General features: G+C 60.8%; 85 protein-coding genes and 1 tRNA gene. 47 read left to right on the top strand and 39 right to left on the bottom strand.

Annotation, left to right across the window (positions count from 1 at the left end; translation table 11 throughout):
* Nucleotides 1–148 precede the first annotated feature (148 nt).
* Both B9A19_RS06590 and clsB read left to right on the top strand, forming a co-directional pair.
* Nucleotides 149–907: an endonuclease/exonuclease/phosphatase family protein gene (locus B9A19_RS06590; protein ID WP_084089988.1), complete on the top strand. Its 759-nt coding sequence runs from the start codon at nucleotides 149–151 to the stop codon at nucleotides 905–907.
* A complete protein-coding gene (clsB, locus tag B9A19_RS06595) occupies nucleotides 907–2,133 on the top strand; it encodes a cardiolipin synthase ClsB (protein ID WP_084089989.1) in 1,227 nt (408 codons plus the stop codon). Before B9A19_RS06590 ends, clsB begins: the two co-directional genes overlap by 1 nt.
* Here the strand turns inward: clsB and B9A19_RS06600 are convergent.
* From B9A19_RS06600 to B9A19_RS06640, 9 genes are all read right to left on the bottom strand, one after another.
* A complete protein-coding gene (locus tag B9A19_RS06600) occupies nucleotides 2,121–3,752 on the bottom strand; it encodes a mechanosensitive ion channel family protein (protein ID WP_139798695.1) in 1,632 nt (543 codons plus the stop codon). The genes clsB and B9A19_RS06600 overlap by 13 nt on opposite strands.
* Before the next feature lie 79 nt (nucleotides 3,753–3,831).
* Nucleotides 3,832–4,359: a FixH family protein gene (locus B9A19_RS06605; protein WP_084089990.1), complete on the bottom strand. Its 528-nt coding sequence runs from the start codon at nucleotides 4,357–4,359 to the stop codon at nucleotides 3,832–3,834.
* A gap of 51 nt (nucleotides 4,360–4,410) precedes the next feature.
* Nucleotides 4,411–5,856 carry a cytochrome c oxidase accessory protein CcoG gene (gene ccoG, locus B9A19_RS06610; RefSeq protein ID WP_084089991.1) on the bottom strand — a complete coding sequence of 482 codons (1,446 nt, stop codon included), beginning with the start codon at nucleotides 5,854–5,856 and terminating at the stop codon, nucleotides 4,411–4,413.
* A 121-nt stretch (nucleotides 5,857–5,977) separates the two neighbouring features.
* Nucleotides 5,978–6,895 carry a cytochrome-c oxidase, cbb3-type subunit III gene (ccoP, locus tag B9A19_RS06615; RefSeq protein WP_084089992.1) on the bottom strand — a complete coding sequence of 306 codons (918 nt, stop codon included), beginning with the start codon at nucleotides 6,893–6,895 and terminating at the stop codon, nucleotides 5,978–5,980.
* A 23-nt stretch (nucleotides 6,896–6,918) separates the two neighbouring features.
* Entirely contained in the window at nucleotides 6,919–7,089 is a 171-nt protein-coding gene (locus B9A19_RS06620; RefSeq protein ID WP_084089993.1) for a cbb3-type cytochrome oxidase subunit 3, read from the bottom strand.
* Between the two features lie 3 nt (nucleotides 7,090–7,092).
* Complete coding sequence (gene ccoO / locus B9A19_RS06625) at nucleotides 7,093–7,707, bottom strand: cytochrome-c oxidase, cbb3-type subunit II (protein WP_084089994.1); 615 nt, start codon at nucleotides 7,705–7,707, stop codon at nucleotides 7,093–7,095.
* Nucleotides 7,708–7,728: 21 nt separating this feature from the next.
* Nucleotides 7,729–9,150, bottom strand: a complete 1,422-nt coding sequence (gene ccoN, locus B9A19_RS06630; protein ID WP_084089995.1) for a cytochrome-c oxidase, cbb3-type subunit I — start codon at nucleotides 9,148–9,150, stop codon at nucleotides 7,729–7,731.
* A gap of 162 nt (nucleotides 9,151–9,312) precedes the next feature.
* Nucleotides 9,313–9,522: a cbb3-type cytochrome oxidase assembly protein CcoS gene (ccoS, locus tag B9A19_RS06635; RefSeq protein WP_084089996.1), complete on the bottom strand. Its 210-nt coding sequence runs from the start codon at nucleotides 9,520–9,522 to the stop codon at nucleotides 9,313–9,315.
* Entirely contained in the window at nucleotides 9,523–11,940 is a 2,418-nt protein-coding gene (locus B9A19_RS06640) for a heavy metal translocating P-type ATPase (RefSeq protein ID WP_084089997.1), read from the bottom strand. It lies immediately after the preceding gene.
* 93 nt (nucleotides 11,941–12,033) lie between these two features.
* Between B9A19_RS06640 and B9A19_RS06645 the strand changes: the two genes are divergently transcribed.
* The gene (locus B9A19_RS06645; protein WP_176216817.1) at nucleotides 12,034–12,489 is read left to right on the top strand and encodes a DUF4124 domain-containing protein; all 456 of its coding nucleotides are present in this window, start codon (nucleotides 12,034–12,036) and stop codon (nucleotides 12,487–12,489) included.
* Between the two features lie 44 nt (nucleotides 12,490–12,533).
* Here B9A19_RS06645 and B9A19_RS06650 read toward each other — a convergent pair whose 3' ends face one another.
* Both B9A19_RS06650 and B9A19_RS06655 read right to left on the bottom strand, forming a co-directional pair.
* A complete protein-coding gene (locus tag B9A19_RS06650; protein WP_084089998.1) occupies nucleotides 12,534–12,851 on the bottom strand; it encodes an RnfH family protein in 318 nt (105 codons plus the stop codon).
* Nucleotides 12,844–13,272, bottom strand: a complete 429-nt coding sequence (locus B9A19_RS06655) for a type II toxin-antitoxin system RatA family toxin (RefSeq protein WP_084089999.1) — start codon at nucleotides 13,270–13,272, stop codon at nucleotides 12,844–12,846. Before B9A19_RS06655 ends, B9A19_RS06650 begins: the two co-directional genes overlap by 8 nt.
* A 71-nt stretch (nucleotides 13,273–13,343) precedes the next feature.
* Here B9A19_RS06655 and dnaB point away from each other — a divergent pair, with 71 nt between their 5' ends.
* Together dnaB and B9A19_RS06665 are read left to right on the top strand one after the other, a co-directional pair.
* Nucleotides 13,344–14,762: a replicative DNA helicase gene (gene dnaB / locus B9A19_RS06660; RefSeq protein WP_084090000.1), complete on the top strand. Its 1,419-nt coding sequence runs from the start codon at nucleotides 13,344–13,346 to the stop codon at nucleotides 14,760–14,762.
* A 2-nt stretch (nucleotides 14,763–14,764) separates the two neighbouring features.
* Nucleotides 14,765–15,124, top strand: a complete 360-nt coding sequence (locus B9A19_RS06665) for a cupin domain-containing protein (RefSeq protein ID WP_084090001.1) — start codon at nucleotides 14,765–14,767, stop codon at nucleotides 15,122–15,124.
* 65 nt (nucleotides 15,125–15,189) lie between these two features.
* Here B9A19_RS06665 and B9A19_RS06670 read toward each other — a convergent pair whose 3' ends face one another.
* From B9A19_RS06670 to B9A19_RS06680, 3 genes are all read right to left on the bottom strand, one after another.
* Complete coding sequence (locus tag B9A19_RS06670) at nucleotides 15,190–15,966, bottom strand: ParA family protein (protein ID WP_176216818.1); 777 nt, start codon at nucleotides 15,964–15,966, stop codon at nucleotides 15,190–15,192.
* A 293-nt stretch (nucleotides 15,967–16,259) separates the two neighbouring features.
* Nucleotides 16,260–17,663, bottom strand: a complete 1,404-nt coding sequence (locus tag B9A19_RS06675; protein WP_084090003.1) for a PhoH family protein — start codon at nucleotides 17,661–17,663, stop codon at nucleotides 16,260–16,262.
* A gap of 82 nt (nucleotides 17,664–17,745) precedes the next feature.
* Complete coding sequence (locus B9A19_RS06680; protein WP_084090004.1) at nucleotides 17,746–18,204, bottom strand: peroxiredoxin; 459 nt, start codon at nucleotides 18,202–18,204, stop codon at nucleotides 17,746–17,748.
* Nucleotides 18,205–18,315: 111 nt separating this feature from the next.
* Here B9A19_RS06680 and dcd point away from each other — a divergent pair, with 111 nt between their 5' ends.
* A complete protein-coding gene (gene dcd, locus B9A19_RS06685) occupies nucleotides 18,316–18,891 on the top strand; it encodes a dCTP deaminase (RefSeq protein WP_084090071.1) in 576 nt (191 codons plus the stop codon).
* 58 nt (nucleotides 18,892–18,949) lie between these two features.
* Here the strand turns inward: dcd and B9A19_RS06690 are convergent, their stop codons facing one another.
* The gene (locus tag B9A19_RS06690) at nucleotides 18,950–19,600 is read right to left on the bottom strand and encodes an RDD family protein (RefSeq protein WP_084090005.1); all 651 of its coding nucleotides are present in this window, start codon (nucleotides 19,598–19,600) and stop codon (nucleotides 18,950–18,952) included.
* Here B9A19_RS06690 and mgrA point away from each other — a divergent pair.
* The 3 genes from mgrA to B9A19_RS06705 all read left to right on the top strand — a co-directional run bounded on the left by mgrA (nucleotide 19,599) and on the right by B9A19_RS06705 (nucleotide 24,657).
* On the top strand, nucleotides 19,599–20,642 hold the full coding sequence (gene mgrA, locus B9A19_RS06695; RefSeq protein WP_084090006.1) for an L-glyceraldehyde 3-phosphate reductase: 1,044 nt from the start codon (nucleotides 19,599–19,601) through the stop codon (nucleotides 20,640–20,642). The genes B9A19_RS06690 and mgrA overlap by 2 nt on opposite strands.
* 130 nt (nucleotides 20,643–20,772) lie before the next feature.
* The gene (gene cysS / locus B9A19_RS06700; protein ID WP_084090007.1) at nucleotides 20,773–22,146 is read left to right on the top strand and encodes a cysteine--tRNA ligase; all 1,374 of its coding nucleotides are present in this window, start codon (nucleotides 20,773–20,775) and stop codon (nucleotides 22,144–22,146) included.
* Between the two features lie 186 nt (nucleotides 22,147–22,332).
* Complete coding sequence (locus tag B9A19_RS06705; protein ID WP_084090008.1) at nucleotides 22,333–24,657, top strand: protein kinase domain-containing protein; 2,325 nt, start codon at nucleotides 22,333–22,335, stop codon at nucleotides 24,655–24,657.
* A gap of 21 nt (nucleotides 24,658–24,678) precedes the next feature.
* Here B9A19_RS06705 and B9A19_RS06710 read toward each other — a convergent pair whose 3' ends face one another.
* Complete coding sequence (locus B9A19_RS06710) at nucleotides 24,679–25,557, bottom strand: ArgP/LysG family DNA-binding transcriptional regulator (protein WP_176216819.1); 879 nt, start codon at nucleotides 25,555–25,557, stop codon at nucleotides 24,679–24,681.
* 114 nt (nucleotides 25,558–25,671) lie between these two features.
* Nucleotides 25,672–25,908 (bottom strand): thioredoxin family protein, encoded by a 237-nt coding sequence (locus B9A19_RS06715; protein ID WP_084090010.1) that lies wholly within the window; start codon nucleotides 25,906–25,908, stop codon nucleotides 25,672–25,674.
* A 119-nt stretch (nucleotides 25,909–26,027) separates the two neighbouring features.
* On the opposite strand from B9A19_RS06715, the gene B9A19_RS06720 reads away from it, so the two are divergent.
* The 3 genes from B9A19_RS06720 (at nucleotide 26,028) to B9A19_RS06730 (ending at nucleotide 28,353) form a co-directional block, all read left to right on the top strand.
* The gene (locus B9A19_RS06720) at nucleotides 26,028–26,372 is read left to right on the top strand and encodes a winged helix-turn-helix transcriptional regulator (RefSeq protein WP_245804294.1); all 345 of its coding nucleotides are present in this window, start codon (nucleotides 26,028–26,030) and stop codon (nucleotides 26,370–26,372) included.
* Nucleotides 26,373–26,467: 95 nt separating this feature from the next.
* Complete coding sequence (lysA, locus tag B9A19_RS06725; RefSeq protein ID WP_084090072.1) at nucleotides 26,468–27,703, top strand: diaminopimelate decarboxylase; 1,236 nt, start codon at nucleotides 26,468–26,470, stop codon at nucleotides 27,701–27,703.
* A gap of 95 nt (nucleotides 27,704–27,798) precedes the next feature.
* Entirely contained in the window at nucleotides 27,799–28,353 is a 555-nt protein-coding gene (locus B9A19_RS06730; protein WP_176216820.1) for a DJ-1 family glyoxalase III, read from the top strand.
* A 4-nt stretch (nucleotides 28,354–28,357) separates the two neighbouring features.
* Here B9A19_RS06730 and B9A19_RS06735 read toward each other — a convergent pair whose 3' ends face one another.
* From B9A19_RS06735 to flgA, 5 genes are all read right to left on the bottom strand, one after another.
* Nucleotides 28,358–28,825: a PaaI family thioesterase gene (locus B9A19_RS06735; RefSeq protein ID WP_084090013.1), complete on the bottom strand. Its 468-nt coding sequence runs from the start codon at nucleotides 28,823–28,825 to the stop codon at nucleotides 28,358–28,360.
* Nucleotides 28,826–28,833: 8 nt separating this feature from the next.
* On the bottom strand, nucleotides 28,834–29,682 hold the full coding sequence (locus tag B9A19_RS06740) for a CheR family methyltransferase (protein ID WP_084090014.1): 849 nt from the start codon (nucleotides 29,680–29,682) through the stop codon (nucleotides 28,834–28,836).
* A gap of 100 nt (nucleotides 29,683–29,782) precedes the next feature.
* Entirely contained in the window at nucleotides 29,783–31,549 is a 1,767-nt protein-coding gene (locus B9A19_RS06745) for a sensor domain-containing diguanylate cyclase (RefSeq protein ID WP_084090015.1), read from the bottom strand.
* A gap of 120 nt (nucleotides 31,550–31,669) precedes the next feature.
* Complete coding sequence (locus B9A19_RS06750) at nucleotides 31,670–32,863, bottom strand: AGE family epimerase/isomerase (protein WP_084090016.1); 1,194 nt, start codon at nucleotides 32,861–32,863, stop codon at nucleotides 31,670–31,672.
* A 54-nt stretch (nucleotides 32,864–32,917) separates the two neighbouring features.
* On the bottom strand, nucleotides 32,918–33,532 hold the full coding sequence (flgA, locus tag B9A19_RS06755) for a flagellar basal body P-ring formation chaperone FlgA (protein WP_245804295.1): 615 nt from the start codon (nucleotides 33,530–33,532) through the stop codon (nucleotides 32,918–32,920).
* A gap of 176 nt (nucleotides 33,533–33,708) precedes the next feature.
* On the opposite strand from flgA, the gene apaG reads away from it, so the two are divergent.
* From apaG to pyk, 5 genes are all read left to right on the top strand, one after another.
* Nucleotides 33,709–34,092, top strand: coding sequence for a Co2+/Mg2+ efflux facilitator ApaG/CorD (gene apaG / locus B9A19_RS06760; RefSeq protein ID WP_084090018.1), 384 nt, complete (start codon nucleotides 33,709–33,711; stop codon nucleotides 34,090–34,092).
* Between the two features lie 65 nt (nucleotides 34,093–34,157).
* A complete protein-coding gene (locus tag B9A19_RS06765; RefSeq protein WP_084090019.1) occupies nucleotides 34,158–35,969 on the top strand; it encodes an ABCB family ABC transporter ATP-binding protein/permease in 1,812 nt (603 codons plus the stop codon).
* A gap of 78 nt (nucleotides 35,970–36,047) precedes the next feature.
* Complete coding sequence (locus tag B9A19_RS06770) at nucleotides 36,048–37,283, top strand: phytanoyl-CoA dioxygenase family protein (protein ID WP_084090020.1); 1,236 nt, start codon at nucleotides 36,048–36,050, stop codon at nucleotides 37,281–37,283.
* Between the two features lie 148 nt (nucleotides 37,284–37,431).
* Nucleotides 37,432–37,506, top strand: a tRNA-Arg gene (locus tag B9A19_RS06775).
* Between the two features lie 167 nt (nucleotides 37,507–37,673).
* Entirely contained in the window at nucleotides 37,674–39,110 is a 1,437-nt protein-coding gene (gene pyk / locus B9A19_RS06780) for a pyruvate kinase (RefSeq protein ID WP_084090021.1), read from the top strand.
* Nucleotides 39,111–39,171: 61 nt separating this feature from the next.
* Here the strand turns inward: pyk and B9A19_RS06785 are convergent, their stop codons facing one another.
* The 4 genes from B9A19_RS06785 to B9A19_RS06800 all read right to left on the bottom strand — a co-directional run bounded on the left by B9A19_RS06785 (nucleotide 39,172) and on the right by B9A19_RS06800 (nucleotide 44,527).
* Nucleotides 39,172–39,819 carry a formylglycine-generating enzyme family protein gene (locus B9A19_RS06785; protein ID WP_176216821.1) on the bottom strand — a complete coding sequence of 216 codons (648 nt, stop codon included), beginning with the start codon at nucleotides 39,817–39,819 and terminating at the stop codon, nucleotides 39,172–39,174.
* 127 nt (nucleotides 39,820–39,946) lie between these two features.
* Entirely contained in the window at nucleotides 39,947–40,303 is a 357-nt protein-coding gene (locus B9A19_RS06790; protein ID WP_139798696.1) for an Aq_678 family protein, read from the bottom strand.
* A 12-nt stretch (nucleotides 40,304–40,315) separates the two neighbouring features.
* Nucleotides 40,316–42,196 carry a methyl-accepting chemotaxis protein gene (locus B9A19_RS06795; RefSeq protein ID WP_084090024.1) on the bottom strand — a complete coding sequence of 627 codons (1,881 nt, stop codon included), beginning with the start codon at nucleotides 42,194–42,196 and terminating at the stop codon, nucleotides 40,316–40,318.
* 114 nt (nucleotides 42,197–42,310) lie between these two features.
* Entirely contained in the window at nucleotides 42,311–44,527 is a 2,217-nt protein-coding gene (locus B9A19_RS06800) for a RelA/SpoT family protein (RefSeq protein WP_084090025.1), read from the bottom strand.
* A gap of 100 nt (nucleotides 44,528–44,627) precedes the next feature.
* On the opposite strand from B9A19_RS06800, the gene B9A19_RS06805 reads away from it, so the two are divergent.
* Nucleotides 44,628–45,188 carry a DUF2062 domain-containing protein gene (locus tag B9A19_RS06805; RefSeq protein ID WP_084090026.1) on the top strand — a complete coding sequence of 187 codons (561 nt, stop codon included), beginning with the start codon at nucleotides 44,628–44,630 and terminating at the stop codon, nucleotides 45,186–45,188.
* Here B9A19_RS06805 and rsgA read toward each other — a convergent pair.
* The 3 genes from rsgA to B9A19_RS06820 are packed head-to-tail and all read right to left on the bottom strand — an operon-like array spanning nucleotide 45,182 to nucleotide 47,662.
* Nucleotides 45,182–46,060, bottom strand: a complete 879-nt coding sequence (gene rsgA, locus B9A19_RS06810; RefSeq protein ID WP_084090027.1) for a ribosome small subunit-dependent GTPase A — start codon at nucleotides 46,058–46,060, stop codon at nucleotides 45,182–45,184. The two genes, B9A19_RS06805 and rsgA, sit on opposite strands and share 7 nt — an antisense overlap.
* A gap of 13 nt (nucleotides 46,061–46,073) precedes the next feature.
* Nucleotides 46,074–46,382: a 4a-hydroxytetrahydrobiopterin dehydratase gene (locus B9A19_RS06815; protein ID WP_084090028.1), complete on the bottom strand. Its 309-nt coding sequence runs from the start codon at nucleotides 46,380–46,382 to the stop codon at nucleotides 46,074–46,076.
* Between the two features lie 32 nt (nucleotides 46,383–46,414).
* On the bottom strand, nucleotides 46,415–47,662 hold the full coding sequence (locus tag B9A19_RS06820; protein WP_084090029.1) for a M48 family metallopeptidase: 1,248 nt from the start codon (nucleotides 47,660–47,662) through the stop codon (nucleotides 46,415–46,417).
* A 123-nt stretch (nucleotides 47,663–47,785) separates the two neighbouring features.
* On the opposite strand from B9A19_RS06820, the gene orn reads away from it, so the two are divergent.
* From orn to hslO, 5 genes are all read left to right on the top strand, one after another.
* Nucleotides 47,786–48,355, top strand: a complete 570-nt coding sequence (gene orn, locus B9A19_RS06825; RefSeq protein WP_084090030.1) for an oligoribonuclease — start codon at nucleotides 47,786–47,788, stop codon at nucleotides 48,353–48,355.
* A 32-nt stretch (nucleotides 48,356–48,387) separates the two neighbouring features.
* A complete protein-coding gene (locus B9A19_RS06830; RefSeq protein WP_084090073.1) occupies nucleotides 48,388–48,876 on the top strand; it encodes a CinA family protein in 489 nt (162 codons plus the stop codon).
* Nucleotides 48,873–49,448: an MFS transporter gene (locus tag B9A19_RS06835; RefSeq protein WP_084090031.1), complete on the top strand. Its 576-nt coding sequence runs from the start codon at nucleotides 48,873–48,875 to the stop codon at nucleotides 49,446–49,448. Before B9A19_RS06830 ends, B9A19_RS06835 begins: the two co-directional genes overlap by 4 nt.
* Nucleotides 49,445–49,921 (top strand): NanQ anomerase/TabA/YiaL family protein, encoded by a 477-nt coding sequence (locus B9A19_RS06840; protein ID WP_084090032.1) that lies wholly within the window; start codon nucleotides 49,445–49,447, stop codon nucleotides 49,919–49,921. The genes B9A19_RS06835 and B9A19_RS06840 overlap by 4 nt, the downstream gene beginning before the upstream one ends.
* Before the next feature lie 84 nt (nucleotides 49,922–50,005).
* Complete coding sequence (gene hslO / locus B9A19_RS06845) at nucleotides 50,006–50,872, top strand: Hsp33 family molecular chaperone HslO (RefSeq protein WP_084090033.1); 867 nt, start codon at nucleotides 50,006–50,008, stop codon at nucleotides 50,870–50,872.
* A 71-nt stretch (nucleotides 50,873–50,943) separates the two neighbouring features.
* Here the strand turns inward: hslO and B9A19_RS06850 are convergent, their stop codons facing one another.
* Nucleotides 50,944–51,753 carry an enoyl-CoA hydratase-related protein gene (locus B9A19_RS06850; RefSeq protein WP_084090034.1) on the bottom strand — a complete coding sequence of 270 codons (810 nt, stop codon included), beginning with the start codon at nucleotides 51,751–51,753 and terminating at the stop codon, nucleotides 50,944–50,946.
* Between the two features lie 137 nt (nucleotides 51,754–51,890).
* Between B9A19_RS06850 and B9A19_RS06855 the strand changes: the two genes are divergently transcribed.
* From B9A19_RS06855 to B9A19_RS06915, 13 genes are all read left to right on the top strand, one after another.
* The gene (locus B9A19_RS06855; protein ID WP_139798697.1) at nucleotides 51,891–52,766 is read left to right on the top strand and encodes a dienelactone hydrolase family protein; all 876 of its coding nucleotides are present in this window, start codon (nucleotides 51,891–51,893) and stop codon (nucleotides 52,764–52,766) included.
* A gap of 107 nt (nucleotides 52,767–52,873) precedes the next feature.
* Nucleotides 52,874–53,773: a D-hexose-6-phosphate mutarotase gene (locus B9A19_RS06860; protein ID WP_176216822.1), complete on the top strand. Its 900-nt coding sequence runs from the start codon at nucleotides 52,874–52,876 to the stop codon at nucleotides 53,771–53,773.
* 89 nt (nucleotides 53,774–53,862) lie between these two features.
* Nucleotides 53,863–55,386 carry a 4-hydroxy-3-polyprenylbenzoate decarboxylase gene (gene ubiD, locus B9A19_RS06865; protein ID WP_084090037.1) on the top strand — a complete coding sequence of 508 codons (1,524 nt, stop codon included), beginning with the start codon at nucleotides 53,863–53,865 and terminating at the stop codon, nucleotides 55,384–55,386.
* 2 nt (nucleotides 55,387–55,388) lie between these two features.
* Nucleotides 55,389–55,808, top strand: a complete 420-nt coding sequence (locus B9A19_RS06870; protein ID WP_084090038.1) for a DUF3293 domain-containing protein — start codon at nucleotides 55,389–55,391, stop codon at nucleotides 55,806–55,808.
* Nucleotides 55,809–55,896: 88 nt separating this feature from the next.
* Nucleotides 55,897–58,470: a DNA mismatch repair protein MutS gene (gene mutS, locus B9A19_RS06875; protein ID WP_245804296.1), complete on the top strand. Its 2,574-nt coding sequence runs from the start codon at nucleotides 55,897–55,899 to the stop codon at nucleotides 58,468–58,470.
* A 110-nt stretch (nucleotides 58,471–58,580) separates the two neighbouring features.
* Complete coding sequence (locus B9A19_RS06880; protein WP_084090039.1) at nucleotides 58,581–59,027, top strand: hypothetical protein; 447 nt, start codon at nucleotides 58,581–58,583, stop codon at nucleotides 59,025–59,027.
* A 91-nt stretch (nucleotides 59,028–59,118) separates the two neighbouring features.
* Nucleotides 59,119–60,354: a 23S rRNA pseudouridine(2605) synthase RluB gene (rluB, locus tag B9A19_RS06885; protein ID WP_084090040.1), complete on the top strand. Its 1,236-nt coding sequence runs from the start codon at nucleotides 59,119–59,121 to the stop codon at nucleotides 60,352–60,354.
* Between the two features lie 8 nt (nucleotides 60,355–60,362).
* Nucleotides 60,363–60,932 carry a transcription elongation factor GreB gene (gene greB / locus B9A19_RS06890; RefSeq protein WP_084090041.1) on the top strand — a complete coding sequence of 190 codons (570 nt, stop codon included), beginning with the start codon at nucleotides 60,363–60,365 and terminating at the stop codon, nucleotides 60,930–60,932.
* An 84-nt stretch (nucleotides 60,933–61,016) separates the two neighbouring features.
* The gene (locus tag B9A19_RS06895) at nucleotides 61,017–63,131 is read left to right on the top strand and encodes an ATP-binding response regulator (protein ID WP_084090042.1); all 2,115 of its coding nucleotides are present in this window, start codon (nucleotides 61,017–61,019) and stop codon (nucleotides 63,129–63,131) included.
* A gap of 67 nt (nucleotides 63,132–63,198) precedes the next feature.
* On the top strand, nucleotides 63,199–64,020 hold the full coding sequence (locus B9A19_RS06900; protein WP_084090043.1) for a thymidylate synthase: 822 nt from the start codon (nucleotides 63,199–63,201) through the stop codon (nucleotides 64,018–64,020).
* Nucleotides 64,021–64,046: 26 nt separating this feature from the next.
* A complete protein-coding gene (locus B9A19_RS06905; protein WP_084090075.1) occupies nucleotides 64,047–64,532 on the top strand; it encodes a dihydrofolate reductase in 486 nt (161 codons plus the stop codon).
* A 100-nt stretch (nucleotides 64,533–64,632) separates the two neighbouring features.
* A complete protein-coding gene (locus B9A19_RS06910) occupies nucleotides 64,633–64,842 on the top strand; it encodes a YgaP family membrane protein (RefSeq protein WP_084090044.1) in 210 nt (69 codons plus the stop codon).
* Between the two features lies 1 nt (nucleotide 64,843).
* Nucleotides 64,844–65,368: an RNA polymerase sigma factor gene (locus B9A19_RS06915; protein ID WP_084090045.1), complete on the top strand. Its 525-nt coding sequence runs from the start codon at nucleotides 64,844–64,846 to the stop codon at nucleotides 65,366–65,368.
* Between the two features lie 3 nt (nucleotides 65,369–65,371).
* Here B9A19_RS06915 and B9A19_RS06920 read toward each other — a convergent pair whose 3' ends face one another.
* A complete protein-coding gene (locus B9A19_RS06920) occupies nucleotides 65,372–66,151 on the bottom strand; it encodes a helix-turn-helix transcriptional regulator (protein ID WP_084090046.1) in 780 nt (259 codons plus the stop codon).
* Nucleotides 66,152–66,314: 163 nt separating this feature from the next.
* On the opposite strand from B9A19_RS06920, the gene leuC reads away from it, so the two are divergent.
* The 5 genes from leuC to leuB all read left to right on the top strand — a co-directional run bounded on the left by leuC (nucleotide 66,315) and on the right by leuB (nucleotide 70,562).
* Entirely contained in the window at nucleotides 66,315–67,724 is a 1,410-nt protein-coding gene (gene leuC / locus B9A19_RS06925) for a 3-isopropylmalate dehydratase large subunit (protein WP_084090076.1), read from the top strand.
* 27 nt (nucleotides 67,725–67,751) lie between these two features.
* Complete coding sequence (locus B9A19_RS06930; protein WP_084090047.1) at nucleotides 67,752–67,880, top strand: entericidin A/B family lipoprotein; 129 nt, start codon at nucleotides 67,752–67,754, stop codon at nucleotides 67,878–67,880.
* Nucleotides 67,881–67,883: 3 nt separating this feature from the next.
* Nucleotides 67,884–68,522: a 3-isopropylmalate dehydratase small subunit gene (gene leuD, locus B9A19_RS06935; RefSeq protein ID WP_084090048.1), complete on the top strand. Its 639-nt coding sequence runs from the start codon at nucleotides 67,884–67,886 to the stop codon at nucleotides 68,520–68,522.
* 152 nt (nucleotides 68,523–68,674) lie between these two features.
* On the top strand, nucleotides 68,675–69,406 hold the full coding sequence (gene nagB, locus B9A19_RS06940) for a glucosamine-6-phosphate deaminase (RefSeq protein ID WP_084090049.1): 732 nt from the start codon (nucleotides 68,675–68,677) through the stop codon (nucleotides 69,404–69,406).
* Between the two features lie 85 nt (nucleotides 69,407–69,491).
* The gene (gene leuB / locus B9A19_RS06945) at nucleotides 69,492–70,562 is read left to right on the top strand and encodes a 3-isopropylmalate dehydrogenase (RefSeq protein WP_084090050.1); all 1,071 of its coding nucleotides are present in this window, start codon (nucleotides 69,492–69,494) and stop codon (nucleotides 70,560–70,562) included.
* 71 nt (nucleotides 70,563–70,633) lie between these two features.
* Here the strand turns inward: leuB and B9A19_RS06950 are convergent, their stop codons facing one another.
* A complete protein-coding gene (locus tag B9A19_RS06950; protein ID WP_084090051.1) occupies nucleotides 70,634–71,740 on the bottom strand; it encodes an aldo/keto reductase in 1,107 nt (368 codons plus the stop codon).
* Between the two features lie 528 nt (nucleotides 71,741–72,268).
* On the opposite strand from B9A19_RS06950, the gene B9A19_RS06955 reads away from it, so the two are divergent.
* The 6 genes from B9A19_RS06955 to B9A19_RS06980 all read left to right on the top strand — a co-directional run bounded on the left by B9A19_RS06955 (nucleotide 72,269) and on the right by B9A19_RS06980 (nucleotide 80,409).
* Entirely contained in the window at nucleotides 72,269–73,177 is a 909-nt protein-coding gene (locus tag B9A19_RS06955) for a LysR family transcriptional regulator (RefSeq protein ID WP_084090052.1), read from the top strand.
* Nucleotides 73,178–73,324: 147 nt separating this feature from the next.
* Nucleotides 73,325–74,089 (top strand): substrate-binding periplasmic protein, encoded by a 765-nt coding sequence (locus tag B9A19_RS06960; protein WP_084090053.1) that lies wholly within the window; start codon nucleotides 73,325–73,327, stop codon nucleotides 74,087–74,089.
* Nucleotides 74,090–74,170: 81 nt separating this feature from the next.
* On the top strand, nucleotides 74,171–75,058 hold the full coding sequence (locus B9A19_RS06965) for an Asd/ArgC dimerization domain-containing protein (protein ID WP_084090054.1): 888 nt from the start codon (nucleotides 74,171–74,173) through the stop codon (nucleotides 75,056–75,058).
* A complete protein-coding gene (locus B9A19_RS06970) occupies nucleotides 75,058–77,367 on the top strand; it encodes a Tex family protein (protein ID WP_084090055.1) in 2,310 nt (769 codons plus the stop codon). The genes B9A19_RS06965 and B9A19_RS06970 overlap by 1 nt, the downstream gene beginning before the upstream one ends.
* A gap of 1 nt (nucleotide 77,368) precedes the next feature.
* Nucleotides 77,369–78,850: a tetratricopeptide repeat protein gene (locus B9A19_RS06975; RefSeq protein ID WP_084090056.1), complete on the top strand. Its 1,482-nt coding sequence runs from the start codon at nucleotides 77,369–77,371 to the stop codon at nucleotides 78,848–78,850.
* A 164-nt stretch (nucleotides 78,851–79,014) separates the two neighbouring features.
* The gene (locus B9A19_RS06980; protein WP_176216823.1) at nucleotides 79,015–80,409 is read left to right on the top strand and encodes an MltF family protein; all 1,395 of its coding nucleotides are present in this window, start codon (nucleotides 79,015–79,017) and stop codon (nucleotides 80,407–80,409) included.
* 115 nt (nucleotides 80,410–80,524) lie between these two features.
* Here B9A19_RS06980 and B9A19_RS06985 read toward each other — a convergent pair whose 3' ends face one another.
* The 7 genes from B9A19_RS06985 to B9A19_RS07015 all read right to left on the bottom strand — a co-directional run bounded on the left by B9A19_RS06985 (nucleotide 80,525) and on the right by B9A19_RS07015 (nucleotide 90,363).
* Nucleotides 80,525–82,546, bottom strand: coding sequence for a basic secretory protein-like protein (locus tag B9A19_RS06985; RefSeq protein ID WP_084090058.1), 2,022 nt, complete (start codon nucleotides 82,544–82,546; stop codon nucleotides 80,525–80,527).
* Nucleotides 82,547–82,837: 291 nt separating this feature from the next.
* A complete protein-coding gene (locus B9A19_RS06990) occupies nucleotides 82,838–84,466 on the bottom strand; it encodes an inorganic phosphate transporter (RefSeq protein WP_084090059.1) in 1,629 nt (542 codons plus the stop codon).
* Nucleotides 84,467–84,652: 186 nt separating this feature from the next.
* A complete protein-coding gene (gene ppk2 / locus B9A19_RS06995) occupies nucleotides 84,653–85,570 on the bottom strand; it encodes a polyphosphate kinase 2 (protein WP_084090060.1) in 918 nt (305 codons plus the stop codon).
* 108 nt (nucleotides 85,571–85,678) lie between these two features.
* Nucleotides 85,679–86,446 carry a thioesterase II family protein gene (locus tag B9A19_RS07000; protein WP_084090061.1) on the bottom strand — a complete coding sequence of 256 codons (768 nt, stop codon included), beginning with the start codon at nucleotides 86,444–86,446 and terminating at the stop codon, nucleotides 85,679–85,681.
* A gap of 424 nt (nucleotides 86,447–86,870) precedes the next feature.
* Nucleotides 86,871–87,089, bottom strand: coding sequence for an MbtH family protein (locus tag B9A19_RS07005; RefSeq protein ID WP_084090062.1), 219 nt, complete (start codon nucleotides 87,087–87,089; stop codon nucleotides 86,871–86,873).
* 96 nt (nucleotides 87,090–87,185) lie between these two features.
* Complete coding sequence (locus tag B9A19_RS07010; protein ID WP_217807001.1) at nucleotides 87,186–88,862, bottom strand: cyclic peptide export ABC transporter; 1,677 nt, start codon at nucleotides 88,860–88,862, stop codon at nucleotides 87,186–87,188.
* Nucleotides 88,863–88,923: 61 nt separating this feature from the next.
* Nucleotides 88,924–90,363: a phosphopantetheine-binding protein gene (locus B9A19_RS07015; protein ID WP_084090063.1), complete on the bottom strand. Its 1,440-nt coding sequence runs from the start codon at nucleotides 90,361–90,363 to the stop codon at nucleotides 88,924–88,926.
* Between the last annotated feature and the right edge of the window lie 6 nt (nucleotides 90,364–90,369).

Here is a 90,369-nt window from a genome sequence, read left to right on the forward strand (position 1 = left end):
GCCCAGCGCAAGCGCGAAATAAGTGTTAACAGGCCCTAGCTTCGCTGCATTCTGCACCGCTCACACCTGCAGGCCGCATGGTCGTATTGCCGCTCACCCGAGGTTGGGCCATGTTAAGCTGATATCTTCCCGGTTTCAGTCATTCCGCATGAGCCGTACCCTGCGTGTTGCCTCCTACAATCTGCATAAGGGCCTGTCGGCGTTCAATCGCCGCCTTGTCGTGCACGACGTGCGCCAGGCCATGCATGCGCTCTCGCCCGATCTGATCCTGCTGCAGGAAGTGCAGGGCGCGCATCAGGGCAATGCACAGCGCTTCTCGCACTGGCCGGCCGATCCGCAGCATGAATATCTGGCCGGTGACGAATTCACTGCCATCTATGGTCGCAACGCCAATTACCGCCACGGCCACCACGGCAATGCCCTGCTGACGCGCTTTCCGGTGCGCCGCTGGGACAATCACGATCTCACCCTGCACAAGCTGGAGCAGCGTGGCTTGCTGCACGCGGTGCTGGAGGTGGAGGGTTGGGATCGTCCGCTGCATGCCTTGTCGGTGCACCTGAATCTGCGCGCGCCGGATCGCCGCAAGCAGCTTGCGCTGCTGGCCGGCTATATCCAGGCCGAAGTGCCCATGCATGCGCCGCTGGTGCTGGCGGGCGACTTCAACGACTGGCGGCGCGAGGCTACACCCATCCTGGCGCGTGAGCTGGGGCTGAGCGAAGCCTTCGAGACGCTGCATGGCGCGCCGGCGCGCAGTTTTCCCGCCCGCCTGCCGCTGCTGACGCTGGACCGCGTCTATGTACGTGGACTGCAGATCGAAACCGCTGCCGTGCTGGGTGGTGCGCCGTGGGCCGGGTTGTCCGACCACGCGCCGCTGCTGGCCGAGCTGACGCGCAACGAGGGCGCCTGATGCAGCGGCTGCGTGATTCGGCCCGGCGCTGGCGCGAGCGCTATTTCCAGCGCAATGTATTCCAGCCTGGCCATCGCGTACGCCTGCTGTATGGTGGCACCGATTACTTCCCGCTGCTGCTGGACGAAATCGCCGCCGCGAAGCGCGAGATTTACCTGGAAACCTATCTGTTTGAGGCAGACGATATCGGTTTGCGCGTGATGCAGGCATGTTGCGATGCCGCCCTGCGTGGCGTGAGCGTGCATTTGCAACTGGACGGTTTCGGCGCGCGGCATTTTCCGCTTGCCTGGCGCCAGCAACTGGCACAGGCAGGTGCCCACCTGTTGTTCTTCCGGCCCGAGCTCAAGCGTTTTTCGCTCAATCGCGCGCGCTTGCGCCGTCTGCATCGCAAGCTGGCCGTGTTTGACGGCAGGGTTGCCTATGTCGGTGGCATCAACATCCTGCGGGATATCGAAGCGAGCCAGCCTGCGCTGGCCCCCCGTTACGACTATGCGATCCGGCTGGAAGGGCCGGCAGTGGCGCGCGTGCATCGGGCGGTGCAGCGCATGTGGCGGCAAACGGCGATGATCCAGCTGGAGGATCACCGCATCATGCGCAAGCGGCCGCAGGCCATGCCGGTGCCAGAGCCGGCCGGCGCCAGCGCAGTCAAGTTCGTGATTCGTGACAACCTGAATCACCGGCATGACATCGAGACTGAATACCGCCTGGCAATCCGCCGTGCACAGCGCGAGATCATCATCGCCAACGCCTATTTCCTGCCGGGTTACCGTTTCCGCCAGGAGTTGCGCGCAGCCGCCGAACGCGGCGTGAATGTGGTGCTGTTGCTGCAGGGGCAGGTCGATCATTTTCTGCTGCACTGGGCCACCCGCGCTTACTACCGCCGTTTTCTGGACGCGGGCATCGAAATCTACGAATACACCGCCGGCTTCATGCACGCCAAGGTGGCAGTGGTGGATGGCGAGTGGGCCACGGTGGGCTCAAGCAATCTCGACCCGTTCAGCCTGCTGCTGGCGCGCGAAGCCAATCTGTTCGTGCGCGACGAGCGCATGGCGCTGGAATTGCGCGATGACCTGCGCCGCAAGCTGATCGGCGGCGCGCGGCGCATCGAGCAGGAGCGGGTATCACAGGCCGGCCTGGCCTTGCGCGGGCTGGTGTGGATTTGCTTTGCGCTGGTGCGCTTCCTGATGGGCGTGACGGGTTATGGCGGCAGGCGTTACCTGGAGTGATCGCTGCGTGGGGTTTCCGTGTGCGCAGGCGGGGCAAACCACTGGTCGCGCGGTACGTAGACCGCTTGGTGGGGCTGGTTCTCGAAGTGTGGCGACATGATCTGCACACCGGCAGCATTGAACTCGTCCTGGATATTGGCGTGCAGGTCCGACAGCACGATGGCCCGATCCAGCGGGTTCGGAATGTGGGCAAACAATTCGTATTCGACATAGAAATCGGACAGGGCGCGCTGCAGCACATAGGGGGCTGGTTGCTGCACCAGCCCGGCAGTCTTGTGGGCTGCCGCTGTGAGCATGGCGTGCACCTGACGCCAGGGCGTGTCGTAACCGATGGTCACCGTGGTGGACAGCATCGGCCCTTGTGGGCCGGCAGTGCGGGTGTAGTTGCGGATGGTGTTACCAACCACCACGGCATTGGGCAGGGTGATTTCCTCGTTGCGCAGGTTCACCAGCTTGATCGATAGCGTGCTCAGCTCGGTGACCACGCCGACGGTATCGCCAACGCTGACCAAGTCACCCTTGCGCAGTGCGCGTGAGTAAACCAGCACCATGCCGCTCATGAGCTGGTTGACGAGGCCGGCCGAGCCCAGCGTTACCATCAGGCCCAGCAGCACCGACAAGCCCTTGAATACGTCACTTTGCGAGCCAGGGATATAGGGATAGGCAAAGGTCAGCGCCAGCGCCCAGACCAGCACTGCCACCACCCGGCGCGTGGCCGATACCGTGTCGGCATGGATGCCGGGAATGGTGACGCGGTTTTGCTGTACGGCATCGAACAGATTGCCGAGCAAATCCTGCAGTGCGCGGGTAATCAGCAGAATGACGGCAACGGTGATCAGGCCGGGAATGGCATCCAGGAACCCTTCGGCAATCCGCCCCAGCAGCCCCAGCAGAAAATTGCCCAGCCGCTCGCCCAAGGGCTGGGTAATGGGGAAGCATTCAAGGATCAGCACCAGCCACAGATAGCCCAGCGCCAGAAAAGCCATCACGGTGCCTACTTCAACAATGCGACGGGCGAGCTGATACGCCGAGCCGGTCCAGTCAAAGCCCTTGCTGCTGCGATTGAGCGCATGCTTTTCCAGCGTGGTCTGCACACCTGCCAGCAAGCGGCTGCGCAATTGATTCAGACACCAGGCGGCAAAACACAGGCCGAGTGTGGCGAGAATGGCGTAGCCAAGGCCGCGCAGCAGATTGGGCCAGTGGATTTGCTGCTTGTGGGCATCCAGCGCCACTCGCAGGGCGGCTTGCGTGTCGTTGACCAGTGCGGCATAGCTGCGTTGATCGCCCGGCGCAAGGTCGCCGGGCAGCAAGGAAAACAGCAAGCGGTCTCCCAGGCGGAACACGGTGACCGGCTGATTGCCGAACATCACGTCCATATGGTCGAGTGGCTGGCTCAGTTCGCGTTCGGGCAGGCGTTCCAGCACATCGGTGGCGCGCTGCACGCGCACCTTGGGCGATGCGCCCGCCAGTTCGGCGTGGAAGGTTGCAATCGGACGGTTAAGGAAGCTGAGCGTAGCGGCCGCGCTGGCAGGATTTGCTGCGGGCACGGCGCCTGAGGACAGCGCGGGCAGCAAGGCCACAAGCAACAGGTAAATACGCAGGATACGGCCAGACAACATGGGAGCTCCGGGTGAAACAGAGAACTGTCACCCGGATTCTAGCCACCTTTCGCTGCTCTGAAGAGGGGCCAATCCGGAATCAGTGCGGGGCGCCCAGTTGCAGCGGCTCGCCGCTACCCGGTTGCCACAGCCCGCGCAGACGCCAGTGGTTGCTGCTGTCGCCCAGCTCGACATCCCAGCGCGGCTGTACCAGCGCGGTAGTCAGCTGGCCGCTGTACATCAGCGGGCCTTCCTGCTTCAGCGCCAGATGCTGATCCTGGCCGGAGCGTGTCGGGTGCAGCAGGTCGAGTTGCAGTGCTGCAGCGTTATCCAGTGGCTTGTTCAGCAGCACACGCACGCTGCGGCGGTCGCTGCCCAGCATCAGCTGGGCATTGATGCCCATGGCAGCAGCCGCCCGGTCGCGCCCCAGGTCCTGGTTGATGGCCTGGCCTTGCTTGTAATAATCATCATCAACCACGCCGTCATCGCTGCGCAGCGCGATATAGAAGGTCCAGCTGCTGGCAACGACGGCAATGGCCGGCAGCGCGATCAGAAACCAGGGCCAGAAGGATTTGTGCCATGGGCGGGGCGTATTGCTGGAAGGCATTGCGTGAACAGGAGTGGTCATGACGGTATTGATTAGGTAAGCGGGAAACCACAGGGTTCCCCGCCATAGGGGTCAGGGGCGACCGATGAAGCTGGATTTCTCGCGCGACACCATGTCCGGTGCATCTTCTGCCTGCACGACAAAATGGATTTCGCGGCTGCCGGGGCCAACCTTGGCCGGATCGGCTTGCAGGCGGATACCGACTTCAACCGTGCCGGTCGAATCAAGCTTGACCTTGTTGCCACCGTCGACGATCCATTTCAGGCCGTCAATGCCATCTGCACTGATCAGGTAAACATGGCGGTTTTCGTCGGCGTTTTCGATCTGCAGCCGATAACTGTTTTCCAGCAAGCCGTCTTCGGTCTCCCGCACCAGCGCCACGCGGTCTCGCGCGATATTGACCTTGATGGGCTGCCGCAACATCAGTGCTGCCACGGTGGCCGCCAGCGCAATCAGCAACACCAGCCCATACATGATGACGCGCGGGCGCATGATGTGTTTGACGATGTCTTTCTCGACGTAGCTGTGCTTGAGCGCGTTCTCCGACGTATAGCGGATCAGCCCGCGCGGATAGTTCATCTTGTCCATGATCGAGTCACAGGCATCGATGCATGCGGCGCAGCCTATGCACTCATACTGCAGCCCTTCACGGATGTCGATGCCGACCGGGCACACCTGTACGCACATGGTGCAGTCGATACAGTCACCCAGCCCCTCCGCCTTGTAGTCGCTGCCTTTCTGACGCTTGCCGCGCGATTCGCCACGCTCTTCGTCGTAGCTGATGATCAGCGTGTCCTTGTCGAACATGGCGCTCTGGAAGCGGGCATACGGGCACATGTACTTGCACACCTGTTCGCGCAACCAGCCGGCATTGCCATAGGTGGCAAAACCGTAAAACAGCACCCAGAAGGCTTCCCAAGGGCTGGTAGCGGGCATGGACAGATCGGTCCACAGGTCGCGAATCGGCGTGAAATAGCCGACAAAGGTAAAGCCGGTCCACAGCGAGAACACGATCCACGCGGTGTGCTTGATGGTCTTGAGCCGGATCTTGCGTGCGTTGGCGGGGCCGGTATCGAGCTTGAGGCGGGCAGGGCGGTCACCCTCCACCCATTTCTCTATCCACAGGAATATCTCGGTGTACACCGTTTGCGGACAGGAATAGCCACACCACAGCCTGCCGCCGATGGCAGTCCAGACAAAGAGCCCGAGCGCGCACATCAACAGCAGCGCGGTCAGATAGACGAAATCCTGCGGCAGGAAGACCATGCCGAACACATAGAACTTCTCGCGCGCCACGTCGAACAGCATGGCCTGGCGGCCATTGACCTGCAGCCAGGGGACGCCGTAGAAAAACAACTGGGTGGCAAAGACAAAGAAGATGCGCCAGTTGTTCCAGTAACCGGTAACCCAGCGCGGGTAGATTTTCTTGTGCTTGGCGTAGAGGCTGATTTCTTCGTATTCGTCGATGTCGTCTGCAGGGATCACCTTGACGGGGATATCGGCCAGTTTTTTGCTCATGGCTATGCTCGCTAACTGATTGAAGGCAGTGACCCGTGGTACGAGTCACTCTCATCAAGCAGCTCTTGATGGAAAAACGGGCGGGTTACCGCTCCCGCCCGTTCAGTGCAGGAAACCTGCCTTATTTTGCTGCTTCGTTGCCGTGCGACAGGCTGTACACATAGCCTGCCAGTACGTGCACCTTGGCGTCGCCAAGGAAGTCCTTCCACGCCGGCATCACGTTGTTGCGACCATTGGTGATGGTCTCGACGATGGTGGCTTCCGAACCGCCATACAGCCAGATCTTGTCGGTGAGGTTGGGTGCGCCCACGTCCTGGTTGCCGGTGCCCGCCGGGGTATGACAGGCCGCGCAAACCTGCTTGAAGGTGGCCTCGCCACGGGCTGCACGCAGTTCATTGTGCGGGCGGCCCGAGATCTTGATCACGTAGTTGGCAACGTCACGCACCTTTTCTTCACCAAACGCGGCGCCGAAGGCAGGCATCTGGCCATGACGGCCGTTCTGGATGGTCTGCTCGATCTTCTCGGGCGTGCCGCCGTACAGCCAATCATTGTCGGTCAGGTTGGGGAAGCCCTTGGCACCTTGTGCGTTCACGCCATGACACTGGATGCAGTAAGTGCCGAACAGGCGCTTGCCCATGCCATTGGCTTCGGCATTCCTGGCGACTTCCGGTACCGGCATCGGCATGAACTTGGCGTAGAGCTGCGCGTACTTGTCATCGGCGCGCTTTACCTCGGTGGCGTACTGCTTGGTCGAAGTCCAGCCAATGGCGTTGCCGAACACGACCAGGCCCGGGTACAGCGCCAGATAGCCAACCGCAAATGCAATGGTCAGTACGAACAGGCCCACCCACCAACCCGGCAACGGATTGTTGTATTCCTGCAGGTCACCGTCCCAGGTGTGGTGCAGCACATCGGCCGATTCACCCTTCTTGAGCTTGATTACCATCTGGCTCTTGAGCAGGTAGGCAAGGCCGATCAGCGAGGCAATCACGATGATCGCGATGTAAATGCCCCAGAAACCGCTGTAAAAATCTGTCATCTCTTTATTCTCCGCAAGGATGCTCAGGACGTATGCCGCGTCGGGTGCGGGGTATCGTCGTCTTCAATCAGTGCATTGGCAGCGGCATCGAAACTGTCCTGGCGACGCTTGCTCCAGGCCCAGATGGTCAGCACGACGAAGCACACAAAGCCGAGCACCGTGACCGCGACGCGCATGAAGTCCTGAAATTCCATGGTTTACCTCTTGTTCTTCAGTGCCAGACCCAGGCCTTGCAGGTAGGCGATCAGGGCATCCATTTCGGTCTTGCCTTCCACGTCCTTCACCGATGCAGCGATTTCCGCGTCGGTATATGGCACACCGACATGGCGCAGCGCGGTCATCTTGGCCGGCATGATGGCGGCGTCGACCTTGTTGGCAGCCAGCCACGGGAACGATGGCATCACCGATTCAGGCACCACATCCTGCGGATGCATCAGGTGAGCACGGTGCCATTCATCCGAGTAGCGGCCACCCACGCGGGCCAGGTCAGGACCGGTACGCTTGGAGCCCCACAGGAAGGGGTGGTCGTAAACCGACTCGCCGGCCACCGAGTAGTGGCCATAGCGCTCGGTTTCCGCGCGGAACGGGCGGATCATTTGCGAGTGGCAGTTGTAGCAGCCTTCGCGCAGATAGATGTCGCGGCCAGCCAGTTGCAGCGCGGTGTAGGGCTTGACGCCTTCGATCGGCTGCGTGGTGGACTTGGAAAACATCAGCGGCAGGATCTCGACCATCATTGCCACACTCAGGATGGCAATGGTGAACACGATCAGCATCGCGACGTTTTCTTCAATCAGTTTTTGGATCTTGTCCATGTCTTATTCTTCCGATGGTTCTCAAGCGTGGGCTGCAACGGCCGGGATTTCGGCGTCAACGGCCTTGCCCTCGGTAACGGTACGCAGCACGTTGTAGAGCATCAGGACCATGCCGCTCAGGAAGCACAGGCCGCCCAGCGCACGCACGAAGTAGTACGGGTGCGTGGCCTTGACCGCGTCGATGAAGGCGTAGGTCAGCGTGCCGTCCGGGTTGACCGCACGCCACATCAGGCCTTGCGTCACACCGGCAATCCACATCGACGAGATGTAGAGCAGGATGCCCAGCGTGGCGATCCAGAAGTGCACTTCGATCAGCTTGATCGAGTGCATGGCTTCACGGTTGAACAGGCGCGGGATCAGGTAATACATCGAACCGATGGTGATCATGGCCACCCAGCCCAGCGCACCCGAGTGCACGTGGCCGACGGTCCAGTCGGTGTAATGGCTGAGCGCGTTCACGCTCTTGATCGCCATCATCGGGCCTTCAAAAGTCGACATGCCGTAGAACGACAGTGCAGTGATCAGGAACTTGAGCACCGGGTCGGTACGCAGTTTGTGCCATGCGCCCGACAGGGTCATGATGCCGTTGATCATGCCGCCCCAGCTTGGCGCCAGCAGGATGAGCGAGAACACCATGCCCAGCGACTGGGTCCAGTCCGGCAGCGCGGTGTAGTGCAGATGGTGCGGGCCGGCCCACATATAGGTGAAGCTCAGCGCCCAGAAGTGCACCACCGACAGGCGATACGAGTAGATCGGACGGCCAGCCTGCTTGGGCACGAAGTAATACATCATGCCGAGGAAGCCGGCGGTCAGGAAGAAGCCGACGGCATTGTGGCCGTACCACCATTGCACCATGGCATCGACGGCGCCGGCATAGGCCGAGTAGGACTTCCACATTGAGACCGGAATGAAGGCGCTATTGACGACGTGCAGCAGGGTCACCGCCAGGATGAAGGCGCCATAGAACCAGTTGGCCACGTAGATGTGCTTGACCTTGCGCTTGGCCAGGGTGCCAAAGAAGACGATGGCGTAGGCAACCCAGACGACGGCCAGCAAGAGCTTGATCGGCCATTCCATCTCTGCATATTCCTTGTTGAAGGTAATGCCGAGCGGGTAGGTGATGACACAGGCGATGATGACGGCCTGGTAGCCCCAGAAGGTAAAGGCGGCCAGCTTGTCGCTGATCAGGCGCACGTTACACGTACGCTGCACCACGTAATACGAGGTGGCGATCAGACCGCAGCCGCCGAAGGCGAAAATCACGGCGCTGGTGTGCAGCGCGCGCAGGCGGCCAAAGTGGAACCATGGCCCGAAGTTCAGTTCCGGCCAGACCAGTTGCGAGGCGATGATCACCCCAATCAGCATGCCGACAATCCCCCAGACGACTGACATCAGGGCGAATTGCCGCACCACCTTGTAATTGTATGTGGCTTGGTTATCCATAGAAACTCCGAGCGATCTCCAAAACGGAAAAGTGTGAAACTGTGCCGCCTACGGCTGCGGGCCCCGTTGCGGGGCAGATGTCCAGCACCGCTGCCAATTTATGACAGCGCGGTATGCATACCTTTGACAAAAATCAAGCTATACCGATAATCGGCGCACATTTTACCGTTCGTCGCTGCTTGAGTCTTGGGTTTTTTGTATCCCGTCCCCATTTGGGCGCTCCTTTTGAGGTGCGTCATCGTCATGAAGGATGCGGTAAGCGGGGCCTTCAAGGTCGTCAAACTGGCCGCCCTTGACGGACCACCAGAAAATGGCGCCCACCACGAAAATCAGCAGAACCGATAGCGGTATCAGCAGGTACAGGCTTTCCATTCAGCGCGCTCCGGAGCGAACAAGTCGCAAGGCATTCAGGACCACCAGCAGCGAGCTGCTGGCCATACCCAGGCTGGCCAGCCACGGCGTAACCAGACCAGCGAGTGCCAGCGGTAGCGCAATCAAGTTGTAGCCTAGTGCCCAAGTCAGATTTTGTCGGATGATCCGACGGGTGGCCGTTGCCACGTGCAAGGCTTGCGTAATGGTGCTCAGCCGGTTTTCCAGCAGCACCGCATCGCCGCTGGCCTGAGCGACATCGACGCCATTGGCCATGGCAATCGAAATGTCGGCGGCGGCCAGGACCGGGGCATCGTTCACGCCGTCGCCCACCATCAATACCCGCGCACCATCACGTTGTAACTGCTGCAGATACGCCAGTTTGTCGGACGGGGTGGCCTCGGCACGCACATGGTTGATGCCGATCTGCGTGGCGACCTCATCCGCCTTGGTCTGTCGGTCGCCACTGAGCAGATGTACCTGTTTGCCAGCCTGCTGCAATGCGGCCACCGTGGCGGCGGCATCGTCGCGCAGCGCATCGGCAACGACAAAGCCGGCCAGCCAGCGCTGTGCGTCAACCAGATAGATCGCCCCTGGCATCAATTCGGCCGGTGCAGGCCCGTGGCAATGCTGCGCGACAAAACTGGCATGGCCTATGGCATGTGGTACACCGTCGATCAGGCCGGTCAGCCCGCCGCCGGGGTGGTTGTGAATCTCGCTGGCGGTCCATGAGGTCGAGCTACGGAAGGCCAGCGCCAGCGGGTGTTCAGAGGCGTGCTCAAGCGCAGCTGCGCGGGCCAGCCCGTCCTGTGCGGTCATGGCAAGGGGGATGGTTTGCGTCAATGATGGCGTACCCAGGGTCAGCGTGCCGGTCTTGTCGAATACCACGTCGCTGACGTGTGCCAGTCCGGCCAGCGCATGGCCGCGCGACACCAGCAAGCCCAACTGTGCCAGCCGCCCGGTGGCCGCCGTCAGTGCCACTGGCGTAGCCAGCGAAAGGGCGCATGGGCAGGAAATCACCAGCACGGCAATCGCAATGGGGAGCGCATGCGCCGGGTCATGCCAATGCCAGAACAGCCAGGCGGCAAGTGCCACCAGCAGCAGCGCGGCAACGAAGCCACCAGCAATACGGTCGGCCTGCTCGGCGATACGCGGCTTTTCTGCCAGCGCGCGATCCAGTAGTCGCACAATCCCGGCTAGCCGTGTTTGCTCGCCGGTAGCGTCGATCTGCACCACGAGGGGCGAACTGCCGTTGATGCTGCCACCAACCACCTTGCTGCCGGCCTGTTTGCTCACCGGGGCACTCTCGCCGGTCAATAGGGCCTCGTTGGCTGCGCTCTGGCCTTCAAGCACGATGCCATCAGCGGCAAAGGTTTCGCCGGCACGCACCAGTACCACGTCACCTGCCTGCAGGTGGCCGACTGCCACTTCGCGGCTGTCGCGCGCCGGCCAGTCCGGCAAATGGTGAGCAAATGCCGGCGTGAGCTTGACCAGCCGCTCCAGCGCAGCGCCAGCGCGCAGGCGGGCGGCTTGCTCCAGATAACGGCCGCCCAGCAGCAGGAAAACGAACATGCCGACCGAATCGAAGTAAATCGCGCCATGACCGGTGAGCAGGCTGTAGCTGCTGGCAATGAAGGCCGCCAGTACGCCGATGCTGACCGGCAGATCCATGCCGGTCCGCCCCAGCCTGAGATCACGCCACGCCGAGCGATAAAAGGGCAGGCTGCTGAACAGCACGACCGGCAGCGTCATGGCAAAGCTGGCGATATTGAGCAGCAGCAACCACTTGGCATCGATATTCCCCTCGCCCGTCAGGTAAACCGGCACGGTAAACATCATCACCTGCATCATCGACAGGCCGGCGATCCACAGGCGCAGCAAGGCGGACTTGCGTGCCTTCTCGCGTGCCTGCTCTTGCCGCGCCTGGTCGTAGGGCTGCGCCTGATAACCAATGGCTGCAACGGCGTTGAGGATGGTCGACAGCTGGGTCTGCGTGGCATCCCAGCGTACACGGGCGCGATGGCTGGTGTAGTTGATGCTGACACCCAGCACGCCGGGCAGGCGGCCGATCTGGCGTTCGTTGAGCCAGATGCAGGCGGCGCAGGTGATGCCTTCGATCAGTAGCGCGGCTTCGCGTTCGTTTTCGGCGGCATGCACAAAACTTTGCTGCAGCCCGGGATCGTCGTAGAGTTGTAATTGTTGCCGCAATTCGTCCGGCAGCGGCTGTGCACGTGCCGCGGGTTGCTCGCGTTGGGCGTAGTAGGCATCAAGGCCGGCGTCGATGATGCTCTGGGCTACCGCTTCGCAACCTGCGCAACAAGCGGGCTGAGTAGTGGTCCGGTAGTGGATCTGGAACGAGGTGTCGGGTGGTACTGGCTCGCCGCAATGAAAGCAGGCGGTTGCGGCGGTTGTGGCAATCATGTCGCCATTTTACCGTCGATCCAGTGCTTGCGCTTGCGGTGCATCAAACGTTTGCCTAGATTGGCAGGCATTCAACAATATCAGGATTTTGCCATGAAGCCGATTCTTGCCGTTTTACTGCTTTGCCTGGCGGGGCTGGCCAGTGCCGAGGTTTACAAATGGAAGGATGCTGACGGCAATTGGCATTATTCCGATCAGCCGCCGCCTGGGGCAGACAAGAACAAGGCCAAGGTGCTGGACATCAAGGATCAACCGGTCAATTCGGTGCCTGCCAAGGCCAAGGTTGCATCGGGGGCCGCAGAGGGGCTTGAGAAGGGCGGCAAGAAGGCTTCCGCTGTTGCAGCATCGGATAGCAAGCCGGTCAAGAAATATGATGAGGCTGCCTGCAATGCAGCTCAAACGCGCCTGCATTTCTTGCAAGGTGCGAATAAAATGCGCAATCAGAACGAGAAGGGTATGACGGAATTTCTGCCTGCGGCCAAGAAAGCTGAAGAAATCTCCAAGGCGCAACAGCAGATTGAAGAGAGCTGCGGCGGGGGCGGCAATTGATAGCATTCAGTCATTCAGAAAAACCGGCCTGCTGGCCGGTTTTTTCATGTCTGCTCGTCGCGCCCCGCGCCCATGGTCCTGCCCTCGGCAACGCGCTGGCGCCTTACTTCCTTGGGGTCGGCCAGCAAGGGGCGATAAACCTCGACGCGATCACCGTCGCGCAGCGTAGCATCGTGTTTGCACGCCTTGCCAAAGATGCCGATGCGCAAGGCCGTGCCTTGCAAGGCTGGCACCAGTTCAAACAATCCGCTGGCCTGCAGTGCCTGTTCGGCCGTGCTGCCGGCGGGCAGGGTCAGTGGCAGCAGCCATTGTCGGGCTGGCGTGGCGTAGGCGACCTCTACCCGGATCTGGTCATCAGCCATGGCGGCGGTCAGCCTCCTTGATGAAGCAATCGACAAAGGTGCCGGTAATTTTGCCGAACACCGGCCCGATCAGGGTTTCAAACGTGCGGCTCTGAAACTGGTAATCCAGCTCGAATTCGATCTTGCAGGCGTCTTCCATCAGCGGCGTGAAGCGCCAGATGCCCTCGAAATGCTGGAATGGCCCATCGACCAGTTGCATGTCGATTTCATTGCCCTGCGTGCGGTTGCGGGTGCGGAAATGGGATTTGACGCGCAGGAAGTCGATGCGCACCGTGGCTTCCAGCGTGTCGTCGCCGCGTTCGTGGATCTCGACGCCGCCACACCAGGGCAGGAACTTCGGATAGTCCTCGACACGGTCGACCAAGGCTTTCATCAGCTCGGCAGAGTGGGTCACCAGAACGGTTTTGCGGATGGACTGCATAGAGCGACGTTAAGGCCGGCGCGGAAAAAGGCTAGAATGAGCGCCTTCCCCGGAACAAGCCAGTTTGGAAAATGACGGAGCATCCTATCGCCGCTGATGACAAGGCGCAACTCGCAAGCCTGCGCCTGCCGCCCCACTCGCTCGAAGCCGAGCAATCAGTGCTGGGTGGTTTGCTGCTGGAAAATTCCGCCTTCGACCGCGTCGCCGACGTAGTGACCGAGGCCGATTTCTATCGCGATGACCACCGCCGCATCTGGCAACACATCACCAAGCTGATCGAGCACAACCGCCCGGCCGACGTCATCACCGTGGCCGAATCGCTGGATAACGCCAACGAGCTCGATTACGTGGGTGGCCTCGCGTATCTGGGCATGCTGGCGGCCAACACGCCGTCAGCGGCCAATATCCGCCGCTATGCCGAAATCGTGCGCGAAAAATCGGTAATGCGGCAGCTGGCCACGGTCGGCACCGATATTGCCGATGCGGCCTATAACCCCAACGGGCGTGAGCCGGCCCAGTTGCTGGACGAGGCCGAATCCAAGGTATTCCAGATCGCCGAGCAATCGGCGAAGGGCAAGCAGGGCTTCATTGCCATGCCGCCCATTCTGAAGGAAATCGTCGAGCGCATCGATTACCTGTACAAGCAGGACAACCCGTCCGAGGTCACCGGTATTGCCACTGGCTTCATGGACCTCGACAAGATGACGTCCGGCCTGCAAAAAGGCGACCTCATCATCGTGGCCGGTCGCCCGTCCATGGGCAAAACGGCGTTTTCGGTGAACATTGCCGAACACGTTGGCTGTGAGCTGAAGCTGCCGGTGGCCATCTTCTCGATGGAAATGGGCGCCTCGCAGCTGGGCATGCGTATGGTGGGTTCGATCGGCAAGATCGACATGCACAAGCTCAAGACCGGCCGTTTTGAAGACGAGGACTGGATGAAGTTGACCCACGCGGTGGGCAAACTCTCCGAAGCGCCGATTTTCATCGAGGAGACCGGCGCGCTGACAGCGCTGGACCTGCGCACCCGCGCGCGCCGGCTGGCGCGGCAGGTGGGGGGCCAGCTTGGCCTGATCGTGATCGACTACATCCAGCTCATGGCCGGCCGCGCCGGTGGCAAGGATCAGAACCGCGCCAGCGAAGTGAGTGAAATCTCGCGCTCGCTCAAGGCGCTGGCCAAGGAGCTGCAGGTGCCCATCATTGCGCTGTCGCAGCTGTCCCGCCAGGTTGAGCAGCGTACCGACAAGCGCCCGATGATGTCCGACTTGCGCGAATCAGGCGCCATCGAACAGGATGCCGACTTGATCATGTTCATGTACCGCGATGAGTACTACAACCCCGATTCGAACATGAAGGGTTTGGCTGAGTGTATTTTGGGCAAGCACCGTAACGGCCCGGTGGGCAAGGTGCCGCTGCAGTTCCAGGGGATGTATTCGCGCTTCAACAATGCACTGATCCGGCCTGAGGGCTGGTCGTCCGATCTGGAGTCCTGATCGTGAGCGGTATCGTGCATTTCTCGCAACAACAGATCGAACCTGCTTTCGACCATCCGCGCTCGGACAGGCTGGAAGCCGGCAACCCGCTGCGCACCACCTTCGAGCACTATGCGCGTGACGGCATCAGCAGCGGCATCTGGTGTTGTGAAGCCGGACGCTGGCGCATCCGGTTTGCACTGAACAAGCACGAGTTCTTCAGCGTGATCCGTGGTCGCGTGCGTTTGCATGACGCAGACGGTGCAGTGGTGGAGGTCGGGCCGGGCGAGGCCGCGGTGATCCCTGCTGGCTTTGTCGGGCAGTTTGAAGTGCTTGAGGCCGTGGAAAAGTATTTCGTCGTGGTGGAAACCACGGGTGCCTGACTGCTCCTCATCAAAACAGCAATGAGAAAGCCCGCGTTAGTGGGCTTTTTTGTCGGAGCGGCCCATCAGCCGTGCAGTTTTACCAGCTCGTTTTCGACCAGCTCATCCAGCAGAAAACCGAAATCCTGTGCCGCCGAGCCATTGGGCTCGATGTCGAAGACATTGCTCTGCCCGATTACGGCTGCCTCGAACGATTCACTGTAGCGTATGCGGGTCTTGAGCACTTCGTTGTAGAAATGGCGCTGCATCTGCTTGAGCACGGCTTCGGACGCCACGCTGCCCGGCGTATGGCGGTTGAGCAGATAGCGACGCTGCTTGCGCTCGTCGAGCTTTTCCAGCCCCAGCAGGGTGCGCTCGGTCATGGCTGCGCCGTTCAAGGCCAGTGTTTCCGGCGCCACGGGCACCAGAATCAGGTCGGCAGCCAGCAGGGCGGCAAAGCTCAGTACGCCCAGCATGGGGCCGCAGTCGATCAGAATGGGTGTAGAGCCGGCCAGCATCTCGGCAGTCAGGCCCAGCTTGAGGCGCCAGATATGATCGCGGTGGCGGGTGATCTGTGCATCGACCTTGGAGAGTTCCAGGTGCGACGGCACGAAGTGGATGCCGTTATCGAGTGCAACCGCCAGTTCCGACAGCGGCAGCACGCCACGGAAGAACTCGTGCACACTGTGGCGGGGTTTCTGCACCTGCTGACTGAAGCCCCAGTAGTGCGACAGGTGGGCCTGCGGGTCCAGATCGATGACGAAGGGCGCGTGGCCATTTTGTGCCATTGCGGCCGCCAGGTTTGCGGTGACTGTGGTCTTGCCGACGCCGCCTTTCTGGTTGAATACCGCAATTACCGTCATGCTCTTGTGCCCATCCTGTTCTCCCGTGCCGGATGGTACAGCAGGCGAGCGGGTGCGGGTATCGCTTTGCGCCGTCCGACAGCTGACAGGCCGTCGAGCTTGCATGAGAAAAATGCGCTAACCATGTGGCCCGTTTGGGTTTTATCCCAGTAGCGACTGTTGCACGAAGGTGACGCTCCCGATGGACGGCAGATGATGCCGGCGTGTGCCCCGGAATTCGTTCGATGTGTCAATCAGGTAGCCGATAACATTCCGCATGCAATGCATGCGGAATGTTATTCAAGATATTGATATCAAAGAACTTCTGCGGCGTGATCGGCCAGGCGAGAGCGCTCGCCGCGCTGCAAGGTAACGTGGCCGCCGTGCGCCCAGCCCTTGAAGCGATCAACCACGAAAGTCAGGCCCGACGAACCTTCGGTGAGGTAGGGCGTATCGATCTGGCTGATGTTGCCGAGGCACACCACCTTGGTGCCGGGGCCGGCACGGGTGATCAGTGTCTTCATCTGCTTGGGGGTCAGGTTCTGCGCCTCGTCGATGATGAGGAACTTGTTGAGGAAGGTGCGCCCGCGCATGAAGTTGAGTGACTTCACCTTGATCCTGGAGCGGATCAGGTCACGCGTTGCGGCACGGCCCCAGTCTCCAGCCTCGGCATCGGTCTGGTTGAGCACGTCGAGGTTGTCTTCCAGCGCGCCCATCCAGGGCTGCATTTTTTCCTCTTCGGTGCCGGGCAGGAAGCCGATGTCTTCGCCCACCGGCACGGTCACGCGGGTCATGATGATCTCGGTGTAGATCTTCGATTCCAGCGTTTGTACCAGCCCGGCTGCCAGCGTGAGCAAGGTCTTGCCGGTGCCGGCCTGGCCCAGCAGTGACACAAAGTCGATATCCGGGTTCATCAGCAGGTTGAGCGCAAAGTTCTGCTCGCGGTTGCGTGCCGTCACGCCCCAGATGGCGTTCTTGCTGTGGCTGTAGTCCTTCAGGCTCTCAAACGTGGCGCTCTTGCCCTCGACCTGGGTCACGCGGGCGGCAAACGGTTCGCCGTTCTGATAGAGCAACTGGTTCAGGTGCAGGTCGGGACAGTCCGGACCTTTCACGCGCCAGTAGCTCTTGCCGCCTTCCTGCCAGCTTTGCAGGTCCTTGCCGTTGCGCTCCCAGAACGCCTGGTCGATCTCGCGGATGCCGGTGTAGAGCAGGTCGGTGTCTTCCAGCACCTTGTCGTTGAAGTAGTCTTCAGCCGACAGGCCCATGGCACGCGCCTTGATGCGCATATTGATGTCTTTCGACACCAGGATGACCTGGCGCTTGGGCTGCATCTGCTGCAGGTGGTGCAGCACGCCCAGGATCTGGTTGTCGGCCTTGCCCATCGGCAATTGCGACGGCAGTACGCTGGTGATGGCCTCGGTCTGCAGGAACAGACGACCAGTGGCCTGGCCCTTGCTGGGGGCCTCCAGCGCCACGCCTTCATAGAGATCCAGTTCGCGCCCGGCGATCAGTTCTTCGATGAAGCGGCTGGTCTGCCGTGCATTACGGGCAACTTCGGTCATGCCCTTCTTGTTGTTGTCGAGCTCTTCCAGCGTCATCATCGGCAGGAAGAGATCGTGTTCCTCGAAGCGGAAAATCGAGGTCGGATCGTGCATCAATACATTGGTATCCAGCACAAACAGCTTGCTTTCCTTGCGGGAGGATTTGCGGGCGGCCATGAGCATACTCCTGGTTGTTGGCGGGATATCCGTGCGCGAGGCGGGCTCGCGACATGAAAAAAGCGGCCATGCGGCCGCTTTCTCATTTCATTGTCTGTACGAAGCTCAGGACTTCATCCACGTGGCCCGGCACCTTTACGCCGCGCCACTCCTTGACGATCTTGCCCTCCTTGTCGACGACAAAAGTGCTGCGTTCGATACCACGTACCTGCTTGCCATACATGTTCTTCAGCTTCATCACGCCGAAGGCCTCGCACAGCGTTTCATCCGGGTCGCTGATCAGCTCAAACGGAAAACATTGCTTGGCCTTGAAGTTTTCGTGCGATTTCACGCCGTCACGGCTCACGCCGAAGATTTTCACGCCCGCAGCAGCAAATCCGGCTTCCTTGAGGCGGAAGTCGTTGCCCTCGGTGGTGCAACCGGGGGTGCTGTCCTTGGGGTAGAAGTAGATAACGAAAGCCTGGCCTTTCAGTTGTTGCGGGTCAAAGGTCTGACCGCTGGTCATCGGCAACGAAACTGCCGGGAAGGGTTGGTTGAGCATTGCGGGCGATTACTCCAGATGTGCGCCTTCGCTTTGATTCTCGGCAAATGTGCCGCTCTCGGCAAGGTGCTTGTACAATACGCGGCAAATTTTGAAATTGGTGTGACATCGATGAGTATCAAGAGCGACCGCTGGATACGCCGCATGGCAGAGCAACACGGCATGATCGAACCGTTCGAGCCGGGCCAGGTGCGTTACGTGAACGAGCAGAAGATTGTCTCTTATGGCACATCCAGCTACGGCTACGACATTCGCTGCGCGGACGAATTCAAGGTTTTCACCAACCTCAATTCGACCATTGTCGACCCGAAGAACTTCGATGAAAACAGCTTTGTCGATGTTTCCGGCAAGGGCTACTGCATCATTCCGCCCAACTCGTTCGCGCTGGCGCGCACGGTGGAGTACTTCCGCATTCCGCGCAATGCGCTGACGGTGTGTCTGGGCAAGTCCACCTATGCGCGCTGCGGCATCATCGTCAATGTGACGCCGTTCGAGCCGGAATGGGAAGGCTATGTGACGTTGGAATTTTCCAACACCACGCCGCTTCCGGCCAAAATTTACGCTAACGAAGGCGTGGCGCAGGTGCTGTTCTTCGAGGCGGACGAGGACGACGTCTGTGAAACCAGCTACCGCGACCGTGGTGGCAAGTATCAAGGCCAGGTGGGCGTGACACTGCCCAAAACCTGATGATTCCGCCAGCGAGAAGAAAGGCCGCTTTTGCGGCCTTTCTTGTGGCCCGGCAGGATCAGGCGCTCTTGATGACTTTGGTGCCGGCGATCAAATCGTGCAGGCAGCGACGATCCTCGCGGAAAATGAAACATACATCCACCAGCCCCAGCAGATTGCCGACAAAGGGCACCAACCTGATCAGGAATACGGGCAAGTAACGTTTGACCAGCAGGGTGAGCAGCGACGGCTTTGCGCCATCCGTGGTGACGATAGCGATTTTTAGCAGCTTTTTGCCGATGGTCTGGCCGTTTTTATGCAAAAAATAAGTATGCACCAGTAGAAAACTGGCTAGCCCCCAAGCCATGCCCTTGACTGCGAAGAAGTAGTCGACCTGCCCACCATGGCTGAGTACCTCGAAAAAGCCAGTCATGGCCCAGAACGGCACTGCCAGTACGATGGCAATCAACCCATCGATGAATGAGGCGCCGAAGCGCTGGCCAAGCGTTGCCAGCTCGCCAACGAGTTGCGGTTGATTCAGGTCGGCTGCCGTTGCGGCATAGGGATTGGGCGAGGTCATCGTGTCTCCTGTAAATAAATTTGTCAGATTGATGAAAAAGACAGGCAAGACAATGATAGGGCACCGCTGATCTGCAGGGAACACCCTAAGGGCAAAGTCGTGCGGCCGGAGTAAAGTAGCGGTTTGCCGATTTTGCCCGGGAGTATCCATGAGCTACGTTGCCGCACCTGATCGTTACGAATCCATGCAGTACCGCTTTTGCGGCAAGAGCGGCCTGCAGCTGCCGCTGCTCTCGCTGGGCATGTGGCACAACTTTGGCGATACGGTGCCGCTGGCGCGACAGCGCGAGATGCTGCACACCGCGTTTGATCTGGGCATTACCCATTTCGATCTCGCCAACAACTACGGGGTACCGTTTGGCAGTGCCGAGGCCAACTTTGGCCGCATCCTTGCTACTGATTTCAAGCCCTACCGCGATGAGCTGATCATCTCGACCAAGGCTGGCTGGGACATGTGGCCGGGGCCGTACGGGCAGGGCGGTGGCTCGCGCAAATATGTACTGGCCAGCCTGGATCAGAGCCTGCAGCGGCTGGGCCTCGATTACGTCGACATTTTCTATTCGCACCGCTTTGACCCGGATACGCCGCTGGAAGAAACCGCCGGCGCGCTGGCCACTGCCGTGCAGCAGGGCAAGGCGCTGTATGTGGGTATTTCGTCCTATTCGCCGGGCAAAACGCGCGAAATGATCGCGCTGCTGCGCGAATACAAGGTGCCACTGCTGATTCACCAGCCGTCCTACAACATGCTCAATCGCTGGATTGAGGGCGAGTTGCTGGGTACGCTGGAACAGCAGGGCGTGGGGTGCATCACCTTTACCGCGCTGGCGCAGGGTCTGCTGTCGGACAAGTATCTGGCCGGCATTCCGGCCAGCGCCCGCATCAACCAGCCAGGTGGCGGTTCGCTGCAGAAAAGCCACCTCAACGACGACAACATTGCCCGCGTGCGTGCGCTGAACCAGATTGCACAACGCCGTGGCCAGACGCTGGCGCAAATGGCGCTGGCCTGGGTGTTGCGCAACCCAAGCGTGACCACCACGCTGATCGGCGCCAGCAGCGCCGAGCAAATCCGAGAGAACGTGGCCGCGCTGCAGAACCTGCACTTTTCTGCCGAAGAGCTGCATGAAATCGACCAGTACGCGGTCGAAGCCGGCATCAACCTGTGGGAAAAACCGTCCACCGACCAGCACATCTGATGGGCTGATCGAACGGAGCAGAACGGGTGGCCTGTGCCACCCGTTTTTGCTGGGCAGGCCCCATCCTGCCTTGGCCGCTCTGATAGAATGGCGGTTTGTTTGCCGACTGATCCCGCGAGATCCATTCCCGATGCTGACGCTGCACAACACGCTCACCCGCAAGAAAGAAGTTTTCCAACCCATCGAGCCGGGCAAGATCCGTCTCTATGTTTGCGGCATGACGGTGTACGACTTCTGTCACATTGGCCACGCGCGCATGGTGACGGCATTCGACGTGATCTATCGCTGGCTGTTGCAGTCGGGTTACGACGTGACTTTCGTGCGCAACATTACCGATATCGACGACAAGATCATCAAGCGCGCTGCCGAGAATGGCGAGGGTATTGATGCGCTGACCAATCGCTATATCGATGCGATGAACGCGGACTTCGTGCAGCTCAACCTGCTCAAGCCTACGCACGAGCCTCGCGCCACTGCGCATGTGGGCGGCATGGTCACGCTGATCGAGCAGCTGATTGCCAAGGGCCGTGCCTATGCGGCCGACAATGGCGACGTGTATTACGCCGTGCATGCCTTCCCCGGCTACGGCAAGCTGTCGGGCAAGTCGCTGGATGATCTGCGTGCCGGCGAGCGCGTCAGCGTGGACGTGTACAAGCGCGATCCGCTCGACTTCGTGCTGTGGAAATCGGCCAAGCCGGGCGAGCCGTCCTGGCCGTCGCCGTGGGGCGAGGGGCGCCCGGGCTGGCATATCGAGTGCTCGGTGATGAGCGAGCACCATCTGGGCAGCCATTTCGACATACACGGCGGTGGCGAGGATCTGCAATTCCCGCACCACGAGAACGAAATCGCCCAGTCCGAAGGCGCGCACGACCATGCCTACGTGAACTACTGGCTGCACAATGGTTTCATCCAGGTGGATGGCGAGAAGATGAGCAAGTCGCTCGGCAACTTCTTCACCATCCGCGACGTGCTGCAGCACTTCGAGGGCGAGGTGATCCGCTTCTTCATCCTGCGCAGTCACTACCGCAGCCCGGTCAACTTTGCCGACAGCCTGCTCAATGAGGCCCGCCAGGGGCTGACGCGCTTGTACACCGCCTTGCGCGGCCTTGAACTGGCGCCCGACCAGGGCATCAAGTGGGATGAGCCGCATGCGGCACGCTTCAAGGCGGCGATGGATGATGACTTCGGTACGTCCGAAGCCGTGGCCATCCTGTTCGAGCTGGCAGGTGAGGTGAACAAGACGCGCGACCCCAAGCTGGGCCGCACGCTCAAGCAGCTGGCCAGCGTGCTGGGCCTGCTGGAAAAAGACCCGGAAGCCTTCCTGCAGGGCGGGGTGAACGAAGGTGACTGGACTGCTGAACGCATCGAGGCTGCCATTGCCGCGCGCAAGGCTGCACGTGCAGGCAAAAACTTTGCCGAATCTGACCGCATCCGCGACGAGCTGACCGCGGCCGGCATCGTGCTGGAAGACAGCGCGGCTGGCACGACCTGGCGCAGAAGCTGACTGCAGCCCGCTTGAGCAGGCCCATGAAAAAGACCGCAAATTGCGGTCTTTTTTGTATGCAACGCCTTGGTGCATGCGGGCTGGCGGCGGGTTGCCGCCATGATTGCCGCCGCACGTACATTTAGTAAGGCTTGCCCTGCTGATTAGCGGTGCGGGCGACTATAGTATGTCGATGGAGGCGCAGAATTGACCACGTTGAACAACCGTTTCGAAGTCAGGAAAACGCTGGGGCAGGGTGCGCAGGGTACGGTGTACCTGGGGCACGACTTACAGCTGGACCGACCTGTTGCGCTCAAGGCACTCAAACCGAATAGCGGTGTGCTGGGCAGCGACGAGATACGGCTGTCCAGCCGGCTACAGCACCCGAATATCGTCACGCTTTACGACGCATTCCCGGGCGAAAGCCAGCCCTGGCTGGTATTCGAGTTCGTCGATGGAGAAACGCTGGCGCAGCGCCTGAAGCGCGATGGTGCCATGCCACCGGTGAAGGCGGTGGAAACCATGATCGCCGTGCTGGACGGTGTGTCCTATGCGCACGAGCACGGCGTATTGCACCGCGACATCAAGCCGCAGAACATCATGCTTGATGCGCAAAACCGGCCGCGCATCACCGATTTCGGCATTGCCGTACAACGCGGCAGCGAGGCCGCCAGCCAGATGGCCGGCACGGTGGGCTATATGGCGCCGGAAATGCTGAAAAACCTGCCGGTGGATACCCAGGCCGATATTTTCGCCGTCGGCATGACGCTCTATCAATGCCTGACCGGCAAGATGGCTGCTACTGGGGAGTCGGTCTACGCCATCCTGCACCGCGTGGCCAACGAACCCTTCGTGCCCCCGTCCAGCATCCAGAGTGGCATTGATGAAAAGCTCGACCATCTGGTGATGGTGGCGCTGTTCAAGGATCCGAAAGAGCGCTACGCCGATGCGGCTGCAATGGCCACCGCGCTGCGCGAGTGGCTGGGCACGCAGTCCGGCAAAAGTGAAGATGGCAGTAGTCCCGGCAAGAGCACCATCGATTTCCTGCTGCGGCGCATGCGCCATACCGAGGATTTTCCGGCACTGTCGCAAGCCATCAGCGCCATCAACCAGATCAACGAAAGCGATACCGAGCGGTTGCAGGTGCTGTCGGATGTGGTGCTGAATGATTTTTCGCTCACCAACAAGCTGCTGCGCATTGTTAATTCGGCGACCTACAGCCAGTTTGGCGGCACTATCAGCACCATCTCGCGTGCCATTGTCATCCTGGGCTTCGATACCATCCGCAATCTGGCCATCACCTTGCTGCTGTTCGAGCACATGCACAACAAGGACCAGGCCGAAACCTTGCGCGATGCCACGCTGCAATCGTTTTTCGGCGGCGTGCTGGCGCGCGAGCTGGGCCGCAAGAGTGGTGCGCGCGACATCGAGGAAACGCTCATCTGCGGCATGTTCAACCATTTGGGCAAGCTGCTGACCATCTACTACTTCCACGAAGAAAGCGTGCAGATCGACCGGCGCGTGCAGCAGGGCGCGACCGAACAGCAGGCGGCCATTGCGGTGCTGGGGCTGGACTATGCCGAGCTGGGCATCGGGGTGACGCGGCACTGGGGTTTTCCGGATCGCATCGTCAACAGCATGCACGCTTTGCCCGAGGGCGTGGTGAAGTCGCCGCAAAACCAGATGGACAGGCTGAAGCTTTATGCCAACCTCAGTGCGGAGCTGTTGCCGCTATTGTCACTGCCGCCCAAGGGGCTGTATCGGGGGGTGGCAAAGCTTGCCGACCGCTATGGCACGGCCAGCGGCATGTCCGAGCGCCAACTGGCCGAGATGCTGGAATCGACGCGTGATCTGTTTTTGTCGCACCTGAGCGATCTGGGTATTGACCATCGCGGCAGTGATTTCATTCGTGATCTGCGCAAGATGGGCAAGGCGGCCACGCCGGGTGAAGAGACCGAGGCCGATACGCTGGACGGCGCACGGCTGGAAACCGAACTGGCCGCCAGTGCGCAAGCAACAGCGTTGCTTGCTGCGGGTATCCAGGACATCACCAACACGCTTGTATCCTCGTTCAAGCTTAACGACCTGCTGCGCATGATTCTGGAAACCATGTATCGCGGCATGGGTTTCGAGCGCGTGCTGTTGTGCACACGTGACCCCAAGAGCAATGCGCTGGTCGGGCGCTTTGGTTTCGGGCCGGACATCAGCGAGATACTGCCGGGTTTTTCCATCGAAACCGGCAAGGTCAACGATGTATTCCAGGTAGCGCTGCAACGCAATGCCGATATCCTGATCGAGGACATCGATGCGGACAGCATCTGCGAGCGCGTGCCGGTGTGGTATCGCCGGCTGGTGCCGGCGCAGACTTTCATCGTGCTGCCGCTGGTGCTCGACAAGCGCGTGATCGGCATGTTCTACGCCGACCGCGCCAAGGCGGGCAGCCTGAAAATCGGCAACGACGAGCTCAACCTGCTCAAGACCCTGCGCAATCAGGGTTTGCTGGCCATCCGGCAGAAGCAATCTGGCGGTTGAGCGTCGCCAGTCTCCTTTCTTTTATTCCGTGAACGCGATGCGCGCAAACTCGCCTATTGCATGGGCGAGCTGTGCTGCTGCCCGCGTTTGCTGTGCCCAGTGATGCCAGAACAGCGGCACGAGCTGGGCTGGGCCGAGTACCCCCAGCTGGCCACCTGCCAGTGCTGCTTGTACTTGCGGCGCAGGGGCCAGCACATAAGCGGCTCCGGCAAGGGCGGCCGCGAAGAGCGCATTGGAATCAGGGATGGTGTGACAAGGGTAACTGCCCTCAGCCAGGCTGAATTGCTCACGCAACCAGCGACGGTGCAGACTGTCGCGATGGCCGAATACGGCGGCCGGGGCTTGGGTCAGTGTCTGCGTGCTCAGGCCATCTGCAAACCATCGGGCAGCAAATTCCGGCGTGGCAACCGGCAGATAACCGAGCGTGCCCAGCGGCATCACGCCACAGCCCGCCACCGGCTGGGACTGCGTGGCAATGCAGCCGAGGACCGCGCCGCTGCGCAGCAGATCCAGGGTATAGGCTTCGTCATCGACCACGCAATCGAGCAGCAATCGCGCTTGCGCAAGCACCGGTGCGATGGCCGCAATCAGGCCGACGGCCAGGCTGTCGGCATTCACGCCGATGGGTAGCGTACTCCAGTGCGTATCGTTGCTGGCTTGCTCGGCATGCAGGGCGGCCTCCAGCTGGCGCACCTGTCGCACATGCGCCAGCAGCCGCTCGCCGGCTGCCGTGGGGCACACCGGATCACGTGCCAGCAGCACGCAGCCGTGGCGTTCTTCCAGCTGGCGTATGCGTTGCGATACGGCGGACTGAGTGAGGTTGAGGCGGCGTGCCGCGCCTTCGAAACTGCCGGCAACGGCCACCATTTCCAGCGCCTCAAGCAATTTGTAATCAAGCATGGACAGGATAGCGGGGCACAATGCTCCTGTTTTACCATGCCCTTGCCGGTGGGGCGACTGGCATGTGCCGGATGCCGCTGCCGGGAGCATGCCCCGGCAGCAGGCGAGCCCCGTTTACTTCAGGTCGTCAATCGAGGCACCAAAGTTGATATGGTAGGCCGCGCCGTCCAGCACCAGTGCCGGCACTGACTTGACCCCGGCCTTGATTGCATCGGTCAGGCGCGATTTGTCGGTGCCCAGATGCACGGTTTCCAGTTTGTAGCGCTGCTGGTCGAGCGCCAGTGCGACGTTCTGTTCGGCATCGAGGCAAACCGGGCAACCGGCGTGGTAGAAAATGGCTTTGCTGCTCATGATGTGTCTCCAGAGTGGTTTGGGCCGCACCGTGCGGTGGGCACAGCGCCAATCTAGAGCCGCCCGGCGGGGCTGCACAGCGGGCACTTTTCGGTGGGGTAGGCACTTAAAGGGGTAAATTGCCGTTGGACAAGGAAAAGAAAATTTCGTCGTCCACACGTCGTTCCGACTATCAGAAGCTGGAAGACGTGGTGGGCTGCAAATGGTCGGTGTCGGTGCTGCTGGGCATTGCCGCCGGCGTCAACCGGCCGGGCGCGCTGGAGCGCCATATCGACGGCATCTCCACCAAGGTCTTGAGCGAGCGCTTGCGCAAGCTCGAGGCCTACGGCCTGATCGACAAGGTCAGCTATCCCGAGGTGCCGCCGCGCACTGAATATCATCTGACCCCGGCCGGCGCGCGGCTGGTGGTCATCATCGGCCAGATTCATGCACTGGATGAGGCGCTGGCAGGCGAGGCTGATTAGCTGCGCTGATGGCGCATCAATATTGATTGTTTTACCGCAGGGCTGCCTTCTGTTCAAATGCCGGGCATTGAATGGATATTGCACAGGATAAAACCATGAAGCCCGTGAACGGCCCGCAGCTTGTCGCCATCGCCCGCCAGTACGGCACCCCTTGCTGGGTGTATGACACAGCGGTCATCCGCGAGCGCATTGCGCAGCTCAAGCAGTTCGATGTGATCCGCTTTGCGCAGAAAGCCAATTCCAACACCCACATCCTGCGCCTGATGCGTGAACAGGGCGTGAAGGTGGATTCGGTCTCGCTGGGCGAGATCGAGCGCGCACTGGTGGCTGGTTACACCACCGGCGGTGCGCATGCCGATATCGTGTTCACTGCCGATCTGCTCGACCATGCCACCCTGGCGCGCGTGGCCGAGCTGAAGGTGCCGGTGAATGCGGGCAGCCCGCAAATGCTGCAACAGCTGGGTGAAGTCAGCCCCGGCCACCCGGTATGGCTGCGCATCAACCCCGGCTTTGGTCACGGCCACAGCCAGAAGACCAATACCGGAGGCGAATCGAGCAAGCACGGTATCTGGCACGAGCAGCTGGCCGAAGCCTACGCGCTGATCGATCAATACAAGCTTGATCTGGTCGGCCTGCACATGCACATCGGCTCGGGTGTCGACTACACCCACCTTGCCAATGTCTGCGATTCCATGGTGGCGCAAGTGAAGGCATCGGGTCGTGATATCCGTGCCATTTCGGCAGGTGGTGGCTTGTCGATTCCGTATCGCGTTGGTGGCGAGCGCATCGATACCGCGCACTATTTCAGCCTGTGGGACAAGGCGCGCAAGGAAGTCGAAGCGCATCTGGGCCATCCGGTAACGCTGGAGATCGAACCGGGCCGCTTCCTGGTGGCCGAGTCGGGCAAGCTGGTGGCCGAAGTGCGTGCACGCAAGGATGCGGGCAACAACCATTTCGTGCTGTGCGATGCCGGTTTCAACGACCTGATGCGCCCGGCCATGTATGGCAGCTATCACGAGGTGTCGGTGCTGGACGCCGCTGGTGCCGACAAGACGGCTGGCGTTCGTCCGACCGTGATCGCCGGCCCGCTGTGCGAATCGGGCGACGTGTTCACCCAGGAAGAGGGTGGCACGCTCACTCCGCGCGATCTGCCGGCTGCCGACGTCAGTGATTTCCTCGTATTCCACGATGGCGGCGCCTACGGCGCGAGCATGAGCAGCAACTACAACACCCGTCCGCTGATTCCTGAGGTGCTGGTAGATGGTGAGCAGGCTCGCTTGATCCGCCGTCGTCAGACCGTGGCCGAATTACTGGCGCTGGAAAACGTCTGATCTGCTGCCGTTTACGGCTGCTACACTGAAACCCGCCGCGCAACGGCGGGTTTTTCATGCCCGCTATCCGCTCAGTTTTTGCCCAGGAGAACGCCATGCCCACCGTCCATGTTTACATCGCCCCCGGCTTTGAAGAGGTCGAGCTGATTACCATCGTCGACGTGTTGCGCCGGGCCGGCATCGAGACCACCTTGGTGGCGCTGGATGAGCAACTGGCCGTGCGTGGCGCACACGATATCGTGGTGCAGGCCGATGCTGGCTTTGCTGCAGTGGCCGAGCTGCAGGCTGATGCGATCGTGTTGCCGGGTGGTGGGCCGGGCACCCAGGCACTGGGGGACTGCCTCCCCTTGCATGAACGGCTGCGTGCGCAGGCGGCGGCTGGCCGGCGCGTGGCGGCAATTTGCGCAGCACCGACGGTGCTGGCCAAGGCGGGGGTGTTGCAGGGGCGAGAGGCGACGTGCTTTCCGGGGCTGGAGCAGGTACTGGCCGAGCATGGTGCCAAGGTCAGCAACTATCAGGTGGTGACCGATGACATCGTCACCACGTCACGCGGGCCGGCAACGGCGGGGCTGTTCGGTATCGAGCTGGCGCGCCTTCTGGTAGGGCACGACAAGGCGCTGGCGGTAGGCCGCGCCATGCTCTTTCTGTAATCGCTCAGGCGGCCTTGGCGGGCGGCAGATCAAACACCAGCAAGGTCGAGGTGGCTGATGCGTAGACGGTGCCGGCGGCGTCGACAATGCGCCCTTCGGTAAACGCCACGCGCTTGCCAACGGTAATGACCTTGGCCTCGGCGCGGATCGGGCCGGTTTCAGCCGTCATCGCCTTGTGATACGCCACCTTGAGTTCCAGCGAGGTATAGCCCTGCACGGCACTCAAGGTGGAATGCACGGCACAGCCGCAGGCCGAGTCGAGCAGGGTGGCCGCGTAGCCGCCATGTATGGTGCCCAGCGGGTTGTAGGCATGCGGCCCCGGTGTGGCGGCAAAGACCGCCCGGCCGGTGTCGATTTCCACCAGATTGAAATCCAGCGTGTCGGCAATCGGTGGGCGCCGCCCGGTGGCGATCAGGGCCTGCAACTGTGCAAGGCCACTCAGCTTGCCCAGGCTTTCCTGCAATACATTCATCGTGCGGCTCAGCGCAGTACGGCAGGGGTGGACAGGCCGGGGCGGGCCAGCTCGTAAACTGTTTTGCCACGCAGCTTGAACAGGTCGGCCGCGTGATAGAGGTTCTCCGAGTGGCCGACATAGAGCAGTCCCTCGGGTTTGAGCAACGGCGCAAAGCGCTGCAGGATCTTGAGCTGCGTCGGTTTGTCGAAATAAATCATCACGTTGCGACAAAAAATCGCATCGAAGGGGCCGCGTATCATCCAGTCTGGCGCGATGAGGTTGAGCTTGCGGAACACGATCATGTCGCGCAGTTCCTGAACGAGCTGGTATTTGCCGGTGGGGTGCTTGGTGAAGAAGCGCTTCACGCGGGTTGCGCCCAGCTTGTCGACCTCTTCGGCGGCATAGATGCCGGCCTTGGCGACTTCCAGCACATTGGTGTCGAGGTCGGTTGCAATGATCTTGACCGGCGGGCGCAAGGAATCGAATGCTTCGCAGGCGGTAATCGCCAGCGAGTAGGGCTCTTCGCCGGTGCTGGAGGCTGAGCACCAAAGGTTGAGCGTGCCGGCCTGGCGATTGGCCTTCAGATAATCGCCCAGAATCTCGAAGTGGTGCGCTTCGCGGAAAAAGGAGGTCAGGTTGGTGGTAAGCGAGTTGGTAAACAACTCCATTTCCCGATGGTCGCCTCGCTCCAGCACCTTGAGGTAATCACCGAAAGTCTTGAGGTTGAGCGCCCGCAGCCGTTTCGCCAGACGACCGTACACCATGTCGTGTTTGGCAGGCGAGAGCGCGATGCCGGCGTAGTCGTAGATCAGCTTGCGGATTTTCTCGAAATCCTGCTGGTTGAAATCGAATTCGCGGGTTGGCGGTGTGAGCATGTTTGGTATTCCGGGCAAGCGGTGCCTCTCTCGTTCAGCATAGCGGCCCACCGTGCTTTACGTAGCAGCTTTCGCCACGGGCGGGCTTGATCAGCAGATTCTAGTCTTTTGTGGGCGCGGTGGCCGAGCTGTTTTCTCCAGCCTGTGGCAACTGCGAGGACAAGGGCGGTGGGGTGCAGACGCGGTTGCGGCCGCCATGCTTGGCTTCATACAAGGCCTTGTCGGCGCGCGACAGCATGGCGGCGAGCGCTTCACCATTGCCCAGTTCTGCCACGCCAAAACTGGCGGTCAGTTGCAGTACGTGAGCGGGTAACACCACGCGAATGTCGGCAACGGCTTCCCGCAGCCGCTCTGCCACGACAAGCGCGCCATCGATGGCGGTATCCGGCAGCAGGGCTATGAATTCCTCGCCGCCAAAACGTGCAAACAGGTCTACATCGCGCAGCGTTTGCTGGCAGGTGCTGGCCATGCGGCGCAATACCTCGTCACCGATGTCATGCCCTTCCTGATCGTTGATGCGTTTGAAGAAATCGATGTCGATGGCGATCACGCAGAGCGGGGCTGCGCCGCGGGCAGCCCGGCGCAGCTCGTGGTCGGCGCGTTCGTAAAAGGCGCGGCGGTTCAGCGCCCCGGTGAGTGCATCGGTATTGGCGAGTTTTTCCAGTTGCTGTACCAGTTCGCTACGTTCGCGCAACGTAGTCAGCAGGTGTTCGTTGCTGGCATCCAGCGAGGCAGTGCGCTCGACAACTTGTGCTTCCAGCGTGTTGTTGAGTTCGGCCAGTTGCAGCGTTTTCAGCGACAGGGAATCAACCAGTTGCTTGAGCGACAGGCTGAGCTGGTTGGCCTCGCGGTAAATGGCGCCGGCGGGGATGGCTGCGTTGTGCTCGCCGGCGCGCAGCCGGTCTGCACTGCGGCTGAGCTTGCGCAGCGGGTGGGCAATTACGCCGGCCAGCACGGCGCCGATCACGGCAAACAGCAGTGTGCAGGCCAGCCCCACCCACAGGATGCTGGTGCGCAGATTGCGCACCGACTCGAAGGCACGATCCGCTGGTTGCCGCACCAGAATCTGCCAGCCCAGCTGGGCGGGGCCATCGCTCCGGGTTTGCAGCAAGCTGGTGAGGTATTCCTTGCCGTCAGGCCAGCGCAACACGCTGCTGTGTATCGGGCCCTTGAGCTCCGGCAGCGCCACGCCTTCCAGTCCGTTGGGGGCCAGGATGACCTTGCCGTTGGCAGCAAGCATGAAGGCCTGCACGCCGTGCTGACTCATGGGCCCGAAAATCTTTTGTTCGACCGAGCGCGCCCATTCAAAGGACAAGTGGGCACCGATGACGCCGGACAGCTTGCCCTGCAGGTCGTAGATGGGATAGGAGACATCCAGAAAACGCAGCGGCTCTCCCGACGCTGGTGGCGGGAGCAGTTTGGCCAGCAACTTGGCCTCGTGCACATCGCCGATGAAGGGGCCTTTCAACCCGGCCTTGAACCATGGCCGGGCGCTGACATCGGCACCATCAAGCAAATGGTCGGCAGCATAATGCACTTTGCCTTGCGGATCGGCCATGCCTATCCACGCGTATTCCGCATAGTTTTGCTTGAGCTGCTGCAGGATGGCGCGATTATCCTCGGCCGGCGTGGCTGGATCGCGGATTTGCTTGATTTGAGCAATCACGCTGACATCGCGCAGGCGCGCTTCCAGGCCGTTGGTGAGTTCGTCATGCATGCGATCGGACAGCGCATAGAGCGAGCGGTCGATGTCCGCAGTCACCATCTCCGCCGACAGGCGCTCCAGCACGCTGGACAGGGTCAGCACAATCAACGCCGCAACAATGGCAAAAGCCGCGCCGAGGGCAGTGCGCAAGTCGAGTCGCATCGGGCAGGCTCCACGAGTGTTCCCGAGGACAGTCTAAGCGCTAATGCCCGGGAGGCCCAAACCGGACGGGCAGAGCCTAGGCGAGTGGTGCATTGTGCCCGTCCAGCGGCTGCCGCCCGTTCAAGCCTGGTCGCGAATCGCGTTCAGTGCCTCGTAGCAAGCCCCCATGGTGTGGTAGTCGGTCTTGCCGGCTGGTGATTTTTCGTCGTCCACCTTGGCATTCTCCGGGGTCAGGATGCGGAACCAGGCGCCGTAGTCATGATCGACAAAATGTTGCCAGCTATAGGCCCAGATGCGGTTGTACCAGTCCCAGTATTGCTGCTCGCCGGTGGCGTCGGCCAGCAACGCGGCGGCGGCAAACGATTCGGCCTGCACCCAGAAGTATTTGTCCTGATCGTAGGGTGCGCCGCCCAAGTCGTAGCCGTAGATCAGCCCGCCGTGTTCGTGATCCCAACCGGCTTGCATGGCGGCGTCGAACAGCGTGCGTGCGGTGGGCAGGTGCCAGTCTGCCGGTGCATGCCGGTCGAGAATGAGCAGCAGCTTGGCCCATTCGGTCTGGTGGCCGGTCTGGAAGCCCCAGGGGCGGAAGATATTGGTCCGGTCGCCTTTGTTGTATTCAAGGTCGGGCTGCCAGTCGGGCTTGAAGTGCTCCCACACCTGACCGCCGGTGAGGCCCGCCTGGCGACGGGTGAAGTTGCTGGCCAGCAGTTGGGCGCGCTGCAGGTAGCGTGCCTCGCCGGTGGCCTCGTACGCTGCCAGCATGGCCTCGCAGCCATGCATATTGTCGTTCTGGCCGCGATAGTCGGTCAGCACCCAGTCGGCGCTGGCTTCGCTGGCATAGACGCCATGTTCGGGCAGCCAGAAGCGCTGTTCCATCAAGTCATAGGTCTCGGCCAGCCAGTCGCGGGCCTCGGCAATGCCGGCCTTTACGCCGCAAGCGTAGGCCAGCATCACGAAGGCGAGGCCATAGCAATGGTTGGTGGCATCGATGACCTTGCCTTCGCGGATCAGCCAGGCATAGCCGCCGGTTTGCCGATTGCGGTGCACATTGCGCAGATAAGCCAGACCATGGCGTACCCACTCCAGATATTGCGGCTTGCCGAACTGGCGATAGGCCATGGCGTAGTTGAAAACAAAGCGCGTGCTGGAGACCAGATGGCGGGTGACGCTGTCGTAGATGCGCCCGTCATCCTTGTAGAAATGGAAAAACCCACCGGCCGGGTCGACCGCGCGCGGGTCGTAGAAGGACAGCGTGTGGCGGATGTGATCGAGCAGAAAGGCGCGGCTCTGGAATTGCGGGCTTGCAGCGGACATGACGGGCTCCGTTTCGACAGAAGCCCAGCATAACGCTGCCGCGCCGTGCTGAAACTAAGGGGTAATCTCTACCGTGCCGTTGCCGCGCGCAATGCCCTGCACGATCTGGTTGTTGCCCACGCGCACGCGCACGATCTGGCCCTCGGCAGCCGATTGCAGCGCGGTGCCTTCGTTGCTGACCTCGATATCGCCGTCGCGGAACAGCACTTTCACGCGCTGGTTCTGCTGGATCACCGTGGCAGCACGCAGCATTTCGGCACGCAGCACGCCGCCCGATGCAACGGCGGAATTGAGCGTACGCCCCACCGCTTGCGCCGGGTCGAGAATCACGCTGCCGGGTAGTACTGATAAATCCCCCTGCTGGGCAACCAGATCACCCGGCTGGATTTCCTTGCCGGCAGACAAGGGCCGGGCCGCCACATAGTACGTGGCTTGCAGCGCGACCTTGACCGGGATGTTGATACCCCACGCCGCGCCATCGATACAGCGCACGCGCAGCATGGTGTTGCCGATCAGCCGGCCCCCACTGGGCAGCTGAATATCGAATGCGTTGCAGGCATCAAGCTTGAGCCGATTGTCGATCTGCCCGATCTGGTAGCTCGACAAGCCTTGGCTGTTGGCCAGTTGGCCATCCAGCCAATCTGCCACCGCGCGTTGCAACACTTTCATGTCCTGCGCTGCGGCGAAGGAGGGCGGGGAGAGCAGCAGCGCGCACAGTGCGGCAGCGGAAAGGCAAAAATGAGAGCGCATGGCCGCATGATAAACCCAGCGTGCACTCAATTGCAGCACGGCATGTGCGGACTATCGGCTAGAATCGGTGCACCGCATGCCCGAGCCCGCCCGCCATGTCCCAATCCACACGCTACGTGATCAAGGTTGTTGCCGAGTCGTTTTTCCTGCCCGAGCAATCGGACGAGGACGAAGATCGCTATGTGTTTGCCTACCAGATCACCATCATCAACCAGGGCGAAGTCGCTGCCCAGTTGCTGTCGCGGCACTGGATCATCACCGACATGGACAACAAGGTGGAAGAGGTGCGCGGTATGGGCGTGATCGGCGAACAGCCGGTGCTGGAGCCCGGCCAGTCATTTGAATACATGAGTGGCGCCACCTTGCAGACCCCGGTGGGCACCATGCGCGGCAGCTATCGCATGCGTGGTGTCGATGGCTATGAGTTCGAGGTGGATATCCCCGAGTTCGTGCTGTCGATTCCGCGCGTATTGCACTGAGCCCGGCTGGTATTTGCCGCCCCGGGCCCCATCTGTTTGCTCTGCCCACCCGCCCCGAGATCCGTATGACCCCACCGCAAGCCCCTGCTGCCAAACCCGCGTCGCGCAATGACTGGCAGACCATACGCGCGCTTCTGCCCTATTTGTGGCAATACAAGCAGCGCGTCGTGCTGGCGCTCAGCCTGCTGGTGCTGGCCAAGTTTGCCAACGTGGCTGTGCCGCTGGTGCTCAAAAACATCGTGGACCATCTTGATACCGGCAAGGCGGCCCTGGTGGTGCCGCTGGCGCTGGTGCTGGCCTATGGTGCCCTGCGCTTCTGTTCATCGGTATTCGGTGAATTGCGTGATGCCGTGTTTGCCAAGGTGACACAGGGCGCCATCACGCGCATTGCGCTGCAGGTATTCGACCACCTGAATGCGCTCAGCTTGCGCTTTCATCTGGAGCGCCAGACCGGCGGCATGAGCCGCGACATTGACCGGGGCACCAAGGGCATTGCCTTCCTGCTCAATTTCACGCTATTCAACATCCTGCCTACCTTGGTGGAAATCGTACTGGTGGCGGTGATCCTGCTGAAGAAATACGACTGGTATTTCGCGGCGATCACCTTTTTCACCATCGTGATCTATATCGCCTTCACCTTGGGCATTACCGAATGGCGCATGCGCTTCCGGCGTGAAATGAACGACCTGGATTCCAAGGCCAACACGCGCGCCATCGATGCCTTGCTCAATTTCGAGACGGTCAAATACTTCAACAACGAGCGCTGGGAGGCCGAGCGCTACGAAAAAAGCCTGCGCAAATGGGAAGATGCCGCAGTCAAGAACCAGGTATCGCTGTCGCTGCTCAACGCCGGGCAGGCCGGCATCATCGCGCTGGGCGTGACGGCGCTGGTGTGGTTGGCTTCCAGCGAGGTTGCGAATGGCCGGATGACCCTGGGTGATCTGGTGCTGGTGAATGCCTTCTTGCTGCAGCTGTATGCGCCGCTCAACTTCCTCGGCTTTGTCTATCGCGAAATCAAGCATTCGCTGGCCGACATGGAAAAGATGTTCACGCTGCTGGGTCAGAATACCGAAGTACAGGACAGCCCGGGTGCCAAGGCGCTGGCCACCAGCGAGGCTGCGCTGCATTTTGATCAGGTTGACTTTGGCTATGATCGCAACCGCCAGATTTTGCATGGCGTAAGCCTTGCCGTGCCGGCGGGGCATACCGTTGCGGTAGTGGGCACCAGCGGCGCGGGCAAATCTACCTTGTCGCGCTTGCTGTACCGCTTCTATGACGTGTGGGAGGGGCGCGTCAGCATCAACGGACAGGACTTGCGTGATCTGACGCAGGCCAGCCTGCGTGCGCACATCGGCATCGTGCCGCAGGATACCGTGCTGTTCAACGACACCATCTACTACAACATCGCCTACGGCAAGCCGGGCGCGAGCCGTGAAGAGGTTATCGAGGCCGCCAAGGCTGCGCACATTTATGACTTCATCCAGAAGCTGCCGGATGGTTTCGACACCATGGTGGGTGAGCGCGGCCTCAAGCTCTCTGGCGGCGAGAAGCAGCGCGTGGCGATTGCACGCACCGTGCTCAAGAACCCGCCCATACTGATTTTCGACGAAGCCACCTCGGCGCTGGATTCAAAAACCGAAAAAGCCATCCAGGCTGAGCTGAAAGCCATTTCGGCCAATCGCACTACGCTCATCATCGCGCACCGGCTATCCACCATTGCCGATGCTGATGAGATCGTCGTGCTGGACGGCGGCCGGGTGATTGAGCGCGGAGACCATCGCAGCCTGCTCGAGGCCGATGGGGCGTATGCCCGCCTGTGGGCGTTGCAGCAGCATGATGACGAAAGCCAACCCCTGCCATTGCTTTCCGCAGGTTAACGCTAGCGGTTTTCAATTGTAGGGATATCGGGCAGAATCGAATTCAATCATCCCGGTTTGTAAATTCGCAGAGGAAGCATGTTCTCGATTCTCAGCAAGAAAATGGAAGTAGCAGTTACCAGTACCGCAAAACATCTTGGTATCGGGCATGCAGGTAACCCCGCCGATTTTGGCGGTATCGTTCGTATCGAAGTCGTGGTGGATCAGGCTGTCAGTGAAGGTGGCGAACTCAGTGTTTACCGTGAGGGCGATGAATCTGCCGCAGTTGTGTTGGGTAATGTCTCTGCGGGAGAAGTCGTCCCGGTTGGTGTGCATTTCATTCTGTTGCCCAACGGTGTGAATCGGCTGGTGTTTATGCTGCGTGAAGCCAGCGGTCTGGTTTCGGTTGCTACCCATGACTTGACGGTGGAGAACGTGGGCTCGCTCGCGGAGGAAACCGCAACATTGATGCGTGCTGCAGGCTCCCCGTTGTTTTTTGTCGGCCCCTGCGATTCGACTGTCTACCCCTATGGCAAACACGTTGCTTGGTTTGATCGCCCAGATGCCAAGGACCATATCCGCAAACTGCAGGAACGTGGCGAGATCAGTGCTGAGGAAGCCGCGCACTTGGCCCATTTCGTCGACAAGGGCTTTTTGATGGTGGAAGGCTTGATCGATGACAAGCTTGTTGATTCGGTCAACGGGGAAATCGATGCTGCCATTGCCGAGGGTTATCAGGGTTACAAGCTGGGTTCGAGCCAGCGCATCGAGCATTTGCACCTGAGCCGGCCGAACATGCGCAAGCTGTGGCTGGATGCACGCCATCGTCGCTATGCCGATCTGATCTTTGGCGTGCAATCGCGCCCGTGCCAGACGCTGACATATGTCTTTGGCAGCCAGCAGGATGAACATCAAGACCTCATTCACCTGACGCCTTTCCCGGCAGGCTATATGTGCGGGGTATGGATTGCTTTGCAGGATGTGGTGGCCGACAGTGGCGAACTGGTTGTTTACCCGGGCAGCCATCGCGAACCGCGCGTATATCTGCAAGGTACCGGGTGCGCCAAGGTCAAGGGCAACTGGCAGGAATTCGGCGAAAAGGTCTGCTCGATCTGGGCGGCAATGACCCATCGTTATGAGAAATTCATTTATCGCCCCAAGAAGGGCACCGTGCTGATCTGGCATGAAAACTTGTTGCACGCCGGTTCGGTGCGCCTTGACCAATCGCTTGAGCGCAGATCGGTGGTCATTCATTCTTTTGCAGACGGCGCAGCCGTCTATTACGATTCCACAGGGCTGAACGGCAGCGCTGCGCGCCGCGAACTGCTGGTTTGAGGGTTTCGTGAATTGCACGCCACAGGCCGGCCCCCGGTCTGTGGCGTTTTCATTCCTTCTGCATGCATGAAGACTGGACTAAGGTGAAGTAAAGACAAGTCCATATGCGGTCATAAGGGAAATCCGCTAGAATGCGGGCCAATGCTTGGTCTCCGTAGTTAAATGGATATAACGGCCCCCTCCTAAGGGGCAGTTACAGGTTCGATTCCTGTCGGGGGCGCCAGGCTCTTGTGCCCTATATGACGACCGTTCATGGCCAGCGATACGCAACGCTACATCTTGCCTTTGGCGCACTTCCCTCTTTCCCTCTACCCGACGGGCGCGGCTCTGCGTGCCTGCGTCGGGCCGCTCAGAACAAATTCATAAGCATCTACAAACAGGAGTTTTCCCATGCAACGCAGCACAAAGATCGTCTCGACGCTCGGTCCTGCTTCAAATGACTCGGAAACGCTGGAGCGCCTGCTGTCGGCCGGCGTCAACATGGTTCGCCTGAACTTTTCGCACGGTACCGCGCAAGATCATCTGGATCGTGCAGCGCTGGTGCGTGAAATCGCGCGCAAGCACAGCCGTGCCGTGGCGGTGCTGGTTGACCTGCAAGGCCCGAAGATCCGCGTGGGCAAGTTTGAACAAGGCAAGATCGAGCTGGCCAATGGCGACCATTTCACCCTGGATGCCAACTGCACCATGGGTAACCAGGAGCGTGTCGGCCTTGATTACAAGGAGCTGCCGAACGACGTTGAATCGGGCACCATCCTGCTGCTGGACGATGGCCGCATCGTGCTGGAAGTGACTGATGTGGTCGGCAGCGAAATCCACACCGTGGTGAAGGTGGGCGGGTTCCTGTCCAACAACAAGGGCATCAACCGCCAGGGCGGTGGCCTGACCGCGCCGGCGCTGACTGCCAAGGACATGGAAGACATCAAGGTGGCCGCACAGCTGCAGGCCGATTATGTCGCCGTGTCGTTCCCGAAGTCGGGCGCCGACATGTACATGGCCAAAACGCTGCTGCGCGCTGCGGGCAGCAAGGCGCTGCTGATTGCCAAGATCGAGCGTACCGAGGCCATCGGCAACCTGGAAGAAATCCTCGATGCATCCGACGGCATCATGGTGGCGCGTGGGGACCTCGCGGTTGAAGTAGGCGAAGCGGCAGTGCCGGGCTTGCAGAAAAAGATGATCAAGCTGGCGCGCCAGAAGAACAAGCTGACCATCACCGCTACGCAGATGATGGAATCGATGATCAGCAGCCCGGTGCCGACGCGTGCGGAAGTCTCCGACGTCGCCAACGCGGTGCTCGATGGTACCGATGCGGTGATGCTGTCGGCAGAAACCGCCTCGGGCAAGTTCCCGGTGGAAACCGTGACGGCCATGGCGCGTATCTGTCTGGAAGCGGAAAAGTCGCAAGACAGCAAGATCAACGACGAAGTGCTGCGCCAGGGCGCCTTCACCCGTGTTGACCAGAGCATCTCGATGGCCGCGCTGTTTGCTGCCAGCCACCTGAATGTGAAGGCGATCGCGGCGATGACCCAATCGGGTTCGTCGGCACTGTGGATGAGCCGCTTCATTTCGGGCGTGCCCATCTACGCACTGACCCCGGAAGAATCGACCTACAACCGTCTGGCGCTGTTCCGTGACGTGTACCCGGTAATGATCTCGCACGAGAACACCAACCGCGAAGACCTGCTGGTGCGCGCCGAGGTGGAAATGGTGCGCCGTGGCATCGTGCAACATGGCGATCTGGTGGTGTTCACCTTTGGTGATGTCGTCGGCCTGGGTGGCGGCACCAACAGCATGAAGATCGTCAAGGTTGGCGAGCGCAAGCCGCGCTGATCCGGACTGGTCATGCAAAAACGGCGCCCATCGGCGCCGTTTTTGTTTGGTGCGCATGCTGTCAGGCTTGGTTGGCCGGCAGCGACCTGGCCAGCCTGAAGCCCAGATCATCAATGCGGAAATTAGGGTGGCTCTTGCGCCGGCAGGAAGCGCGGCAAGCCTCCGGCCCGTCTGACCAGCCGCCGCCGCGGAAAACACGATATTCGCCATAGATGGCGGGATCGTACAAATCCCAGCACCATTCCCACACATTGCCCAGCATGTCGTAGAGTCCCCAGTCATTGGTGGCCTTTTGCCCGACATCATGCAAGCGCTGCGCCGAATTGCCGGCATGCCAGGCAATCTCGTCCAATGCGCCGTAGCGTGCCTCGTTCGAGCCGGCGCGGCAGGCAAATTCCCACTCGGCCTCGCTGGGCAAACGATAACCGTCGGCCTGCCAGTTGCAATGCACTGCGCCATCTGCGGCAACGGTATAGCAGACAGGCAGCCCGGCCAGTTGCGACAGCGTATTGCAGAACCGGATGGCATCCAGCCAGGAAAGCTCTACAGCCGGTTTGCTGCCTGAAACGGGAGGTGTGCCGATGATCGCGTTGTATAGCCGTTGCGTCACCGGGTGGCACGCGAGCAGGAATGCATCAATACGCTCGACCCATTGCCGCCTACTGCCTTCGTCTATCAGGGTGATCAGGCCCGCATCAATGCGGACCATCTCTGCTGCTACCGCTTGCAGTGTATTCGGCAAGCTGGTGTCGGGGTGCGTTCTGCCGGGGGTGGTTTGAACTGCGGACATCTGGGCGCCTCGGGGATGCCCCCGAGGCCTATTTGCCGTGGGGATCTCAGGATTTGTGTTCGATGATCTGGCCGCCGCAGCCCTGGAAGCACTGATCGTACTCACTGCTGCAGTGATAGGTGTTGGCCGAGGTATAGCAGCTGTTTTTTTCTTTCAGACAGTTGGCCTTGTCTGCATCATTTTTGGCCAGTACCAGACAGCGGTTCTGCCGCAGCAGTTCGTTGCGCTCGCAGCGGTCTTTCTCCTCGCGGGCGATGCGGTTTTCCCGTGCCGTGCACTGATCACGCGTCCTGTTGCACACCGAGGTGCAGGCCACCCCTTCGGGGGTGGATGGGGCCACGTATTCATACGATACACAGCCGGCAAGCAAGGCGGACAGCAACACGGCCAAGGAAAATCGCATCATTGCTCCGGGTCAGAAACGGAAACGGCCGAACATCTGTTCGAGGAAGTCAGCCATCGACTTCAGTTGATGCACGGTGTCGGTGGCGCGCTGCATGGCGTGATCGGATGCCTGCATCTTGTTGGTGATGCTTTCGGCACTTTGCGCCATGGCCGTGGTGGCATTTTGCTGCTCGCGCGTGGCATGGGCAATTTCGCCCATTTTCTGGATCACCGCGTCCATGTTCTCGCGGATATGGGCAATCTTGCCGGCAGCGGTGTCGGAGAGTGCCACGCCGCTTTGCACCGCATCATGCGTTTTCTGCATATTGCCGACGGCGGCATCGGTTTCGGTGCGCACGCCGTCGATCATGCTGGTGATTTGCAGCGTGGCCTGGCCGGTGCGTTCGGCCAGCTTGCGCACCTCATCGGCCACCACAGCAAAGCCACGGCCTTGCTCACCGGCGCGCGCCGCTTCAATGGCGGCATTCAGCGCCAGCAGATTGGTCTGATCGGCGATTTCCTTGATCACCTGGATGATGCCGCTGATTTCCTGCGAACGCTGGCTCAGTCGGCCCAGCAGGGTGGACAGTTCTTCGACCTCATCAGCCGATTTGCCGACTTCGCGCGCCACGTCACGCACCGTCGAGGCCGATTCGCCCGACAGCTGGGCCGTGGAGCCAACCAGATCGTTCGCATCGTGCGCGTTTTCAGCAATGTGGCTGATACTGACGGTAATTTGCTCGATGGTGGCCGCATTGGAGGCCGACAGATCGGAAAGCTGCTGCGAATCGCGCGACAGCTCGGACAGCACGCTGTTGATCTCGGCCACCCCCTGTGTCAGGCGGCCGGTTTCCTGGCGCAGCTCGCTGAACATATTGCGCAGTTGGGCCACGAAGCGGTTGAAGGCATCGGCGGTCTGGGCAATTTCGTCATTGCCGGCCACGTCGATCTTGCGGGTGAGGTCGCCCTGGCCCTGCGCGATTTCCTGCATGGCATTGCGCACTCGCGTCAGGCCACTCAGCAACTGGTTCACCAGTGTACTGGCCAGCGGAATGATGATGACCAGCACCACCACCAGCGCACCGAGACACATCATCAGCAGCGTATTGAGCGAGGACAGCACCGCGCTCTTGTCGATGACCAGCGCAAGGTAGAACGGTGTGCCCTCAATGCTTTGCAGGTAGAAGTACTTCATGTCGCCATCGATGGCGATCTCCTGCAATGCGTGCGATTCGGCCATGGCGCCGAGCTTGCCTGCGGCCAGATCGGGCGACAGGTCGGTCGTGGGCTTCATCGACATGTCCGGCTTGGCGTGGGCGAGCACGATGCCTTCCTTGTTGGCGAGGAAAGCGTAGCCGTTGCCGGTCAGCTTGATGCCCAATACATCCTTGACCACCTGATCCAGATAAATGTCGGTGCCGAGTACGCCCTTGAGCTGACCATCAAGCTTGACCGGTGCAGCAAAAGACACGATCAGTCGTTTGGAGGCTGCATCGACATAAGGCGGCGTCAGGATGGGTTCGCCTGCGCTGGCGGCCTGCTGATACCACGGCCGGCTGGTGGGGTCATAACCGGCAGGTAATTCCAGCGGATGGCTGGGGATCATCGTCTTTTCGGCTGTGCCCAGATAGGCCACTTCGAATTTGGCGCTTTTTTCCACCTGCAGCAATGCGGCGGCAGGTTCGCTGGCGCTGGCAATTGCCTTGGCGCCAGCTGCGACGACTTCCTGTTTGTCGAATATCCAATTGCGCAATGCGGCGTTGTAGCCGGTGGCAACGCCGCGGATTTCGCTATTCAGACCATCAATGACCTGGGCGCGCATGCGGAAATACGCCGCGCCGGATAGCAAGGCGGTTACGCCGAAGGTGAGTACGACAATAAAAGCAATAAGCTTTGTACGCAGTGATTGCATGGCAGTCCCCAAACGCAATTATTTTTGTTGGTGCATACAAATTAGCGGGGAATTAACACATTTGCATAGCGCTGTTTATCATACTTGACATTCGGTACTGAATTACAACTTGTTTCAGGCGCGATTCACGCTCAATACGCCAACCACGTCAGTCAGCCGTGAGCGTATGCGTGCCAAATCGTCGGCGCTGCGAATTTCCACCGTAAAGCGCATTTTGGCCAGGGTATCGCGCGAGAGCGTATTGACGCCGGTCACGTTGATTTTCTCGCGCGACATCACGTCGCTCAGGTCGCGCAGCAGGCTCGGGCGGTCATGTGCCTCGATCAACAGGTCGGTGGAGAACACGCTGCCCGCATGTTTGCCCCAGTCTGCACTGATCAAGCGTTCGGGCGATGCCACAGCAAGCCGCTTGAGCGTGGCGCAATCGGTACGGTGGATGGAAATGCCGCGCCCCTTGGTGACAAAGCCGACTACCGCATCTGGCGGTACTGGCTTGCAACACTTGGCCAGCAGGGTCATCAGCTTGTCGACTCCTTCGATCAAGATGCCTTCGCCCTGGCCGCTGGCACGGGCACGCTTGATGACGTCGTCGGGGTTGATGGTGGTTTCGACCACCGGTTTTGCATCAGCGGTCAGCGCATCGGCCAGCTCGCGCAGTGTGACTTCGCCATGCCCCAGCCCGGCCAATAGTTCATCCAGCCCCTTGTAGCCCAGGCGCTGGGCCACGGCATCCTGATTGGCCTGGGTGGCGCCGTTGCGCGCGGCTTCCTTGTCGTAGATGGCGCGGCCGTTTTCGATGGCGACATCCAGATTCTGCTGGCGTATCCATGCACGCAGCTTTTGCTGTGCGCGGGTGCTTTTCACATAGCCCTGATGCAGCCAGTCCAAGCTGGGTCCGCCTTCCTTGGCGGCAATGATTTCCACCCGCTGGCCGTTCTCCAGCGCGGTATGCAGCGGCACGATCTGGCCGTTGACCTTGGCGCCACGGCAACGGTGGCCCAAGTCGGTGTGCAAGTGATAGGCAAAGTCCACCGGGGTCGAACCCTTGGGTAGGGCGATCACGCGGCCGGCCGGGGTGAGGGCATAGATGGTGTCCTCGAACAGCTCTGCCTTGAAGGCATCTGCCAGTTGGGCATCCGAGGCAAGGTCGCTTTTCCAGTCCAGCAGCTGGCGCAGCCAGGCGATTTTTTCTTCGTATTTGGCGTCACCCTTGCCGCCTTCCTTGTAGCGCCAGTGCGCGGCCACGCCCAGCTCGGCGTGTTCGTGCATCTCGAAGGTGCGGATCTGCACCTCGACCGCCTTGTCGTCCGGGCCGATCACGGCCGTGTGCAGGCTGCGGTAGTTGTTGCCCTTGGGGTGGGCGATGTAATCGTCGAACTCACCGGGAATGGGCTGCCACAGGTTGTGCACGATGCCGAGCACGGTATAGCAATCCTTCAGCTCGGGCACCAGCACGCGTACGGCGCGGATGTCGTACAGCTCGGAGAAGTCGAGCTTCTTTTTCTGCATCTTGCGCCAGATGCTGTAGATGTGTTTGGGTCGCCCCATCAGGTTGGCGCCCGAAATGCCGGCGGTTTCCAGTTCGCGGTGCAGCGTTTGCAGCACATTGCTGATGAACTGCTCGCGATCGATGCGACGCTCGTCCAGCAACTTGGCGATTTTCTTGTAGGTATCCGGGTGCAGGTAGCGGAAACCGAGGTCTTCCAGCTCCCACTTGATCTGCCAGACGCCCAAGCGGTTGGCCAGCGGTGCAAACAGCTCCAGCGTTTCGCGCGCGATGCTGGTTTGCACCTCGGCCGGCGCACCGCCCAGCGCATGCATGGTTTGCGTGCGCCACGCCAGCTTGATCAGTACGGCGCGGATGTCCTCGACCATGGCCAGCAGCATCTTGCGGATGGCTTCAACCTGCGCGGCGGCATCCTGCGGCTTGCCCGTGACATCACGTGCGCCGATATTGGCCAGCACGCGTATCTTGCGCACCTTGTCCACGCCATCGACCAGTTGCGCCACTTCCTTGCCCAACCGGGATTCCACTGCAGCGTGCGCATCCGGCACAAAATCCGGGATGGCAAACAGCAAGCTGGCGATGACGGTGTCGGCATCCAGATTCAGGTCGGCGACGATGGAGGCCGCCGCAACCGCGTGGGTGAACAGTGGATCGCAGATATCGGTCTGGGTCTTGTCACCGTAAACATCGGCAGCCCAGTCCAGCGCGGTACGCAGCCGCTCGACCTGCGCCGGGGGGTAGCGTTCTGCCAGTTGTGCCAACCAGTGCGTCGGGTCGGCCGCTTCAGCGATGGAGAGTGCGAGAGGGCGGGTAACTGCGACCATATTCAAACCTGAGGGATTGAAGGAATTTTGCCGTAATCTGGCTGTCTCTAGAAGCCGGGTTGATCTTTATTTCCCGAATTTTCCATTTCGACAGGCCGCCATGCCCCGCCGTTTTCTCCGCCGCTACCTGCCTGACCATGCCACCCTGCAGAAAAACCGCTTTCTGGCGCGTTTTGCACACTGGTTCGCCCATCCGAATTTATGGCACCTGAATCGCCATTCCGTCGCTGGCGGGGTGGTGGCCGGCGCGATAGGCGGCATGATCCCAGGCCCTCTGCAGGTGATCACGGCCAGCCTGTTGGCCATGCGCTTGCGTGCCAACCTGCCGGTGGCCGTGGTGAGTACCTTTTATACCAATCCGCTGACCATCGGTCCGCTGTACTGGCTGGCTTTCCGGCTGGGTGCGCTGGTCACCGGTCAGCACACGCAAGGCGTGTTCAAGGCCATGCCATCCTGGTCGCAGCTGCCTTGGCAGGAATGGGGGCCAGCGGGCTGGCAGTGGTTGCAAGGGCTGGGTACGTCGTTGCTGATTGGACTGCCGCTGCTGACTGCCTTGCTGGCTGTGGCGGGCTATCTGCTGGTGCAACTGGGCTGGCGGCTGCATATCCTGTGGGCGCTGCGGCAACGCCGGCAGCGCGCAGGAGCTAAGCCCCCTCAATAAGTGCTGAGCTGCGCCAGCTCGTCTTGTAGCCGGTGCAGCAGGGCAAGGCGCTCGGTCGGGATCTGGCCAGCCTTGACTGCGCTGGTGAGCGCGCAATCGGGCTCCTGACGGTGGCGGCAGTTGGCAAAGCGGCACTGGCCGATCAGGGCGCGGAAATCCGGCATCAGATAGGGCAGGTTTTCCGATTTGACGTGTGCCAGGCCGAAGGATTGCAGGCCGGGCGAGTCGATCAGCTCGGATTGTGCATCCAGCTTGTAGAGCGTGGCATTGGTGGTGGTGTGCTTGCCGGAATCGAGTGCGACGGAAATCTCTTTCACGCGCGCGTTGGCTTCCGGGATCAGCGCATTGGTCAGCGTGGATTTGCCCATACCGGATTGGCCCACCAGTACGCTGGTTTCACCTTCAAGTGCCGCGCGTAGCGGCGAAGCATCGTTGAGTGCCGAAACTTCCAGCACCGGGTAGCCCAGCTGCATGTAGTAGGCCAGCCGTGTGCGCGCCTTGTCGGCGCCCGGCAGGTCGCATTTGTTCAGGCAGATCAAGGGTTTGATGTCGCCTGCTTCGGCGGCGATCAGCGCGCGGCTGATCAGCTCGTCCGAGAAACTGGGTTCGGTGGCAACCACGATCACCAGCTGCGTGACGTTGGCGGCGATCAACTTTTGCCGCCACTGGTCCGAGCGATAGAGCAGCGTATCGCGTTCCTGCACCTTTTCGATGACCGCCTGCTCGTGGTTGAGTACGGTGGCGTTGACCCGGTCACCGCAGGCAAAGTCGGTCTTCTTGCCGCGCGTGCTGGCGGCGCGGCGTGTGCCGTCGGCAAATTCGAGAATGTAGGCCTTGCCGTAGCTGGCGACGATGCGGGCGGTGTCGGTCAAATCGGTTCCGTAATCAAAGCGCGTCTATGCGCGCGGCACAGATGAAATCGTTGCGGGACAGGCCGCCGGCGGAGTGGGTGCTCCACACCACGCGGCAGCGGCTGTAGGTGACTTCCAGATCAGGATGGTGATCCTGCTGGTTGGCGATGTAGGCCACGGCATTCACGAAGGCCATGGTCTGATAGAAATCCTTGAAACGGAAGGTCTTTTCCAGTTTTCCGCCCAGCACCAGCCACTCCCTCAGCTCGCTGGCCAGCATTTCGGCAGCAACATCGTCGAGCCGGGCGGCATTGGCTTGGCAGCGTTCGGTGGCAAGTGGCATGGCAGGCTCCTGCGGCGAGGACAACCTTCGTTTTAGGCCAGCCTTTGCAGCGCGGCAATGCGCAGCGCGGCAGGCGGGTGGCTGTCGTAGAACATGCTGTGCAGCGGGTCTGGCGTCAGCGTAGCGGCGTTGTCGCGGTACAGCTTGACCAGTGCCTGGATCAAATCGCCGGCAGAGGATTGCGATGCGGCGTAGGCATCGGCTTCGTATTCATGCTTGCGCGAGAGGATGGAGCCGACCGGGCCAAACAAAAAGGTGAATACCGGCATCACCATGAAAAACAATGTGAGCGCATTGGCGGTGGTTTGCGTGTGCACGCCCAAGCCCTGATAAAACCAGCTTTCGTGAATCAGCTGCCCCAGTAACCACAGCAGACCCAGCATCAGCGCAAAGGTCCATGCCATGCGCTTCACGATGTGGCGATGCTTGAAATGCCCCAGCTCGTGCGCCAGCACGGCCTCGATCTCGTCGCCATCAAGCTGCTTGAGCAGGGTATCGAAGAACACGATGCGCTTGGTCTTGCCCAGGCCGGTGAAGTAGGCATTGCCGTGGCTGGAGCGCTTGCTGCCGTCCATCATGAAGATGCCGCTGGCGGTGAAGCCGCAGCGCTGCAGCAGGTTTTCGATGCGCGCGCGCAAACCTTCATCCGGCAGCGGTTCAAATTTGTTGAAGATGGGCGCGATCCAGGTGGGGAAGATCCACATCAGCAGCAGCGAAAACGCCAGCCAGGTGGCCCAGACATACAGCCACCAGTTGGCGCCCATGCGCTCCATCAGCCAAAGCACGGCGCCCAGCAGCGGCACGCCGATCACTGCCGCCACGGCGGCGGTCTTGAGCAAATCGGCAGCCCATAGCGCCGGTGTGCTCTGGTTGAAGCCATAGGCAGCTTCAATGCGGAAAGTGGACAGCCAGGATATCGGCAGGGTCAGCAAGGTGTTGATGACGGCCAGCAGTGCAATCATGCTGACGCCAGCCAGAATCGGGCTGCTGAACCAGTGCGTGCTCAGCGTGGTCAGCCATTCGATGCCGCCACCCAGTGTAAAGCCGAGCAGGATGATGGCCTCAACCAGTGTGCCTATCATGCCGAAGCGCGTCTTGGCGATGGTGTAGCTGGCGGCACGCTGGTGTGATTCCAGCGTGATGCGTTCGGCAAATTCGGCAGGTACTGCGTTGCGATGGCGGCGTACGTGGTTGATCTGGCGCAGTGCCAGCCACAGTTGCAGCAACACGCTGGCAAAGAGGGCAAAAACAAACAGGATGGTGAACGTATGGGCGGTCATCGCGGCTTGTGAGGTAAAGCGGAGCTAATCGGTAATTATCGCACAGCCTGACCATGCGCCGGGTGGCTTGACGCGAATGGTAGAATGTCCCATCTACAAGCAAAACACCTGCAGGAGCGCGCAATGGCGCAAGACCAGAACAACCTGATCTGGCTGGACATGGAAATGACCGGCCTGGACCCGCAAAACGACAAGATCCTTGAGCTGGCCATCGTGATTACCGACAGCAACCTCGTCACCGTAGCCGAAAGCCCGGTATGGGTGGTGCATCAGCCTGACGCGGTGCTGGATGCCATGGATGACTGGAACAAGAACACGCATGGCCGTTCGGGCCTGATCGACAAGGTGAAGGCATCGACCCAGGCTGCCCAGGATGTCGAGGCCGAGGCACTGGCCTTCATCGCGCAATTCAGCCCGAAATCGGGTAGCCCGATGTGCGGCAACTCGATCGGCCAGGATCGCCGCTTCATGGCGCGCTGGATGCCCGAGCTGGAAATGTGGTTCCACTACCGCAATCTGGATGTGTCCACCCTGAAAGAGCTGTGTAAACGCTGGCAACCGGCGATTTACAAACTATTCAAAAAGAAGGGCAACCATACCGCGCTGGCCGACGTGTATGAATCCATCGACGAATTGAAGTTTTACCGCGAGCACTTCCTCAAGGTACCGGCCAACGAGCTGCCAAGCGATTGAGCGGGGACTTGAAGATCAGCGAGGGCGGCACGATGTCTGATACCTACGCATTGGCCGGGCAACTGGGCCGTTTGCTGCTGGCACGCGGTGAAATGGTGACGACGGCGGAGTCATGCACCGGGGGGCTGATCGCCGGTGCCATTACCGATATTGCGGGCAGCAGCAGCTGGTTTGGTCGTGGCTATGTTACCTATGCCAATGATGCCAAGATTGCCATGCTGGATGTGCCAGCGGTGTTCATCGATACGCTGGGCGCGGTGAGCGAGCCGGTGGTCGCGGCCATGGTGCAGGGCGCGATGATGCAGGCGGAAGCACAATGGGGCGTGGCGGTGTCCGGCGTGGCCGGGCCCGGTGGCGGTTCGGCCGAAAAGCCGGTGGGTACGGTCTGGTTTGCCTGGGGCACGCCGTTTGGCATCGAAACCGAGCGCAAGCTGTTTGCCGGCGACCGCGCTGCCGTAAGGGCACAAACCGTGCTGCATGCATTGGGCAGGCTGGTGCAATTGATAGAGGAAACGGAATGACCACGGTTGTCGTCGTGAAAAAGGACGGCGAGATTGCCATCGCTGCAGATAGCCAGTCGACATTTGGCGATACCGCGCTGGCGGCCAGCTTTGACGCGCGCTGGAACAAGATTTTCAAGGCGCACGGCGGCTATTTTTCGATTTGCGGCAGTGCCGCGCACGATCTGGTGCTGCAGGCTGCGCTCAAGAAGAGCAAATCGCTCGATTTCAGCAGCCGCCCGGCTATTTTCGACAGCTTTCGCAAGTTGCATCCCAAGCTCAAGGAAGATTACTTTCTCAAGCCGGATGAAGAGGATGAGGATGCCTACGAATCGAGCCAGATGACGGTGCTGCTGGCCAATCCGCATGGCATTTTCGGCATTTTCAGCCTGCGCGAGGTCTATGAGTTTGAACGCTTCTGGGCCATAGGCAGCGGGCGCGACTACGCGATCGGCGCGATGCAGGTACTGTACGACCGGCCAGACATGAGTGCTGCCGACATTGCCAAGGCTGGCGTGGAAACCGGATGCATCTTCGACGTGTCATCCAGCCTGCCCATGACGAGCTATACCCTGAAGGTGGCCGAAGCATGATGTTGGGAAATCTGCTCAGCTGGCCGCTGCAGCAGGCGGTGTTTCCGGCTGCGGTCAATCATGCACTGGCGCTGCTGCAGCAACAGGACCTGGCAACCCTGCCGGCCGGGCGTTATCCGCTGGATGGCGACAAGCTGTTCTTCATGATCCAGGAAATGAATACCCGGCCGCAGCAGGACAAAAAGCCGGAGGCGCACCGCGAGCATGCCGATATCCAGTTGCTGCTGGCGGGGAACGAGCGCTATGGCATGGCGCCGCCCGCACCGGAAAGCTGCATTGTGGAGGACCGGCGTGATACGCATGACATCGCGTTTTACGCCGCGCCGGCAGACGAAGTGTTTTTTGACCTGCAGCCCGGCATGTTCGCGGTGTTTTTTCCCGGCGAGTTGCACCGCCCGTGCTGCGCGGTGGCCGAAGCGCAGCCCATACGCAAGGCGGTGGTGAAGATACACCGCAGCCTGTTGGGGCTCTAACCACGTTCAATTCCGGGCGCCGGCTTGTCCGGCCCCGCAAGCAACAATCCGGCCGCCACTGCGGTCGTAGCAAGGAATCAAAGCATGCAAGACACGCTGGAGCGTTTTATTTTCGAGCAGGCACCGGTGCGCGGTGAAATCGTGCAACTGGGCTCGGCCTATCAGGAAGTGCTTAACCGCCATGGTTATCCGCCGGTGCTGCAGAAATTGATCGGCGAGCTGATGACGGCGGCGACCTTGTTGTCAGCCACACTCAAGTTCGATGGCACGCTGGTCATGCAGTTGCACGGCCATGCTGCAGTGCGTCTGATCGTGGTGGAAGTCACCAGTCAGAACACGATACGCGCGATGGCGCGCTGGGAGGGCGATATTCCCGATGTGTCGCTGGGTGAGCTGCTGGGAGAAGGGCGCTTTGTCATCACGCTCGACCCGACCGAGGGTGAGGCTTATCAAGGTATCGTCGGTTTCGAGCCGGGCCAGAGCGTGGCACAGATCATCGAGCATTACATGCAGAGTTCCGAGCAGCTGCAGACGCGTTTGTGGCTGGCATGCACCGATGGCAAGGCTGCCGGTCTGCTGGTGCAGAAGCTGCCGGCCGGCCATGGCGATCCTGATGCGTGGGACCGGGTGCAGAAGCTGTCCGAGACCGTGACCGCCGAAGAACTGCTGGACCTGCCGCCGCGCGACCTCTTGTATCGCCTGTTCCATCAGGAAGAGGTGCGCGTGTTTGACCCGTCCACACCGACCTTTGCCTGCACCTGTTCGCGCGAACGGGTGGGCGGCATGCTGCAAATGGTGGGCAAGGCCGAGATCGACAGCGTGATGGCCGAAAAGGGCCAGGTTGAAGTGACCTGCGAGTTTTGTGGCCAAGGCTATCAATTTGACCAGGTTGACGTGGCCCAGCTGTTTGGCGGCCACGGCACCGACCATGCGGGCACCCAGCTGCATTGAGCTGGTGTTGCGGCAAGCCGATGCCGAAAGCTGTCATGCACCCCGGCTGACCGGCCGGGTATGGCAGGGGCTCAGTCGTCGTCGTTGCCGTGCTGGTATTGATGCCGCAGCGTGGTGTGCTTGAGGTATTGCACCACGCCCTGACGTGCCTCCGGGTGCGCACGCAGGTGTGCGGTGCGGTGCGCGGTATCCGAGATCAGTGCGTCGTCGATCAGCCGGTGGCCGATGGCGGCGATCAGTTTCTTGGTCGAGGTGACAGCATGCTGGCCGTTGCGCAGCAAGGCGTTGCACCAGCGCTCGACAGCGATATCGAGCCCCTCGGTGGAATCGGCGATCTCGTGCACCAGCCCCAGCTCGCGGGCGGCCGGTGCGGCCAGCTCTTCCGCCGTGAGCAGATAGCGCCGCGCCGCGCTGCCGCCGATCTTGGCCATGACGAAGGGCGCAATGACGGCCGGCACGAGGCCAAGCTCTACTTCGGGCAGGCGGAACCAGGCACTGGAGTGCGCGACAACCATGTCGCAACAGGCAACAAGGCCGACGCCCGTCCCGACTGTGGAACCGTTGACACGTGCTATGGTGGGTACAGGGAAGCGATCAAGCAACTGCAGCAAGCGCCCGAGGCGCAGTGCTTCTTCGAAGTTCTGGTGCTGATCGCCTTCCAGCGCGCGTTGCATCCAGTGGTAATCGGCGCCGGAGCAGAAACTGCCGCCGTTGGCGGCCAGCACCAGCACCCGCAGATTGGGGTTCTGGGCGAGTGCCGCCAGCGTGGCGGTGAGCTCTGCCACCATGACTTCGTCGATGGCATTACACCGTTCGGGACGGTCGAGCGTTACTGTTGCAATGCCCGTGGGATTGATGTCGATGCGCAGGGTATCGCTCATGGCGGGCTCATCAGGGTCGGCCGACTACACCTTATGTAGTTCATTACTGCCGTGGTTGCCAGTATTGGGAGTGTGTTAAAGTCCGCGCCGGTTGCCAGAGGCTAGATAAGGCCCAGCGTTCGTACCCAAGAGTGCCCGTGAAACGTCTTTTTTGTCTATTTCCATTTGTTCTGGCGTGTATCGCCGCTTACGCCCAGCCGGTAAAACTGGCCGGGCCGGATGGCGTCGTCCTCTCCGGTGAATACCTGCTGCCGCCCAATGGCAACAGCAATGCGCCGGCCATGCTGCTGCTGCATGGCTGCGGCGGCCTGCGCACCAAGAGTGGCGGCATCAGTGCGCGCCCGGCGCGCATGGCCAGCCTGTTGCAGGAGCTGGGCTATGGCGTGCTGATGCTGGACAGCTTCACCAATCGCGGCGTGCGTGAAATCTGCACGGTGCCGGTGCCGCAGCGCAAAATCGACACCGCGCTGCGTGCTGATGATGCGCAGTTTGCCATCAGCTGGCTGCGGGCCCGACGCGAGATCGATGGCAATCGGGTGGGCGTGCTGGGTTGGTCCAATGGCGCCAGTACCGTGCTGCGACTGGTGGCGCGTTCGGCCACCGGGGTCAAAGTGGCCGTGGCGTTCTACCCGAGCTGTAAACGCTCGCTCGATAACGATCAATACAACCCGGATATTCCCACGCTGGTGCTGATCGGCGAGGCCGATGACTGGACCTCATCCGATGATTGCAAGAAACTCGACGACAGGCTGGCTGGCGATACCTTTCATGTGGTGAGCTATCCGGGCGTTTATCATGATTTCGATGCGCCCAACTCTGAACTGCAGGTGCGCCAAGACATTCCCGACGGTGTGAAGCCTGGCGCCGGCGTGACCAGTGCGCCAGATCCCAGGGCGACCGAAGACGCTTACCGGCGAACTTTCAAATGGTTGTCACTGTGGCTGGACCCCAACCGCAACCCTGCCATCTGGCGTGATGGCTATCAGAGCCAGGCCGGCCGCAAGGCGCCCTGAGCGATGTGATGCAATTGCGCACTGGCATAGCAGGGATAACGCGCATTCATTTTTGTTGTGTGCTGCCATACGCTGCACACGAATCCACCCCGAACAAGGAGCCTGCCATGTCCAGCCTGTCTGCTTTTGATTCCCGTCTTGCCGATGTGGCAGGGGTATCTGTTGTTGCCTCCACCGAGCTGGTGGGCGGCGAAGGGCCCGGCCTGCAGATCGTCGTGATCGAAAACGCGCTCGGTCGCGCTACGCTGACCTTGCAGGGGGCACACGTACTGTCGTTTACGCCGGCTGGTGGCCGTGACCTGCTGTGGGTGTCGCCGCTGGCGATCTATAAGCCGGGCAAGGCGGTGCGTGGTGGCATTCCGCTGTGCCTGCCGTGGTTTGGCAGCCACCCGGATGGCTTGCCGGCGCACGGCTTTGCACGCACTGCGCTGTGGTCGATTGTCGGTGCCGAAGCATTGACCGACGGCCGCACCAAGGTCGTCTTTGCGTTGACGGACAGCGAAGCGACGCTCAAGTTGTGGGCGCATGCATTCCGTTTTGAATTTGCCGTAATCGTCGGCAAGGCGCTGGATGTTGAACTTGTGGCCGAGCACAAGGGCGATGTGCCGGTGAAGTTCACTGCCGCGCTGCACAGCTATTTCAGCGTGCCCAACGTGGCCGACGCGGTCATCAATGGTCTGGAAGGCTGCCCGCGCATTGATACCGTTGGTGGTATCACACGCAGCGTGAACGAGGGTGCGGTGCACATCGTCGGCACGCACGATTCGGTTTACCTCGATGTGCCCGCCGAGCAGACCATTGTGACCAGCGCCGGCACCACGCACGTCTACAGTGCTGATACCAGGAGCGCCGTGGTGTGGAACCCCGGTGAGCAGGCTCTGGACATTGGTGACCTGAAGGAACACTACCCCGGTTTTGTCTGTGTCGAGCGGGGTGATGTTTACGACAATGCGATTGAGCTGGCACCGGGCGCGAGCTACCGCGCCACGATGACCATCTCGGGCTGATCGCGCAATCGCCATGCCCGGTTCGCCGGGCATGGCCGTTTCTGCTGCCCGCAACAGGCGGGCTTATCCTTGATTCTTTGCGAGCCGCGATGAAATACCGCGATCTGCGCGACTTCTGCGCACAACTCGAAGCACAGGGCGAGCTCAAGCGCCTGAGCGTGCCTGTTTCCCCGCATCTGGAAATGACCGAAATCTGCGACCGCACCCTGCGTGCGCAAGGGCCGGCCATCTGGTTCGAAAACGTGCCGGGCTATGGCATGCCGGTGCTGGGCAACCTGTTTGGCACGCCCAGGCGCGTGGCGCTGGGCATGGGTGCACAGGACGTGAGCGCATTGCGCGAGATCGGCAGGACGCTGGCCTATCTGAAAGAGCCGGAACCGCCCAAGGGCCTGCGTGATGCGTGGGACAAGCTGCCGCTGCTCAAACAGGTACTGAGCATGGCACCCAAGGAGATCCGCAAGGGCGTGGTGCAGCAGAACGTGATCGAGGGGCCGGAGGTCGATCTGGCGACCATCCCGGTGCAGCACTGCTGGCCAGGCGACGTGGCGCCGCTGATCACCTGGGGTCTGGTGGTCACACGCGGGCCGAACAAGAAGCGGCAGAACCTGGGTATTTATCGCCAGCAGGTGATCAGCAAGAACCAGGTGATCATGCGCTGGCTGGCGCATCGTGGTGGCGCGCTGGACTTCCGCGAGCATGCCAGGCAGCATCCCGGCACGCCGTTCCCGATTGCCGTGGTGCTGGGCTGCGATCCGGCCACCATACTCGGTGCGGTCACCCCGGTGCCGGATACCTTGTCCGAATACCAGTTTGCCGGCCTGCTGCGCGGCAGCAAGACCGAGCTGACGCAGTGCATCGGCAGCGATCTGCAGGTGCCGGCCACAGCCGAAATCGTATTGGAAGGGCATATCCCGCCGTGCGAAGCGGGCTACAGTGGCGTGTCCGAACACGGCGTGCCGCTGAAAGAAGTCAACGGCTACCTGCATGCGCTGGAAGGGCCGTATGGTGACCATACCGGCTATTACAACGAGCAGGACTGGTTCCCGGTGTTCCAGATCGACCGCATCACGCATCGTGATGACCCGGTCTACCACAGCACCTATACCGGCAAGCCGCCGGATGAGCCGGCCATGCTGGGTGTGGCGCTGAACGAAGTATTCGTACCCATCCTGCAAAAGCAGTTTCCGGAAATCGTCGATTTCTATCTGCCGGCTGAGGGCTGCAGCTATCGCATGGCCATCGTGTCGATCAAAAAGCAGTACCCCGGCCATGCCAAGCGGGTGTTGTTTGGCGTGTGGTCTTTCCTGCGCCAGTTCATGTACACCAAGTACATCGTGGTGGTGGACGACGATGTGGATACGCGCAGCTGGCAGGAGGTGATCTGGGCCATCACCACGCGCATGGACCCGGTGCGTGATACGGTATTGGTCGAGAATACGCCCATCGACTACCTCGACTTCGCTTCGCCCATTTCCGGGCTGGGCGGCAAGATGGGGCTGGATGCCACCAACAAGTGGCCGGGTGAAACCAACCGTGAATGGGGCAGGGTGATTGAACGCGACCCTGCCGTGGCGGCGCGTATCGATGCCATCTGGGCCGAGCTGGGCCTGTAGCCATGCAGCTTGATCCGGTACGCAAAGCCGAGCTGGAGCGCGCCTATCGCGCCACCCGCTACTGCGTGCCTGCGCTGCAACTGGTACTGCGCATCGGCGAGCACAGCCCGGCGCTGGACGCACTGCTGCGCGACAACGGCCTGGAGAGCTGGGCTTTCATCTCCGCGGCCAATCCGTATTCGGGCGTGCTGTGTGATTACGAAAACCGCGCACGCCACCAGAATCTGCTCGATGCCCTTGTCGGCCAACCATTTTGGGAAGGCAGTGGCGAGCCGGACAGCCCCGGCTGGTTGCCTGAACCCTCGGTGCTGGTGCTGGGCATAGCGCGTGATGCCGCATTGGTACTGGCGCAGCGTTTCGAGCAAAACGCCATCGTGTCCGGCAAGCTGGGTGAAGCCGCAGCGCTGATCTGGGCGGTTTGACCCCGGCTTGCCGGTAAAAGCCGGCTGCCTTCCGCCGCCGCGCGCGGTAAACTCGCGCTCTTTCCGCAATTCCCCTCCTGCATTGCCCATGGCCAAGAAAACCGATACCGCTGCCGCTCCGCAACATACGCCAATGATGGCCCAGTATTTGTCCATCAAGGCGGAGCACCCGGACAAGCTGCTGTTCTACCGCATGGGCGACTTTTACGAGCTGTTTTACGACGACGCGGTGAAAGCGGCCAAACTGCTCGACATTACGCTGACCACGCGCGGCCAGAGCGCAGGCCAGCCCATCCGCATGTGCGGCATCCCCTATCATGCCTGCGAAGGCTATCTGGCCAAGCTGGTGAAGCTGGGCGAATCGGTAGCGATTGCCGAGCAGGTGGGCGATGTGGCCAGCAGCAAGGGGCCGGTCGAGCGCAAAGTGCTCAAGGTGGTGACGCCGGGCACGCTGACCGATGCCGCGCTGCTGGACGACAAGCAGGAAAACCGCTTGCTGGCACTGTTCCCGTTCAAGGGGCGCTTGGGCATGGCGTGGTTGTCGCTGGCGTCGGGCGATTTTGCGCTGATGGATACCGAGGTCGAAAAACTGCCGTCCGAGCTGGAGCGCCTGCGCCCGGCGGAGGTGCTGGTGGCCGATGATACCGATCTGGCGCTGCTGGAGCGCTCGCCCTTCCCGGTGCGCAAGCTGGCGCCGTGGCAGTTCGATGCGCAAACGGCAGAGCGCAATCTGTCGCGCCACTTTGCCACGCATGACCTAGCCGGCTTCGGCATTACCGAGCCCATGCTGGCAGTTGGCGCTGCCGGTGCACTGCTGGAATACATCAGGCTCACGCAGGGTGGAGCTTTGCCGTCGCTGTCCGGCCTGCGCGTCGAGCATGCCACGCAATACATCGAACTGGATGCTGCCACACGGCGCAATCTGGAACTGACCGAAACCATACGCGGCGAGCCGTCGCCGACGCTGTTCTCGCTGCTGGACAACTGCGCAACCGGCATGGGGTCGCGCCTGCTGCGGCACTGGCTGCATCATCCGCTGCGCAGCCATGCGCGTATTCTGGAGCGCCAGCAGGCGATCAGTGCCTTGCTCGATAGCGGTGCGCATGCCGATTTGCATGCCATTCTGGATGGCGTGGCCGATGTCGAGCGCATTGCCAGCCGGGTTGCCTTGCTGTCCGCCCGCCCGCGTGATCTGTCCAGCCTGCGTGATTCCTTGGCCCAGTTGCCGGCACTGGTTGCTGCGCTGCCCGAGGCGCCGTTCTTTACCGGTCTGGCACAGGCACTGCAGCCCGATCTTGCCATCAGCGCCTTGCTGAGCGCGGCCATCCTGCCCGAGCCGGCCGTGCTGCTGCGCGAAGGTGGCGTGATTGCCGATGGCTATTCGGCCGAGCTGGACGAGCTGCGCGGCATCCAGAACGATTGCGGCACCTATCTGGCACAGATGGAAGCGCGCGAGCGCGAGCGCACCGGCATTTCCACCTTGCGCGTGGAATACAACCGCGTAGCCGGCTTCTTCATCGAGATCACCAATTCCTTCCTGGGGCAGGTGCCGGACGATTATCGTCGCCGCCAGACCATGAAGAATGCCGAACGCTACATCACGCCCGAGCTGAAAGCGTTCGAGGACAAGGCACTGTCGGCGCAAGACCGCGCGCTGGCGCTGGAGAAACAGTTGTTTGACGGCGTGCTGCAACAGCTGCAGACGCATCTGGCCGGTTTGCGGCTGGCCGCGCAGGCGCTGGCAACGGTAGACGTGCTGGCCACCTTGGCTGCACGTGCACTGCAATCGGGTTATGTGGCGCCGCAGTTTGTTGATGAAACGCGCATCACCATCGATGCTGGCCGCCATCCGGTGGTCGAAGCGCAGATCGATGACTTTATCCCCAATGGCGTCGAGTTCGGCCTCGCGCGCAAATTGTTGCTGATTACCGGCCCGAACATGGGCGGTAAATCGACCTATATGCGCCAGGTGGCCTTGATCGTGCTGCTGGCGCACGTGGGTAGCTATGTGCCGGCCACGGGCGCGGTGATCGGCCGGGTGGACCGCATCTTTACCCGTATCGGCGCATCCGACGATCTGGCCGGCGGGCGTTCGACCTTCATGGTGGAAATGACCGAAACCGCCAACATTCTGAACAACGCCAGCGAGCACTCGCTGGTGCTGATGGATGAAGTGGGGCGCGGTACGTCGACCTTTGACGGTCTGGCGCTGGCGTGGTCGATCGCCAAGCAGCTGATCGAAAAGAACCGCGCCTATACGCTGTTTGCCACCCACTATTTCGAGCTGACACGGCTGGCGATTGACTATGCAATGGTGGCCAATGTGCATCTGGATGCGGTCGAGCACAAGGACCGCATTGTCTTTCTGCATGCGGTGCAGGAGGGGCCGGCATCGCAAAGTTACGGGATTGCGGTGGCGCAGCTGGCCGGCGTGCCACGTGATGCCATCCGTCTAGCCAAACGCAAATTGCTTGAGCTGGAGCAACAAAGCGCAACAAACTCGCTGCAGGCTGACCTTTTTGGTGCCAGTGTGACGGTGGAGGTGGAACCCGAGCCGCATGCAGCACTCGAAGCCTTGCAGGTGCTGAATCCGGACGAGTTGACGCCGCGTGAAGCACTGGATGCACTGTACGCGCTCAAGAGCTTGTTGCAGACGCAATGACCCATCTTTTGTAACGTAGTGTAAATGTTTGAAAAATCACCTTTTGCGTACATATGGGTTTGCTACGATGGGTAGTCCGAATCTGTTTGCATAACTAAAAAGGAATTGCTGTGAATAGCGTTAGTGAGGCAGTCGACCGGCTCGAAGGAGAGGATGGTCTGGATGACGGCATCGCACGTTTCCTCGGCGTGAGCGATCCTGAAGAAGGTATCAAGCTGGCTGATGTGCGGAGCAAGGCCGCCAGCGAGTTGCAGCGCTACGGCGACGATCTGTCGGGGCTGCTGGCACAGCAGGGCATTACGGTGCCGCCGGCCTTCCAGCTGCGCAGTGTCGAGGGCGGCAATGTTGCTGTGGCGGGTGATCATCCGTCCAAGGCCGCGATCGAGGGCATGATCAATGCCGACACCCGCTTGCTGAAGTGGTTCAAGGAAGTGGAAGTCCTGCACGACATCCTGCGCCGTGCCGAATTGCGCGGCAGCGAGCAGACGCTGGACGGGCAACATTTCAACCTGGGCCTGACCAGCATCGGCGCGATCGGCTTCTATACCGGCAACTGAAACGACCGCTAACCCTGTTCAAGAGCCGCTGCCCAGCGGCTCTTTGTCTTTCAGCGGTATAATGGATTGATTTTCCCGTGGATTTTTCACCATGAAGCAAACCCGTGCCCGTCGTCCGCAACCGGCGATTCGTGAACAGCGCGCCAATACGCAAGACAAGGCCAGCCTCTCGCCACGTGGCGGGGCCAAGGTGCGGGGTACGGGCGCAGCGCCCGAAGGCAGTGCACCGCGTGGCCGCAAGCCGCAGGGCGAGGCCGCCAAGCCGGCCAGCATGCGCACCGGCGACCTGCGCCGTGCCCGTCAGGCTGCGCGCACGCCCAAAGATGGCGACGAGTGGCACAGCCGTCCGGAAGTCCCGCGCGCCAAGCCGGCACAAGCACGCAGCGAAACACCGCGCACCGCGCCGGCAGCGGATGGCGACACCGTAGCCAAACCCGTAGCAGCACGCCGCAAGCCAGCTGCGCCGGTGGTCAAGGCCAAGCGCCTGCGCCAGCGCGCCGACTCGCAAAAGGTCGTGGCGATCCAGAAGCAATTGCGCGCCAAGCGCCTGACCAGCGATCAGGTGGGCGACGAGCGCTTGCAAAAGGCCCTGGCGTTTTCCGGCATCGGTTCGCGCCGTGAAATGGAAGAATGGATTGCCGCCGGCCGTGTGTCGATCAACGGCAAGGTGGCCGAGCTGGGCGCCAAGGTATCGCACGGCGATGAAGTGCGTGTTGACGGCAAGCGCATTCCGCTCAAGTGGCAGGACCGCCTGCCGCGCGTGCTGATCTACCACAAGGAAGAGGGCGAGCTGGTCACCCGTGATGATCCGGAAGGCCGCACCACCGTGTTCGACCGCCTGCCGCGCATGGCGTCGAGCAAGTGGGTGGCCATCGGTCGTCTGGACTTCAACACCAGCGGTTTGCTGATCTTCACGACCTCGGGCGACCTGGCCAACCGCATGACGCACCCGAGTTTCGAGGTCGAGCGTGAATACGCGGTGCGCGTTCACGGCGAGCTGACGCCGGACCAGATGCTTGAACTCAAGAAGGGCATCACGCTGGATGACGGCCCGGCCAAGTTCCAGAGCATTGTGGCTGCCGGTGGCGAAGGTCAGAACCATTGGTATCACGTGGTGCTGAAGGAAGGGCGCAACCGTGAAGTGCGCCGCATGTTCGAGCATTACGAACTGGTGGTCAGCCGGCTGATGCGCGTGCGTTTCGGCATGCTCAATCTGCCGTCGCGCCTCAAGCGTGGCCAGTATTACGAGCTGTCCGAAACCGAGGTGCTGGGTGTGATGAAATGGGCGGGCCTGCGTTTGAACGGTCAGGCCAAGACTGAACGCTGAGATCGGGCATGAACAAAGCGTTTACCAAGGAAAACGACGGCGACGATGATGATCTGCCGCCGGAAATGGCCGTCCCCGTCGGCAGCAAGAACTACATGACCCCGGGCGGCTGGCGCCGCCTCAGTCGTGAGCTGTACGACCTGGTGCACAAGGAACGGCCGCACATGACCAATGTGGTCAACTGGGCCGCCAGCAACGGTGACCGGTCGGAAAATGCCGATTACCAGTACGGCAAGCGCCGTCTGCGTGAAATCGACCGCCGTATCCGCTTTCTGCAGAAACGGCTGGAAAATGCCGAGGTGGTCGACCCGGAAACACGCGAGGCCACCGATCAGGTGTTCTTCAGTGCCACCGTCACCTATCTGCGCGAGGATGGCCGCGAAGAGACGGTTTCCATCGTCGGTATCGATGAAACCGACCTCAAGCGCAATTACGTCAGCTGGACCTCCCCGGTGGCACGTGCGCTGCTCAAGGCACGCGAAGGCGACGTGGTGCCGCTGCGTGCGCCGCACGGCATCGAAGACCTGGAAATCATCGCTGTTTGCTATCTTGCGCTGCAGACCGAGTTTCCTGATTGAGCCGGAGTGTGGCCTCTGTTGGGGCCACGCGTGCGCTAACACATTAATTTTGCAGCGATTGTGACGCTGCTTTATCCTCGCGGCATGATCGAGCCTGCAAAATCCACCTCCAGTCTGTTCCGGCGCGTATTGCGCAATATGGCCATCCGTATTGCGCTGGCTGCGCTCGTCATGTCGGCGATCAGCTATTACTACAGCTATGTGCGGTTGCAGGAAGAGGCACTGGAAAGCCTGGGCAAGTACATCAGTGCGCGCAGCCAGATGGAAAGCGATCTGTTCCTGCAGGCAGAAACCAATACCAAGCTGGTGCGCAACGAATTCTTGCGCCGCTATGCCGCCATGCAGCAGACCGACCCGGACCCGGCCTTCAATGCACTGTTCAAACAGGACGCACGCGACGGTATGTGGCGCGTGCGGGTGGAGCGTGACGACTTCGAATACCATGCCACGGTGGCCATCCTGCCGCGGGTCAAGCTCACACCGGATTTCAAGCGCCAGGTGCTGTTGGGCTATGACCTGCTCAGCCAGTACGGGCCGGGTTTTCGCAACCGTTATTACGATACCTTCATCGATCTGAATGTTTCTGATGCCAGCTTGATGTTCCTGCCGGAGCTCAACTACGCCCGCAATGGCTCGGTGGCCGATTTTGCCGAGGACCTGGAGACCGAGCTGGGCGCCACGCCGGCGCGCAACCCCGAACGCAAGACCTTCTGGACTGGCATCTATTACGACAAGCAGGCGCTGCGCTGGATGGTGTCGGTGGTCACGCCCATCGATTATCTGGGGCGTTATGTCGGCGGCTCGGGGCAGGACGTGCTGGTCGACCAGCTCATCGAGCGCACCAACAACGTCAGCATTGCCGGCACCTACAACTTCATCGTCACCCGCAGTGGTGACCTGATTGCCCATCCGGATCACATGGCGGATGTACTCAAGCATGGCGGCCATTACAACCTGAACAAGGTGGATGACCCGCAACTGGGCGAGTTCTATCGCGCGGCGATCAAGGCCAGCCACAAGGAAACCTTTGTTGAATCGGCTGATGGCAAATACTGGCTGGGCGTGGCGCCGATTGCCGGCGCGGACTGGCTGTTCATTGTGGTCTACCCCAAATCGCTGCTGCAGCAAAAGGCGGCCTGGGCAGCGAGCATGGTGCTGCTGCTGGGCATGATCGCACTGGCTGTCGAGCTGGGCCTGCTGGCCTGGGTATTGCGCATCGATGTGGCGCGACCCTTGCAGCGGCTCAAGCATGCCATCCGTTCGCTGGCCGAAGGGCAGCGCACCAGCGAGCTGGATGTGGCGCGCAATGACGAGATCGGTGAGCTGGCGCGCAGCTTCGACAATATGGCGCGCACGGTTGAGCATCATCGCCTGCATCTGGAAGAACAGGTGACCGAGCGGACCGACGAGCTGGCCGGCCGCAACGCGGCGCTGGAAGTTGCCAACCTGCAGCTGCGGGTCCTGAACGAAGAAAAGAACGAGCTGCTGACCATTGCCGCGCATGACCTGAAGAACCCGGTGGCCAGCATCGGCGGCATGGCCACCTTGCTGGCACACAAGCTTGACCAGTGGCCGGCCGAGAAGGTCAGGGACAGGCTGCTGGGCATCAATGATCATGCGGATCGCATCCAGCGCATCATCGGCAATCTGCTCGATATCAACACGCTGGAGTCGGGCCAGTACCGCTTGCGGCCGGAACCGGTGAAGCTGGACGAGCTGGTGGCCGAACTGCACAAGGCGTGGGAAAACCGGCTGGATGAAAAGCGGCAGAACCTGCTGTACAAGGGCCACGGGCTGACACTGCATGCCGACCGGCAGGCGCTGTGGCAGGTGCTGGACAACCTGATCTCTAATGCCAGCAAATATGCCCCGCATCAGACGCTGATCCGCCTTGAGGCACAGGCCGAGGCATCGCAACTGCAGCTGCGGGTGATCGACTACGGCCCCGGCATTGCCCCGCACGAAATGGGCAAGCTGTTCCGCAAGTTCTCGCGCCTGTCTGCCGTGCCGACTGGCGGCGAGCATGCCACGGGCCTCGGGCTGTCCATCGTCAAGCGCCTGCTGGAGGAAATGGGCGGCAGCATCCGCTGCGAGAGCCTGCTGGGCCACGGTGCAACTTTCATCGTGACCTTGCCGCTGGGGGCCAGGGCGGATACCTCGCGCGTGGCCTCCAACGAGGCTCTGCTGCAGGACGACTAAGAGCCTGTTTACGATCCCGGTAACAGGTTAGAATCGCGCTTTGTAAATGACGAAGTGCGGAGTACCCATGCGCCAATACCAAGACCTGCTGCAACACGTGCTGGACCACGGCGTGAAAAAGGAAGACCGCACGGGCACTGGCACGGTATCGGTATTCGGCCACCAGATGCGCTTCAATCTGGCCGAGGGTTTTCCGCTGGTCACCACCAAGAAAGTGCACCTCAAGTCCATCATTTACGAACTGCTGTGGTTCCTGCGTGGCGAAACCAACAACAACTGGTTGAAGGAGCGCGGCGTCAGCATCTGGAACGAATGGGCGGCCGAGGATGGCGAGTTGGGGCCGATCTACGGCTATCAGTGGCGCAACTGGCCTACCGCCGATGGCCGTCATATCGACCAGATTGCCCAGGTGGTACAACAGCTCAAGACCAACCCGGATTCGCGCCGCATCATCGTGTCGGCATGGAATGTGGGAGAGATCGAAAACATGGCGCTGCCGCCTTGCCATGCCTTCTTCCAGTTCTATGTCGCGCCCGCGCAGCCTGGCGATGCCGACCAGCGCGGCAAGCTCTCGTGCCAGCTTTACCAGCGCAGTGCCGACCTGTTCCTGGGGGTGCCGTTCAATATCGCATCCTATGCCTTGCTGGTGCTGATGCTGGCGCAGGTGTGCGATCTGCAACCGGGTGATTTCGTCTGGACCGGTGGTGATTGCCATATCTACACCAACCACTTCGAGCAAGTACGCGAGCAGCTCACGCGCAGCCCCAAGCCGTTGCCGCAGATGAAGCTCAACCCGGCACGCACCAGCATCTTCGATTTCGAGTTCGAGGACTTTGAACTGGTCGGCTATGAGTCGTGGCCGGCCATCAAGGGCGCTGTCGCGGTCTGACTTTTCCATTTCTGCAGAGCACCAGCATGACCCGATTCGCCATCATCTCGGCCGTCGCACGCAATGGCGTGGTCGGCATCGACAACAAGCTGCCGTGGCATCTCCCGGAAGACCTCAAGCGCTTCAAGGCGCTGACCATGGGTGCGCCGATGCTGATGGGGCGCAAGACGTTTGAATCGTTGCCCGGCCTGTTGCCGGGTCGACGCCATCTGGTGATCACCCGTAACGCTGACTGGTCTGCGCCAGGTGCGGAGGTGTTTGGCAGTCTGGCGGCCGCCATGGCCGCGTGCGGCGACGTGCCGACCGCCTTCGTCATCGGCGGTGGCGAGATCTACACGCAGGCGTTGCCGCTGGTCGATACGCTCTGCCTGACCGAGGTCGATCTCGCGCCGGAAGGGGATGCCTGGTTTCCCGAGTTCGATCGCAGCGAATGGCAGGAAGCAGAGCGCGAAGCGCATACCAGCACCAACGGCATCGGCTTCGCCTTTGTTACCTACCAGCGTGCCGCATAAGCGCAGCCTGTAAAAAAATTTCCGGTACCGCGCACCGATTTACGCGCTGCGGCCCTCTTGTGCGTCGAGGATGTTCCTCATGACCACCAAAGGGGTTGTTATGTTCTACGAAAAAAATCTGCCGACTTGGGAACGTGCACTGCGTCTGCTCGCGGGCGCAGCCATGCTGTTTGCCGCGTACTGGCTGCGCGCCAATACCTTGCCAGCCGTTGGCCTGCTGATTGCCGGGCTGGGCAGCATAATCAGCAGCACCACCGGCTTTTGTCCGATGTGTGCCATGGTAGGCCGCAAGCCGCTGGGCAAGGGCTGACATGAGCGGCGTGCAGGATCGCAGCCTGTTGGTGCTGGCCGCGCAAGGAGGAGACCCGCTGGCCATCGCCCGCCTGCTCGCCGCCTGCCAGCCTGATGCGCGCCGCTATGCGCGGCGCCATTGCCTGGCCAGCGACATCGACGACGCGGTACAGGAAGGACTGCTGATCGTGGCGCGTCGTGTTGGCGGTCTGAAGGCGGTGCTGGCCTTCTCGGGCTGGCTGTTTACGGTGATCCAGCGCGAATGCCAGCGCCTGGCGAGGGCTGCGCTGCGCATGCAGTCACTGGACGAGCAGCAAGCCGAAGCCTGGCTGGCGCAGCACAGCGACGAAGCACTGCGGCTGGACTTGATCGCCGCGCTGGAATCACTGCCGGCGCATTACCGCGAGGTGATTTTGCTGCGCGATTTCGAAGAGCTGAGCATGGGCGAGGTGGCCGCGCGTATCGGTGACACGGTGGCAGCGGCCAAAAGCCGCTTGCACCGTGCGCGAGCGTTGGTGCGGGAGTACTTATTGGTGCCTGATTAACGATCAGGCATCGGCGCCAAGCAGCAATACCAGCTTGAGCTGATCGTGGTCCACCAGCCGGAACGTGACCTGCTGCAGCGCCAGGCGGCCTTGTGCCGGGTGGTTGAACCCGCGTACGCCGCCCTGGCGCTCCAGCACGTCATGTTGTTTCCAGTGGCGGGCGAACTCCGGGCTGGCTTGCGCGAGCTGATCGACGCGTGCCTGCAGCTCGGGGTCGTCCAGCGCGCTGCGGCTGTCGGCGCGGAATTCCGCCACCAGCCGGCGCGCGCGCGTCTCCCAGTCCTCGACCAGCGCGCGCGCGGCGGGGTCGGCAAACACGAAGCGCAGCAGGTTGGGTGTGGCGTCTGCATGCAGCCAGTCACCAAACAGGGTAGCGGCCGCCGGGTTCCACGCCAGCACGTCCCAGTACCGGTCGAGGATGTAGGCGGGCTGGGCAAAGTCATCGACGATGCGTTGCAGTAGTGGGGTTTCTATCGCATGGGTGCTGGCCGCGGGCTGGGTGTCGCGCCGGCCGGCCAGCTCGAACAGATAGGCGCGTTGCGTCTTGTCCATGCGCAGCGCGGTGGCCAGGCGGTCCAGCACATCGCTGGAGACGCTGATCTCGCGGCCTTGCTCGATCCACGTGTACCAGGTGGGGCTGATCTGTGCGAGCTGGGCTGCTTCCTCCCGCCGCAGTCCATGCGTGCGGCGGCGCAGACCGGGCGGAAAGCCGAAGGCGGCCGGTTCGCATTTCTGCCGCAGGGCAGACAGGAAGTCCCCCAGTTCCTTGCGCTGTATCGACATGTCTTATCCTGTTACCTGTTACTGTTTATACCAGTATAACCACTGGTCTTGTTAGTGATCCAGCCCCACCCTAAAGTGGCATCCAATACGGCGTGGTGCCACGGAATACGGATGTATTGCCGGGGCTGGCGCGGTATGATTCGGCATAGACTGGAAGATGACCATGACCGCACAAACCCTGTACGACAAACTCTGGCACTCGCATGTGGTACGCGAAGAGGCCGACGGCACCTGTCTTTTGTATATCGACCGCCATCTGGTGCACGAAGTGACCAGCCCGCAGGCGTTCGAAGGCCTGCGTATCGCTGGCCGCAAGCCGTGGCGCAATCACTCCATCGTGGCGACGGCTGACCACAACACCCCGACCGATCATTGGGACAAGGGCATTCAGGACCCGATCTCGCGCCAGCAAGTAGAAACACTGGATGCGAACATCAAGGAATTCGGCTCGCTGGCCTATTTCCCGTTCAAGGATTTGCGTCAAGGCATCGTGCACGTGGTCGGCCCGGAAAATGGCGCCACCTTGCCGGGCATGACCGTCGTCTGTGGTGACAGCCATACCTCGACGCACGGCGCGTTTGCCGCGCTGGCGCACGGCATCGGCACGTCCGAAGTCGAGCACGTGATGGCCACGCAGACACTGGTCGCCAAGAAATCCAAGTCCATGCTGGTGCGCGTTGACGGCCAGTTGGGCCGTGGCGTGACCGCCAAGGATGTGGCGCTGGCCATCATTGGCCGCATTGGCACTGCAGGTGGCACCGGCTACGCTATCGAATTCGGTGGTGATGCGATCAAGAGCCTGAGCATCGAAGGCCGCATGACCCTGTGCAACATGGCCATTGAAGGTGGCGCGCGTGCCGGCATGGTGGCGGTGGACGACAAGACCATTGCCTATCTGAAGGATCGCCAGTTCTCGCCCAAGGGCGAGCAGTGGGATGCTGCCGTGGCGTACTGGAACACGCTGGTGTCGGACGAAGGCGCGCAGTTTGACCACACCGTGGTCCTGCAGGCTGCCGATATCGCACCGCAAGTGACCTGGGGCACCAGCCCGGAGCAGGTGCTGGCCGTGAGTGGCAAGGTGCCTGATCCGGCGGCCGAGGCCGACCCGGTGAAGAAGGGCAGCTACGAGCGCGCATTGCAATATATGGGCCTTGCTGCCAATACGCCGCTGACGGATATCCCGGTGGACAAGGTGTTCATCGGTTCGTGCACCAACAGCCGTATCGAAGACTTGCGCGCTGCCGCCGGCATTGCCAAGGGCAAGAAGAAGGCGGCCAATGTGAAGCTGGTGCTGGTGGTGCCGGGTTCAGGCCTCGTCAAGAAGCAGGCCGAAGCCGAGGGGCTGGACAAGGTATTCATCGAAGCGGGCTTTGAATGGCGCGAGCCGGGCTGCTCGATGTGCCTGGCCATGAATGCCGATCGCCTGGAGCCGGGGGAGCGTTGCGCATCCACCTCCAACCGCAATTTTGAAGGTCGCCAGGGGCAGGGTGGTCGTACCCATCTGGTCAGCCCGGAAATGGCCGCTGCGGCTGCCATCGCCGGCCACTTTGTTGACGTGCGCACCTTCGCTTAATCAAACCCATTCAAGGAGCGTTGCCTGATGAAAACGATCGCCACACTGATGCTGATTGCTGCCGCGTTTGCCATGTCCGGTTGCAACACGATGAAGGGCTTCGGCAAGGATTTGCAGAAAGCCGGTGAGAAGATCGAAGACAAGGCATCGAAATAAGCCATGAAGCCATTTACCCTGTTGCAGGGCCTTGTGTGCCCGCTTGATCGCGCCAACGTCGATACCGACGCGATCATCCCCAAGCAGTTCCTCAAGTCGATCAAGCGCTCGGGCTTTGGCCCCAATCTGTTCGATGAGTGGCGCTATCTTGACCACGGCGAGCCTGGCATGGACAACAGCCAGCGCCAGGTCAACCCGGAGTTCGTGCTGAACTTTCCGCGCTATGCCGGTGCGCAAGTGCTGCTGGCACGTGACAACTTCGGTTGCGGTTCCAGTCGCGAACATGCGCCGTGGGCCATTGAGGATTACGGCTTCCGCGCCGTGATCGCGCCGAGCTTTGCCGATATTTTCTTCAACAACTGCTTCAAGAACGGCGTGCTGCCTATCGTGCTCGATGCGCAGATCGTCGATCAGCTGTTCAAGGAAACCGAGGCGAAAGAGGGTTACCAGCTGACCATCGATCTGGCGGCGCAAACCGTCAGCACACCGTCGGGCCAGTCGTTCGGTTTTGATATCACCGCGCACCGCAAGCATTGCCTGCTCAATGGTCTGGACGAGATCGGCCTGACCTTGCAGCACGCCGACGAAATCCGCGTGTTCGAGGAAAAACGCAAGCAGCAGCAGCCGTGGCTGTTCGTGTGATCGCGCAGTCCATATAATCAGTACATTCCATGCCGCCCGGTTTGTCGGGCGGCATTGGTCATCGTGGCGAGGGGAAGCGCCTGCGATCACCAGGGCGGAGCAAGTCCGCTATAGTTCAACGGTTTACAGACTCACTAGGAAAAAACAACATCATGATCCTGCATAAATTCAAGAATCAGGCAGATCTCGACCGCGCCGCCGCCGACCTGATCATTTCCGTGGTGCGTGCCAAGCCGAACGCCGTGCTGGGCATGGCTACCGGTGGTACGCCGGTTGGCCTGTACAACGAGATCGTCAAGACCTACAAGCAGGGTCTGGTGAGTTTCAAGGAAGCCAAAACCTTCAACCTGGACGAGTACGTCGGCCTGCCGGTCACCCATCCGGAGAGCTATCGCGCCTTCATGCAGCGCAACCTGTTTGATCACATCGACATCAAGGCAGAAAACACGCATGTGCCGAATGGCAACGCGAGCAATGTCGATGCCGAATGCCGCCGCTACGATGAAATGATGTACCAGCAAGGCCCGGTGGACCTGCAGCTGCTGGGCATCGGCCATAACGGCCATATCGGCTTCAATGAGCCGGACACCCAGCTGTCGCGTTTCACCTACCAAGTCACGCTGAAGCAGGAAACCCGCGAAGCCAACAAGCGCTTCTTCAACAGTATCGACGACGTGCCGACCCACGCTGTCACCATGGGCATGGGCTCGATCATGCAAGCCAAGGCCATCCTGCTGGTGGTGAAGGGCGCCGAGAAGGCCGAAATCCTGGATCGCACCCTGAACGGCCCGATCACCACGCAAGTGCCGGCATCGCTGCTGCAAACCCACCCGCGTGTGATCGTGATGACCGACTGTGATGTCGAATACAAGGTTTCGCACTAAGCGTCATGCAGGCCATGTAAAAGCGGGGGGAGCCCCCCGCTTTTTCTTTATCTATCGATTTCCGCAATTCATCGAGTAAACATCCATGAGCAAGAAAATCCTGATTCTGCCGGGCGACGGTATCGGCCCGGAAATCGTTGCGCAGGCGCGCAAGGTACTGGACGTGCTGATTGCCGACGGCCTCGACGTCACCATCAGCGAAGCCCCGTTGGGCGGCGCTGCCTACGACCAGTACGGTGCACCGTACCCCGAGTTCACACAAAATCTGGCGCGTGCAGCCGATGCCATCCTGCTGGGCGCCGTTGGCGGCCCGCAGTACGACACGCTGGACCGCCCGCTGCGCCCGGAGCGTGGCCTGCTGGCCATCCGCAAGGACCTGAACCTGTTCGCCAACCTGCGCCCGGCCATCCTGTACCCGGAGCTGGCCAATGCATCGACGCTCAAGGCTGAAGTGGTCAGCGGTCTGGATATCCTGATCGTGCGCGAGCTGACTGGCGACATTTACTTCGGCCAGCCGCGCGGTATCCGCGTCAACGCCAATGGCGAGCGTGAAGGCTTCAACACCATGCTATACGCCGAGTCGGAAATCCGCCGCATTGCCCACGTGGCATTCCAGGCGGCGCAAAAGCGCGGCAAGAAGCTGTGTTCGGTGGACAAGGCCAATGTGCTGGAGACGACCGAGTTCTGGAAGGAAATCTTCACCGAGGTGGCCAAGGAATATCCGGACGTTGAACTCAGCCACATGTATGTCGACAACGCTGCCATGCAGCTGGTGCGCCGCCCGAAGCAATTCGATGTGATGGTCACCGGCAACATCTTCGGCGACATCCTGTCCGACCAGGCCTCAATGCTGACCGGCTCGATCGGCATGCTGCCGTCGGCTTCGCTGGACCAAAACAACAAGGGTCTGTACGAACCCAGCCATGGTTCGGCACCGGACATTGCCGGCAAGGACCTGGCCAACCCGCTGGCCACCATCCTGTCGCTGGCAATGATGCTGCGTTACAGCTTCAACGACGAAACTGCTGCGCTGCGCGTCGAAAACGCCGTCAAGGCAGTGCTGGCCAAGGGTCTGCGCACGGCCGACATCTACGAGGAAGGCACCGAGAAAGTGTCGTGCTCGGCGATGGGCGATGCGGTGGTTGCTGCGCTCTGATTCAGCGGGCTGCACGCAACAAAAAACGGAGGCAAAGCCTCCGTTTTTTGTTGCGCCATGCGGTGCCGTACTCAGCTCACGCCCGCACCGCTGCCGCTCACCAGCACCGGGCTGGTATAGCCAGCCGGCTTGTCGCCCACCGTGGCGCCGCCGTACATCATGCCCTGCATGCTGCTGTCGAAGAAGTAGTAGGGGAACGGTGTTTCCGGTGCGCTGGCTGCGTTCAGCCGTGCCAGCAATTCGGCCGGGATGGTGAAGTCGAGCGCGCGCAGGTTGCCGTTCAACTGTTCCGGGCTTGTTGCACCAACGATTACGCTGCCTACGCCGGGGCGGTTGGCTACCCAGTTGAGTGCGACCGCAGCCATGGATTGGTCGATTTCATTGGCCACCTTCTCCAGCTCGGCCACGATGGCCCAGTTGCGTTCGGTGAACTTGCGGAACACCGGGTTGGGGCTGTCGCGCATGGCTTCCAGCCGGCCTGCGCCGCTGCCGTCGCTGCGGTATTTGCCGGACAACAAACCGCTGGCCAGCGGGCTCCATGCGGTAATGCCCATGCCCAGTCCGGTGGCGAGCTGGCTGTACTCATGCTCCAGGTTGCGTTCGGCCAGCGAATATTGCAGCTGCAGCGCGGTGACCGGCTCCCAGCCGCGCCATTCAGCCAGCGTCTGCGCACGGGCGGCATACCATGCCGGCACGTCCGACAGCCCGATGTGGCGTATCTTGCCCGCGCGCACCAGGTCGTCCAGCGTGCGCATCACCTCTTCAGGCTGGGTGATCATGTCCCAGGTGTGCAGGTAATACAGGTCGATGTAATCGGTGCCCAGGCGCTTGAGCGAGTCCTCAACCGCACGCAGGATGTTCTTGCGGCCGTTGCCGCCCGCATTGGGGTTGGCGAGCGGGTCGAGGTTGAAGGTGAACTTGGTGGCCAGCACCACCTGATCGCGTGCTTTGCGCGCGGCTACGAAATCACCCAGCCACTGCTCGCTGGTGCCGCCGGTATAGACGTCGGCGGTATCGATGAAATTGCCACCGGCATCCAGATAGGCGTCGAATAGCCGCTGTGCGGCGGCCTTGTCTGCCCCCCAGCCCCATTCGGTGCCAAAAGTCATTGTACCCAGCGAAAGGCGGCTGACGCGCAGGCCGCTGCGGCCCAGGGTGTAATACGCTTGCGTGGACATGCGGTTTCTCCAGTTGGTTAGGGCCTGTTAACACTTATTTCGCGCTTGCGCTGGGCCGCAAAGAGGTCAGCTACAAGGCACGCAACGCAGGCAATAACCGGTTATTGCCAAGGCGCGTAACGCCGTAGATGGCCTCTTTGCGGCCCAGCCCTGCGGGTTCGGGGTTTTTCGGGCGGTTCGCTGCGTTGCAAACCGCTTGCGGTACCCGTACCGCGGCGCGTTCTGCGCCTTGCGCTCCATCCCGAACTACCCCGAACGCAAGCGTGAAATAAGTGTTAACAGGCCCTAATCAAGGTCGACTTGCTGACGAATCTTGCTGAGCGCCACCAACAAAACCCTGCTGGCAGCGTTACGCTCACTTGCCGTACTTCTTGTACTGTCTGCGTTTCGCGTGCCTTGCCAGCACCGTTGCACTGGGTTTTGCCGGTAGCGCTTGATCCGCTTAAGTGAACTGGAGTGCAGAATAAACAAGCTGCAAGCGTGGAAAAATCCGTTTATTGTTTTTGCACTATTAAGAGGAACTTCATAATGCGGCTGGATCAACTCGATGGTTTGCTGGCCTTCGTGATGGTGGCGCGCAAGCGCAGTTTTACTGCGGCGGCGGCCGAATTGCAGGTATCGCCGCCAGCGGTCAGCCAGGCTGTGAAATCGCTGGAGGCAAAGGTGGGCGTGCGGCTGTTGCAGCGCACCACCCGCAGCGTCAACCTGACCGAAGCCGGTGAGCGCTATCTGCAACGCGTTGCACCAGCCATGGCCGATCTGGAGCTGGCGGCACAGGAGCTGGAGGAATACCGCGATCAGCCAGCCGGCTTGCTGCGGCTGACCTTGCCGCGCATCGTCGGCGCCATGCTGCTGGGGTCGCTGGCCACCTTCAGGCTGGCCTATCCGCAAGTCAGGCTGGAGCTGAGCCTGGATGATTGTTTTGTCGATATCGTTGCCGACGGTTTCGATGCCGGCATCCGTCTGGGCGAGGCCGTGCCGCGTGACATGGTGGCCGTGCCATTGACGCGCAATGAGCGCACGGTGCTGGTTGCCACGCCGGAATATCTGGCGCGCAAAGGCACGCCGGCGAGCATTGCCGAGTTGGCCAATCATGATTGCGTTGGGTATCGCTTCAACAACGGTAATCTTTATCGCTGGGAGTTGCTGCAGGATGGCAAGCCGGTCGAGATCGAGATCAATGGCCCGCTGGTCATCAACGACGGCAATTTCCTGACCGAAGCGGCGCTGGCTGGCCTGGGACTGGTGAACACCTTCGAGCGCCTGGTCAGCGCGCATCTGGCCAGCGGCCGTCTGGTCAGTGTGCTGTCGCAGGCATGCCCGGTCTGGCAGGGCCTCTATCTTTACTATCCGTCCCGCAAGCAGTTGCCGCTCAAGCTGCGTTGCCTGATCGATCATTGGCAGGCCCGTCCCGAACTGGTCATGCCGAACGGCTGATTTGAGCACTGTTTCAAGAGCCGGTTGCCCGCAGATGATGGCGCCACGCAGGCATACGCCCAGCGGCATGATGAACGGTGCTGTTGTTTTTGCTGATTCGGCGCTATTTTTCTTACAGGGGAACTTACTTACAAAGGCTGGCCCATCATGCGGGTTGCTTCCGCACTCTTGTTGCTCTGCTGCACGGCATTGGCCGAGGCCGGTCCGACGCTCACGCTGACCCTGCAGGAATACCCGCCCTTCATGGGGCAATCGTTGCCAGGCAGGGGGCTGTTGTCCAGCGCCGTGGCCAGCGTATTCGCCCGGGCAGGTTACAGCGTCAATTTCGAACCGGCACCCAATAACCGCGCCATCGAAGCGCCACGCCGCGGCATGGCCGATGGCAGTTTTGGCTGGGCAAAAACACCCGAACGCGAAAAGGATCTGTACTACACCGCGCCGGTCATGGCGCTGCGCATGGTGTTTTGCCAGCGTGTCGAGGCGCACTACGAATGGCAGAAACTCACCGATCTTGCGCCTTATCGCATCGGCACCACGCTGGGCAATTTCTATTCGGACGAGTTCGAGAAACTCGCCAGGTCCGGCAAGCTGAAGGTGGATCCGGGGCCCAGCGACGAAGCCAATTTCCGCAAGTTGCTGGCTGATCGGGTTGACCTCTTTCCCATCGATGCGGAGGTCGGCCCCTATCTGATGCACCAGAGCCTGACCCCCGCAGAGCGGGCCAGATTGAGCTGCCCCGATCATGCCTACTGGAGCGCGCCACTGCACGTGGTGATCAGCAAGGCGAGACCAGACGGGCAGGCCATTGTGGCCGCATTCGATGAGGCGCTGCAAAACATGCAACGCACTGGCGAGTTGAACCGCCTGATCGACGCTACGCGCAAACAAATCCTGCAACCGACAGCGTATTGATCGACCGGTGGAGCCGGAACGGCGGCATTTCATGGACAAGGGCGGTACAATAACCGCCCTTTGCTTTGTTGGAAGTACGTCATGTCCATGCCCCTGCTCAAGCTGGCCGTGGTTGGTTGCAATACCGCTGCCGGCCTGCTGGAAACCCTGTCCGAACTGAAGCTGCCGCTGGCGGCGTTTTATCCGCTCGACCGTGACGATGAGGGCGAACTGGTCAGCTTCGGTGGCGAGGATTGGCCGGTGATGGCACTGGGCGATTTCAATTGGGCCAGTGCCGATGTGGCGATCTTCCTGTCGCAGACCGAAGCCATTGCCGACGCGCTGGCCGCAGGCTGCAAGGTGGTCGATGCCAGCAATGGCGAGCCGCAGCGTGGCGCCGTGCAGGTGCCGAACGTCATCGATGTGCTGTTGGCACGGCTGGTGGGGGCTTTCAAGGCCGGGGGTGAGTTGACCACAGTCACCGCGACCGGCCTGCTGGCCGTCTCGCAGGAAGGCCAGCCCGGCATCGACAAGCTGTCTGAACAGACCCGCGCCATTTTTGCGCAGCAGGCCGTCGAAGTCGGCACGACCTATGCCAAGCGCATCGCGTTCAACCTGGTGCCACAGGAACAGCAAGCCGTCACTGCGCGCGCAGCCAAGCTGAGCCGCAAGCTGGGTGTGCCCTTGAGCCTGCAGCTGGCCCATGTGCCGGTGTTCTACGGTCATAGCCTGAGCGTGGCGGTGCAGTTTGCCCAACCAGTCACCGCAGCGGCATTGCAGGCCGCATTTACCCAGACTGCCGGCATTTATCTGCTGGAGCGTGGTGTGGCGTCGCCACAGGATGCGATTGGCGGCGAGCAGGTATGGGTGAGCCAGCTGGCCGTTGCCGAAGATGGCTTGAGCGCCAGCGCATGGGCGGTGGTGGACAATAGCAAGCTCAGCGCCTTGCTGACGCTGGCTGCACTGCAAGCTGCGCTGGAGGCCCGCTGATGCTGCCGCCGATTTCCCAGCGTATTGCCACTGAAATCGCTGCACGTGCTGCGCAGGTTGAAGCCGCCATTGCATTGCTGGACGAAGGTGCCACCGTGCCCTTCATCGCGCGTTACCGCAAGGAAGTGACCGGCGGGCTGGACGATACCCAGCTGCGCAATCTGGAAGAGCGCCTGCGCTATATGCGCGAACTGGAAGAGCGCCGCGTGGCAGTCATCGCCAGCGTGGAAGAGCAAGGCAAGCTGACCCCGGAACTGAAAGCATCTTTTCTCGATGCCGATAACAAGCAACGGCTGGAAGACCTTTACCTGCCGTACAAGCAAAAACGCCGCACCCGCGCACAGATTGCCCGCGAAGCCGGCCTGCAGCCGCTGGCCGATGCCTTGCTGAGCGACCCGCAGCTCAACCCGGAGCAGGAAGCTGCCGGCTATCTGAGTGAGTCGATTGCCGACACCAAGGCCGCGCTCGATGGCGCCCGTGCCATCCTGATGGAGCAGTTTGGTGAAGATGCCGAGCTGCTGGGCGGATTGCGCGATTACTTGAGCAAGAACGCCGTCATCAAGACCAGCGTGGCCGAGGGCAAGGCAGAAGAAGGTGCCAAGTTCTCGGATTATTTCGAATACGACGAGCCGCTGCACGCCATGCCCTCGCACCGCATTCTGGCGGTGCTGCGTGGCCGCAATGAAGGTGTGCTGAACATGGCGCTGGTGCTGCCGGAAGAACTCGATCCCGCCACCAGGCCTACTGGCCCGAATGTGTGCGAGCTGCGTATTGCCAAGCGCTTCGGCATCGACAATCAAGGCCGCCCCGGCGACAAATGGCTGGCCGATACGGTGCGCCTGACCTGGCGCGCCAAGATCGCACTCAGCCTGGAAACCGAACTGGTCAACGGCCTGCGCGAAAAGGCCGAGCTGGATGCCATCAAGGTATTCGCCAGCAATCTGAAAGACCTGCTACTGGCAGCGCCGGCCGGCCCGCGCGCCACCATTGGCCTCGATCCCGGCTTGCGCACCGGCGTGAAGGTGGCGGTGGTCGATGCCACCGGCAAGCTGGTCGATACCGCCACCATCTACCCGCATGCACCGCGTGATGACTGGCATGGGGCTATGGCGGTGCTGGCTGCCCTGTGCGCCAAGCACAAAGTCGAGCTGATCGCCATTGGTAACGGCACGGCCAGCCGCGAGACCGACAAGCTGGCCGCGGACCTGATGTCTAAATATCCGGACCTCAAGCTGACCAAGCTGGTGGTATCCGAGGCCGGCGCATCGGTGTATTCGGCATCCGAGCTGGCTGCGCGCGAATTCCCTGATCTGGATGTGAGCATCCGTGGTGCGGTGTCGATTGCCCGCCGCCTGCAAGACCCGCTGGCCGAGCTGGTGAAGATCGATCCCAAGTCCATCGGTGTCGGCCAATACCAGCATGACGTAAACCAGAGTGAGCTGGCACGCTCGCTCGACGCGGTGGTGGAAGACTGCGTGAACGCGGTCGGCGTCGATGTGAATACGGCTTCGGCCGCCTTGCTGACGCGCGTTTCTGGCCTCACCAGTACCCTGGCCAACAATATCGTGCAATACCGCGATGCCAACGGCGCATTTGCCAGTCGTGCGGCCTTGCTCAAGGTGCCGCGCCTGGGCGACAAGACGTTCGAGCTGGCGGCAGGTTTTCTGCGCGTGATGAACGGCAGCAACCCGCTGGATGCCTCCAGCGTGCACCCGGAAGCCTATCCGGTGGTGGAAAAGATTATCGCCAAGGTGCAACGCGAGGTGAAAAACCTGATCGGCGACGCGGCTTTCCTGAAAAAGCTCAATGCGGCTGACTATACCGACGCGCGTTTTGGTGTGCCGACGGTGAAGGACATCCTGACCGAGCTGGAAAAACCGGGCCGCGACCCGCGCCCGGAATTCAAGACCGCCAGCTTTGCCGAGGGCGTCGAGGATTTGAAGGACCTCAAGCTGGACATGGTGCTGGAAGGCGTAGTCACCAACGTGACCAACTTTGGCGCTTTTATCGATATCGGTGTGCATCAGGATGGTCTGGTGCATATCTCGGCGCTGTCCAACCGCTTTGTCAAAGACCCGCGTGAGGTGGTCAAGGCGGGTGACGTGGTCAAGGTCAAGGTGCTGGAAGTCGACATCAAGCGCAAGCGCATCGCACTGACCATGCGACTGACCGACAGCGCACGTGAGCACGGTGGCAATGATGCAGGCCATGCGCCAGCCAGTCGCAACCAGCAACGCGCCGTGCAAAAGCAGCCAGAGCCGCAAGGTGCCATGGCCAATGCACTGGCCGGCCTGAAGCTGAAGCGCTGATATGGATTGGCACGGGCAAGGGATTGCGGCCGCACGCGCCGGGCGCTTTGGCGAGGCGGTGGCGTTGCTGCAGCGTGCAGTCAAGAAAGCACCCAAGGACCCGGTGCTGCATGCCGACTTGGGCCTGACCTTTGCCCGCATGGCCGACTGGCCCGCCGCGCGCACGGCATTGCTGCGCGCGGTTGAGCTGGCGCCGGGTAACGTGAGCGCCCGCGTCAACCTGGCCAACGTGCTGCGCCAGCATGGTGATGACGACGGTGCCCGGCTGCAGCTGGAAGCCGCGCTCAAGCGCGAACCGCAGCATGCGCTGGCGCGTTTCAATCTGGGCAATCTGCACAAGGACAGGCAGGGCTGGGCAGCAGCCGAGGCGCAGTATCTGGCTGCCTTGCGGGCCCGCCCGGATCATCACGATGCCCGGCATGCACTGGGCAATGTGCTCAAGGAACAGAACCGCATCGGCGAAGCCATCGAGGCATTGCGTCACACCGTGCAGCAAGCGCCGCGCCCGCGTGCCTGGCATGATTTGGGCAACGCCTATGGCGCGGCCAATCAGTACGACGACGCGCGCGCTGCCTACCAGCAGGCGCTGCAGCTACAGCCCGACTTTGCCCTGTCGCACTATGTGCTGGGCACGCTGGATTTGAAGCTGGGCAACTGGGGTAGCGGTTGGCGTGGCTACGAGGCGCGCTTTGCCGCCTTGGGCCAGGCACTGCCAGCCAGCCGCCTGCCACGCTGGTTTGGCGAGCCGGTGCCGGCAACGGCAGCGCTGCTGATCTACCCCGAGCAGGGTTATGGCGACATGATCCAGTTCGCCCGCTTTTTGCCACGACTGCGCGAGCGTTTTGCTCGGGTAACCATGATCTGCCCGACTGCGCTGCTGCGCCTGTTCGCCGGCAGCTTCCCGGATATCGGGTTTGTCGATACCATACCGGCAGATGAAGCCGGCTATACGCATTACATGCCGGTGATGTCGCTGGCAACGGTGCTGGGCATCACTGAAGCAGCGCTGGACGGAGCCGCCTACCTGAAGACGCCAGCTACTGCGGGCCAGGCCTCTCCCCGGCGTATCGGCATCAGCTGGACCGGTAACCCGGCTCAGGCAGACAACCGCTGGCGCAGCATGCCGTTCGAGCAGCTGGCGCCGCTGTGGCAGCTGCCGGGTGTGCGCTGGCAAAGCCTGCAGTACGGTGCCGAAGTCCCTTCCACAATGCAGCCCATGCCGGCAGGTGACTTTCTCGACACCGCCGCGCTGATGATGCAGCTTGAGCTGGTCATCACCGTGTGTACCTCGGTTGCGCATCTGGCCGGGGCATTGGGCCGGCCGGTGTGGCTGCTCAGCCGCGCCGATGCCGATTGGCGTTGGCAGGCGGGCAGGGCAGACAGCCCGTGGTATGGCAGTATGCGCATCTATCGCCAGCAGCAACGGGCCATCTGGGATGATGTGCTGCACCAGGTTGTTGGGGACTTGCAACGCGGCACCTAACGGCGTCGCCAGAGCGCAAAGCCCGCAATATGCTGCGTTCAGGCTGACTCATCACTGCCATTGTGGCCACCTCGCAGGTATGGCAGTGCAGTGGCTAACTCGCCCGCAGCCGCCAAGCCATCTACAATGGCCGGATGCTGCCGACAAAAATCTGCCGGACTTTCATGGCCTTAGCCGTGGCTTGTATCTGCCTGCAACCTGCCTGGGCGGGCAAAGCCGGCCATCACGCTGCCCGCAAAAGCAAACCTGCTGCCGCAAGCAAGCAGGAAACGCCTGCCGTTGAGCAAGCCGATGACTTGAACAGCGGGCCATTTGACCCCGAGCACCCGCCCGCCCGTCTGCGCGTGTTGGTGGCGCAGGGGGCATCCACCTATTTCATGCAGGATGGCAAGCCGCATGGCGTGGAATACGCGATGCTGCTGGAGCTGGAGAAATTCCTCAACCAGCAAAAAGCCAAGGCGGCGCCAAAGGTCAAACTCGAATTCATTCCGGTCGAGGCCGGTGAGCTGATCCCGCTGCTCAAGCGTGGTGATGCCGACATGGCTGCCGGCCTGATCCCGATCAGTGATGCCGCCAAGGGGCTGGTTGACTTCAGCCAACCCTATTTGCAGGATCGCTGGTGCGCAATGCGCAGCAAGGGCAATGATGGCGAAGATAGTCTTGACGGCCTGCTGGTGCCGCCTGGCAGCTTTGGCAAGCATTTGCTGGCCGACAGCGGCAAGACACCGGTCGATGCCCCCTACGGCACCAGCAGCGAAAAACTGTTGCTGGCACTCAATCAGGATGCCGATGCCAAGCCAACACTGGCCAGCCGCTATATTGCCGACCTGTGGAGCAAGCGCCTGCCCAAGGTGCAGACTGGTAGCTGTCTGGAACAGAACGTCGATGTGGCATGGGCCATCACGCAGGGCCAGCCGGCATTGCGCGATGCGATCAATCGCTTCCTCGACAAGCAGGGCGGCAAGCTGGCCAGCACCGCATCACAGCTGACACAGCGTTATCTGTCGACGGATGGCAGCGTGAATGCCGTGGTGCAGATTGATCCGCTCGACAAACTGGCCTTCTTCGCCCCGGTGTTCCAGCTGGTAGCCAAGGCCAATAATCTGGACTGGTTGCTGCTGGCGGCCATTGGCCAGCGGGAAACCAAGCTCAACCCCATCGTGCGCAAGAATGGTGGTCCCACCGGTGTCATGCAGGTCAACCCGCAAACCGCGCGCAAAATGGGCGTGACCGACCCGCACGGCAATGAAGGCAACATCACGGCCGCCGCACGCTATCTGGCCCATCTGCGTGATTTGTTCGACAAATCCGGCATCGACGACGACGACCAGCTCTACTTCATGCTTGCTGCCTATAACGCGGGCGAGGGCAGGGTGCAGCAGTTACGCAAGGAAGCCGCCCGCCAAGGGCTGGACCCGAATCGCTGGCAAGGCAATGTGGAACAGGTGGCACGCCGCAGCGTCGGCCCGCATTTGCTGGATTACGTGAACAGCGTCAGCCGCTTCTATATTGCGTATCAAAAGAAGGCGGGCAAGGCGAGCGCGGCGGCGGGCAAGTAGTGGCAGCGCTGCCAGCAGGGTTTTGTTGGGCGCTTCAAAGCGCGACGGTGTGAGCGCCAGACAAAAACGGCACCGAATGATTCGGTGCCGTTTTGCTTGATCAGACCAGCCTGAATCAATACGGGTTCTGACCCGCATAGTTGCCAGGCGGCGAGTAATTGCAGACCCAGACTTCCTTGGAGCTGCCGCACTTGGCGCGGCCGCAACCCAAGGTGGTCGAGCTTTTCCACACCACCTGCGTGTAGTGACCGCAGACTTTGCCGCTGGCGCAACTTTTGGTGACGAAGCTGTAGTCGGGTTTTTCATTCGCCCATGAATCCACGACCTGAGTCGGCGTCCAGAAATAGCCCGGGCCGCCTGGCGAGACCCAGCCACCGAACAGGTTTTCCCCCACGCCGTGGCCTTCGAAGCTGCTGTTGCTGCCGCTGTGCTGCAGGTCGCAGCTATTGGTTGCGGCCAGGTTGTCAGCCCATCTCTGGGCAACAGCGGCCAGGCCATCCGACCACGCCATGTTAGGCAATCCGGCATTTTCGCCAGCCCGCACTGCGTTATGCCGTGCCAGCAGTTCCTGCGCGGCAGCGGTATCGCTGGTCAGCACGCCGGCCGGAACCGGCGTGACGGCCGCCTTGCTCACGATGTATGACGAAGCCAGATCATTGAAGTTGAGGCTGACCAGATTAGCCGCATCACCGGTGAGCGAGAGCTTGGAACCGGCCTGGCCGTTGTCGGCAAACAGGTCGACCTGATAGCCGCTCTGCACCTTGACCGAAGACACTACGTTGTCCCAGCTGCTGACGGTATCGGCGGTGGCCACATCGCTGCAGAACACGCGGCCCTGGTAGTTGATGTCGGAGTAGAAGCAGACCGGGCCGGTTGTCGGCAGGTTGGAGCCCGTCAGGTACTGCTGATACTGCGCCCACAACGCATCCACGCTCTGGCCGGTCTGCCGCACGAAGAAGTCAGTGGTCCATTGCTGGCGGTCGGTCGAACTCAGCGATTGATTCAGCTTGTAGGCAAAATCGGCGTAGTTCTGGTTCAGCCAGTCGATGAAGAACGCGGTGGTATCGTAGCCATCCTTCCATGAGCCGCCAGCGTGCCGGTTGGCCAGCGTCTTGTAGCCGGTCTTGTAGCGCACGTAATCAGCCACGCCCTCGATGATGCCGCCAAAGCCATCCACATGCTGAGCATCGCTATCGTTCTGTTGGTAGATGTGGGTGATTTCGTGCGCCAGCACGCCCAGCATCTCCTGCAGCGACTTGTCGTGCACATAAGTGCTGCTTAGCGTGATTTGACTGCCGGCTGTGTAGGCCACGCCATCCATGGCCTTGATGGTCAGGAAGATGGTGCCTGGCTGGGCCGGTACTTCAGATGGCGTCTTGTACAGGATGGCGCAATCATTGCGGGCCAGCTGCTGGATGACTGCCGGCAATGCCGTTACCGGAACCTGATCGCTTAGCGGCTTGAAGCCATCCGGATCCTGTATATCGATGACGACAGCCGGGCTGCAGGCCGGGTTGAACTGAGTGCTGTTGGGGAGTGGCGCAACTACGGCATTCGGGACCGGTGTGGCGGTGGGTTGTGGCGTGGGCGACGGTGTGGGCGTTGGGGCCAGTGTCGGAACTGGCGTTGCGGTGGGGCGTGGGGTGGGCGCCAAAGTGGGCCGCGGCGTTGGGGTGGCGGTCGGTTTGGGGGTCGCCGTGGGTAAAGGGGTAGCCGTCGGCTTTGGTGTTGCTGTCGGTGCAGTAGTGGGCTTCGGCGTCGCAGTAGGTAGCGGCGTTGCCGTTGGCGTCGCGGATGTGTTCAGCACAAACGACGACGCCAGGTCATTGAAGCTGCGCTGAACGAAATTTGGCTCATCTTTGGTCAGCAGCAGGCTGCGGCCACCCTGGTTGGTATGCTCGAACAGCGTGATGCTGGTGCCTGCCGGTACTTTGGCCGACGAGATACGGTCATTCCAGCTTGCCGGCAAATTGGCTTTGCCATTGCCGGTCACGCAATAAGCCGCACCTTGGTAGTTGATGTCCTGGTACAAGCAGACCTGGCTGGCTGCATGGGCAGCTGCAACGCAGCCCAGCATACCAAGGACAGCCAGCGCCTGGGTTAATGGCCCGCGTACCGGGCCGGACAGATAGCGCATCTTGATCTCACTCCACGAAATTTATCGAAGGATGGGGCGGCAGCGGACAATGCCTTCGCAAGGAGCCGCCAACAAAACCCTGCTGGCTGTGTTTCGCGTGCCTTGCCAGCGCTGCTGTACTGGGTTTGGGTGGTGGCTCTTATGCAAATACGCGCGCTTCATTCAATGAAAGCGCTTTCATTTTTGGCGGAGCATAGCATGTTCAGGTACCTGGCAAGACCAATTTGATTGATGATGCGGCATTAATGCAAAAAGCCCCGCAAGGGGGCTTTTGCTGGCAGTAACCCCGAATCAGGCGAGGTGTGCAAACAACCAGTACAGCGACCCAGACAACAGGATTGCCGCCGGCAAGGTCAGCACCCAGGCCATCAACAGGCTGCGGATGGTGGACATCTGCAGGCCGGACTTGTTGGCCGCCATGGTGCCTGCCACACCGGATGACAGCACATGCGTGGTGGATACCGGCAAGCCGAACATGTCGGCCGCGCCGATGGTCATCATGGCGACGACTTCAGCCGAGGCGCCCTGCGCATAGGTCAGGTGCGTTTTGCCGATTTTTTCACCCACGGTCACCACGATGCGCTTCCAGCCCACCATGGTGCCGAGACCCAGTGCGATGGCAACCGCGATCTTGACCCAGAGCGGGATGAACTTGGTGGCTGCATCAATCTGCGATTTGAACTCTTTCAGATTGGTTTTTGCATCGGCATCCAGTTTGCCGACATTGCCCTTGTCGATCAGCCGGATCGCCTCGGAAGCCAGATACATGTCATTGCGTACATTGCCGACAGCGGCAACCGGCACCTTGGCCAGCGTACCGTGCGATTTGACTTGGTCACCGATGCTTTGCGTGACGGCAGCCAGCGCCGGCAGCAGTTCGGGTCTGGCTTCCTTGGTGCGCACGTAGTCGGACAAGGTCTTGCGCGAATCGGCCGGGGGCAGGGCAGGTGCCGCCTTCTGCAGCGATTGGTAGGTGACTTGCGCCACGGCGGCAAACTGGGCCGTGCGCTCGGCCGGCATGGCACGGTTCAGCGCATAGGCCATTGGCAAGGTGCCAACCAGGATCAGCATAATCAGGCCCATGCCTTTCTGGCCGTCGTTGGAACCATGCGCGAACGAAACACCGCTGCAGGTCAGGATCAGCAGACCACGGATCCACCACGGCGGCGGCGCCTTACCCTTGGGTTCGCTGTACAGCTTCTGGTTTTTGACCAGCGCACGCAGTGCCAGCAGCAGCAGGGCCGCGCAGCCAAAGCCGACCAGTGGTGACAGCAGCAGCGAATAACCGACCTTGGTGGCTTGCGCCCAATCCACGCCGCTGGTGCCGTCGCGACCATGCATCAGCGCGTTGGCCACGCCTACGCCGATGATGGAGCCGATCAGCGTGTGCGACGACGATGCCGGCAGGCCCAGCCACCAGGTGCCCAGATTCCAGACAATGGCCGCAATTAGCAGCGCAAACACCATGGCAAAGCCCGAGCCGCTGCCAACCTGCAGGATCAGCTCCACCGGCAGTAGCGAGATGATGCCGAACGCAACCGCGCCGCTTGACAGCAACACGCCCAGAAAATTGAAACAACCCGACAGCACCACGGCCGCATTGGGCGGCAGCGAATGGGTGTAGATCACCGTCGCCACGGCATTGGCGGTGTCGTGAAAGCCGTTGACGAACTCAAAGCCCAACGCAATCAGCAACGCAATGCCCAGCAGCAGGAAGGGCAGCCACGTGGTGACATTGGTGCCGACGGCATTGATGTCGGTTACCACGCTGAAGGCGGTATAGAGCAGGCCGGCGATCAACAGCCCGGCAAACAGCAGGCCGGTAAGCTTGCCCGGCTTGTGGTCCAGATGTGGCCGGCTGGGCAGCCCGGCCGGAATGGCTGCAGACGGCAGTACTGCAGCGTCGGATGAAGAGGTCATGATGCGGCAAACTCCATGCAGGGGGAATAAACCGCATCTTGGGTTGTTCGTATTACAACTTTTCTGTAGCCGTGTTCTTATCTTTGGATCATGCCGAGGGCAAGGCTGCGCCAAAGAAAAACCGGCCCTGCAGGGCCGGTTTTGGAATCATCAATAAAGCTTGACGGGACAGGAGCGTGTGGCGGATCAATACACTTCCGGCACGATCATGTTGTCCGGCACCGGCTGGCGGGCATAGTCATCGTGCCGCTCGCGCTCGGGCAGTACCACCGAAGGATGCTCGACATCGCCATATGGAATCTGATCCAGCAAGTGCTGAATGCAGTTGAGGCGTGCCTTTTTCTTGTCGTCGGCCTGCACGACCCACCACGGGGCCTCGGCAATATGCGTACGCTCCAGCATGATCTCCTTGGCCTTGGTGTATTCCTCCCAGCGGCGGCGCGATTCCAGATCCATCGGGCTGAGCTTCCATTGTTTCAGCGGATCATGGATGCGGCCCAGAAAGCGCAGATGCTGCTCCTCATCCGATATCGAGAACCAGTACTTGATCACCTGGATGCCTGAACGGGCCAGCATTTTTTCAAACTCGGGTACGGTGCGGAAAAATTCCTCGTACTGCTCGTCGGTGCAGAAACCCATCACGCGTTCGACGCCGGCACGGTTGTACCAGCTACGATCGAACAGCACGATCTCGCCTGCAGCCGGCAGGTGCGATACATAGCGCTGAAAGTACCATTGGGTGCGTTCACGATCATTCGGCGCCGGCAGCGCCGCCACGCGGCACACTCGGGGGTTCAGCCGCTGGGTAATGCGCTTGATCACGCCACCCTTGCCGGCCGCATCGCGGCCCTCAAACAGAATCACTACTTTGTGACCGGTCTTGACGACCCAGCTTTGCAGCTTGACCAATTCACCCTGCAAGCGAAACAGCTCGCGAAAATAGCGACGACGCTGCAGCTTCTCTTCATCGAGCAGCTCGCCGGTTTCATCGCTGAGTATCGAATCGAGCGCATGATCTTCGAGCTCCAGTTCAAGCTCTTCATCATAGTGATCGGCCAGATCGCGATGGATGCGCCGTACCAGCTCTTCGTGATTCGAATTCACTGCAAACCCCTCAAAGTGTTGAATGGGATAAAAACGCAGTGATCGTAAGCCGCAATCATGGCAATCATGTGACTTCGCGGTGTTCAAACCGCGGCAGCAACGCCCGGCTCAGTTTTCGACGGTCAGGCACTTGTGCAGCAAGGCCAGCACGGCACGCTGCTGACTGTCGATAAAAAAGTGATCCCCGTCGAAACGGTGGACGGTGCAGGCCACCTGCGTTTCTTCCTGCCACCGATCAACCTGATCGGCATTGACGCGCGGATCACTGGTACCGGTCAATACGGCAATCGGCATGCTTAATGCCGGGGCGGGCTGATAGCGGTAATTTTCGGCCAGCGAAAAATCGGCCCGTATCGCTGGCAATAGCAGCGCCATCAATTCTCGATGCGCAAGCACTTCTGCCGGTGTGCCGTTGAGGCGCTGCAGACCAGCGATCAACGCATCGTCATCCAGCGTGCTGAGTATCTCTCGCGGGCTACGGTGCGCCGGCGGCTCGCAACCGGATACGGCCAGCTGGCGTGGCAGCGGTTGCTGCAAGGCAGTCAGGCGGCGAGTCAGTTCAAATGCAATGAGTGCGCCAAGACTGTGCCCGTAAAAAGCATAGGGGCCTTCCTGTTGTGCCAGATGCGTGCAGAAAGCGTTGGTTAGCTCATCCAGCAGGATTTTCCAGTGGCTGTGGGGTGGCTCGGAGAAGCGCACGCCACGCCCAGGCAGCTGTACCGCATGAATATCAATGAAGGGAGCCAGTGTGCTTTGCCAGCCCAGAAAATGATTGGCACTGCCGCCGGCATAGGGAAAGCAGTAAAGGCGCAACAGGCCAGCAGGATTTTTGGGCCCGGCAAACCAGGGCGAGGCTGATGGAGGCGTACTTTTCATGCAAATCGGCAACAGGTAGTAAAAATTCTGGATACGGCATCCTGCAGCGGCAATGGCGAGCCGGGGAGGGATGCCGTTTCGTGCAGGAACGTGGCAGGGCTGCCAAGTTCTCTGCACGGTTGGCGCAGATGCTTGTGCTGGCTAGGGCCTGTTAACACTTATTTCGCGCGTGCGCTGGGCCGCAAAGAGGTCAGCTACAAGGCACGCAACGCAGGCAATAACCGGTTATTGCCAAGGCGCGTAACGCCGTAGATGGCCTCTTTGCGGCCCAGCCCTGCGGGTTCGGGGTATTTCGGGCGGTTCGCTGCGTTGCAAACCGCTTGCGGTACCCGTACCGCGGCGCGTTCTGCGCCTTGCGCTCCATCCCGAACTACCCCGAACGCAAGCGTGAAATAAGTGTTAACAGGCCCTAGCTGCCACCAGCTCAATGATTTGCAGCTTCTTCCATTTGCTTGCGCAGCGACAGCGGGCGCATGTCGGTCCAGACTTCCTTGATGTATTCAAGACATTCCGCACGGGTGCGGGCCGGGCCTTCGCTTTGCCAGCCCAGTGGCACTTCCTTGTCTGCCGGCCAGATTGAATACTGGCCTTCATGATTCACTACCACGCTGTACAGGGTGCTGTCTTCATTGTGATCGCTCATGCTGCTCGGGCTCCATTTAAAAAGAGGTGATACACGGGGTGACTGCAAGATGGCCCGGCTTCAGGGCTGGCCTGAGGCCGGCGCAAGGCCACGCATTTATAACATGCTTGCGGCATGCGGATGATCGGTCTGGGTATCGGCTCCCACGTTGCTGACGCCCTGTGGCTTGCCGGTAATGCTGTGCAAGTGGCCATCTTGCAGCTTGACGACGCGATCAGCGCAGGGGAAATACGCATCGTCATGCGTAATCACCAACACTGTCTTGCCACGGCGTTTCAGGTCTGGCAGCAACTCGGTGTAAAAGATCTTCTTGAAGACCGGGTCCTGATCGGCGGCCCATTCGTCAAACAGATAGATGGGGCGATCCTCCAGATAGGCAGATACCAGCGCCAGTCGCTTGCGTTGCCCGGTCGACAGATTGAGCGTAGAGAACTTGCCATCGGTAATGCTGACTTTGTGTGCCATGCCCAGTTGCTGGATGTAGTGCATGGCGCGCTCGCTCATGCCGTCCCTGTCTACCTCGAGCAATTGTTCGAACAAATGAAAATCGGCGAATACAGCAGAGAAATTTTGCCGGTATTCAACAATGTTTTGCTCGGTGACCGTTTGACCATTCAGGCTGATTTCACCGGTTTCTGGCTCGTACAAGCCAAGAATCAGCATGGCCAGCGTGGTCTTGCCGCTGCCATTGCCGCCCACAATGAAGATGATCTCGCCTTCTTCCATGCACAAATCAACCGGGCCAAGCATGAACTGGCGATCTTCTGTCGGGGCCGGATAGTGGTGGGCAATGCCTTTCAAAACCAGGCTGCGCTTGTGCGGTGATTTGAATGCACTTGCATTGAGATCAATGCTGCCAGCAGACAGTGCACCGTCAAGTTGATCAATTTTGGCTGCAGAAAAACCGGCCTGCCGGATGACTGGCACTGCATAGAGCAAGTCGTTGATCGGGCGCATCAGGAACAGCAAAACCAATACGAAAGTCGTGAGCAGCCCGGCATTGATCTTGAACCAGATTGGCACCACGAAAACCAGCAAGCCGATCAGCAAATAGAACAGGATATTGTTGAGATTGGAAATCAGCGCATACACGCGCATGGTTTGCAGATAGAGCGTTTTGAATGCCAGCGAATCCGGCGCTATGACCTGCTCGACGAATTGTTTGCCGCGCGCCATATTGAGCTGTAATTCGCGACTACCTTCAATCAGCCCACGGAAATTCCGGTACAGCACATCCATTTGTTCGCGCAGGCCGAACATGTGGCGCAGTGGTGCCCGCTCGGCAAGTTGATATGCTACCAGCCCCGCAGCCAGACTCACGGTAGTAATCAGGGCGAGCTGCCAGGATAGCCAGAACATATAAGCCAGACAGCCAGTGATCACAACGAGGTTGCCAAAGGCAGGCGGCAGCATTTGCAATGCCTGTACCAGGGTCGCGATATCGTTGGTCATGATGGCCAGCAGCTGTGGTTGTCCCAGTTGCTGCAGCTTTTTGACCGGGGTGGCAATCAGCTTGCGGCTCAGATCCAGTCTGATCTTGTGCACGGCCTCTTGGGTCAGGCTCATCAGTACGAATTCGGAAACCAGCTTGGTGCCCAGAAAAACGGCGCACAGAGCAAAAAATTGCCCAGCCATGACAACGGACGCATGTTGTGACGTAACGCCATCGCTGATGAGCTTGACGAGGCTGGCACCGCTAAAGCCGCTGATGATGCCGGTAGCCGTTGCCAGCAACATCAGCGGCCATGATTGTTTGACAAGTTGCTTGATCATTTGCATGGTCGGTCTGGCCAGTGGCGCATGTCTGCGCGGGTAAAAGAAGCGAGGGGCGGAGTCATGCTGCGGCATCCTCCAGTGATTGCTGGGCGCTGGAGGTAATCAAGGCGATCAGCGATTTTGCCACGCCGGCAGGATGATGCCGGAGTATATCGAGGTGCCTGCCTTCGAAGACTTCAATGGGCGAGTTGGCAAAAGCCGTATTACCCCAATGATTGTCACCATGAATTTCGGTGCTTTCCATTCTCCTGGCAGCTAGAGGTGACATGTGAAAATCGGCAGAAACACCAAACGGGCATGTCTGTACTGGATGATCTGCCCAGTATTGGCGCATCGCATGCGCATGATATTTCTCGGCCAGGTAGCGCTGGCGCAATATGGTGTGCCAGATTTCCTGTTCGTGCGGGCTGTGCAGATTCATGCGCGAGGTGGCCAGATTTATGCAATTTTCCAGCGGCATGTTGTCAAAGGTGCGTGCAGTCAGCGGCTCGCCGACTTTCGAGTAGGTATCGCAAATCGCCTTGAAGAATTCACTTTTGAAATAAGCTTCATCAAAAGGTGGAAATTCATAGCCTGCAGGTACGATACCTGTATCGATAAAGCCCAGCATGACCTGATCAAAGCCCAGCTTTTGTAATGCCTTGGCCAGCTCATAGGCAATCAATCCGCCAACGCAATAGCCGGCCAGCACGATCTTGCCCGAACAATGGCGCAAGATTTGCGGCGCATATCGCGCTGCCATGACAACGAAATCATCTACCGGATCGGCTTCGTTATCGATGCCGTCATGGTGAAAGACGAATACATTGGCTTGATCCGGCGGCACACTGCGGGCGACCTGATTGAATACTTCTGCGCTGCCACCCGCACCGGGGATAAAGAAAATATCGTGGCTGGCTGTGTGGGGGCTATCGAGCTTCGCGATATTGTCATCGACCAGCAGCCAGTTGCGCTCCCCATCAGCAGGTGTGCTGTTACCCTGATCAGCACCCGTTTTGTCAGGGGAGGCTAGCAGTTTCTCGGCAAGCGCCGCTACGGTGGGGGCTTCGAAAACGGTACGAACATTCAACTCGCATGCAAAGGCTAGCCGTATTTGTACCGTCAGTACTGTCGCCAGCAGCGAATGCCCACCCAGCGCAAAGAAGTTGTCATGCACTCCCACCCGATCCAGCTTGAGCACCCCAGCCCAGATCGCGGCCAGCCGCGCTTCAGTTGCAGTGCGTGGCGCCACATAGCGATCTTCATCCACCTGCCGCTGCGGCGCCGGCAGGGCCTGCCGATCTACCTTGCCATTGGGCGTCAACGGCAGTTGTGCCAGTTCGATGAAATACGCCGGCACCATATAGTCCGGCAGGCTGCGCAACAGGATGCTCCGCAAGGCATCGCCATCCGGCATGGCTTGCTCCGGCTGCGCCACCAGATACGCCACCAGCCGGGTGTCCTCGTCGTCCTGACGGGCCACGACCACCGCATCGCGAATCGCCGGCTGTTGCAGCAAGGTGGC

The sequence above is a fragment of the Andreprevotia lacus DSM 23236 genome, from assembly GCF_900176275.1.
In the GTDB taxonomy this organism is placed as follows: domain Bacteria; phylum Pseudomonadota; class Gammaproteobacteria; order Burkholderiales; family Chitinibacteraceae; genus Andreprevotia; species Andreprevotia lacus.

Excerpts from the sequence above, each read along its gene's own strand:
- B9A19_RS06590 (WP_084089988.1), top strand. The coding sequence starts at position 149 with ATGAGCCGTACCCTGCGTGTTGCCTCCTACAATCTGCATAAGGGCCTG.
- clsB (WP_084089989.1), top strand. The coding sequence starts at position 907 with ATGCAGCGGCTGCGTGATTCGGCCCGGCGCTGGCGCGAGCGCTATTTC.
- B9A19_RS06600 (WP_139798695.1), bottom strand. The coding sequence starts at position 3,752 with ATGTTGTCTGGCCGTATCCTGCGTATTTACCTGTTGCTTGTGGCCTTG.
- B9A19_RS06605 (WP_084089990.1), bottom strand. The coding sequence starts at position 4,359 with ATGACCACTCCTGTTCACGCAATGCCTTCCAGCAATACGCCCCGCCCA.
- ccoG (WP_084089991.1), bottom strand. The coding sequence starts at position 5,856 with ATGAGCAAAAAACTGGCCGATATCCCCGTCAAGGTGATCCCTGCAGAC.
- ccoP (WP_084089992.1), bottom strand. The coding sequence starts at position 6,895 with ATGACAGATTTTTACAGCGGTTTCTGGGGCATTTACATCGCGATCATC.
- B9A19_RS06620 (WP_084089993.1), bottom strand. The coding sequence starts at position 7,089 with ATGGAATTTCAGGACTTCATGCGCGTCGCGGTCACGGTGCTCGGCTTT.
- ccoO (WP_084089994.1), bottom strand. The coding sequence starts at position 7,707 with ATGGACAAGATCCAAAAACTGATTGAAGAAAACGTCGCGATGCTGATC.
- ccoN (WP_084089995.1), bottom strand. The coding sequence starts at position 9,150 with ATGGATAACCAAGCCACATACAATTACAAGGTGGTGCGGCAATTCGCC.
- ccoS (WP_084089996.1), bottom strand. The coding sequence starts at position 9,522 with ATGGAAAGCCTGTACCTGCTGATACCGCTATCGGTTCTGCTGATTTTC.
- B9A19_RS06640 (WP_084089997.1), bottom strand. The coding sequence starts at position 11,940 with ATGATTGCCACAACCGCCGCAACCGCCTGCTTTCATTGCGGCGAGCCA.
- B9A19_RS06645 (WP_176216817.1), top strand. The coding sequence starts at position 12,034 with ATGAAGCCGATTCTTGCCGTTTTACTGCTTTGCCTGGCGGGGCTGGCC.
- B9A19_RS06650 (WP_084089998.1), bottom strand. The coding sequence starts at position 12,851 with ATGGCTGATGACCAGATCCGGGTAGAGGTCGCCTACGCCACGCCAGCC.
- B9A19_RS06655 (WP_084089999.1), bottom strand. The coding sequence starts at position 13,272 with ATGCAGTCCATCCGCAAAACCGTTCTGGTGACCCACTCTGCCGAGCTG.
- dnaB (WP_084090000.1), top strand. The coding sequence starts at position 13,344 with ATGACGGAGCATCCTATCGCCGCTGATGACAAGGCGCAACTCGCAAGC.
- B9A19_RS06670 (WP_176216818.1), bottom strand. The coding sequence starts at position 15,966 with ATGACGGTAATTGCGGTATTCAACCAGAAAGGCGGCGTCGGCAAGACC.
- B9A19_RS06675 (WP_084090003.1), bottom strand. The coding sequence starts at position 17,663 with ATGGCCGCCCGCAAATCCTCCCGCAAGGAAAGCAAGCTGTTTGTGCTG.
- B9A19_RS06680 (WP_084090004.1), bottom strand. The coding sequence starts at position 18,204 with ATGCTCAACCAACCCTTCCCGGCAGTTTCGTTGCCGATGACCAGCGGT.
- dcd (WP_084090071.1), top strand. The coding sequence starts at position 18,316 with ATGAGTATCAAGAGCGACCGCTGGATACGCCGCATGGCAGAGCAACAC.
- mgrA (WP_084090006.1), top strand. The coding sequence starts at position 19,599 with ATGAGCTACGTTGCCGCACCTGATCGTTACGAATCCATGCAGTACCGC.
- B9A19_RS06690 (WP_084090005.1), bottom strand. The coding sequence starts at position 19,600 with ATGGATACTCCCGGGCAAAATCGGCAAACCGCTACTTTACTCCGGCCG.
- cysS (WP_084090007.1), top strand. The coding sequence starts at position 20,773 with ATGCTGACGCTGCACAACACGCTCACCCGCAAGAAAGAAGTTTTCCAA.
- B9A19_RS06710 (WP_176216819.1), bottom strand. The coding sequence starts at position 25,557 with ATGCTTGATTACAAATTGCTTGAGGCGCTGGAAATGGTGGCCGTTGCC.
- B9A19_RS06715 (WP_084090010.1), bottom strand. The coding sequence starts at position 25,908 with ATGAGCAGCAAAGCCATTTTCTACCACGCCGGTTGCCCGGTTTGCCTC.
- lysA (WP_084090072.1), top strand. The coding sequence starts at position 26,468 with ATGAAGCCCGTGAACGGCCCGCAGCTTGTCGCCATCGCCCGCCAGTAC.
- B9A19_RS06730 (WP_176216820.1), top strand. The coding sequence starts at position 27,799 with ATGCCCACCGTCCATGTTTACATCGCCCCCGGCTTTGAAGAGGTCGAG.
- B9A19_RS06735 (WP_084090013.1), bottom strand. The coding sequence starts at position 28,825 with ATGAATGTATTGCAGGAAAGCCTGGGCAAGCTGAGTGGCCTTGCACAG.
- B9A19_RS06740 (WP_084090014.1), bottom strand. The coding sequence starts at position 29,682 with ATGCTCACACCGCCAACCCGCGAATTCGATTTCAACCAGCAGGATTTC.
- B9A19_RS06745 (WP_084090015.1), bottom strand. The coding sequence starts at position 31,549 with ATGCGACTCGACTTGCGCACTGCCCTCGGCGCGGCTTTTGCCATTGTT.
- B9A19_RS06750 (WP_084090016.1), bottom strand. The coding sequence starts at position 32,863 with ATGTCCGCTGCAAGCCCGCAATTCCAGAGCCGCGCCTTTCTGCTCGAT.
- flgA (WP_245804295.1), bottom strand. The coding sequence starts at position 33,532 with ATGAAAGTGTTGCAACGCGCGGTGGCAGATTGGCTGGATGGCCAACTG.
- apaG (WP_084090018.1), top strand. The coding sequence starts at position 33,709 with ATGTCCCAATCCACACGCTACGTGATCAAGGTTGTTGCCGAGTCGTTT.
- B9A19_RS06765 (WP_084090019.1), top strand. The coding sequence starts at position 34,158 with ATGACCCCACCGCAAGCCCCTGCTGCCAAACCCGCGTCGCGCAATGAC.
- B9A19_RS06770 (WP_084090020.1), top strand. The coding sequence starts at position 36,048 with ATGTTCTCGATTCTCAGCAAGAAAATGGAAGTAGCAGTTACCAGTACC.
- pyk (WP_084090021.1), top strand. The coding sequence starts at position 37,674 with ATGCAACGCAGCACAAAGATCGTCTCGACGCTCGGTCCTGCTTCAAAT.
- B9A19_RS06785 (WP_176216821.1), bottom strand. The coding sequence starts at position 39,819 with ATGGTCCGCATTGATGCGGGCCTGATCACCCTGATAGACGAAGGCAGT.
- B9A19_RS06790 (WP_139798696.1), bottom strand. The coding sequence starts at position 40,303 with ATGCGATTTTCCTTGGCCGTGTTGCTGTCCGCCTTGCTTGCCGGCTGT.
- B9A19_RS06795 (WP_084090024.1), bottom strand. The coding sequence starts at position 42,196 with ATGCAATCACTGCGTACAAAGCTTATTGCTTTTATTGTCGTACTCACC.
- B9A19_RS06800 (WP_084090025.1), bottom strand. The coding sequence starts at position 44,527 with ATGGTCGCAGTTACCCGCCCTCTCGCACTCTCCATCGCTGAAGCGGCC.
- B9A19_RS06805 (WP_084090026.1), top strand. The coding sequence starts at position 44,628 with ATGCCCCGCCGTTTTCTCCGCCGCTACCTGCCTGACCATGCCACCCTG.
- B9A19_RS06815 (WP_084090028.1), bottom strand. The coding sequence starts at position 46,382 with ATGCCACTTGCCACCGAACGCTGCCAAGCCAATGCCGCCCGGCTCGAC.
- B9A19_RS06820 (WP_084090029.1), bottom strand. The coding sequence starts at position 47,662 with ATGACCGCCCATACGTTCACCATCCTGTTTGTTTTTGCCCTCTTTGCC.
- orn (WP_084090030.1), top strand. The coding sequence starts at position 47,786 with ATGGCGCAAGACCAGAACAACCTGATCTGGCTGGACATGGAAATGACC.
- B9A19_RS06830 (WP_084090073.1), top strand. The coding sequence starts at position 48,388 with ATGTCTGATACCTACGCATTGGCCGGGCAACTGGGCCGTTTGCTGCTG.
- B9A19_RS06835 (WP_084090031.1), top strand. The coding sequence starts at position 48,873 with ATGACCACGGTTGTCGTCGTGAAAAAGGACGGCGAGATTGCCATCGCT.
- B9A19_RS06840 (WP_084090032.1), top strand. The coding sequence starts at position 49,445 with ATGATGTTGGGAAATCTGCTCAGCTGGCCGCTGCAGCAGGCGGTGTTT.
- hslO (WP_084090033.1), top strand. The coding sequence starts at position 50,006 with ATGCAAGACACGCTGGAGCGTTTTATTTTCGAGCAGGCACCGGTGCGC.
- B9A19_RS06850 (WP_084090034.1), bottom strand. The coding sequence starts at position 51,753 with ATGAGCGATACCCTGCGCATCGACATCAATCCCACGGGCATTGCAACA.
- B9A19_RS06860 (WP_176216822.1), top strand. The coding sequence starts at position 52,874 with ATGTCCAGCCTGTCTGCTTTTGATTCCCGTCTTGCCGATGTGGCAGGG.
- ubiD (WP_084090037.1), top strand. The coding sequence starts at position 53,863 with ATGAAATACCGCGATCTGCGCGACTTCTGCGCACAACTCGAAGCACAG.
- B9A19_RS06870 (WP_084090038.1), top strand. The coding sequence starts at position 55,389 with ATGCAGCTTGATCCGGTACGCAAAGCCGAGCTGGAGCGCGCCTATCGC.
- mutS (WP_245804296.1), top strand. The coding sequence starts at position 55,897 with ATGGCCAAGAAAACCGATACCGCTGCCGCTCCGCAACATACGCCAATG.
- rluB (WP_084090040.1), top strand. The coding sequence starts at position 59,119 with ATGAAGCAAACCCGTGCCCGTCGTCCGCAACCGGCGATTCGTGAACAG.
- greB (WP_084090041.1), top strand. The coding sequence starts at position 60,363 with ATGAACAAAGCGTTTACCAAGGAAAACGACGGCGACGATGATGATCTG.
- B9A19_RS06895 (WP_084090042.1), top strand. The coding sequence starts at position 61,017 with ATGATCGAGCCTGCAAAATCCACCTCCAGTCTGTTCCGGCGCGTATTG.
- B9A19_RS06900 (WP_084090043.1), top strand. The coding sequence starts at position 63,199 with ATGCGCCAATACCAAGACCTGCTGCAACACGTGCTGGACCACGGCGTG.
- B9A19_RS06905 (WP_084090075.1), top strand. The coding sequence starts at position 64,047 with ATGACCCGATTCGCCATCATCTCGGCCGTCGCACGCAATGGCGTGGTC.
- B9A19_RS06910 (WP_084090044.1), top strand. The coding sequence starts at position 64,633 with ATGTTCTACGAAAAAAATCTGCCGACTTGGGAACGTGCACTGCGTCTG.
- B9A19_RS06915 (WP_084090045.1), top strand. The coding sequence starts at position 64,844 with ATGAGCGGCGTGCAGGATCGCAGCCTGTTGGTGCTGGCCGCGCAAGGA.
- B9A19_RS06920 (WP_084090046.1), bottom strand. The coding sequence starts at position 66,151 with ATGTCGATACAGCGCAAGGAACTGGGGGACTTCCTGTCTGCCCTGCGG.
- leuC (WP_084090076.1), top strand. The coding sequence starts at position 66,315 with ATGACCGCACAAACCCTGTACGACAAACTCTGGCACTCGCATGTGGTA.
- B9A19_RS06930 (WP_084090047.1), top strand. The coding sequence starts at position 67,752 with ATGAAAACGATCGCCACACTGATGCTGATTGCTGCCGCGTTTGCCATG.
- leuD (WP_084090048.1), top strand. The coding sequence starts at position 67,884 with ATGAAGCCATTTACCCTGTTGCAGGGCCTTGTGTGCCCGCTTGATCGC.
- nagB (WP_084090049.1), top strand. The coding sequence starts at position 68,675 with ATGATCCTGCATAAATTCAAGAATCAGGCAGATCTCGACCGCGCCGCC.
- leuB (WP_084090050.1), top strand. The coding sequence starts at position 69,492 with ATGAGCAAGAAAATCCTGATTCTGCCGGGCGACGGTATCGGCCCGGAA.
- B9A19_RS06950 (WP_084090051.1), bottom strand. The coding sequence starts at position 71,740 with ATGTCCACGCAAGCGTATTACACCCTGGGCCGCAGCGGCCTGCGCGTC.
- B9A19_RS06955 (WP_084090052.1), top strand. The coding sequence starts at position 72,269 with ATGCGGCTGGATCAACTCGATGGTTTGCTGGCCTTCGTGATGGTGGCG.
- B9A19_RS06960 (WP_084090053.1), top strand. The coding sequence starts at position 73,325 with ATGCGGGTTGCTTCCGCACTCTTGTTGCTCTGCTGCACGGCATTGGCC.
- B9A19_RS06965 (WP_084090054.1), top strand. The coding sequence starts at position 74,171 with ATGTCCATGCCCCTGCTCAAGCTGGCCGTGGTTGGTTGCAATACCGCT.
- B9A19_RS06970 (WP_084090055.1), top strand. The coding sequence starts at position 75,058 with ATGCTGCCGCCGATTTCCCAGCGTATTGCCACTGAAATCGCTGCACGT.
- B9A19_RS06975 (WP_084090056.1), top strand. The coding sequence starts at position 77,369 with ATGGATTGGCACGGGCAAGGGATTGCGGCCGCACGCGCCGGGCGCTTT.
- B9A19_RS06980 (WP_176216823.1), top strand. The coding sequence starts at position 79,015 with ATGGCCTTAGCCGTGGCTTGTATCTGCCTGCAACCTGCCTGGGCGGGC.
- B9A19_RS06985 (WP_084090058.1), bottom strand. The coding sequence starts at position 82,546 with ATGCGCTATCTGTCCGGCCCGGTACGCGGGCCATTAACCCAGGCGCTG.
- B9A19_RS06990 (WP_084090059.1), bottom strand. The coding sequence starts at position 84,466 with ATGACCTCTTCATCCGACGCTGCAGTACTGCCGTCTGCAGCCATTCCG.
- B9A19_RS07000 (WP_084090061.1), bottom strand. The coding sequence starts at position 86,446 with ATGAAAAGTACGCCTCCATCAGCCTCGCCCTGGTTTGCCGGGCCCAAA.
- B9A19_RS07005 (WP_084090062.1), bottom strand. The coding sequence starts at position 87,089 with ATGAGCGATCACAATGAAGACAGCACCCTGTACAGCGTGGTAGTGAAT.
- B9A19_RS07010 (WP_217807001.1), bottom strand. The coding sequence starts at position 88,862 with ATGATCAAGCAACTTGTCAAACAATCATGGCCGCTGATGTTGCTGGCA.